Annotated in this window: 96 protein-coding genes and 2 pseudogenes (1 of these 98 running past the window's edge); 72 read left to right on the top strand and 26 right to left on the bottom strand. The window is 65.1% G+C overall.

From position 1 onward, the window contains the following. From C667_RS00460 to C667_RS00405, 13 genes are all read right to left on the bottom strand, one after another. On the bottom strand, nucleotides 1-6,800 hold the 5' portion of the coding sequence (locus tag C667_RS00460; RefSeq protein ID WP_157302038.1) for a non-ribosomal peptide synthetase. 2,362 nt of this gene lie to the left of the window's left edge; only the first 6,800 of its 9,162 coding nucleotides appear in the window; it begins with the start codon at nucleotides 6,798-6,800; its stop codon lies off the left edge, out of view. Between the two features lie 10 nt (nucleotides 6,801-6,810). After that, nucleotides 6,811-11,358 carry a type I polyketide synthase gene (locus tag C667_RS00455; protein ID WP_004354935.1) on the bottom strand — a complete coding sequence of 1,516 codons (4,548 nt, stop codon included), beginning with the start codon at nucleotides 11,356-11,358 and terminating at the stop codon, nucleotides 6,811-6,813. Then, entirely contained in the window at nucleotides 11,355-16,694 is a 5,340-nt protein-coding gene (locus C667_RS00450) for a non-ribosomal peptide synthetase (RefSeq protein ID WP_004354933.1), read from the bottom strand. Before C667_RS00450 ends, C667_RS00455 begins: the two co-directional genes overlap by 4 nt. 25 nt (nucleotides 16,695-16,719) lie before the next feature. Then, nucleotides 16,720-17,697 carry a TauD/TfdA family dioxygenase gene (locus tag C667_RS00445; RefSeq protein WP_039920407.1) on the bottom strand — a complete coding sequence of 326 codons (978 nt, stop codon included), beginning with the start codon at nucleotides 17,695-17,697 and terminating at the stop codon, nucleotides 16,720-16,722. A gap of 46 nt (nucleotides 17,698-17,743) precedes the next feature. Then, a complete protein-coding gene (locus tag C667_RS00440; RefSeq protein ID WP_004354930.1) occupies nucleotides 17,744-18,469 on the bottom strand; it encodes a 4'-phosphopantetheinyl transferase family protein in 726 nt (241 codons plus the stop codon). Beyond that, a complete protein-coding gene (locus C667_RS00435; RefSeq protein ID WP_004354928.1) occupies nucleotides 18,447-19,187 on the bottom strand; it encodes a thioesterase II family protein in 741 nt (246 codons plus the stop codon). Before C667_RS00435 ends, C667_RS00440 begins: the two co-directional genes overlap by 23 nt. 8 nt (nucleotides 19,188-19,195) lie before the next feature. Next, on the bottom strand, nucleotides 19,196-19,468 hold the full coding sequence (locus C667_RS00430; protein ID WP_004354924.1) for an MbtH family protein: 273 nt from the start codon (nucleotides 19,466-19,468) through the stop codon (nucleotides 19,196-19,198). Between the two features lie 308 nt (nucleotides 19,469-19,776). Next, a complete protein-coding gene (locus C667_RS24485) occupies nucleotides 19,777-20,025 on the bottom strand; it encodes a FecR/PupR family sigma factor regulator (RefSeq protein WP_004354916.1) in 249 nt (82 codons plus the stop codon). A gap of 170 nt (nucleotides 20,026-20,195) precedes the next feature. Beyond that, the gene (locus C667_RS00425) at nucleotides 20,196-20,720 is read right to left on the bottom strand and encodes a sigma-70 family RNA polymerase sigma factor (protein WP_039920465.1); all 525 of its coding nucleotides are present in this window, start codon (nucleotides 20,718-20,720) and stop codon (nucleotides 20,196-20,198) included. A 237-nt stretch (nucleotides 20,721-20,957) separates the two neighbouring features. Further along, nucleotides 20,958-21,527 carry an acyl-homoserine-lactone synthase gene (locus tag C667_RS00420; protein WP_004354914.1) on the bottom strand — a complete coding sequence of 190 codons (570 nt, stop codon included), beginning with the start codon at nucleotides 21,525-21,527 and terminating at the stop codon, nucleotides 20,958-20,960. A 329-nt stretch (nucleotides 21,528-21,856) separates the two neighbouring features. Then, nucleotides 21,857-22,270, bottom strand: a complete 414-nt coding sequence (locus C667_RS00415) for a DUF4902 domain-containing protein (RefSeq protein ID WP_157302036.1) — start codon at nucleotides 22,268-22,270, stop codon at nucleotides 21,857-21,859. A 74-nt stretch (nucleotides 22,271-22,344) separates the two neighbouring features. Then, complete coding sequence (locus C667_RS00410; RefSeq protein WP_004354912.1) at nucleotides 22,345-23,043, bottom strand: autoinducer binding domain-containing protein; 699 nt, start codon at nucleotides 23,041-23,043, stop codon at nucleotides 22,345-22,347. A gap of 260 nt (nucleotides 23,044-23,303) precedes the next feature. Continuing rightward, nucleotides 23,304-24,158 (bottom strand): tyrosine-type recombinase/integrase, encoded by an 855-nt coding sequence (locus tag C667_RS00405; RefSeq protein ID WP_157302034.1) that lies wholly within the window; start codon nucleotides 24,156-24,158, stop codon nucleotides 23,304-23,306. An 874-nt stretch (nucleotides 24,159-25,032) separates the two neighbouring features. Here C667_RS00405 and C667_RS00400 point away from each other — a divergent pair. The 5 genes from C667_RS00400 (at nucleotide 25,033) to C667_RS24230 (ending at nucleotide 33,749) form a co-directional block, all read left to right on the top strand. Beyond that, a complete protein-coding gene (locus C667_RS00400; protein ID WP_039920405.1) occupies nucleotides 25,033-30,045 on the top strand; it encodes a helicase-like domain-containing protein in 5,013 nt (1,670 codons plus the stop codon). Between the two features lie 318 nt (nucleotides 30,046-30,363). Continuing rightward, complete coding sequence (locus C667_RS00395; RefSeq protein WP_245538395.1) at nucleotides 30,364-31,509, top strand: Fic family protein; 1,146 nt, start codon at nucleotides 30,364-30,366, stop codon at nucleotides 31,507-31,509. 171 nt (nucleotides 31,510-31,680) lie between these two features. After that, on the top strand, nucleotides 31,681-32,025 hold the full coding sequence (locus tag C667_RS00390) for a helix-turn-helix domain-containing protein (protein WP_004354907.1): 345 nt from the start codon (nucleotides 31,681-31,683) through the stop codon (nucleotides 32,023-32,025). Further along, complete coding sequence (locus C667_RS00385; protein WP_004354904.1) at nucleotides 32,012-33,298, top strand: type II toxin-antitoxin system HipA family toxin; 1,287 nt, start codon at nucleotides 32,012-32,014, stop codon at nucleotides 33,296-33,298. Before C667_RS00390 ends, C667_RS00385 begins: the two co-directional genes overlap by 14 nt. Nucleotides 33,299-33,341: 43 nt before the next feature. Continuing rightward, nucleotides 33,342-33,749, top strand: a complete 408-nt coding sequence (locus tag C667_RS24230; RefSeq protein WP_051174586.1) for a hypothetical protein — start codon at nucleotides 33,342-33,344, stop codon at nucleotides 33,747-33,749. An 87-nt stretch (nucleotides 33,750-33,836) separates the two neighbouring features. On the opposite strand, the gene C667_RS00375 is transcribed toward C667_RS24230, so the two are convergent. Continuing rightward, on the bottom strand, nucleotides 33,837-34,133 hold the full coding sequence (locus C667_RS00375) for a helix-turn-helix transcriptional regulator (protein WP_004354888.1): 297 nt from the start codon (nucleotides 34,131-34,133) through the stop codon (nucleotides 33,837-33,839). A 407-nt stretch (nucleotides 34,134-34,540) separates the two neighbouring features. Next, complete coding sequence (locus tag C667_RS00370) at nucleotides 34,541-35,350, bottom strand: AcaB family transcriptional regulator (RefSeq protein WP_004354885.1); 810 nt, start codon at nucleotides 35,348-35,350, stop codon at nucleotides 34,541-34,543. A 474-nt stretch (nucleotides 35,351-35,824) separates the two neighbouring features. Here C667_RS00370 and C667_RS00365 point away from each other — a divergent pair, with 474 nt between their 5' ends. From C667_RS00365 to C667_RS00335, 7 genes are all read left to right on the top strand, one after another. Beyond that, entirely contained in the window at nucleotides 35,825-36,385 is a 561-nt protein-coding gene (locus C667_RS00365; RefSeq protein WP_157302032.1) for a hypothetical protein, read from the top strand. A gap of 67 nt (nucleotides 36,386-36,452) precedes the next feature. Next, entirely contained in the window at nucleotides 36,453-36,695 is a 243-nt protein-coding gene (locus C667_RS00360) for a hypothetical protein (protein ID WP_004354882.1), read from the top strand. A 15-nt stretch (nucleotides 36,696-36,710) separates the two neighbouring features. Next, entirely contained in the window at nucleotides 36,711-37,028 is a 318-nt protein-coding gene (locus C667_RS00355; protein ID WP_157302030.1) for a hypothetical protein, read from the top strand. 73 nt (nucleotides 37,029-37,101) lie between these two features. Continuing rightward, nucleotides 37,102-38,703 (top strand): ATP-binding protein, encoded by a 1,602-nt coding sequence (locus C667_RS00350; protein WP_004354874.1) that lies wholly within the window; start codon nucleotides 37,102-37,104, stop codon nucleotides 38,701-38,703. Between the two features lie 169 nt (nucleotides 38,704-38,872). Then, complete coding sequence (locus C667_RS00345; RefSeq protein ID WP_004354873.1) at nucleotides 38,873-39,886, top strand: DUF7146 domain-containing protein; 1,014 nt, start codon at nucleotides 38,873-38,875, stop codon at nucleotides 39,884-39,886. A 287-nt stretch (nucleotides 39,887-40,173) separates the two neighbouring features. After that, on the top strand, nucleotides 40,174-41,232 hold the full coding sequence (locus tag C667_RS00340; protein WP_004354867.1) for a DUF932 domain-containing protein: 1,059 nt from the start codon (nucleotides 40,174-40,176) through the stop codon (nucleotides 41,230-41,232). A 189-nt stretch (nucleotides 41,233-41,421) separates the two neighbouring features. Continuing rightward, nucleotides 41,422-42,138: a DUF5983 family protein gene (locus C667_RS00335; protein ID WP_004354865.1), complete on the top strand. Its 717-nt coding sequence runs from the start codon at nucleotides 41,422-41,424 to the stop codon at nucleotides 42,136-42,138. A gap of 98 nt (nucleotides 42,139-42,236) precedes the next feature. Here the strand turns inward: C667_RS00335 and C667_RS00330 are convergent, their stop codons facing one another. After that, a complete protein-coding gene (locus tag C667_RS00330) occupies nucleotides 42,237-42,449 on the bottom strand; it encodes a hypothetical protein (RefSeq protein WP_004354863.1) in 213 nt (70 codons plus the stop codon). On the opposite strand from C667_RS00330, the pseudogene C667_RS25430 reads away from it, so the two are divergent. From C667_RS25430 to C667_RS00060, 57 genes and pseudogenes are all read left to right on the top strand, one after another. Beyond that, nucleotides 42,443-42,565: pseudogene (locus tag C667_RS25430) on the top strand (IS5/IS1182 family transposase); the annotation flags it as partial. The gene C667_RS00330 and the pseudogene C667_RS25430 overlap by 7 nt on opposite strands. A gap of 272 nt (nucleotides 42,566-42,837) precedes the next feature. Further along, the gene (locus tag C667_RS00325; protein WP_004354861.1) at nucleotides 42,838-43,170 is read left to right on the top strand and encodes a flagellar transcriptional regulator FlhD; all 333 of its coding nucleotides are present in this window, start codon (nucleotides 42,838-42,840) and stop codon (nucleotides 43,168-43,170) included. Beyond that, a complete protein-coding gene (locus C667_RS00320) occupies nucleotides 43,167-43,814 on the top strand; it encodes a FlhC family transcriptional regulator (RefSeq protein WP_004354859.1) in 648 nt (215 codons plus the stop codon). The genes C667_RS00325 and C667_RS00320 overlap by 4 nt, the downstream gene beginning before the upstream one ends. Next, nucleotides 43,766-45,640, top strand: a complete 1,875-nt coding sequence (gene mobH, locus C667_RS00315; RefSeq protein ID WP_245538394.1) for a MobH family relaxase — start codon at nucleotides 43,766-43,768, stop codon at nucleotides 45,638-45,640. Before C667_RS00320 ends, mobH begins: the two co-directional genes overlap by 49 nt. Before the next feature lies 1 nt (nucleotide 45,641). Beyond that, nucleotides 45,642-47,549: a conjugative transfer system coupling protein TraD gene (gene traD, locus C667_RS00310; protein WP_004354854.1), complete on the top strand. Its 1,908-nt coding sequence runs from the start codon at nucleotides 45,642-45,644 to the stop codon at nucleotides 47,547-47,549. Further along, nucleotides 47,546-48,169, top strand: a complete 624-nt coding sequence (locus C667_RS00305) for an IncC plasmid conjugative DNA transfer DtrJ family protein (RefSeq protein ID WP_004354852.1) — start codon at nucleotides 47,546-47,548, stop codon at nucleotides 48,167-48,169. Before traD ends, C667_RS00305 begins: the two co-directional genes overlap by 4 nt. 144 nt (nucleotides 48,170-48,313) lie before the next feature. Continuing rightward, the gene (locus tag C667_RS00300) at nucleotides 48,314-48,841 is read left to right on the top strand and encodes a sigma-70 family RNA polymerase sigma factor (RefSeq protein WP_039920401.1); all 528 of its coding nucleotides are present in this window, start codon (nucleotides 48,314-48,316) and stop codon (nucleotides 48,839-48,841) included. A gap of 55 nt (nucleotides 48,842-48,896) precedes the next feature. Next, entirely contained in the window at nucleotides 48,897-49,868 is a 972-nt protein-coding gene (locus C667_RS00295) for a FecR family protein (protein WP_051174601.1), read from the top strand. Continuing rightward, nucleotides 49,865-50,386 carry a sigma-70 family RNA polymerase sigma factor gene (locus tag C667_RS00290; RefSeq protein ID WP_004354845.1) on the top strand — a complete coding sequence of 174 codons (522 nt, stop codon included), beginning with the start codon at nucleotides 49,865-49,867 and terminating at the stop codon, nucleotides 50,384-50,386. The genes C667_RS00295 and C667_RS00290 overlap by 4 nt, the downstream gene beginning before the upstream one ends. A 16-nt stretch (nucleotides 50,387-50,402) precedes the next feature. Next, complete coding sequence (locus C667_RS00285; protein WP_245538393.1) at nucleotides 50,403-51,452, top strand: FecR family protein; 1,050 nt, start codon at nucleotides 50,403-50,405, stop codon at nucleotides 51,450-51,452. Beyond that, nucleotides 51,428-51,811: a ribbon-helix-helix domain-containing protein gene (locus C667_RS26290; protein WP_245538392.1), complete on the top strand. Its 384-nt coding sequence runs from the start codon at nucleotides 51,428-51,430 to the stop codon at nucleotides 51,809-51,811. The genes C667_RS00285 and C667_RS26290 overlap by 25 nt, the downstream gene beginning before the upstream one ends. After that, nucleotides 51,808-52,122, top strand: a complete 315-nt coding sequence (locus tag C667_RS00275) for a type II toxin-antitoxin system RelE/ParE family toxin (protein WP_004354838.1) — start codon at nucleotides 51,808-51,810, stop codon at nucleotides 52,120-52,122. The genes C667_RS26290 and C667_RS00275 overlap by 4 nt, the downstream gene beginning before the upstream one ends. A gap of 132 nt (nucleotides 52,123-52,254) precedes the next feature. After that, nucleotides 52,255-54,537: a TonB-dependent receptor gene (locus C667_RS00270; RefSeq protein WP_004354836.1), complete on the top strand. Its 2,283-nt coding sequence runs from the start codon at nucleotides 52,255-52,257 to the stop codon at nucleotides 54,535-54,537. A 166-nt stretch (nucleotides 54,538-54,703) separates the two neighbouring features. After that, nucleotides 54,704-55,219, top strand: coding sequence for a sigma-70 family RNA polymerase sigma factor (locus C667_RS00265; RefSeq protein WP_004354833.1), 516 nt, complete (start codon nucleotides 54,704-54,706; stop codon nucleotides 55,217-55,219). Beyond that, on the top strand, nucleotides 55,216-56,295 hold the full coding sequence (locus C667_RS00260) for a FecR domain-containing protein (protein ID WP_157302028.1): 1,080 nt from the start codon (nucleotides 55,216-55,218) through the stop codon (nucleotides 56,293-56,295). The genes C667_RS00265 and C667_RS00260 overlap by 4 nt, the downstream gene beginning before the upstream one ends. Before the next feature lie 115 nt (nucleotides 56,296-56,410). Beyond that, on the top strand, nucleotides 56,411-58,921 hold the full coding sequence (locus C667_RS24480) for a TonB-dependent siderophore receptor (protein ID WP_083881224.1): 2,511 nt from the start codon (nucleotides 56,411-56,413) through the stop codon (nucleotides 58,919-58,921). Between the two features lie 6 nt (nucleotides 58,922-58,927). Further along, a complete protein-coding gene (locus C667_RS00255; protein ID WP_004354826.1) occupies nucleotides 58,928-60,595 on the top strand; it encodes a cyclic peptide export ABC transporter in 1,668 nt (555 codons plus the stop codon). A gap of 219 nt (nucleotides 60,596-60,814) precedes the next feature. Next, complete coding sequence (locus C667_RS00250) at nucleotides 60,815-62,062, top strand: PepSY-associated TM helix domain-containing protein (protein WP_211207632.1); 1,248 nt, start codon at nucleotides 60,815-60,817, stop codon at nucleotides 62,060-62,062. Further along, nucleotides 62,059-62,502: a transcriptional repressor gene (locus C667_RS00245; RefSeq protein WP_004354822.1), complete on the top strand. Its 444-nt coding sequence runs from the start codon at nucleotides 62,059-62,061 to the stop codon at nucleotides 62,500-62,502. The genes C667_RS00250 and C667_RS00245 overlap by 4 nt, the downstream gene beginning before the upstream one ends. Further along, the gene (locus C667_RS00240; RefSeq protein ID WP_245538391.1) at nucleotides 62,499-64,700 is read left to right on the top strand and encodes a carbohydrate binding family 9 domain-containing protein; all 2,202 of its coding nucleotides are present in this window, start codon (nucleotides 62,499-62,501) and stop codon (nucleotides 64,698-64,700) included. Before C667_RS00245 ends, C667_RS00240 begins: the two co-directional genes overlap by 4 nt. A 309-nt stretch (nucleotides 64,701-65,009) precedes the next feature. After that, nucleotides 65,010-65,528, top strand: a complete 519-nt coding sequence (locus tag C667_RS00235) for a sigma-70 family RNA polymerase sigma factor (protein WP_004354817.1) — start codon at nucleotides 65,010-65,012, stop codon at nucleotides 65,526-65,528. A gap of 35 nt (nucleotides 65,529-65,563) precedes the next feature. Then, on the top strand, nucleotides 65,564-66,595 hold the full coding sequence (locus tag C667_RS00230) for a FecR domain-containing protein (RefSeq protein ID WP_004354815.1): 1,032 nt from the start codon (nucleotides 65,564-65,566) through the stop codon (nucleotides 66,593-66,595). Nucleotides 66,596-67,018: 423 nt separating this feature from the next. After that, a complete protein-coding gene (locus C667_RS00220) occupies nucleotides 67,019-69,508 on the top strand; it encodes a TonB-dependent siderophore receptor (RefSeq protein ID WP_245538390.1) in 2,490 nt (829 codons plus the stop codon). 47 nt (nucleotides 69,509-69,555) lie between these two features. After that, on the top strand, nucleotides 69,556-70,791 hold the full coding sequence (locus C667_RS00215; RefSeq protein ID WP_004354808.1) for a PepSY-associated TM helix domain-containing protein: 1,236 nt from the start codon (nucleotides 69,556-69,558) through the stop codon (nucleotides 70,789-70,791). 241 nt (nucleotides 70,792-71,032) lie between these two features. Then, entirely contained in the window at nucleotides 71,033-73,495 is a 2,463-nt protein-coding gene (locus C667_RS00210) for a TonB-dependent siderophore receptor (RefSeq protein WP_004354806.1), read from the top strand. Between the two features lie 443 nt (nucleotides 73,496-73,938). Then, nucleotides 73,939-74,136, top strand: coding sequence for a hypothetical protein (locus C667_RS00205; protein ID WP_245538389.1), 198 nt, complete (start codon nucleotides 73,939-73,941; stop codon nucleotides 74,134-74,136). A gap of 88 nt (nucleotides 74,137-74,224) precedes the next feature. Continuing rightward, the gene (locus C667_RS00200) at nucleotides 74,225-75,847 is read left to right on the top strand and encodes a PepSY-associated TM helix domain-containing protein (RefSeq protein ID WP_004354802.1); all 1,623 of its coding nucleotides are present in this window, start codon (nucleotides 74,225-74,227) and stop codon (nucleotides 75,845-75,847) included. Continuing rightward, complete coding sequence (locus tag C667_RS00195; RefSeq protein WP_004354800.1) at nucleotides 75,847-76,179, top strand: DUF3325 domain-containing protein; 333 nt, start codon at nucleotides 75,847-75,849, stop codon at nucleotides 76,177-76,179. The genes C667_RS00200 and C667_RS00195 overlap by 1 nt, the downstream gene beginning before the upstream one ends. A gap of 185 nt (nucleotides 76,180-76,364) precedes the next feature. Continuing rightward, complete coding sequence (locus C667_RS00190; RefSeq protein ID WP_211207631.1) at nucleotides 76,365-76,937, top strand: energy transducer TonB; 573 nt, start codon at nucleotides 76,365-76,367, stop codon at nucleotides 76,935-76,937. 53 nt (nucleotides 76,938-76,990) lie between these two features. After that, on the top strand, nucleotides 76,991-77,734 hold the full coding sequence (locus C667_RS00185; RefSeq protein ID WP_004354792.1) for a MotA/TolQ/ExbB proton channel family protein: 744 nt from the start codon (nucleotides 76,991-76,993) through the stop codon (nucleotides 77,732-77,734). Between the two features lies 1 nt (nucleotide 77,735). After that, nucleotides 77,736-78,149, top strand: coding sequence for an ExbD/TolR family protein (locus C667_RS00180; RefSeq protein WP_004354791.1), 414 nt, complete (start codon nucleotides 77,736-77,738; stop codon nucleotides 78,147-78,149). Nucleotides 78,150-78,224: 75 nt separating this feature from the next. Next, nucleotides 78,225-78,737, top strand: a complete 513-nt coding sequence (locus C667_RS24475; protein ID WP_083881222.1) for a Fur family transcriptional regulator — start codon at nucleotides 78,225-78,227, stop codon at nucleotides 78,735-78,737. Between the two features lie 156 nt (nucleotides 78,738-78,893). Continuing rightward, on the top strand, nucleotides 78,894-79,421 hold the full coding sequence (locus C667_RS00175) for a sigma-70 family RNA polymerase sigma factor (RefSeq protein WP_004354790.1): 528 nt from the start codon (nucleotides 78,894-78,896) through the stop codon (nucleotides 79,419-79,421). Next, nucleotides 79,411-80,433, top strand: coding sequence for a FecR domain-containing protein (locus C667_RS00170; RefSeq protein ID WP_004354789.1), 1,023 nt, complete (start codon nucleotides 79,411-79,413; stop codon nucleotides 80,431-80,433). Before C667_RS00175 ends, C667_RS00170 begins: the two co-directional genes overlap by 11 nt. 89 nt (nucleotides 80,434-80,522) lie before the next feature. After that, complete coding sequence (locus tag C667_RS00165; RefSeq protein WP_004354788.1) at nucleotides 80,523-82,964, top strand: TonB-dependent siderophore receptor; 2,442 nt, start codon at nucleotides 80,523-80,525, stop codon at nucleotides 82,962-82,964. A 316-nt stretch (nucleotides 82,965-83,280) separates the two neighbouring features. Beyond that, nucleotides 83,281-83,904 (top strand): hypothetical protein, encoded by a 624-nt coding sequence (locus tag C667_RS00160; RefSeq protein WP_245538388.1) that lies wholly within the window; start codon nucleotides 83,281-83,283, stop codon nucleotides 83,902-83,904. Between the two features lie 145 nt (nucleotides 83,905-84,049). Then, nucleotides 84,050-84,595 carry a lytic transglycosylase domain-containing protein gene (locus C667_RS00155; RefSeq protein ID WP_004354783.1) on the top strand — a complete coding sequence of 182 codons (546 nt, stop codon included), beginning with the start codon at nucleotides 84,050-84,052 and terminating at the stop codon, nucleotides 84,593-84,595. Further along, complete coding sequence (locus C667_RS24470; protein ID WP_083881221.1) at nucleotides 84,592-85,290, top strand: OmpA family protein; 699 nt, start codon at nucleotides 84,592-84,594, stop codon at nucleotides 85,288-85,290. The genes C667_RS00155 and C667_RS24470 overlap by 4 nt, the downstream gene beginning before the upstream one ends. A 155-nt stretch (nucleotides 85,291-85,445) precedes the next feature. Beyond that, on the top strand, nucleotides 85,446-85,793 hold the full coding sequence (locus C667_RS00145) for a hypothetical protein (RefSeq protein WP_004354780.1): 348 nt from the start codon (nucleotides 85,446-85,448) through the stop codon (nucleotides 85,791-85,793). Nucleotides 85,794-85,820: 27 nt separating this feature from the next. Next, on the top strand, nucleotides 85,821-86,120 hold the full coding sequence (gene traL, locus C667_RS00140; RefSeq protein WP_004354778.1) for a type IV conjugative transfer system protein TraL: 300 nt from the start codon (nucleotides 85,821-85,823) through the stop codon (nucleotides 86,118-86,120). A 95-nt stretch (nucleotides 86,121-86,215) separates the two neighbouring features. Then, the gene (gene traE / locus C667_RS00135) at nucleotides 86,216-86,782 is read left to right on the top strand and encodes a type IV conjugative transfer system protein TraE (RefSeq protein WP_004354776.1); all 567 of its coding nucleotides are present in this window, start codon (nucleotides 86,216-86,218) and stop codon (nucleotides 86,780-86,782) included. A 34-nt stretch (nucleotides 86,783-86,816) separates the two neighbouring features. Continuing rightward, a complete protein-coding gene (locus C667_RS00130; RefSeq protein ID WP_245538387.1) occupies nucleotides 86,817-87,635 on the top strand; it encodes a type-F conjugative transfer system secretin TraK in 819 nt (272 codons plus the stop codon). Further along, complete coding sequence (locus C667_RS00125; protein WP_004354771.1) at nucleotides 87,632-89,041, top strand: TraB/TrbI/VirB10 family type IV secretion system protein; 1,410 nt, start codon at nucleotides 87,632-87,634, stop codon at nucleotides 89,039-89,041. The genes C667_RS00130 and C667_RS00125 overlap by 4 nt, the downstream gene beginning before the upstream one ends. 28 nt (nucleotides 89,042-89,069) lie before the next feature. After that, nucleotides 89,070-89,843: a DsbC family protein gene (locus tag C667_RS00120; RefSeq protein WP_004354767.1), complete on the top strand. Its 774-nt coding sequence runs from the start codon at nucleotides 89,070-89,072 to the stop codon at nucleotides 89,841-89,843. Beyond that, on the top strand, nucleotides 89,840-90,457 hold the full coding sequence (gene traV, locus C667_RS24465; RefSeq protein WP_004354765.1) for a type IV conjugative transfer system lipoprotein TraV: 618 nt from the start codon (nucleotides 89,840-89,842) through the stop codon (nucleotides 90,455-90,457). The genes C667_RS00120 and traV overlap by 4 nt, the downstream gene beginning before the upstream one ends. Beyond that, the gene (gene traC / locus C667_RS00115) at nucleotides 90,454-93,030 is read left to right on the top strand and encodes a type IV secretion system protein TraC (protein ID WP_004354763.1); all 2,577 of its coding nucleotides are present in this window, start codon (nucleotides 90,454-90,456) and stop codon (nucleotides 93,028-93,030) included. Before traV ends, traC begins: the two co-directional genes overlap by 4 nt. Next, entirely contained in the window at nucleotides 93,027-93,392 is a 366-nt protein-coding gene (locus tag C667_RS00110) for a hypothetical protein (RefSeq protein ID WP_004354762.1), read from the top strand. The genes traC and C667_RS00110 overlap by 4 nt, the downstream gene beginning before the upstream one ends. Then, nucleotides 93,389-93,976 carry a conjugative transfer signal peptidase TraF gene (gene traF, locus C667_RS00105; protein ID WP_039920396.1) on the top strand — a complete coding sequence of 196 codons (588 nt, stop codon included), beginning with the start codon at nucleotides 93,389-93,391 and terminating at the stop codon, nucleotides 93,974-93,976. Before C667_RS00110 ends, traF (C667_RS00105) begins: the two co-directional genes overlap by 4 nt. Nucleotides 93,977-93,986: 10 nt before the next feature. Next, on the top strand, nucleotides 93,987-94,415 hold the full coding sequence (locus C667_RS00100) for a hypothetical protein (protein ID WP_051174583.1): 429 nt from the start codon (nucleotides 93,987-93,989) through the stop codon (nucleotides 94,413-94,415). Then, complete coding sequence (gene traW / locus C667_RS00095) at nucleotides 94,412-95,053, top strand: type-F conjugative transfer system protein TraW (protein ID WP_004354758.1); 642 nt, start codon at nucleotides 94,412-94,414, stop codon at nucleotides 95,051-95,053. The genes C667_RS00100 and traW overlap by 4 nt, the downstream gene beginning before the upstream one ends. After that, nucleotides 95,050-96,072 (top strand): conjugal transfer pilus assembly protein TraU, encoded by a 1,023-nt coding sequence (traU, locus tag C667_RS00090; RefSeq protein ID WP_004354757.1) that lies wholly within the window; start codon nucleotides 95,050-95,052, stop codon nucleotides 96,070-96,072. Before traW ends, traU begins: the two co-directional genes overlap by 4 nt. 19 nt (nucleotides 96,073-96,091) lie before the next feature. Then, the gene (gene trbC, locus C667_RS00085; protein ID WP_211207630.1) at nucleotides 96,092-96,796 is read left to right on the top strand and encodes a type-F conjugative transfer system pilin assembly protein TrbC; all 705 of its coding nucleotides are present in this window, start codon (nucleotides 96,092-96,094) and stop codon (nucleotides 96,794-96,796) included. 21 nt (nucleotides 96,797-96,817) lie between these two features. After that, on the top strand, nucleotides 96,818-98,131 hold the full coding sequence (gene traN / locus C667_RS00080) for a conjugal transfer protein TraN (protein ID WP_004354754.1): 1,314 nt from the start codon (nucleotides 96,818-96,820) through the stop codon (nucleotides 98,129-98,131). Next, nucleotides 98,128-98,511 (top strand): hypothetical protein, encoded by a 384-nt coding sequence (locus C667_RS00075; protein WP_004354751.1) that lies wholly within the window; start codon nucleotides 98,128-98,130, stop codon nucleotides 98,509-98,511. Before traN ends, C667_RS00075 begins: the two co-directional genes overlap by 4 nt. A gap of 35 nt (nucleotides 98,512-98,546) precedes the next feature. Continuing rightward, complete coding sequence (traF, locus tag C667_RS00070; RefSeq protein WP_051174581.1) at nucleotides 98,547-99,401, top strand: conjugal transfer protein TraF; 855 nt, start codon at nucleotides 98,547-98,549, stop codon at nucleotides 99,399-99,401. Nucleotides 99,402-99,440: 39 nt separating this feature from the next. Continuing rightward, a complete protein-coding gene (locus C667_RS00065) occupies nucleotides 99,441-100,856 on the top strand; it encodes a conjugal transfer protein TraH (RefSeq protein ID WP_004354747.1) in 1,416 nt (471 codons plus the stop codon). 26 nt (nucleotides 100,857-100,882) lie between these two features. Beyond that, on the top strand, nucleotides 100,883-103,660 hold the full coding sequence (locus C667_RS00060; protein ID WP_004354745.1) for a conjugal transfer protein TraG N-terminal domain-containing protein: 2,778 nt from the start codon (nucleotides 100,883-100,885) through the stop codon (nucleotides 103,658-103,660). A gap of 474 nt (nucleotides 103,661-104,134) precedes the next feature. Here C667_RS00060 and C667_RS00055 read toward each other — a convergent pair whose 3' ends face one another. The 6 genes and pseudogenes from C667_RS00055 to C667_RS25425 all read right to left on the bottom strand — a co-directional run bounded on the left by C667_RS00055 (nucleotide 104,135) and on the right by C667_RS25425 (nucleotide 107,480). Continuing rightward, a complete protein-coding gene (locus C667_RS00055) occupies nucleotides 104,135-104,839 on the bottom strand; it encodes a PIN domain-containing protein (protein WP_004354743.1) in 705 nt (234 codons plus the stop codon). Further along, on the bottom strand, nucleotides 104,836-105,498 hold the full coding sequence (locus C667_RS00050; RefSeq protein ID WP_039920390.1) for a DUF1889 family protein: 663 nt from the start codon (nucleotides 105,496-105,498) through the stop codon (nucleotides 104,836-104,838). The genes C667_RS00055 and C667_RS00050 overlap by 4 nt, the downstream gene beginning before the upstream one ends. Before the next feature lie 41 nt (nucleotides 105,499-105,539). Next, nucleotides 105,540-106,493, bottom strand: coding sequence for a HipA domain-containing protein (locus C667_RS00045; protein WP_211207629.1), 954 nt, complete (start codon nucleotides 106,491-106,493; stop codon nucleotides 105,540-105,542). 166 nt (nucleotides 106,494-106,659) lie between these two features. Next, nucleotides 106,660-106,896: pseudogene (locus C667_RS26780) on the bottom strand (HipA N-terminal domain-containing protein); the annotation flags it as partial. Continuing rightward, nucleotides 106,893-107,129 (bottom strand): helix-turn-helix domain-containing protein, encoded by a 237-nt coding sequence (locus tag C667_RS26775; protein WP_221439667.1) that lies wholly within the window; start codon nucleotides 107,127-107,129, stop codon nucleotides 106,893-106,895. The pseudogene C667_RS26780 and the gene C667_RS26775, both read right to left, overlap by 4 nt. A 138-nt stretch (nucleotides 107,130-107,267) precedes the next feature. Beyond that, nucleotides 107,268-107,480 carry a hypothetical protein gene (locus C667_RS25425; protein WP_157302019.1) on the bottom strand — a complete coding sequence of 71 codons (213 nt, stop codon included), beginning with the start codon at nucleotides 107,478-107,480 and terminating at the stop codon, nucleotides 107,268-107,270. Between the two features lie 433 nt (nucleotides 107,481-107,913). Between C667_RS25425 and xth the strand changes: the two genes are divergently transcribed. The 3 genes from xth (at nucleotide 107,914) to C667_RS00025 (ending at nucleotide 109,768) form a co-directional block, all read left to right on the top strand. After that, on the top strand, nucleotides 107,914-108,687 hold the full coding sequence (gene xth, locus C667_RS00035; RefSeq protein WP_004354736.1) for an exodeoxyribonuclease III: 774 nt from the start codon (nucleotides 107,914-107,916) through the stop codon (nucleotides 108,685-108,687). Between the two features lie 40 nt (nucleotides 108,688-108,727). Beyond that, nucleotides 108,728-109,429, top strand: coding sequence for a Crp/Fnr family transcriptional regulator (locus tag C667_RS00030; protein WP_004354735.1), 702 nt, complete (start codon nucleotides 108,728-108,730; stop codon nucleotides 109,427-109,429). 147 nt (nucleotides 109,430-109,576) lie between these two features. Continuing rightward, nucleotides 109,577-109,768: a YgaP family membrane protein gene (locus C667_RS00025; RefSeq protein WP_004354734.1), complete on the top strand. Its 192-nt coding sequence runs from the start codon at nucleotides 109,577-109,579 to the stop codon at nucleotides 109,766-109,768. 41 nt (nucleotides 109,769-109,809) lie between these two features. Here C667_RS00025 and rsmA read toward each other — a convergent pair whose 3' ends face one another. The 4 genes from rsmA to C667_RS00005 form a co-directional block, all read right to left on the bottom strand. Continuing rightward, nucleotides 109,810-110,628, bottom strand: coding sequence for a 16S rRNA (adenine(1518)-N(6)/adenine(1519)-N(6))-dimethyltransferase RsmA (rsmA, locus tag C667_RS00020; RefSeq protein ID WP_004354733.1), 819 nt, complete (start codon nucleotides 110,626-110,628; stop codon nucleotides 109,810-109,812). A 43-nt stretch (nucleotides 110,629-110,671) separates the two neighbouring features. Next, a complete protein-coding gene (pdxA, locus tag C667_RS00015; RefSeq protein WP_004354732.1) occupies nucleotides 110,672-111,688 on the bottom strand; it encodes a 4-hydroxythreonine-4-phosphate dehydrogenase PdxA in 1,017 nt (338 codons plus the stop codon). 79 nt (nucleotides 111,689-111,767) lie between these two features. Continuing rightward, a complete protein-coding gene (locus C667_RS00010) occupies nucleotides 111,768-113,084 on the bottom strand; it encodes a peptidylprolyl isomerase (RefSeq protein ID WP_004354730.1) in 1,317 nt (438 codons plus the stop codon). A 31-nt stretch (nucleotides 113,085-113,115) separates the two neighbouring features. Further along, nucleotides 113,116-115,343: LPS-assembly protein LptD (locus C667_RS00005; RefSeq protein ID WP_004354728.1), on the bottom strand; the 2,228-nt coding region annotated here is incomplete at its 5' end.

Below are 115,343 nucleotides of genomic sequence, written 5' to 3'. Positions count from 1 at the left end.
CGCTGCGCTTGGTCGAAAAGCGCCTGGAGCGCTGCATCATCCGTTGCAGCCGATTGCCAAAGGACGGATTCTGCGCGCATGTTCCGGTGGGTCGCCCGCCAGCCCGCTGCGGTTTCAACGAAACCCAGGCCAAGCGCATCGTGATGTTCGATGACCGCCCTGAGTGCCCGGTCGAGCGCGCCACCGTCGAGCGGACGGATCGGTGTCAAAACCACCGACTGGTTCCAATGGTGTCGGTCGGGGATCAACCTCTCGAAAAACCAGCGCTGAATCGGCATCAGCGGCACCTCCCCGGTGACCGGTCCCTGATCCACAGCGCGCGCATCGGCCAGCTCGGCAACAGCAGCCAGCCCCCGCACGGTTTGGTGGGTAAACAGATCTCTCGGGGCGATACGAATGCCCGCCTGCCGTGCGCGACTGACGATTTGTATCGAGATAATGGAGTCCCCCCCCAGCTCGAAAAAATTGTCCGTTGCGCCGATCCGCTCCGACTTCAACACCTCGGCCCAGATCTTGGCGAGCGCTTCTTCCACCCCCTCTTGCGGTGCCTCGTACGCCTGCTCACCGTCAAGCCCGGGGTCGGGCAGCGCCTTCCTATCCACCTTGCCGTTGGCGTTGAGCGGCAGGCTCTCCAGCACCACCATCGCACTGGGCACCATGTAGTCGGGCAGTTGTTTGCTCAACCGTGCACGCAGCAAGGCCGGATCGATGGTGTGCCCCGCCACTGCGGACACGTAGCCCACCAGCCGCGCTCCGCCCGGCCCGTCCTTGGCCACCACCACCGCTTCGCGCACCTCGGGTTGCGCCAGCAATTGCGCCTCGATCTCGCCCAGCTCGATGCGGAACCCGCGGATCTTCACCTGGTGGTCCAACCGCCCCAGATACTCCAGCTGGCCCTCCGCGTTCCACCGCACCAGGTCCCCCGTGCGGTACAACCGGCCGCCCCCCTCGTCGAACGGATCAGCCACGAACCGCTCCGCACTCAGCCCCGCGCGACCCAGGTAGCCCCGCGCCAAGAGCTCACCACCAATGAGTAACTCACCAGCTACGCCCTGCGGTACAGGGCTCAACTCGCCATCCAGCACATAGGCATTGGTCCCGGAGATGGGGCGCCCAATCGGCACCAAGCTCTGCCCGTCATCCCGGCAACTCCACTGTGTAACGTGAATCGTCGTTTCGGTCGGACCGTACAGGTTCTGCAAGCTCACGCCTTCGAGCCGGCGCAGCGCTTCGCCTTGCGTCGCCGCAGGCATGGCCTCGCCGCCGCAGATCACGTACCGCAGCCGCGTCTCTCCCTCGATGCCTTCGTGTGCCAAGAAGGCCTGCAGCATCGCAGGCACGAAGTTCAGCGTCGTAATCTGATGCGTGCGAATCAATTCGGTGATCCGCTCGGGGTCACGGTGGTCGCCGGGGTTGGCTACTACCAGTCTCACACCCGCCGTCAGCGGCCAGAAGATTTCCCATGCGGACACGTCGAAGCCGAATGGTGCTTTGTGCAGCACTGTGTCGGTCGACGTCAGACCATAGGTTTGCTGCATCCAGGTCATGCAACTGGCCAGCGACCGGTGCCGGATTGCCGCCCCCTTTGGTCGCCCGGTAGAGCCCGAGGTGTAGATCACGTACGCCAGGCCCTCCCCATGCACCGCAACATTGGGGTCGTGCTCTGGCTCACCGCCGAGGTCCAGCCTATCCAGCTCCAGCACCCCCAGCCGCTCTGTCGCCGGGATGCGTTCCCTGACCCAGCTCTGCGTCAGCAGCAGCCCGATCCCACTGTCCTCGACCATGTAGGCCAGCCGCTCGGCCGGATACTCCGGATCCAACGGCACGTACGCTCCGCCCGCCTTCAGGATGGCCAACAACCCCACCACCATCTCGACGGAGCGCTCCACCGCAATCCCCACCTTCGCCTCCGGCCGCACTCCCAAGGCAATCAGCCGGTGCGCCAGGCGGTTGGCTCGCGCGTTGAGCTCCGCGTAGGTCAGCGCCTCATCGCCGAACACCAGCGCGGTGGCTTCCGGACGGGCTTGCACCTGCTGCTCTATCAGCCGCTGCACCGGCTCCACATCCGGGTGCCGCCGCTCGTTCACACCCCAATCGGCCAACTGCCGACGCTCGGCATCGCTCAACAGGTCGATCTCGCCTACCGCCTGTCCGGGATGGTCGGCCAGCGCCTCCACAAGACCGGCAACGGCCGCCCGCAGGTACTCACACAGCCGCAGCGCACCGACTGTCTTCTGGACCTGCCCCACCAGTCGGAAGCCCTGCCCCAGGTCATCCACCGACATGCCCACCGGGTAGTTGGTTCGCTCCTCGCCGCCGAGCACATCCATGCCTTCCCAAGCGCTGGCTGTCTCGCCCTCGTCCTGCTGCACGCTGTAGCGATAGTTCAGCAGCGCCGAGAACAGCGGTGTCCCCCCAGGCAGCCCACTGCACCGCTGTGCCAGTGACAGACTGGCGTGTTCGTGATGCAGCAGACCCGTCAGCACCGCTTGGGTTTCGCGCAGGCTTTGCAGCACACTGCGCCCCCCCAGTCGAATGCGGACCGGCAAGGTATTGATGAACATGCCCAGCGCCCGCTCCGCGCCCTCGCCTCCTTGCATGCGTCCGAACAGCACGGTGCCGAACACCACGTCGCCCTTGCCCGTCGTCTTGCCCAGCACCAGCGCCCAAGCCAGATGGAACAGGCTGGCTGCGCTCACCCCGTGGCGTTGCGCCTGCGCTCGTATCTGCCTGGCCAGTTCTGTCTCCAGCGGCAGTCGCACTTCCTCGACATCACTGCCATCTCCCTGCACGTCTAGCAGTCCGAACGGCGCCGTGGGCTCTTCCACATCGCCCAGCATCTTGCCGAAGAAGGCCTCGTGCTCCGTCCGGCTCACACCCAACCGCGCCTGCGCCACGAAGCGCCGGAACGGCACCGGTTCGGGCAATTGGGCCTCCTTGCCCTGCTGGATCAGCGCGATCTCGCCCACCAACTGTTCCAGCGTCGTGTGGTCCAGTACCAGGTGATGGCTGGGCAATTGCAGCAGCCAACGGCTTTGCTCCGCGTCGTACGCGGCCACCGCCCGGATCATCGGCGCCTTCCGCACATCGATGCGGTGATGTCTCGGATCGACGTGGGCATTGAATCGATCGGCTACGCTACCCGCAACTTCGTCCTCCAGCCACTCGATCTCAAGCTGTGCCTGTCGATGGACGACTTGCACCGGCTCCCCGAGCCCCTCCCACAGCACCGCCGTGCGCAGAATGTCGTGGCGCTCTATCACCCGGTTGAGACTGGAGATGAAGTGCTCCAACCGCTCCCGGCTATCGAAGCTCAGCAGACAAGGGGTAACGTAGGCATCGCCCTCCGTTTGCAGCATGTGGTGGAACAGGATGCCTTCCTGCAGCGGCGCCAGCGGGTAGATGTCCTGAATGTTGGTCGCCCCACCCGGCACCGCCGCTTCGATACGAGCAATCTCGCCAGCCCCGAATTCGAGCAGCGTCAGCATCTCTGGTCGAATCGCCCGGCAACCAGCCGGGATCAAGTTGGGCGGCACGATCACTTCATTGCGCCCCGACGCTTGCAATATCTCCTTGGCGAAGGCCGCCAGTTCGGGCTGTTGGAACAGGGTACGAACCTGCGTGGTCATGCCTTGCACGCGCATGCGTTCGAGCAGACTCAGCGCCAACAGCGAATGTCCGCCGAGCTCGAAGAAGTTGTCGTGGCGCCCCACGCGCTCCACGCCCAGCACTTCGGCCCAGATCTTGGCCAGCGCCTCTTCCACCTCGCCCTGCGGCGCCTCGTACTCGCGTGTGCCCTCCAGCCCAGGCTCCGGCAGCGCCTTCCTGTCCACCTTGCCATTGGCATTGAGCGGCAGCGCATCCAGCACCACCACCGCACTGGGCACCATGTAGTCCGGCAACTGCCGGCCCAGCCGCTCACGCAGCTCGCCTGCCTCGATCGCCTGCCCCGCCACCGCCGAGACGTAGCCCATCAGCCGCGCGCCGCCCGGCCCCTCCCTGGCCACCACCACCGCCTCGCGCACCCCGGATTGCGCCAGCAGTCGGGCCTCCACCTCCCCCACCTCGATCCGGAAACCGCGGATCTTCACCTGGTGGTCGATGCGGCCCAGGTACTCGAGCTGCTCCTCGGCGTTCCACCGCGCAAGGTCGCCGGTGCGGTACAGCCGCTCGCCATCGGCCCCGAACGGGTCGGCCACAAAACGCTCCGCGCTCAGTCCCGCGCGGTTCAGATACCCGCGCGCCAAGCCGATGCCGCCCAGGTACAGCTCGCCCGCTACGCCCTGCGGCACGAGGTTCAGCGCGCCATCGAGCACATGCAACCGTGTCGCGGCAATCGCTCGGCCCAGGTGCGGCGGGCCCTCCTCCCCCACCCGGCCCGCGGCGGACCAGATCGTCGTCTCGGTGGGACCGTACATGTTCCAAAGATCCACCCCGATGCTGAGCAGATCCTGGGCCAGATCGGGCTGCAGGGCCTCACCGCCGCACAAGCCCTTGAAGCGTCTACCCTGGGCACCCGGCCATCCGGCCGCCCGCAGCAGTCGCCAGCTTGCCGGCGTGCACTGCAGCACCGTGGTCTGGCTTTGCTCGATGAGCCGGGCGAGCGCCTCGCCGTTGCGGGCCTCGTCCCGCGAGGCGATCACGATCCGGGCCCCACTGATCAGCGGCAGGTAGAGCTCGAGTGCGGCGATGTCGAACGACAGCGAGGTGACCGCCAGCAGGATGTCGTCGGCCGCCAGGCCGGGCGCATCCCGCATGCTGTGCAGGAAATGGCTCAGCGCCCGGTGGCGCACCATCACTCCCTTGGGCTTGCCCGTGGAACCAGACGTGTAGATCACGTAGGCCGGGTGCTCGCCGTGCAGCGCAAACGGGGGGCTCTCCGCAGGCTCATTGCCCAGATCGAGCGCGTCCAACTTCAGAACGGTCAGGGCAGCGCCGCGCGGCACGCGCGCCGCCAAGTGGCTTTGCGTGAGCAGCAGCCCGATCCCACTGTCCTCAACCATGAAGGCCAGCCGCTCGCCCGGATACTCCGGGTCCAGCGGCACATAGGCCCCGCCCGCCTTCAGGATCGCCAGCAGGCCCACCACCATCTCGATGGAGCGCTCCACCGCAATCCCCACCTTCACCTCCGGCCGCACACCCAAGGCAATCAGCCGGTGCGCCAGGCGGTTGGCTCGCGCGTTGAGCTCCGCGTAGGTCAGGGCCTCGTCGCCGAACACCAGCGCGGTGGCTTCCGGACGGGCTTGCACCCGCCGCTCGATCAGCCGGTGCACCGGCTCCACATCCGGGTACCGCCGCTCGTTCACGCCCCAATCGGCTAGCTGCCAACGCTCGGCGTCACTCAACAGGTCTATCTCGCCTACCGCCTGTTCGGGATGGTCGGCCAGCGCACGCAGCACCGCCACGTAGTGGCCCGCCATCCGATCGATGGTCTCAGGTTCGAACAACTCCCGGGCATAGCTGAAGCTCGCTTCAATCTGGCCGTCCTCGTATTCGCACGTTTGCAGCGCCAACTCGAACTGAGCATCAGATTCATCGAAATCAAGGCGCTCCACAGTCAATCCCGACCATATCTGCAACGATCGATGGTCGCGCCTCAAGTGGTTGAACATCACCTGAAACAAGGGATGGGTAGCCAAATGACGCTCGGGTTGTAGTGCTTCAACCAACTGTTCAAACGGGAGATCCTGATTCGCCTGAGCCCCAAGCGCAACGTTTCGCGTTTGCGCCAACAACTCGGCCAACGGCATCCGCCCATCGATCTGCGCGCGCAGCACCTGGGCATTCACAAAGATACCAACGACCTTGTCCACCTCAGAGTGATTGCGGTTGGCCACTGGCACGCCAACCCGAAGGTCTGCCTGGCCCGTATGCCGGAACAGCAATGCCTCAAAGGCCGTCAGGAGAGCCATGAAAAGTGTTCCACCATGGGCCTGCGCCTGCTGCCGGAGTCGGCCCACAAGCTCTGCTTCCAGCACGATGCGATGCCGTGCCGCGGTATATCGGCCGTCACCTGCGCGCGACCGGTCTGTCGGCAATGCCAGCACCGGATGCTCGTCGCCCATCTGCGCTCGCCACCAGGCGAGCTGGCGCTGACCTTCTACACCGTTGATCCATGCCCTTTGCCACACTGCATAGTCGGCATACTGGATCGGCAAGTCCGGCAGCTGTGGCGACGCGCCTTCAAGGTACGCACCATACAAAGTGGCCATCTCATCGAGAATGATCTGAGTCGACCATTCATCGGAAATAATGTGGTGCATCACTACGACAAGGTGATGCTCATTCTTCTCAGTTTTGAACAGCACGGCGCGCAGCAACGGCCCAGACGTAAGGACAAAAGGCTGCGCGCATCTCCGTTCGATCTCGTCTTTCAGACGAACTGCTTTTTCATCGGCACCCATGTCCGATAGATCGAAGTAGGGCAGACGAATATCCGAACGGGCGTGGATGATCTGCTCGGCGACACCCTCGCCGTCCGCACGGAATGTTGTCCGTAGGGAGTCGTGACGGGCGACGAGCGCATCAAGGCTGCTGCGAATGACATTGACATCAAGATGCCCAGTAAGCGCCAGTCCGCCGCACATGTGATAGGCGGTACTCTCCGGGTTCATCTGCCACAAAAACCACTGCCGCTGCTGGGCATACGACAGGGTCGCGCGATCGCATCGGGGTTGGCGCGGAGTGATGCTCTGTGCAGCGTTGGTCGTATGCCCACCGCGCAGCCGGGCCTGCAACATGGCACGCTGCGTCAGGCTCAAATTTGCACGGCGCGTGGAAAGATTCAGACTGTCGGACATGGCAAATCTCTCAAGCGCTTTCGGACACGCGATGTGTCGTGGAATCAGTGTTCTCTATCTCTTCAATCAAACGCATCTCGATGAGAACAGCCAAGGCAGCAATCGTGGGATCCCTGAAAAACACGGCAGGATGCAGGTCGACGCCGTAAGTGCTTCTCACCTTGGCCAGCAGTTGGATCGCAAGCAGCGAGTCGCCCCCGAGTTCGAACAGGTTGTCATCCGCTCCCAGGGGAGCAATGCCGAGCACATCGGTCCAGATGCGAGCCAAACCACATTCAAGGTCTCCGGACGGCGCCACATATTCAGCAGAAATGCGCGGACGCGGATGGCTGCGATCGGGTCGATGTGGGGACGGTTCGGCAGCCATGATGGACAGAATGGCGTCGCCATTCACGTCCAGACGAGCGCTTAGGTCGGTCGTTGACACGACGACTTGTGGATGCAGAAAACCGGTAGCGACGCGCTCGAAAATCAGCACCCCCTGCTCGGGTCCGATCCCAAATTGGTCTGGCAGCGGCGTCCCTGCTGCCATGCCGACCTCGCGCCAACCGTCCCAGTTGACCGAGACCACCGATGCACCGGGAGAACGCGCGGCATCCGCTGCCACTGCGTCGAGATAGGCATTTGCGGCGGCATAGTCGACCTTGCCCAAACCGCCAGCGAGGCTGGCGAGCGAGGAGCAGAACACAACGAAATCACGCGCCTCGTTCGCGATTTGCGACATCAACACCTGAGTGCCTAACACCTTCGGCGCGAACACCTGCTCGACTGCCGCACGCTCCCGCTGCGCGATCATGCCGCCTCCCGCCACACCCGCCGCATGAACAACCCCATGCAAAACGCCAAAGCGGCGCCGCACCTCGTCGAGTGCCGCTCGCATCTGTACAGCATCGGCCACGTCGGCCTGAAGGGGCAACACCTCCGCACCAAGCGCCTCCAGCTCGGCCACCGCTTTGGCTTGGTCCGACGAGATGTTGCGCCCGATCAGTACCAACCGTGCCTGCCACTGCCGGGCCAAGTAGCGAGCGAACGTGAGTCCGATACCGCCCAGGCCGCCGGTGATCAGATAGACGCCGTTCTTGCGCAGCCGCTGGGCGGAAGCCTCTTCGCCTCGAAGCGCGGGATGGGCGGGCTCGAATGTCCTCACCCAACGATGCGGGCCGCGGTATGCCACAACCGACTCGCCGTCTGGCATCTCGATTTCGGCAACGATCTGCTGCACGACCCGGTCCAACACATCGGCGTCGGCAGAAGGCAGCACGTCGACCACCCGGCATGCGAGATGCGGATACTCCTGCGGCATGACCTTGCAGGGGCCATGCAGGGTCGCCTTTTCTGGGCACAAAGGTTCGGTTCCCGTCACATCCTCAAGCTGGTTCGCCACCACCGTGAGCGAGACCTTTCGCCCGCCCGCGGCACCCAGCACCTGCGCCAGCGCCAGCAGACTAAAGAAGCTGCGCTCAAGCACTTCTTCCGGTTGCGACGGAACGTCTCCGAGCTCGACATTCCACAGATGACAGACATCGGACGGCAGGCCGACCTCCGCTTCCACGTGGCGCAGTAGCCGCTCGAGGTCTGCCCGCTCGCCGGGACGCACTGCGTAGCGGTGCGCCCCCATCTGAGCGAACTCGTGCCCCTGCTCCACCCGAACCACAGTTCGACCCATCGCCCGCAGTTCTTGGCACAGCCGGTCGGTCAGCCCATTTGGGTCGCCGATCACCAGCATGCTGCCGCGAGAAGATGCAGCTTCGTCCGCAGACCGCACCAGGGGCTGAACGCGCTTCCACGTCGGCGCGTAGAACCAGTCGGCAATGTCGCGCCCGACAGACGCTGGCTTCTCAGCGACCTTGCCGGCCGGTTCCTTGGGCGGCTCCACCCAGTACGATTGGCGTTCAAACGGATAGGTGGGCAGCGGCACGCGACGGCCTGATACGCCACAGAAGAGAGGCGCAGCCTCAACCTCAGCTCCCGCTACCCACAATTGCGCCAGGCAGCGCACCGGCTGGTCAGCGTTGTACGCCGCGCGCTGGGGGTGGCACTGCGATGCCAGCATCGGCCTCGCACCAGCCCGCGCATGGCGGCGCGCCAGCGTGCTCAAGGTCTCGCCCGGCCCGACTTCGAGCAGCACGCGGTCTGATTTGGCGAACAGTTCGTCCAACCCATCGGTAAATCGCACCGTACCGCGTACATGCCGTACCCAATAAGCCGGACTGCATGCCTCATCGGCAGTGATCCAGCGGCCGCTGAGATTGGAAACAAAAGGAATCTGAGGTGCAGAAAGCTCGACGCGCGACAGCAACGCCTCGAACTCGCCGAGCATGGGTTCGACCAGGGCCGAGTGGAAGGCATGCGACACGTGCAAGCGTCGCACCGCCACACCGCAGCCCGCCAGACCGCGCTCGGCTTGGTCGATCGCCTCGACGGGACCAGAGAGCACGCACAGATCAGCCGCGTTGACGGCAGCCAGATCGCATCCGGCGTACGGGTGAGCCTGCAGGTGCGTCTCAGGCAGGCTGACGGCCAGCATGGCGCCGGGCTCAGTGGCTTGCAGCAGCCGGCCGCGCGCCGCGACGATGCTCAATGCATCCTCCAACGAGAACACACCGGCCAAGCAGGCAGCCACGTACTCGCCGATGCTGTGCCCAAGCATGGCGTCAGGCCGGATGCCTTGATGCATCCACCACAGAGCGAATGCGTACTCGACCACGAAGAGGGCCGGCTGGGTGATTGCGGTCTGCGCCAGTCGCTCCCCTACCGTCACTTCATCCGACATCGCAGAAAACAGCAGTTCGCGCAGATCCAGTGCCAGGTGCGGGCGCAGCAACTCGCTGCAGCGATCGACCGTCTCCCGGTACACGGCCTCGCGCTCATACAACGCACGGACCATGTTCGTATGCTGTGCTCCCTGTCCAGGGAAAAGGAAAGCCACCGTGGGACGATCCGACAGCGCCTCTCCATGGAAGAAAGTGAGCGAGTCATGCTGGGTGAGCGCGTGAATCGCATTTTCCCGGTCGCGAACGAGTGCAACCGCGCGATGGCCGAAGTGCTTGCGCCCGACGCGCAGCGTGTGGGCGACATCGGCCAAGCGCAGGCCAGGATGCCTCTCCAAATACTCTGCCAGTTCGTGGTTGGCTGCGTCCAATGCCGTAGCGCTGCGCGCCGACAACATCACTGCCTGCATACCGCCGTCGGACGCACCGGCGTCGTTCTGCTGCGTGACACCTTCGCTGTCCTGGGGTGCTTCTTCCAGAACCAGATGCACATTGGTTCCACCCATGCCGAAAGAACTCACTCCAGCGCGCCGAGGCGCAGGCGACGCGGGCCAGTCCTTGGCCTCGGTATTCACATAAAAGGGACTACCGGAGAAGTCGATCTGCGGATTGGGATCATCGAAGTTCAAGCTCGGCGGCAAAGTGCGGTGCTTGAGCGCCAAGACTGTCTTGATGAGACCCGTCACACCGGCCGCAGCGTCCAGGTGGCCAACGTTGGTCTTCACCGAACCGATGGCGCAATGGCCCTTGCGGTCGGTGCCACCCCGAAACGCCTGGGTCAAGGCGGCGATCTCAATCGGGTCGCCAAGCGTGGTGCCGGTGCCGTGCGCCTCGACGTAGCCGATGGTGTCTGCGCTTACGTCTGCCATGGCCTGCGCTGCGAGGATCACCGCCGCCTGGCCGTCGACGCTCGGCGCCGTGTAGCCCACCTTGGCCGCGCCGTCGTTGTTCATCGCGGACCCTTTGATGACGGCGTGAATGGTGTCGCCGTCGGCAATCGCCTCGTTCAAGCGTTTGAGCACCACCACGCCGACGCCGCTGCCGATCAGCGTTCCCCCGGCCTTGGCATCAAAGGCACGGCAATGACCGTCCGGTGACAGGATGGCGCCGGGCTGATAGCGGTAACCGCTGCCCTGCAGCACGTTGATCCAGACGCCACCGGCCAGAGCCATGTCAGCCTCGTGGTTCAACAGCCCTCGACAAGCAAGATGGACCGCAGCGAGAGAAGTGGAGCACGCCGTCTGCACCGCAACAGCCGGTCCGCGCAGATCGAGTTTGTAGGCGACGCGAGTAACCAGGGAATCGAGGTCGCTGCCATTGAGCAGGCCGAGCAGCGAGGCAATGTCGCTGTCACGCAGGCTCATTGACGGCAACAGATGCTGAAGCAGGTAGAGGCTTGGACCGCTACCGGCATAGACACCGACCATAGCCGCACCCGTACCGCCGCCGTAGCCGGCGTGTTCCATGGCCTGCCACGCCGCCTCCAAGAACAAGCGCTGCTGCGGATCGATGCGCTCGGCCTCGCGTGGCAAGTAGCCAAAGAAGTCGGCGTCGAACCGCTCTATGTCCTCCAGGAGGATGCCCTTCTTGACATAACCCGGCTCGGCGAGTGCCGCAGCTGAAACGCCGCGTGCGCGCAAGTCCTCGTCACCCAGTGTGGCAACCGATTCGACACCATCGCGGACATTGCGCCACAACGCGTCGACGTCCGGGGCACCTGGAAAGCGACCAGCCATGCCGACAATGGCGATCTCGACGCCAGTGAACGCTTCGGGTGTATGACTCATGAGCCGCTCCTCTCCATCTGCGGCCGACGCGGCAAGAACGCTTGCCGCTGCCGTTCCGCCCGCTCTGCGACTTGTTGCCGCGTGTCGCCCGTGGCTGGGCCTGTGGTCAGAAACACTGCCAGGGACTCGATCGTCGGATACCTGAACAGATCGACGACGGAAGGAGTGACTGCAAAACAATGGCCATCGAGGCGCTGGTGGAGCTTGAGCAGCAGCAGCGAATGCCCTCCCAGCTCAAAGAAATTGTCGCGTCGGCCGATACGCTCAATGCCGAGCAATTCGGCCCAGAGCTGCGCCAGAACCGCCTCCACTTCGCCTTGCGGAGCCTCGAATGTGAGCTGACTCGGGCGTTCGGGTTGGGGCAGTGCGCGCCGATCCACCTTACCGTTCGGGTTCAGCGGCAAGGATTCCAGCGACACGACCACGCCGGGCACCATGTAGTCTGGGAGCACACGGGTGAGCCGGGCGCGCAGTTCGCGCACATCGATCGCCAGCCCCTTCGGTGGCGACACGTAGGCGACCAGCCGGGCGTCCTTCTCCACCACCACTGCCTCCCGGACCTCGGGCTGCGCCAGCAACTGCGCCTCGATCTCGCCCAACTCGACGCGGAAGCCGCGGATCTTCACCTGATGGTCGATGCGCCCCAGGTATTCCAAGTCCCCATCAGCATTCCAGCGTACGCGGTCGCCGGTGCGGTACAGACCGCCGCCATCCGCGTCGAAGGGGTCAGCCACGAAACGCTCCGCAGTGAGTCCTGCCCGGTCCAGGTAGCCGCGGGCGAGCAGCGGGCCGCCGATGTACAGCTCGCCCACCACACCGGCCGGTACCGGCTGCAGATCGACGTCCAGCACGCGTAAACTGCGGCCCGGCAGCGGCCGGCCGATTGGCATGTGAACCGGCAGAGTACGTTCACCCGCAACATGGGCGGTGCAATCAAGCAGGGAGGCGACGACCACCGCCTCAGTCGGTCCGTAGGTATTGAGAAGCTTCACCCCGCTCAGGCCGGCCTCGTTCCAGACCGGTACTGCCTCGGCGGGCATTGCCTCTCCACCGATATGAACCTCGCGCAGACTGCCGTAATCGCGTTGTCCGTTACGGGCGAACGACTGGATCAGCGCGAACCAGTAAGCGGTCGGCAGATCGACGATGCTGATGCGGCGTTCGCGCACCTCACGCAGGAACTCGTCTGGACTCCACAGATCCGGCCCGCGCAGGACGACGGTCGCCCCCACGATCAGCGGCGGAAACAGCTGCTCAATGAAGCCATCGAAATTCAGCGTCGCGAACTGGAGCATCCGGTCGTCCGGCGTCAGGCTGGAAAACGCCGCCGACAGCTGGGCGTGCTCGACGAGCGCGCGATGCGCGACAGCCACACCCTTGGGTTTGCCGGTTGAGCCAGAGGTGTAGATCACATAGGCGAGGTTCTCGCCGTGCAGTGCGATCACAGGAGCGTGGGCGGGCTCGCCATCGAGATCGAGTTCGTCCAGCGCCAGAACATGCAGCGCTGGTCCGGCGGGAAGCCGCTCGCGGACGTGGCTTTGTGCAAGCACGAGCCGGGTCCGGCTATCCTCGACCATGGCAGCCAGCCGCTCGGCCGGATACTGAGGATCCAAGGGAACAAAGACCCCTCCCGCCTTCAAGATGGCCAGCAAAGCCACGATCATGTCGATCGAACGCTCGACAGCCAGGCCCACCCGCTGCTCCGGCGTCACCCCCATGCCAATCAACCGGTGTGCAAGGCGATTGGCGCGGGCGTCGAGTTCCGCATAGCTCAAGGCCTCATCGCCCAGAATCAAGGCTGCCGCATTGGGCCGATGCGTCACTTGGCGTTCGATCAGGCGATGAACCGGCTCCCCATCGGGGTAGCGTTGCGGGTTCTGCGCCCATTGCTCGATCTGTCCCAGCTCCTCGCCGTCCAGCATTGCAACGTCGCCCAGCGCCTGCTCGGGCCGCTCGACCAACGCACGCAGCAACACGATGTAATGGCCGGCCAGACGCTCGATGCGCGACGGCTCGAACAGGTCGCGTGCATAGGTCAGATGGGCAGTCACACGACCGTCCGAATGCTCACGGGTGTCCAGCGTCAATTCGAACTGCGCTTCCTGTTCGAGCAGCGGCAGCCTCTCCACGACCAGACCGGTCTGGCGCGCAAACGCGCCGTAGTCCTCCTGAAGGTGGTTGAACATCACCTGGAACAAGGGACTGTGGCTCAGGCTGCGCTCGGGCTGCAGCGCCTCGACGAGTTGCTCGAAGGGCAGGTCCTGGTTCGACTGAGCGCCAAGTCCAGCCTCTCTGGCCTGGGCCAGAACCTGGGTAAGGCCCATGCGCCCGTCGAGACGCAAGCGCAAAACAAGCGTGTTGACGAAGAAGCCGACCACCGCCTGCAACTCGGGACGGCCGCGGTTGGCGACCGGCACGCCAACGCGGATGTCGTGCTGGCCGGTATAGCGGTACAGCAGCGCCTGGAAAGCGGCCAAGAGCACGGTGAAGAGCGTCGCCCCGTGGGACTCGGTCAACCCGCGCAAGCCCACGAGCAGTTCATCCGGAATCTCGAAGCTGTGCTGGGCTGCACGGTAGCGGGCCACCGGCTGGCGCGGATGATCGGCGGGCAAGGCAAGCACCGGCTGCGCTTCACCCGGCTCAACCTCGAGCTGCTTGCGCCAGAAGGCCAACTGGTGTTCATGTGCGTCCTTGTCCGGGTGGCCGTGCTGCCAGGCGGCGTAGTCCGCGTACTGAACGTCAAGAGCAGGAAAGGTCGACGCCCCCGCGCCGGCAAGCCGCGCCGCGTACAGCGCCGCCAGCTCATCCACGAGGATCTGCATCGATGCCCCGTCGGAGACGATGTGATGCATCACCAGCGCCAGCACGTGAACCTGATCGGCCAGCCGGACGAGGGCGGCGCGCACCAGCGGCCCGCGGGTGAGATCGAAGGGCTGGGCGTTGAGCGCACGCAGGGCCTCGGCCGTGCGTGCCTCCCGCTCGGTGTCCGCGGCATCGCGCAGGTCGATCAGATGCAGATCCAGCGAACCGCCCGGCTGGACGATCTGCTCCACTTCGCCGTCCGCTCGCGCACGGAAAACTGTGCGCAGCGACTCGTGCCGCTGGGTCAGGCCGGCGACGGCCTCGCGCATGGCCTCTGCATCGAGCGCGCCGCTGAGCCGCAGCGCACCCTGGACATGGTAGGCGGTACTTTGCGGATCAAGCTGCCACAAGAACCACTGCCGCTGCTGCGCCGAAGAGAGCGGCAAGGGCTGGGCGCGGTGCTCCGCAGACAGCACTGGGATGACGGATGCCGACTCCCGCACGCCCGCTTGCTGGCTGCGCCGGATCGCTGCGCCTTGGTCCTGCAGGCGGGGATGCTCGAACACCAGGCGTGGCGGGAAATCGCAGCCCCACCGCTGCGCAATACGCGCCGCCAGTTGCACCGCTGCGAGCGAGTTTCCGCCCAGAGCGAAGAAGTGCGCGTCGCCAGCATAAGGCCGTGCTGCATCGTGCTTGAGAACGTCACGCCAAACGTCGGCGAGCGCCCGCGCCAATTCATCGAGCGGCGGTGCGTCGTTGCCGGCAGACTCCGCATCACCTTCCTGCCCACCAACGGCGCGACCGCCCTCGAAAAGTGCATAGGCATCCAGCGACCGATCCATCCATCCCTTGCGGCAGGCGCTGCGCTGCAGCTTGCCGCTCGACGTCTTGGGCAGCGCACCTGGATTGAGCAGCACCACAACCCGCGGCGCCTCGCCACACTGTTCGCTTACCACCGCGCTCAGCGCATCGGCCAACGCCTGGGGTGCGATGAGCTTCTGCAGTCCGCGCGACACCTCAGCCGCGAGGCCGACGCCTTCCTGCCCATCCACGTCCACCGCGAAGGCCGTCACCCTGCCCTTGCGCACCGCCTCCACCTCGGCTTCGACGGCACGCTCGATGTCCTGCGGGTAGAGGTTGTGCCCGCGCACGATGATCATGTCCTTGAGCCGGCCGGCCACGAAGAGCTCACCCTCGCGCACGAAGCCGAGGTCGCCGGTGCGCAGCCATCGGGTGCCGTCGCGCTCGACGAAAGCCTCTGCCGTCTCGCGCGGCTTGTTCCAGTAACCCGCAGCAATGCTGGGGCCAGCGGCCCAGACCTCACCGATGGCGCCAGCCGCAGCAACCTCGCCAGTCTGCGGGTCGGCGATGCGGATCTCGTGGGCGGAAGGCACCCGGCCGCAACCGACCAGCGCCGTGCCACCGGCCGCCTCCACGGCTGTGCGCCGCGACAGCGCGTCGGCATCGAACCGGTTCACCACCATGCCGCTGCCGCGTCGCCCGCCGGTCACGAAGAGCGTGGCCTCGGCGAGGCCGTAGCACGGATACACGGCGCCAGCCTGGAAGCCAACCGGCGCATAGCGCTCGATGAAGGCGTCCATGGTGTCATGCCGCACCGGCTCGGCACCGGTATAGGCAATGCGCCAGCTCGAGAGATCCAGTCCGTCGACCTGAGTCTCCTTCACCCTATCCAGGCACAGCCGATAAGCGAAGTCCGGACCGCCGCTGATCGTGACCCGATGACGGGAGATCATTTCGAGCCAGCGCACCGGTCGCTCCAGGAAGAAACGCGGCGAGCACAGCACGCAAGGGATACCGCTGTAGAACGGCTGCAGCAGGCCGCCGATCAAGCCCATGTCATGGAACAGGGGCGACCACACGCCGAACTTGTCGTCCGCACCGATGGAGAGCCCTTCGCGGATCGCGCGCTCATTGGCCATCAGGCAGCCGTGCGTCACCATCACGCCCTTGGGAGATGAGGTGGAGCCGGAGGTGTACTGCAGGAAGGCGACGTCCTCGGGCGCAGGCTCGTGCGGATGCCACTCGTCCGCAGTGGCGAGGTCGACCTCATCCACGGCGATCACCGACGACAGGCCAAACTGGGCGGCGGCCCCGCCAACCAAGCTCTGAATCGCACTGGCGGTGAGTATGCCGCGTGCCTGGGCATCGGCGGCGATGCCCGTCAGGCGGGCCAGGTGCTGGGGGCGAATCGACTCAGGGGGGAACGCCGGCACCGCAATCACGCCCGCAAAAAAGCACGCGAACATGCTGGCGGCGTAGTCACCGTCGTTATCCAGCAGGATCAGCACCCGGTCGCCCTTGTCGAAGCGGCGCTGCAGCAAAGAAGCCAGAGCTCGCACGCGTTGGTCGAACGCTCGATAGGTGAGCGCCGCTTCGACAAGTTGGCCGTCCCGCTCTTCCGCGACGATCAGCGCCACATCCTCTGGCCGGTCCGCCGCGAGGCGCCGAAGGCATTCGACGAAGTTGTCCGGAGGGGTGAAGGCGTGATCCGGAGAGATGTTTTGAATCGTCATCGGGTGTCCTTGCTGGCCGGCAGGCTCAGAACTTGTCCAGGTTGTCGTGGGGCTCGGCCATCGCCACGACCACTTTGCGCGGCCCCTTGAAGGGCGAACGCGCATGGGCGATCAACATGTTGTCGAGCATCGTGACGTCCCCCTTCTCCCACAGGAACGACACCGTCTCGGCATCCAACACCGCCCGCACGTCATCGAGCATGGCGTCGGGAATCGGGGAGCCATCGGCGAAGTAGGTGTTGCGCGGCACGTTCTCGATGCCCAGCAACTCCTCCAGCGATTCGCGCACCTCGGGCTGCAGGTTGGAGATGTGGAACAGATGCGCCTGGTTGAACCACACCAGCTCACCGGTGACCGGATGGGTCTCGATGGCCTGGCACAGCTGCGTGGTACGCAAGTCCCCGTCGGGCTTCCACTCCCAGCGGATCGCAGCCTTGCGACAAAAGGCTTCTACCTCGTCACGGCTCTCGGTGTTGAACACCTTCTGCCAAGGCACATCGAAGTCACCGAAGTTGCGCACGTAGATGATCCCGGGCGCAAAGCGATCCCGGATTGCCGCAGGCATGCGCCGGTAGATCGCCCGGCTGTCGGCAATCGGTGTCTCCCCCCCTTCCGCTGCCGGTGTGACGCAGTGGAACCAAGCCTTCATCGGCCACATGCGGGTGTAGGCCTGTTCGTTGTGCAGCGGAATCGACTGGTGGGCTGGGTACTCGGTCGTCGTGTAGACGCCGCCGCCAACCTCCGTGCGCGGGGTGGAGCCAAAATCGTAAGAAAGCAGCGGATGGCCGAAGCCCGCCGCAAATGCACGGAAATCTTCCACGCTGGGCACAGCAAAGCCCCGCAGCAGCACGCCTCCGACGGTCGAAACCATGGATTCGATGTCTGAGCGCAACCGATGCTGAGCGTCCAGCAGCGACTCCCCTGGCATGGACGGCGTGATCAGCACGGGCAGATCGGATCCCGCCGGCGCCTTGCGTTCAAATCGAGTCAATACCTCACTCATGTCGGCTCCTTCCCATCAGCCAAAATCGTCTTGAGCGGCCTGTCCGCTAACACGGCGCCGCTGCAGCGCGCCTGAGGAACGGCTGGGGCTCCTCGTGAAGCGCGCAGGCCACGGCAGCCGCATATCCCGCGGGGGCATCGAGTCGCCATGCGCCCAGCCGGGGCCAAGCAGGTTCAGCGTCGTGCAGGCGATAGCGACGGTCGTCGCCCGCTGCGGGCTTTTCCACGGAGAGCCGCTGGAGGTGGTCGGCCACGCCCACACCGACCGCCTTGAGCACTGCCTCTTTCACCACCCAGCGCTCGAAGAACCCGGGCTGCCGTCCGGCATCCATCTGCCGTTCGCGGGCAGAAAGCACCTGCAGTTCCAGGCTCGGAACGTCGAGCGACGGATCGCAGCGCTCGATGTCCACACCGACGGCGCCGCGGCCCGAAATCGCGATGAGCGCATGGGAGCCGGCATGGGACACGTTGAACTCCACGCGCAGATCCGCCCCACACGGCTGGGCATGCTGCGGCTTGCCCCGGGCGTCAACAAAAAAGCGCAGATCTTGTGGGCGACGCCGCATCCGAGAGGCAAGCAGACGCCGCAAAGCGGCGCGGGTGGTCGCGTAGCGCACGCGGTCCTCGGCCTTCGCGTACCGAAGCGCCCTCGCCCCCTCGTCCTCGGCGAGGACCGCCCAATCAGCGTCGGCCACGGGCGCGGCAAGGTCCAGGTCAAGCCGCCAGACTTGGACGTGTGCAGGCACGGAATCAGGCAGTGCAAGCTGCTGCATGCTCTGCTCCAGAAAATCGATGCACCAGATCGCGCACGACGGCCGCCAACACCTCCCGCTCGCACGGACGAATGAAGAAGTGGCCCCCGTCGAACCAATCCAGAGAGAACCGACCACCCGCCTCCTGGCGCCACGCCTCGATGCGCCCAGCAGCGATGTCGTCGTTCTTGCCCGCAAAGACATGGACGGGAACAGGCAACGGCGCCGACTCGACATGACGGAAGCTCTCGCACACGCGGTAGTCAGCCCCCAGGGTGTCGAGCGTGATCCGCAGCAGTTCCTCGCTGGCGAACACCTCTTCCGGCGTGCCGCCCTGCTTGCGCAGATCGGCGACCAAGGCTGCATCGTCGTTCTTGCCGGCGAAACGCTCCGGATCCCGCTGCGACGGTGCCGGGCTGGCGGACGCAAACAGCGCCCACGGCAAAGGCCGCTCCAGCGCACGCTGGCGCAGGGCAATGCCATAGGCCAGCAAGGCGCCCATGCTGTGTCCGAAGAGGGCGTAGCGGCCGCGCAGCGAGTCGGCATGCTCATCACAAAGCTGCGCAACGAGCTGCTCGAAATCCTCGACGAAGGGCTCGCCCAGGCGGCCACCCCGACCCGGCAGCTCCACGGGAACGATGCGAATCCACTCGGGGAGCAGGCGACGCCAGCGCAGGTACATGGTGGCGCTCGCGCCTGCGCACGGCAGAGCCAGCAGGTCGACGTACGGGGGCCGCATGGAAGGCGTCACTGAGTGACTACGGCGGAAGCGTCCGCCGCCTTGGCGGCCTGCTCGTCCATCCACTTGCGCAGCGACAGCGGGCGCATGTCGGTCCAGGTCTTCTCGACGTATTCGAGAACGGTCTTCTTGTCACCCTTGATCTGAATACCTTTCTCGTCCGTCACGGCGGTCCAGCCACCGGGCACCTTCTTCCAGTGCGGCCAGATCGAATACTGGCCCTCATGGTTGACGAGGACGATGAAGGTTTCATCCTCGCGATCGAAGCAACTCGTCGTCATCTGGCATCTCCTTGCGTTGCAGGTGAAGGGCGCCGGGCGCCGAGCGGCGGTTGCCTCTCGTGAATTGCCCGTCCTTGCCATCAAGACGAGGCAGCCGAGAATTTGTTTAGTCCATCGTCGTCCCGGCCCGTCTCACGACGTGGCAGCGAGATCCTCTGCTCGCAACAGGACAGCGCAAGCAAGGGGGCGCCAACAGCCGCGCCAGCCGCTTGGCGGCCCCCATGAAGACAAATGGCGGCGACCGGAGACCGGTCGCCGCCATTGGCAGTGGAAGGGAAGTATGGAGAACTACACCCCGCCCGCGATGCTCACTCGCCGGCAGGGTCGCTACATCGGGATGGTGGCGGAAGATCGTTGACCGGCGGCACCAGACCCGCAACCAGCCAGATCTTTGCCGCCTGGTCGTAGGCAGCCCGGTTGGCGGGATCAGCCTGCAACCAGGCCGCCAACTCTGCGTTGAAGGCCGGATCGTCAAACCCCACCTCATGCTGCCTCTGGACCCAGGTCCAGGCAGCGTCCCAACAGGCGTCTTGGCGAGGCGAAGGTTTGTTGTTCATGGAAGGAGCGCGGTCATGCAGCAATGCCCCTAACCATATCAAGATGAAAGCACTGTGACCAGAGTGCTACAACCTGTATCGACACCGGCGTGCATGCATCACGGCGTTGTTGCCTGGACGACGAAACCACTCTGTCCGCTCCGGCGGGGAGCGTGCATGCCCTGGTGCCTTCAGTCGTCAAGAATGTCGCGGCAGCCAGCGAGCACCGTCATCACATCCTTGATCATGAAATTCACGAGCGTGGCCGAGACGCCCACGATCTTGGCGATCTCCCGCTGGGTCCTGCCTTCCAGGCGATACAGTTCGAACACGAACCGCGTCCTTGGCGGCAGCGCAGCCAGCGCGACCTCGATCCGCTCGAGCATCCGGCGCTCGTCAATGCCCGCATCGGCCGGTTTGCCGCCCTCGACCTCGGGAAGATCGCCATCCGGGCTGCTGACAATGCAACTGCCTTCCACCACGCGGCGCCGGCAATAGTCGAGAGCCATGTTCCGCACGACCTGGCAGCAATAGCCGAACGGGTTCAGGACTTCCCGAGCGCACACCCCGTCGACCAGCTTGAGGTAGGCATCCTGCAAGACATCGTCAACCTGGTCGTGGCGGCCGACAATCCTGGAGGCAATCGAGCGAAGATCGCTGCGGCGCGCGAGATAGACCTCGACCAGCGCATGTTTCGGCGGATCAGATGTCGTCATGAAGACCTCCCTGGTCAGGTCGGCCACCCAGGGGCGGCACAAGATGCTCTTTCAGCGAGAAACACCGACGCTCGGCGGCGTCTTCCTGGTGATCCCACGGTGCGCGGCGGCCTGAGGTGCTGGAATTGCACTGGACATGACCGCCGGAAGAAGGGAACGACGCGCGCTGTAGCCCCGCAACGCCGGACGAAGCCAATTGGCGTTGGTCCTGCCAGCAACGGCTCTCTGTGCCGGCCATCAATGGCTCTTCAATTGAGGCACTTCGATCCAGCAGGCGAAGATGGGATGGCCATCGATCACCATGGGAGATGCGGCACGGTGGGCCAGAAAGCCCGCACGGCGCAGCAGCCGCTCAATCCCGAGCGGCGACACGGTGATGAGACGTTGAACACCATGCTCGGCAGCCACCTTGAGCACCGAGCGCAGCAGATTGACCGCAACCGGCGAGGAGAACTGCCTGGCCGCGCCGCCAACGGGCCCCGCCTCGAGATCGACCGCCGTGAAGCGAGAGAGCTCCCACACCTCGGGATCCCTGGGCACGGGCAGCGAGCCCATCAGTTGCGGAAACACTTCGCCCAGCAGGTAGGGTCTGTGGGTCGGCAGCAGGCGCGCCATGCCGACCACCTCTTCCCCTTTGCGGGCGACCAGGTACACCGTATCCTCCCGGTCGAACTGGTCCAGTTCGAGCCCGTCGCGGCACGGCAGGTCCCAGCCCAGCATTTCGACGAAGACCCGGTACCGGAACCGGGCCACCCGACCCATCATGTCGTTGGCCAGGGTGCGCTGCGTACCTGCAAGGATTTCCATCTGATGCCCATTGATAAATGCGAATGCTTCGCATTTCACATCAACCTATGGACGTAAGGAAACTCCCCTATTGTTCAGGTGCACAAACGGATGCCTTGTGCGTCCGGTTTTTGCGTATGGAAAGTCCTGGGCGATGAGCCGCTGCAGCGCAGCACCGCTCGCCATGGCGTGAGCAGGCGGGCTCGCCAGGCCCACCAGACGGCGGGCATCATGACGATCGGCTCTCAGGACAAGAGGCGGGGCATTCTGCCCGCCCAGGACAACAAGACCCTTTCCGACTTCAGGTTATCTGCGGCAGAGCAAGTCTGGGGCTGCTTGACGCGGACTGGTCAGGTGGTGATAGTGCGCCGCTCAATGGCAGCACGCGTTTCACCTGCCCATGGAATGGCGTCGACGATGCTGGCGAGCACCTGCAAATTGCGGTCCCAGCCGTAATCACGCTTGGCGCTGTCGATGAGCATCACATTCGAACGCGGCAAGCCAACCCGCATGCAGTTCGCCTCACCGGTCTGCAATCGATCAAGGCGCCAGTCCCAACCCAACGAGACAGGCTCGGCCATCCCCTCACTCACCCATTCGGTGTACCCCATGATGGAGGTTATGGTCCCGCAACGACGCACCTGACTCGGATCATCCTCGTCCAGGCCAGACACCAGATGCACCAAACGAACAGCCAGCAGATCCTCGAGTGCGATCCGCAGGAAGCCATCACGAAGCGCTGGGGGCTTGGCTTCGGTTTCCACCAATCGATTCACCTCTTGAACTTCGGACGCCCATCCTGGGCTCCTGACGCCATGAGTATCGGCAGTCCTTGCACTCAAAACAACAAACCCATGGCGACCGCACGGGCAACTGCCGCGGTGCGATTGACAGCGCCGAGTTTCTCCGCGGCATTGCGGGTATGGAACTTGACCGTGGCCACAGAGATGTCCAGGATTGCGGAGATCTCGGTGACGGTCTTGCCATCAGCCGCCCAGCGCAGCACCTCCTTTTCCCGGATCGACAATGGGATGCTCCACTTCGTCGCCAGCACCCTTCGGAACCCCTGATGCGCGGTTTGGGCAAGCCAACGCATGCGGTGCTCCTTCGCAGCCAGTTCCTTGTCCGTGAGTGGCTCGCTGGTTCTCGATAGCGTCAGCATGCCGCCGACGCTCAGCCCCTCCAGCGTTGACTTCGCCCAGCCGACACGCAAGCCGGCGTCACGCGCGTCGTCCCAGAGTTCGGGCGTCGTCGCGAAGACCTCGTCGCCCCAGATGATAGGCTGCTGCGACACCGCCCCCAGCTGCACCGTCGGATCGACATCGAGATAATTGCGCTCGGCGTAGCGTTGCTGCCAGAGCGTCGGGTAGCTGTTGAGCATGATGGTCCTCGGACTGGTGACCGGCACCGGAAGCCGCATGCCGTACGCGCAATACTCGAAGCCCAATTGCTCGGCTGCGTGCTGCACCTTGTCAAACAAGGCGCGCTCGCTGTCAGCCCGATCGATCTCGTGGAGCAGGTCATCCGCCCAAGTCATCAACACCTCCGAACAAGCGGGGACCCGCTCGGTTGTGCCCCGTGGGCTGCCCAGGGTTCGAACCGAGCGGCTCCACAGGAATGGGAACCGCTGTCTTGCGACAAGCGCTGCTCGGCTCCGTCTGCCTTGACCAATCAGGCCCCCTGGGTGGACAGAATTCCGGCTTGATTTTTTAGAGTAGCACGCCTTCGTAGACAAGCCGCACGGTTTAGCAGCATCGCATAACAAGGCAATGACGCGGGCGCCCATGTACCGGTACCTCATCCAGGCAAGCGGTCGTCCAGCATCGCGCCGGCGGGAACACTCATCGGTAGCTCGACGTCGGTGTAGAGATCGGTCATCAGCTCGAAAATCTCCGGCCTTCTGGGGAGCAGTTCCCGCACGGCCTGCTTCTCCGTGATCCCGAGGATCAGTCCAATCTGCTCCTCGTCAGCACCGCGCGCATCCAGCCGGAACGCAACCGTCCGTCTGAGAGTCATCGCCGAGAGGCCATGCATGTTGATGCGCTTGAAGATGCGGCGGTAGGTGTCGAGCATCTGGCGGCACAGGAAGCGAGTTCGCCCGTCCACGTCCTGGCACTGCACCACGTAGGGCTGTCCTGCGTCGTTGAGGAAGAGCCGGTCGGTCGGCGTGAAGCCCCGATAGGGCGCCTCGGCTTCAGGCACCATTCCGTGTTGCACGAGGCGAAAGGCCAAGTAGCTATCGATGGCCTTGACCGCCGCCGCGCTCCGAAAAAACAGCGGACGCTCCTTGCGGTTCATCGACACCGCCGCGCGCATCACCGAGCAGGCGCGCACGGCCCCACCCGGTTCAAGGTAGTCAGCAATCTCCAACCTTGCCACCTCGAGAGGTCGCGCACCCGTGGCCAGCACGACGTGAATCAGCGCCATGTCGCGCAGCGGCGTCGGACTGCGCAGACCCGCCCGATGGATCATCGTTCTCACATCCTTGTCGGAGAGGACTTGGGGCGGAGCATCGGGCAGAACCTCACCGGCTTCGAACTGATTGAGCGCCGCATCAACACCTGCCCTTGCTGCGCGCAGCTTGTGCACATAGCCCGTCGCCTCGGGGTTGAGCCCGTCGATACCGACCTTGCGTTGCAGCAGCTTGGCCAAGCGCTTGACACGATGTTCGATGGCCGTCCGGGTCAAACCATGGGCGGCAGCAACGGCGTCATAGGTCCCCCCGGCAAGGACTGCCCTCAGTATCGCAATGGACAGGCGGGTTGACTCACTGTGCATTTCAAGCGCGGTGCATGCGGAATGGCTTGCCTCCGATGCTCTCGATCCAGCCCCATGCGGGACAGGAGAAGTTCGGCCCAAAGAAGGCCGAACTCGACATCAGCTTCCGCCCGTGAGGTGGGTCGGATGCGCCCAGCCCACACTCGCCCGTCCGCGCACAACACGCACTGCTCATGCACACCCCACCGCAAGCGATTCCGCTCCTGAGGTCGATCCCCGTGTGAATGGACGGGCTCGATGCCCAGCCCGCCACAAACAACCGCCCCACACCGCCTACCGGACGAGAAAACACGCTTCCCAGGTGACACGGCATCTCCTTGTCGGCCAGGACGGCCGGTGACATTGGCATCCCCAAGACCCGGGCACGCCAGAGATTTGGACGTGGCGCGCTCGCGGGCCATCGCACGGTGACCGTCGCACGCGCGACACTGAACCGGCTTGCGGGTCATCGCGACCCGGCGCACGTCCTGACGGACGATCCGATCCTCATCGGCGTCGCGGTCGTTACCCGCCCCTCGCTAAGAAGTGCCGCCTCCGCCGCCCTTGCGCCGGAGAAAGCGGCACTGCCGCACAACGAGCGTCACGCGCTGTCGAGACGCCACACATGCATCGCAAGCAGCCCGGTCGTGAGACGACCGAACGTCGCAGTCTGGGTCTGCACTGCTTCGGCCCGCACCTTCAACCCCATCGAGGAGTTCCACTCCTCATGACGGGCGTGGGGACTCCTTGTTTATCCGGAGTCCTCAACATGGCGAAGAAAGCCACATTTGTTTCCATTTCGTATTGGCTCCCCGGCTTCGAACCTGAAGCTGGCCCAGCGAATACGCCAGTCAGTCCGGGACATCTTCCTGGCCCCCAAACGGCGCAAGTTCTGGTGCACGTCGCAGCGATTCCCCGCGATGAAGCCATCGAAGTCGTAGCGCCCCGAGTACAGAGCTGGCGACTCACCGTCGCCGAATCGGACAGCGTCGTCCGGGAAGCCGTCCCGCGATTGCATCCCGCCGATCTGAAAGGCCTGGGGAGCGCCGTAGCCAAGTTCGAAGCCAACATGCGCGCGGTCGAGGTCCTGGCCCGAATCGAGGCCGGGAACCGCTCGCCGGACAAGGATGAGCGCTCAGCCATGGTGCGCTACACCGGCTGGGGCAGCCTCCCGGCAGCGTTCAACCTCGAAGGGAAGGATCCGGCCTGGAGCACACGGGCCCAGCAGTTGCAGTCCCTGCTGAGCGAAGTCGACCACGAGTCGGCCCGGGCATCGGTCAACAACAGCCACTACACGTCGCTCGACGTGATCAATGGCCTGTGGGCGGCCGTCCGGCGGCTGGGCTTCACCGGTGGGCGCATCCTCGAACCGGCGGCCGGTATCGGCCACTTCATCGGCGCCATGCCGGAAGACCTGATGGCACCCTCCCAATTGACCGCGGTGGAAATCGACCGTCTGTCGGGGCGGCTGCTCCAGGCCCTGTACACGCCGGCCGGCGTCACCGTGCACATCGCGCCATTCGAGAAGTCGTCCTTCCCGGATGGCTGGTTCGATCTGGTGATCGGCAATGTTCCGTTCGGCAACTACAAGGTGCCGGACGCGAACAACCGGCCCTACGCCGGCTTCAGCATCCACAACTACTTCATCGCCCGTTCGCTGGATCTGGTTCGACCGGGTGGCTTGGTGGTCCTGATCACCAGCAGCCACACGCTGGAATCGCACAGCACGGCCGTGCGCCGGCACCTTGCGTCCCAGGCTCACCTGCTGGGTGCGATCCGCCTACCCAAGGGCGCCTTTGCCGAATTGGCGGGCACGGAAGTCCAAACCGACGTCCTGATCCTGCGCAAGCGCGAGGGTTCGGAATCGGTCGATGGCGACTGGATCGAGCGCTTCCAGGCCCCTGACGGCTTGATCGACCCGGGCCACCGCCGGCCCTACATGCCGGTCAATGCGTGGTACGCCCGTCATCCCGAATGGGTGATCGGCCGCCTGCGCATGGAAAGCAACGGCTACGAGGAAGTGCCGACAGCAGTCTACGAGGGTGACCTCCCCGCCGCATTGGCCGAGCGGATCGCGATGCTGCCCGAGGGCATCTATCGCACCGCCAAGACCGCCGCCCTGGCGGTGCATGCGCCGGTCCCCGCCGAACCTGGTGCAAGGCCAGGAACCTTCCGCATCCGCAACAGCCGGATACACCGGGTGGATGGCGGATCGCTCGTCGATGTGCACGAGCAGTTCAACGCCACCCAGCGGGCAAGAATCACAGGCATGTGCGCGATCCGGGATCATGCCCGCGCACTGTTGGACGCCCAGTTGGCTGAGGACGGTGACGAGAAGCTGCGTCCCTTGCGGGCCATGCTGAACGGCACCTACGACCGCTGCGTGGCGAAGTACGGCTACCTGTCGACGCGGGCCAATGCGCTCGCCTTCCGGCGCGACCCGGACTATCCCCTGCTCCTGTCCCTGGAGCACTACGACGAGGAGACCGAAACCGCCCGCAAGGCGGCGTTGTTCACCCAACGGACGCTGCGCCGCGTGACGGCGCCGACCTCGGCCGACGAGCCGACGGCGGCGCTGGCGGCGTCGATGCAATGGCGCGGCCGGGTCGATCCGGGCTACATGGCGCAGTTGCTGTCCGCACCGGAAGAGGCGGTCACGGCGGCGCTAGCGGAAGCCGGGCACATCTTTCAGGACCCTCTCGACGAGACCTGGAAGACGGCCGACGAGTACCTGTCCGGCAACGTCAAGGTCAAGCTCGACCAAGCGAGGATGGGTGGGCCAGCCTACCGGCGCAACGCCGAGGCACTGGAGAAGGTGCAGCCGGAAGATCTGCCGCCGGCATCCATCGAAGTCCGCTTGGGTGCGGTCTGGATCCCGGCAGCCGACGTCGAGGCCTTTATGCAGGAAGCGTTGGAGATCAAGGACTGCAAGGTCCGCTATTCCGGCGAGGCGGGTGCGTGGTCGGTCGAATACTCCGAGTGGTCGGTGCGCCAAAGCGTCAAGGCCACCCAGGAGTTCGGCACATCGCGCATGCATGCGGTCGCCCTGGTGCTGTGCGCGCTCAACGTGCAGACCCCGACGGTCAAGGATCCGGTGCCCGACAAGGACACCTACGTCGTCAACTCCGACGAAACCCTTGCCGCCCGGGAGAAGCTCGGGCTGCTGAAGGACCGCTTCGCCACCTGGGCTTTCGAAGACCTGGCCCGGCGCGAGCGGCTGTGCGCGCTCTACAACCGGCTGTTCAACGCCACCCGGCCGCGGACCTTCGACGGTTCGCACTTGGTGCTGCCGGGCTTCTCGCAGTGCTTCAAGCTGCACCCGCAGCAGCCGAACGCGGTGTGGCGCATCGTGCAGTCCGGCAACACCGGGCTGTTCCACACGGTGGGCGCCGGCAAGACGGCGGTGTGCGTCATCGCCAGCATGGAGCTGCGCAGGCTGGGCTTTGCAGCCAAGCCTTGCCATGTGGTTCCGAATCACATGCTGCAAAGCTACACGGCGGAGTTCGTCCGGCTCTATCCCCAGGCCTCGGTACTGATGGCCACGAAGGAAGACCTGGAAGGCGACCGCCGCAGGGAGCTCATCTCGCGCATCGCCACCGGCGATTGGGACGCGGTAGTCATCACCCACGCGAGCTTCGAGCGCATCAAGACATCCCCCGAGTTCACCGAGGGATTCATCAAGGAGGTCATCCATGACATAGAACTGGCCGTGCGTGCGGCCAAGAGCGAAGACCGGTCCAACCGGATCGTGAAGCAACTGGAAAAGATGAAAAAGAGCTGGGCGGCGCGCCTGGACAAGCTGTCGGCTCAGGGCAAGAAGGACGACCTGCTGACCTGGGAGCAACTGGGCATCGACTGGCTGTTCGTGGACGAAGCCCATTTGCACAAGAACCTGTTCCGCTTCTCCAAGATGCGGGTGGCGGGTTTGCCGATGGCAAGTTCCGAGCGCGCCTTCGATCTGTACCAGAAGACGCGTTACACGATGCAGCTGCACGGCAACCGTCAGCGGGGCGTGGTCTTCGCGACCGCGACGCCCGTGGCCAACACCATGGCCGAGATCCACACCATGCAGCGCTACCTGCAGCCCAAGCGGCTCGCCGAACTGGGCCTGCAGCAGTTCGACGCCTGGGCCGCCACCTTCGGGGAAGCGGTGACGGCGCTGGAGATCGCGCCCGACGGCAGCGGCTACCGGATGCACACGCGCTTCGCGCGCTTCATCAACGTGCCCGAGCTGATGTCGATTTTCGGGGAGGTGGCGGACATCCAGACCGCCGAGATGCTGAAGCTGCCGGTGCCCAAGTTGCACGGCGGCAAGGCCCGCATCGTGGCCTGCCCGCCGAACCCGCAGTTGAAGGCCTTCGTGCAGACCCTGGTCGAACGTGCCGCGGCAATCCGCAGCGGTCATGTAAAGCCTGACGAGGACAACATGCTGGCGGTCACCAACGACGGCCGCAAGGCGGCGCTGGACTTCCGGCTGATCGCGCCCTCGGCGCGGTTCGACACGGAAGGCAAGGTCGCCGCGTGCGTGCGCGAGGTGTATGCCGTCTGGCAGCGCACGGCGGAGTTCCGCGGTACCCAGTTGGTGTTCTGCGACCTGTCGTCCCCCAAGGGCGGCAGGGCCTTCAGCGTCTACGAGGATCTGCGCATGCGGCTCATCGCCGCCGGCATTCCCGAAGAGGAGATCGCGTTCATCCACGACGCGGACACCGACGCCCAAAAGGCGAAGCTCTTCAAGGCGGTGCGGGAAGGCCGCATCCGCGTGCTACTCGGCTCGACCCAGAAGATGGGCATCGGCACCAACGTGCAGGATCGCCTGGTCGCTCAACACGACCTCGATGCGCCATGGCGCCCGTGCGACGTGGAACAGAGAGAGGGCCGCATCCTGCGGCAAGGCAACATGAACGAGGAAGTGGACATCTTCCGCTACGTCACCGAGGGCTCCTTCGACGCCTACTCCTGGCAGACCCTGGAGACCAAGGCGCGCTTCATCGCGCAGGTCATGCGCGGGGATCGAGGCATCCGCTCCGTCGAAGACGTGGCGCTCGCGGCCCTGTCCTACGCCGAGGTGAAAGCCCTGGCCTCGGGCAACCCGCTCGTCATCGAAAAGGCGGGCGTGGACGCGGAGGTGGCCAAGCTCTCGACGCTGCAGTGGGTGTGGCGCAACCAGCGCTACGCCAACGAGCGCGAGGTGACCGAGCTGCCGATGTCGATCGCGGCGCTGGAGAAGAAGCTGGCGGCCCACGAGGCCGACCTGTCCCGGCTGGAACTGCAGGAGATGGGCTCCATCACGGTGGAGATGGGCAAGCGGCGCATCGTCGGACCGGACTCGGTCGGCGAGGCGTTGCGGGCGAAGGTGCTGGCGGCGAAAGAAGAGGCAGCCAGCGCACACACACGCGTCGACCGCGTCTTCGGGTGCTTCGGCGGATTCGACCTGGGCATCGTCTGCGCGAGCGGCGAGCACGTGCCGGAGCTCTACCTGGCAGGCAACGCCGTGTACAACGCAACGCCCTACCAGACGGGACCGGCGCTCGTGGCGGGCTTGCTCGCCACGCTTGGCTCCGTCCAGGAACTGGCCGACAAAGCCAGAACCCTGCTGCAGGCACGCCGCAAGCGCCTGGCCGACCTTGAAGTCGAGCTGAGCCGGCCGTTCGAGCACGAGCTGCGCCTGAACACGCTACGAGCGCGTCAGGCGGAACTGATCAAGCAACTCGACCTCACGAAGGACGAGGCCGGCAGCCACGCGGCTGACGCTGATGCCGACGCCGCGCTTGCCGCCGCATGATGGACTCCCCCAGTCGCAAGGCTGGGGGATTTTTTTGTCCCTCCAGCCATCGCATCATCGAATCTGGCCGGCCATGTTTGCCGGCGAAGATTCAATGAGGGACGAACGGACGCAACCCCAACCTCTGACCAACCGGCAGCAAGAAGGATTCAAGGACAGTTCTTGCCGGTGTGCAAACGCGTTAGTAAAATTTGATGCTGAATTTTTTACTAACACCCATTGCTATTTAAGCCACCTTAACTTAAGGCCATGCCAAACAACGACGCTCCCCAGGACGCCCACCCGACGAATCCAAGGATCGGGCGCTACGTATCAACCGTGGCCTTCGACGAAACCGTCAACGCTTACGTTCCGCCCCCATTGCCGCCGGAACCCCCACTGGCGCTCTCCCCTCAACTGCTCCAGCGACTCAGCGAGGCAGACCGGGCGATTGGCCGACTGGACGGCGTGTCCATGCTGCTTCCGGACAAGGCCTTGTTCCTCTACATGTACGTCCGCAAGGAAGCGGTTCTTTCGTCACAAATCGAAGGAACCCAGTCCACCCTCGACGACCTCCTGCAGTACGAGAACGCCGCTCTGGCTGGCAAGCCACTCGACGATATCACCGAGGTGTCCAACTACGTGGACGCCATGATGTACGGGCTGGGCGTCCTGCGAGACCCCAAGGGGCTGCCGCTCTGCCTGCGCCTCTTGCGGGACATGCACGCCAGGCTCCTCCAGAAGGGCCGCGGGCAAAGCAAGAATCCGGGCGAGTTCCGTCGCTCCCAGAACTGGATCGGGGGCACTCGGCCGGGCAACGCCCACTTCGTGCCTCCCCCGGTCAACGAGATGGAACGCTGCTTGGATGACCTCGAGCGCTTTCTCCATGACGATTCCGCACTCATTCCCCCTCTCATCAAGGCCGGGCTGCTGCATGTGCAGTTCGAGTCCATCCACCCGTTTCTGGACGGCAACGGGCGCCTGGGCCGCCTGATGATTGCCCTGTTCCTGGTTGAAAAGAAGGTCCTCCACGAACCCCTGCTCTACCTCAGCCTGTACCTCAAGACCCATCGGGAACAGTACTACCGGCTGCTGCAGGACGTTCGACTTCGCGGCGACTGGGAAACCTGGACCGAGTTCTTCCTCACCGGTGTGGCAGAGACCGCCAACAACGCCCATGAGAGCGCGATGCGCATCGTGGCCCTCTTCCAGGCGGACAGGGAGCGTATCTCGGCTTGTGGAGAACAGACCAACTCCATGCTCCGGGTGCACGAGTTGCTCCAGACACACCCGTTTCTCAACGCGGCGCAGGCCCAAAAAAAAACCGGCCTCAGCGCTCCCACCGTCAACAAGGCATTCGAGGCATTGGAGAGCCTCGAGATCGTGGGCGAAATCACCGGCAAGCAACGCGGTCGTGTCTTTGCCTATGCGGCGTTCCTGAAGATTCTGGAAAGTGGGACGGAAGTGCAGCCTCCAACCCACTGATTGAGGTTGGAACTTCGGCAGCATGTTTGGAAGACGACAACCCACACAGACAGAACGACTGAAACCGTCTCTAAATAGAATCGGAACTGTTTCAGTCTACGCAGGCTTGACTCACGAGCCCACGAAAAGTATGCTGAAACCAACTCTATATTCATTTCAGACGAATTCAACATGCCCCGCCCCCTTCAGCTGAATCAGACCGCTCCGTTCGCCGTGAGGGACGGCGCCCTGCGCATCGGCGAGCGGCTGGCGGTGGCCCGCAAGCGCCGGCGACTGACCCTGCGCGAGCTGGCGGCCAAGGCGGGCGTCAGCTACGACACCGCGCGTGCTGTAGAAGCCGGCAACCTGCAAACCGGCCTGGGAGCCTACCTGGCCATGCTCTGGGCCATGGGCCTGGAATCCGAGATCCAGGCGTTTGCCGACCCTGAGCGCGACGAAGAAGGCAAGCAACTGGAGCTCACGCGCCTGCCGCAGCGGGTTCGCCATCGCAAGGAGCGACTCGATGACGAGTTCTGACCAGCGTGCCTATGTCTACCTCCAGTTGCCGCAGTCATTGGAGGTCGTGACGGCGGGGTTCTACAAGCTGGATTTCCCACAGGGGGTGCCGACGGGCTCGTTCGTTTACAACCCGGCCTATCTGCAGCGCGCCGACGCGGTGCCGCTGGAACCCTACGAGCTGCCCCTGGCGCCGCGACGCATGCGGACGGTCAAGCTCAAAGGCATCTTCGGCGCCCTGCGCGACGCCTCGCCCGACGCCTGGGGGCGTCGCATCATCGAAAAGCATACCGGACGCACCGACCTCACCGAGGTCGACTACCTGCTGCACTCGCCGGAGGATCGCGCGGGCGCCCTGTCCTTTGGCCGCGACAAGGTGCCCCCCGCGCCAGTCCGCAGGTTCAACCAAGTCATTCAACTGCCGGCCCTGCTTGCGGCGGCCGAACAGTTCCTGGAGGATGAAGCAGCAGGCAAGACTGGCGTGCCCGAGCAGATGCTCGAACTCCTGCAGCCCGGCTCCTCCATGGGCGGCGCCCGCCCCAAGAACGTGGTCGAAGATGGCGAGGGCCTCTGGCTCGCCAAGTTTCCGGACCGCGGCGACAAGTGGAACAACGCCCGTGTCGAAGGCGCGATGCTCGCTCTGGCGCAGGAATGCGGTCTGCGCGTTGCGAGACACCGCATCGAAACGGTCGCCGGAAAGGACGTACTGCTTGTGCAGCGCTTCGACCGCACGCTGACCGCCGACGGGTACTACCTGCGCCACCGCATGGTCAGCGGCTTGACCGCACTGGGCGCCGAGGACTCGCATGGAGACCGGGGCAAGTGGTCGTATCTGCTGCTGGCCGACGAACTGCGGCGGCGAAGTGCACGATCGGCACAAGACCTCGAAGAGCTGTTCCGGCGCATGGTGTTCAACGCCCTCATCTCGAACACCGACGACCATCCCCGCAACCATGCCTTGATCGCGACGACGGACAAGTGGGAACTGTCGCCTGCGTACGACCTGACGCCCAACCCGCTGACGAGCGCCGAAAAGCGGGATCTCGCCATGACCTGCGGGACCTTCAACCGCTACGCGAACCGCGCCAACCTGGTCTCGCAACATGGGCAGTTCAAGCTCTCCCTCGAACACGCGACGGCCATCGTCGACCAGCTTCAGCAAGTGGTGGCCTCACGCTGGCATGCGACCCTGCGGCAACAAGGCGCGACGCTCGCCGACTGCGACAAACTGGCCGGCGCATTCAACTACCCAGGGTTTGAACTTGATCCTGCTGTGGTACTTGCGGGCCAGTAATGTCCTGGTGCGGAATGCCACCGTGGGCCACTCAGTACTGGACATGAGCAAACTCACTCCGCGCGAGCGGACAACTTCGCGGTTTGCAGGACTTTTCTTCGCCTCAGGCTGCGTTCTCGCAATCGCGCTTCAAGCCACGATTGGCCTCTATTTCACGCGCCACTACTTCGTCGCTCACTTCCTGCTCGGGCTGTTCCTTCCCTTCTTGTTCTACAGCATGGGCGGCATGCGCCTGACCTTCTGGACAGGCATGGCACTCACCGCCATGTGGCACTTCGGATACGAGCTCTGGGAAGACCAGTTCGATCGCCCGGGTTACACCCCGGACTGGGATCAGATCGTGTCAGGGGCTGTGGGGCTTGGCGCGGCCTGGGTAACTTACCGCGCGTGGAATCGCCACCTCGACACAGGAGCCCGACAGTCGAAAACTGCTCCGCACAGTTCACCATGACGACGAGAGGCCCGCCCCCGGATTTCCGACCGCCCCTGTCAGGGAGCCCTTCGTCGGAAAACCAGGGCCGGAAGCCTCGACGACGGCTCACCCGGAGGCTGCGCCGCCCTCCCCCTGAGCCTTGATCCAGGCACGGACATCCTCCGCCCGCCAAGCGGTGACTCGCTCGGACAGCTTGATGGGCGCAGGGAACGTTCCCGCGGCGACACGGCGCCACAGGGTCGAGTGGGAAAACGGCAGGAAGACGAGCAATCGGGCTTCGCGCACGAACCCCGTCTCGGGCAAGGTTGGCGGGGGAGTACTCGCCGCACGCGAGGGCGGGACGAGTTGAAGAATGGTGGTTGCGGTGGGCATGTTCGGTTCCTCATGCAGGCCGAAGTTCATGACCCCCTCGTCACGATCGTGCTAGGTCAGTTTCGAACGATCGCTAGGGAAGCGCACACGCAAGGCTTGCCATCGGCTTCCCAGGCGACGGCACATACGAAGAGACGGGTTCCCGGCGGACCAGACGGTCCTTCCTGACGAACGGAAGATCGAGCAATCAACCGCAGCTACCGCGGCTTGCCTGCAGCTAGAGAAGGCGGGTCACGTCCGCAACGCCCAGCGCTCCATGGGCGCCAGGTTCATCGAGCCAAACAGCATCTGCAGTAGCACTGTTGTTTCACGGCTTGACGTGAGCGATACGGTATCGCAGGTCCTGAACGACGATCAAGGCACTCCGATCCAACGCAGCAAGACTCCATCCGCAAGTGGCCGTAGAGGCGATCGACTGAGCTGGTCCTGGCGATCCATCAGTCTGGATCTCCGGCCTTTGGCGCTGGCTCATCAGCGGGGGATTCGTAGCGAGCCCCCTCACCAAGGTGCTCCGCCTCGATGCTGGCAACAGCCTCTGCGCCTTCGGGCGATTCCTCGACCACGCCATTGTTGTGATGTTCCTCGGAGCCCTCGCGAGCATCACCAGCGGCACCTTGGCCTCTCGCGGCAGAACCAGCTGCCGCTGCCATGGCGTTCATCCGCCGCCGCAGACCCGACGCCAGGCTCCGCGCGGAGTTGGCGACATCCCGAACCTGACGCTTCAAGGTTGCCCGCTGCTGGTCCAGCACCTGCGTGTTGATGACCTCGTGAATTTCCAAGGTCTGCAAGAGCGGCATCAATTGGTCGAGCTTGGCGATCAGCTCGAGATACCGCCTGCCGGTCGACGAAATGACCCCCACCTCGATCTCCAGCGGCCTGGTGTCGTAGGTGGCGGCGCTGGTGATGCCGTTCGCCTTGAACAGAGCCTCAGCGCCGTCGATGGCCTGATTGAGGTTCGTGGCGACACCATCGATCCTGGACTTGATGGCCTCCTCCACCTTCGCCACGTCGGCCGACTCCAATCGGGTACGGGCGATCACGGAAATGAAGTGCGCATTGAGCTGCAGGGTGCTGAAGAAGCGCACGAACAGGCGCTTGCCCTCGGCGCTCGTGAAACGGGCCAGCACCTTGATGCTGGCTGCCTCGACTCGCCGGAAGTCCGCCTTGGACTCGCGCGCCAGGATGCGCGCATTGACTGCGCCCTCGTCGATCTTGACGATCTGCATATCGGATTTGCTTGCCGCCATCAGAGCTCTCCACTGTCGAACCGAGACCGATGTTCCTCGCACGGCTTTCGGAACTCCATCCGAATATCCCGCCCAAACCGCCCGAATTTGCCATCACGAGGTGGACTTCGCATCGGGCGGTATTGACCGCCCTGGAGGCGGTCACTATCGTTACCGCATGCAGTAGCTGGCCCTGCGCATCTCGTCGGCAAGCCCCCTGTTCCGAGCGAATCGCGTCCGCGATTCCACGTGCCCCCCTTCTCCACTGGGTGGCTTAGTTCCGCTTTGAACCCTGCTTTCGAGGCGGGAGCCTGCCGCTCCCGTGCCGAAAGCAATCTTCCCTGCGGTAGCTGGCATACCGATCCGGCGGATCGTCCGCCCCAAGCCAGTCTCGTCACCACCGGCCAACGCCCACACGCGTCGGCCCATTACCACCCTGCGGGGCACACGCCCCGCTCGGACGCGTCGTGCCCCGCGTTTCTTTCGGAGGCCACGATGCCTGGTTCCAACCTTCAGCCTGTTTCTTTCCATTCGGGCCACATGGGATTTCCGCCGCGGCGGTTTCCCCGTATCGCGGACACCGCGCCCGACCCGCAATCGGTTCAGCACCAACTCGACGAAAGCGATGAAGCATCGCCTGTCGAATGGACCGAAGAGGACGTGGTCCGGCTGCACTGCCTGCTCCTGGACGATCTCTCCGCCCTGGCCGACCCCGGCACGCCGCTCGAGGAGAAGTTCGACACCTTGCGTTGGGTCTTCACGGATCCGGACAAGGACGGACAGCCATTCTCCTTCGCGAGCTGCCTGCAGGTGGCGGGCTGCAGCCCGATGTCGACCTACCCCTACTTCGGTCGCCTGGACGTGAACGACGTGCGTGACCTGCTGCAGGGCTACGTCCGGCGCTGGCTGCGCGAAACGCTCGACCGCTATCCCGCCTGGGTTCGCGAGGCGATCTCGCACAACCCGCAATGGGCGTCGGACCGGCTGAGCAAGAACCCGCAATGGATCAACGAGCAGCTTAAGCGCCAGAACGTGCTGGGCGACCTGTTCGCATGAATCGCCGATCCATGCACCCATTCACCGGGGAGCGCCCGCGCTCCCCTTCCGTCTCCAAGGAGGCGTCATGGCGACGCTCAAAGACATCCTGATCCTGCTGGCGGTCCTGGCCGCCTATGGAATTGTCGGCCGCATGGACTACGACGATGCCGTGCGGCACGAGGAGTTCATGCGCGCGAGGCACCTCGAACACGAGGCGTCATGCGCGCCGGCCACGACTCCGAAACGCGCAAACACGGCAGCTGCGGCCACACACGACCCGTTGGTGCAAGCCGTGATCGCCCGTGACTGCCCGACATCCCGCCTATAGGAGGCTCTCATGTACATGGACTCACAGAAGCGGCCAGAACCCCGGGCGACGCATCCGATGCGCTTGCGCGGGCTTGCGGAGATCGAGTTCCTCATCAAGGAAAGCGAAGTGCTCACCGGCCAGGCCGGTCGCGTCTTCGTGATCTCCGGCGCCGACAAGCTGAGCTACCGGGTGCGCTGGCACCCCATGGTCATTGAGGTCGAGCGCCTGGACAGCACCGGCGCCGTCATCGACACGCAGCACCTGCCCCCTCATGACTTCGCGACGCACAGCGTCGTCGAGGCCCTGACGGCGGGCCAGCTCTACACCGCGCCAGTGCAGACCAGGCACTGACGCTTCTTCGTTTCCCCATCGCGGGCCCTCCCGCGATGGGTGCGGGCCCGCATGCACTTCACAGGAGCATGTCATGGACACCGTCCAAGTCCGCATCAATGAAGAAGGCACGTTGCGCAACCAGCGCTTCGCCTTCAGCGACCGGTTCACGCTGGTCACGGAACTGCTGCAGAACGCGCGCCGCGCCGGCGCGACCTTGATCGAAGTCAGCCACGACCCCGTCTCCCGTACCCTGCGGGTGCGCGACAACGGGCACGGCATCGACGACTTCGGCAAGCTGCTGGCCTTCAATGAGTCCGGTTGGGGCGAAGCGCTGCGCGCCGAGGAGCATCCTTTCGGCGCCGGGTTCTCCCGCTGCCTCTATGCCGCGACCCGCTGCACGGTCATCTCGCGGGGCAGGCAGATCGCCTTCGACACGGCCGCCGCCCTGGCGCGGTCCGAGATCCCGGTGGAGGAAACCGACTACGGACCGGAGATGGGAACCATCATCGAACTCGAAGGCGTGGAACTCCCCGATCTCGACTCGCGACTTGCGAGCCTGTGCATGGGGTTCCCCGTGCAGGTGGAATTCAACGGCCGGCCCATCGACCGGCCCCGTGCTCCTTATCGCCTGAGCAGCGTCGAGACTCCGGTTGGCTCGGTCCACCTCGTCGGGACGCACAGCGGGCAGCATTCGCTGTCCGTCGATGTGTATCTGCAGGGCTTTCGCGTGATGTTCCTGCCGAACTACCTGTCGATCACCGAGACGCCGAACGTCGTCCATCTCGACTCGAAGGTCTTTTTCGCACGCCTGCCCGACCGGGACACCCTGATCGACGCAGACGTGCAGGAAACGAAGATCCGGCAGCAAATCCGCCAGAGCTGGCGCGACACGCTGCTCGATCGCAAGGCGGGAATGGCCGCGGGAGAGTTCATCGAGGACTTCTTCAATGTGATGCGCCACCACCGGCATCTGGATTTGCTCAATGACATCGAGCTGATCCCGAGGCAGGTTTGCGAGCGCATCAAGGGGTACCCGCAACGCACGCCAACGCCGCATCTGGACTTCCTGGAGCACCCGGTGCACGCCCTGCCCCGACAGGACATCGAGAGCGGACGGTTTCAACTGGTCAGGCTCGACTGGCCGGATGGGCAAAACGCCGCGAAGTGGATGCTGGCGCGGGCCAAGGGCTATGTCGTCATGGCCTCGGACGATCTCGATGCCGGCCACTGGATTCATTCGTATGTCCGCGACCTGAACAAGGAAGAGGTGTCGATACGGGTCTCCCATGAGCATCAGCGCTCCTACCTCGATGGCAGCTGGATCTCGGCACACGTGGTTCTGTGCGAGGAAGTCACCATCAGCATGGGCGACGTGGAGGCGACCTTCTCCGAGGACGGCCTCTACCACGACGGCACGCTGTACATCCCCGCCGGGGAACGCAGCGGTCGCGCGGTACGCCAGTACGCGTCCTACTACGACGGCCATGATCGCTTCCACGAATCCGACATGAACGCCGACGTAAGCGCGCTCGCGGACCTCATTCGCCGCTTGCGCATGGCGGATCCGGAGGAGGCCATGCGCTCGCTGATCAGCGACGCGCGATCCGAGCGGTATCCGCTGCTGCGCGGCCTCAGCTTCCGCGTGCAGATCGGCATCGATGCCGGTAGCCACGAGGTCAGCCTGATTGAGTGATGTCCGCCGCGGCTGGCTTCGTCAGCCGCGGTATTCACCCGAGCCCCACCCGGCTCCATTTCAACCCGTGCGTCCGGCTTCCACCGGACGCGCCCCCGTCCCCTGCAACGCATCCGAGCCTCGCCCGAATCGGCAGGCCTTGCCCAGGGGGCTCGTCTTGGAGGTCATCATGACCAAGGAAGAGTATCAACGTCGCATCGACGACGTGAAGGCCCGCGCCCACGGACGCTGGCCGGAGTTCCTGCTGCACCTGGGCCTGGATCCCCGGATGATCAAGAAGCGCCAGAACCTGCCCTGCCCCTTCTGCGGCGGAACGGACCGCTTCCAGTTCACCGACAAGTACGGCGAGGGCAACTACCACTGCCGCAACTGCGGCCCTGGTGGCGGCTTCCAGCTCGCGCAGCAGGTGACCGGGATGGACTTCAACCGCGTCCTGGAGGCGGCCGAGCAGTACTTTGGTTCGTACCCGCGGCCCCTGCAGGCTGCCGGCAACGAAGCATCGCCGGATCGCATGAAGAAGCTTGTCCAGCGCATCTGGAACGAAGCCCAGCCCATCATCCATGGCGACGTCGTGGACCGCTACCTGAGGTCTCGGGGCCTGGTCCTCGATCGCTACCCGTCGGTACTGCGTTTTCACCCGAAGCTCGGGTACTACGAGAAGGACGAGGGTGGCAAGTCGCGCAAGATTGCCGAGTACCCCGCGATGCTCGCCAGCATCCAGGGGCCGGAGGGCAACATCGTGTCGCTGCATCGGACCTATCTGCCCGAAGGGCGCAAGCTCGCGGCCAACGATGCCAAGAAAGTGCTCACCTCGGGCATCACCGGCGCGGCGGTGCGGCTTTTCGGGGCGACGGACGAACTGGCTCTCACGGAGGGCATCGAGAAAAGCCTCGCGGTGCACCTGCGCACCGGCAAGCCGGCCTGGGCCGCGCTCAGCGCCGGGAACCTCGAGAAGGTCTGGATTCCCGACACGGTGACCAAGGTCTCGGTCTACGCCGACAACGATGCTGATGGCGATTTCGCGGGACAAGCCTTCGCTTTCGCCCTCGCGCGCCGCCTCAAGAGAGAGGAAAAAGGTGGTGTACGGCGGCAGGTCCAGGTCTTCGTGCCCAAGTGGCCTGGGGTCGACTGGTCGGACATCTGGTTTCGGCGTTGGCAGGCCCAGATGCGGCAAGCCGCATAGAGATCGATTGCGTTGAGAGGGGTGCAGCCTGAGGCTGCACCGCCTTTTCAGTGGCACCTGCCCACGGTGCCAGCGAAAAGGTTTTCTCCGGGAGCCTCGCTCCCCTGGTAGCTGCCATACCTGCCGCGCCCTTGGGCGTCGCAAAGGCAGCCTTGAAGCCCATGCGCGACGCGTTCGCGCCGAACCCGGGTCGGCCAGTTGGCCGGCCTTCATCAACCCTGGCGGGGATGCGCATCCCCGCAGGGGTCGTGCCGTCCCCGCTTTTCATTTCCGAAAAGGAGATTCACATGAAAAACGGACGTTCGCTCCAAAGCCTGGCCCAGGAACTCGATCGCCAGCGCCTCAGCAAGCGCGACCTGGTCCTGCCCTCTTCCCTCATCCATCACACGACGCGGGAAGACGGCGAGACCGAACTGGTCGTCGAAGAGCCCGAATCGCCGCGTCGGTATGACGTGACACCGCTCGCCCGCCGACAGCTCGCGGACAAGCTGCGGATCCCGCTGGCGTATTTCGAGCGCATGCGCACCGAGCAGCCGACGCTGCTCGATCGCAACGTCAACACGTGGCTGGAGCAGGAAGGTGATCGCCACATGCTGCGCACCCTCGATGGACGGGTGCGCGCAGTGCTCTCGGATCGCTATCGGCGGCTCGACAACTACGATCTCGCCGAGCACGTGCTGCCGATCCTCGGTCATCTGGACGGCCGTGTCGAGTCGGCCGAGCTCACCGAGACGAAGATGTACCTCAAGTACATCCTGCCGCGCCTGCAGTACGAGATGCGTGTCGGCGATGTGGTCCAGGCCGGCATCGTCATCTCGAACTCCGAAGTCGGCCACGGCACCCTCACGGTCCAGCCGCTGGTCTTCCGGCTGGTATGCAGCAACGGGCTGATCGCCGTCGACCAGTCGCTGCGCAAGACTCACCTGGGCCGTGCGCTCGGCAGCGATGACTCGGTGACGATCTTCCAGGACGACACGCTCCAGGCAGATGACCGTGCCTTCTTCCTGCGGGTCCGTGATGTGGTTCAGTCCGCCCTGTCCGAAGCCACCTTCCTGCAAATTGCGGCGAAGATGCAGAAGACGATGGGCGTCGAGCTTACGGGTAGCCCCACGAAAACGGTCGAGGTGCTGCGCCAGCGCTACACGCTGACCGAAGCCGAAGGGGATGGCGTGCTGCGTCACCTGATCATGGGTGGCGACCTGTCTGGATACGGGCTCGTCAATGCCGTGACGCACTACAGCCAGGAGGTGGGCGACTACGACCGCGCCACCGAGTTCGAGGCGCTGGGCGGCAAGCTCGTCGAACTGTCCAGCCGCGAGTGGAAGGGGTTGGCCGAAGCGGTTTGACCCGGTGAATGGCCGGCGCACCAGGAGACGCCGGCCCGCTTGTTCGCCACCCGTTCCTATTTCCACCCACGAGGGACACATGCGCCTCCATTCGAGGCCGTGTCCCTCGCCGTTCTCAACATCTCTTCAACCACGGAGCTTGCTCCCCAGCCGGGGAACAGGCTCCACTTCCTCTGATGGAGAAACCCCATGCACCCTGATTCCAACCCTTTCCTCCGCGGCTACCAGAAGCTGCGCATCGATCGCACCTTGTGCATCACCACCGAGGACGACTGCCCGCCGGTCTGGCGCCCGCTGCATCCCAGCCAGGCGCATCTGCCCAATGACCAGATTGCGCTCTTTCCCTGCGTCTTCAACAACGACTTCGCCCTGATCACCGAAGGCCAGGACATTCCCGAAGACCTGGAGGCCCGATGCCAGACCGAGGGCGTGGTGCGCACCGTGGTCTACGCCGTCAGCGGCGACGACTCCGGCCAGCCCGTCCACGTCGGCGACACCTACTCGGCCGAAGCCGCGCGGGAAGTGGTGCGACGACTGAGCTTCGAGACTGGCTTCTACAGCCGGTGCTGGGAGATCAGCAGCGCCCATCTCACCGCCGAGGCGGGTCGTTTCCTCGCCGAACTGGCGGACATCGCCACACCGAGCGGCCTTCTGTTCGTCGCCTTCCGCATCCCGTACAGCCCCGCGATCGGCGTGAAGCTGATCGCCACCCCCTGGACGGATGCGAACCTGCAACCAATCGAAGGTATCACCGCAGAGCAGTTGCGACAGGAGCATCGCAACAAAGGCATGCCGGAATCCCTGGTCGAGGTGCTGCACCGGGCTGCGGTCGCCGACGCGCGCATGCTGGTGTTCGATGCCGATGCCCCAATACTGGAAGGGTTGACGCTGTACGGTGATGAATGACCCCCATGTGAGCCCCCGCGGGGGGCTCGTCTTACTCTTGTCGATTCGTCGATTCACACTTTCCGTCCGACAATCGACATGCGTCCACCCGCATGCCGTTATCGGCGCCCCAACGCCAGGAGCACACTGGCGAGCTTCTTGACCGCCACTTCCAACTCATCGCGGGTATAGGCCGCGAACCCCATCAGGAAACCAGCCTTGTGTTTGGTCGACGTATGCAGCGCCGCCAGACCCAGGAGATCAATGCCGGCCCGGCGCGCAGTATCAATGGCCTCGCGCTCGGGAATGTCGCGGATGAAGACACAGGGCAAGAGAGCGGGTGATGGCGCGCACCTTTGAGCGCCAGGTGATCGGGTTGCATGTGCGGGTCGCGTTGCTCAATCACTTGAGCCAGATCGACCGTCCTCAGACTGCCGCCGTGGCATGAGTCCGTCCGGGGCTGGGGCTATGGCGCCGGGAAATCGATTTGTGCAACAAAGCCGCTTCAGATACATGACAAGGCGATCAAGTCAACTCGCATTGCCTTCCCCGCGCCGACCTTTGCGAGTGGCCCTCGCATTTTGCGAGTTTGACGATATTGACGGAGCCATTCCCGTGCAAATAGTCTCGATCCCAACGACGCTGCCGTTCGCCGGAGCATGCCAATGACGAAGCTCACTTTCGGCCGCGTGTCTCGTCAAAGTCTGCGCGGAGAAAGCAATGGGCAAACTCGAGCTTTCGCAGGTCCAGATCGCGAATCTGAACATGCTCATCTTGATTGCGGAATGTGCCAAGCACGATAACGCAATCGCATGCAGTCGCTTCGGACTCGATGCCGACCAGGCCGAGTTTCTCGCCTCGCTCGACCTTCAGGACATTCTGAGCCTCGTCACGCACCTCGGTGACGAGTGTCTCTTCCCCCCGCGTGCCGACCTCGTCCAGGTTCTGGCCTGGCCGCCTCAACTCGCTGGCGCGCTGTTGATGGTTCATCCTGCCCAGGCCGCCCGTCCGGTTCGTCCCGTTTGCCCAGTAGATGGGAGTGTATTGCCATGAAGAGCGAACGCAATCTTCTCCATGCGCAACGACACATCCATGCCCTTGCCGTGGCCACCGAATGCGCCGAGCTCGGCGCACGGATCCGGACCATCCAGCTGCTCACGGGCCTTTCGGCAGGCCAACTGCACCAGTTGTTCCGCCATCCCCTCGGCGGACCGCGCCGCGGCCGCCATCCCGATTCCCGCGAGTGGTACCACAATGCGAACCTGCTGTGCCGAACCGAGGCCTCAATCATCGTCGTCCTCGTCCGCCGGCTGGCTTCCCGCGGTATCGACCCGCCGCTCGCACTGATCGGCGCCTATCGGCACTACCTCAATTTCTGCAAGACGCAGCCCCGGATCAGCTTCGATCGCGCCTTCGACCTTGTGGCCCACACCACCGGGCGCTGGTTCGTGACCGCAAGGAGCTTCTCGATCTTCACCTGCCCGACATGCAAGAGCGAATACCTGACCAGTCTGAGTCTGGCGCCGCTCACCAACCACGAATGCCCGTTCTGCAAGCTGCTCAATCGCCACACCAAGGATCCACGCATCCAGGCTGCCTATCCCAGGCAAACGCTTCAACGCGACATCCAGATGTTCTGGATCAGCGCGTGCTGGTGCGAAAGACTCGCTCCGCACCCACCGTCGAATTCGCCTTGATCCGGGGCCAATTCCTGCTGGACGGATCGAGCGCCGACACGCACGATGCGCCCATCGATCCAGATCAGGTACGCGAGATGGATGTCTCTACAAACAGTTCGTCGCCTGGCGCGCAGGTGCTTGCGACCGAGTTCAGCTATCCCTCGGTCGACCCGGGCATTCCTGCCCTCGACGTGGATGCCTTGCTCGCGGCGCACCAGGAACTCATCGACCGGATCAAGCTGTGCTTCGGCATGGATCGCCCCAGCTTCGAGCAGACAATCCTCCCCCTGCTGCGCCGTTATGCCACCTACGTGCATCTGCTCCCCTGCACGGCGGACAACTACTTCAATGAGCCGGGCGGCCTTCTGCGCATCGGCCTCGAAACAGCCTTCTTCGCGCTGCAAGGCACCGACGCCCACATCTTTTCCGGGCGGGCGACCATCACCGAGCGTCGTCACCTCGAACCGCGCTGGCGCCTAGCTACCTTCATCGGCGGATTGTGCTGCGAGCTGCACCGCCCGCTGAGCCATGTCATCGTCACCGACGAAGCCGGCAACGAATGGTCTCCCTACCTTCGACCCTTGACCGGCTGGCTCCGTCACCACCAGATCAAGCGCTATTTCCTGAAGTGGCGCCCCAACGCCGTCGAAAGCCGCTCGCTGGGCCTCTTCGCCTTGCCGCACGTGGTGTCTGCGGAGAACCTGCAGGACCTCGCAACGGGAAACACCCAGATCGTCCCGCACCTGCTCGCGGCGGTCGCCAGCATCCCGATCTACCGCGACCACAATGTGCTGGAATCCCTGGTCCGCCGCGCCCTGGCGCTGGTGATTGATCGTTTCCTGCTGGCCAGTGCCGAACGCTACGGCAAGCCCCAACTGGGGTCGCACCTGGAACGCTATCTCGTCGATGCGCTGCGACGCTTGGCGGCTTCCAATCACGGCTGGACCCCGAACGCGGAGAAGTCTCGCGTCTGGTATGGCCCGGACGGGATGTTCATGGTGTGGCCCGGCAGTGCCGACGACATCCGCAAGCTGCTCGAAGCCGACCAGCTTCCCGGCATTCCCAAGGCGCCCGAGACCATCCTCGAAGTTCTGCTCACGGCCGGTGTGCTGACCGCACAGGAAGATGGGAAGGCCACCTGGCTCATCCATCCGCCAGGCAACAAGGCTGCGCTGGAGGCCGTCAAGGTCAGCGCCGCGGCGATCCTCTTTGCGGAGTCGGACAAACTGCCGGAAGCGTTCGCCAATCCGCTGCTGACGCCGCCCGCGCTGGCGGCAGACGCGGCAGCCGTTGCGCCGGCCATCTCGACCAAGCCAGCGCCGCAGCCCCTCCCAAGTACCGACGAAAGCGCGAAAGGAAGCAGCAGGAAGCGCCCGCGTGCCACGCCGCCGCCACCGATCTCTCCAGCCCCCGAAGCGCCGTCCCCGCAACATCCCCAGCAATTGGCCCTCCTCGACCCGCCCCCTGCCACGCCTACGGACGAAGCACCCGCGCCCATGCCGATCACCCCTCGCCCCGACGAGCCGCAGCAAGCCAGGTTGCTCGCCCCCCTTCGGCTGCCTGTCACGCTCCGCGATGCGCTGGCGGCAATCGTTGCAACGCTGTCGGGACCCGAAGCCGACTGGGCGGCAAAGCCTACGGACGACGGACTGTTCGTTCCTCTGGCTGCGTTAACTGCCCGCAAAGTGGCGCCGCCCGCCGCGATGCGGTCCCTAGGCGAAGTCGGCATGCTCGCGGAGCCGTCGCCGATCTCACGGGACTTCCAGGGACAGGAGGTTGTCGGCGTCCTGATCGACAAACGGCACGTGATCGACCTGCCGTGTCAGCAGAAAGAGGCTGGCTGACATGCTGGCGCGCGCATACGAGATGCCTTGGCGCAAAGCCTACGAGGCTTACGCCAGTGCCATGTGGCTGATGGCTGTATTCGCCACGGTCGTGATGGCCGTACGTGCCCAGGCACCCATCGGAATCGCGATGCCAGTGGCAGTCGCATGCTTGCTGATGGCGGTTTGGCGAGCCGCGCAGGCCGCCCACATCATGGTGCTGCGCGCCGCCTTGAGCGGCCGTGCCATGCAGGTCATCGGGCCGGCCGAGCAGGAACGCCTGACCCGGAACCCGGACCAGGTATTCCTCGGCTTCGGCTTCAACTGGCAGCCCCTGCACTCGCAGCGCCTGTACGAACTCGCCAAGGTCGACTACCGCAGCTATACCGCATCTCCCGCGCTCCTCAACTGGCTGGGGTACAAGGTCACCCCCCAGCCGGACTCCGAGATCGGCCTTCCCTACATCCACGGAGTCGAGCCCCGCGAGCGCCCGCTCTATCGGCCGCTGCAGAACTTCGAGGGGGGAACGATTCTGGTGGGCACCACGCAGGCGGGCAAGGGCGTCGCGCTATCCAATCTCGTCACCCAGGCCGTCCGGCGCGGTGACGTCGTCATCGTCATCGACCCGAAGAACAGCCGCCGGCTCAAGCGTGCCGCCGTTCGCGCCTGTGAGCGTTATCGGGAGGCCGACACCTTCCTGGAGTTCCACCCCGCCTTTCCCGAGACTGGGGTGAGACTCGACTTCGCCTTCAACTGGCAGAAGCCGACCGAACTCGCCTCCCGAATCCAGTCCATCCTTCCGCCGGATACGGCCGGGGCCTTCGGTGCCTTCTCGTGGGACGCGGTCAACGTCGTGGTGCAGGGGCTCGTGGACCTCGAAGAACGTCCAAGCCTGGCCAAGCTGACCCGCTACATCGAAGGCGGCATCGAGCCGGTCCTCGAACAGTCACTGCGGCGCTTCTACGACGCGGAGTTCCGCGATGGTTGGCGCGAGCACCCCGAGATGAAGCGCCTGCTCCATGAGGTGCACCGCGGCAACCTGAAGCGCCCATCGGAAGCGGCCAGCGCCGACCTCATGGCCTTCGTCGCCTTCTACGAGCATCACGTTCCCCAGGGCCAGCGCAGCAAGGTCATCGATTCCCAGGTCCGGGTCTTCCGGCACAACCGGGAGCACTACCAGAAGATCACGGCCAACCTGCTGCCCATCCTCTCGATGCTGACCTCCGGCGATCTAGGCCGCAGCCTGAGCCCCGATCCGTTCGACCCGACGGACAGGCGGGCGATCATGAACTTCGAGAAGATCGAGCGCGCCGGACACGTGCTCTACATGTGCCTGGACTCCCTGCCCGACCCCTCCGTGGCCTCCGCCATCGGTGCCCTGGCCCTCGCCGACCTCGCCGCCCGCGCCGGCATGCGCTACAACCTGGGCGGCTACCGCCGCATCTCCCTGTTCGTCGACGAAGTCAGCAACGTCATCAACCAGCCCTTGATCGAAATCCTGAACAAGGGAGCAGAAGGCGGCATCTACACCACCTGCGCCATGCAGACCCTGGCCGACCTCGCCAAGCGCCTGGGCAGCGAGGACGCGGCCCGCATGGCACTCGGCAACCTCAACAACCTGATCGCGCTCCGCTCCAAGGATCGGCCGACACAGGACTTTGTGGTCGAAACCTTCGGCAAGACGGCCATCCATTCGCTGCGCGTCGGCCTGAGCCATGGTGCCGACGCGCATCTGGGCGACTTCTCGGCCAGCCACTCCACGCAGATCACAGAGAGCTTCGAGGAAATGGTCCCTGCCGATGTCCTGGGCAAGCTGCCGAATCTGCAGTACTTCGCATCGGTGTCGGGGGGTCGCATCATCAAGGGACGCTTCCCGATCCTCGACACGGAAACACCGTTCCCGAAGCCGCACCATCGGGTTGCAGCATGATCCGCATCATTGCTGTCGCAGCCCTGACCCTGCTGCTGGTCTTCGTGCTGTACCTGCCCGCCGCGAACCCGCCCGAGCGCTTCCTGAACCAGATCCACAGCGAACACGAGCTCAACACGGCAACGTGGAGCGAGGCGCGCGCAGTGCTCATCCTTGAGCGCGCGCTCTCGATGAACCAGGCCCTGAGCGCCGCCAGCCCGGTACCAACCTCAGCACAAGCGCCCGGCACGGACCGCATGGCCGAAGCCGTCGCCCAGGAAATGGCTCGCGTCAATCAGCGCTTCTTTGGCAACACCTACTTCCGCTCGATCGATGCCCAGCTGCTGCTTGCGACCTACCGGCTCGCGGCGCTGATCGAGTGGCTGCCGCTGCAGGCATTCGTCATCATTGCCACTGTGATCGACGGCTTCGTCGTCCGCATCCTGCGTGCCAAGCAGTTCAAGCCGCACGATCCGGAGTGGTTCGCCCTCCACGCCAGCGCCTTCGTTCTGATGGCGTGTGCAAGCATCGTCGCGTTCGTAACCCCGATCACCATTTCCCCCGTACTGCTGGCCATGCTGCCGGTTTCCGGCGCGTTCTTCCTGAGCAGGGTGGTGGCGAATTTCCATCGCCACGGCTGATCGACTCGACACCGCTCGAACGGAGGGCATGAACTTGCCCCTGTGGCGTCGAGCCCGTTACAATAAGAATAATTCTTATTCAACACACTTCCCTGATCCCGAAAGCTGTGCGGGCAAACCATCGCGCGGCGTGATGACTTGCCTGTGAGCGCGCTCGACCCAACGCTTTCTCCCTCCGTGGAGGCCCTCTACTGCGACCACCATGACTGGTTGCAGGGATGGTTGCGCCGCCGCCTGGGCAATGCCGCGGATGCCGCCGACCTCGCGCACGACGCCTTCCTGCGCTTGCTGGTGACGCCCCGGCGCTTTGACGGTCCGCCCGAGGCGCGGCTCTACCTGCGCACCATGGCCAATGGTCTGTGCGTCGATCTCTGGCGTCGCCGTCAGGTCGAAGCGGCTTGGCTCGAAGCGCTGGCAGCCCAGCCCGAATCGTTCGCTCCTTCGTCCGAGCAGCAGGCCATCGTCCTGCAAACCCTGCAGGACATCGACGCCATGCTGCAAGGCATCTCGCCCAAGGCCGCTCGGGCCTTTGTGCTGGCGGTGGGTTGCGAGATGACCGACAAGGAAGTTGCCGCCGAGTTGGGCGTCTCCACCCGCATGGTGCGCAAGTATGTGGCGCAGGCCATGCTGCTGTGCATGCAGATGGAGGCGCATCACAATGTCCGCGGCTGAACTGCCCCTCCCGTCAGCGCCCAGCGCAGACACGCGCGACGCCAAGCACCGGGCCATGCAGGAAGCAGCGAAATGGTTCGCGCTGCTGCGCTCTGGCGAAGCTGTCCACACTGATCGCGCGGCTTGGGAAGCCTGGCTGGCAGCCAGCGAAGCCCACCGCGCGGCTTGGGGCTGCGTCGAGCAGGTCAGCCGCCGCTTCGAGCCAATCCAGAGCAGCGTCGACCCGCGTTCCACCGTCGAAGTGCTGCAAACCGCGCGGCACCATGCGCTCCGGCGCCGCACCCTGCTGGGTTTGGCAACTTGTGGTGGCACCGGGCTGCTGAGCTGGGCCGTCTGGCGCCACACGACGCTGCCCGCCATGGCCATGGCCTGGGCGGCCGACCACCGCACCAGCGTGGGCGAAGTGCGCGAAGTATCCCTTTCCGACGGCACCCGCGTGTGGCTGGGCTCGGCCAGCGCATTCAACGAGGACTACCAGCCCGGCCTGCGCCGCCTGCGCTTGGTGACGGGTGACATCTTCATCGAGACGGCAGCCGATGCCCGCCGGGGCTTCGTGGTCGACACCCCTCAAGGACGCCTGCGCGCCCTGGGCACGCGCTTCAATGTGCGGCTGGAAGACGACGGGCAGACCTTTGTCGCGGTCTATGAAGGCGCGGTCGAGGTGCGCACCGCCACCAGCGGCAGCACCCGAGTCCTCCGGGCCAGGGAGCAGACCCGCTTCAGCGGCAGCGGTGTCGAGGATCCCGCACTGGCCGCCCCCGCCCGCGAATCATGGACCCAAGGCCTGCTGATCGCCCAGGACATGCCCCTGGCCCAGGTCGCGGCCGAGCTGGCGCGCTACCGCCGCGGCCACCTGGCCGTCGCCCCCGAGGTCGCCGACCTGCGCGTGTTCGGCAGCTTTCCGCTGAACGACACAGACCGGGCGCTGGTCATGCTCTCCACGGTGCTGCCCGTCCAGGTGCGGCACACACTGCCCTGGTGGAGCAGCATTGAGCCCAAGGGCAAGGGAGCGGCTCCATCACCATGAACTTCAGCACCACAGGATCACCCGAGGCCGCCGCGCTCCAGCAGCAAATACACAGCCTCTACAGCGACCACCACGGTTGGCTGCACGGCTGGCTGCGCAAGAAACTGGGCTGCACCCACCGCGCTGCCGATCTGGCGCACGACACCTTCGTGCGGCTGCTCACCTCCCGCATTCCGGCCCGGCTGGACGAGCCCCGCGCCTATCTGACCACCGTGGCCCGGCACGTGCTGCTCAACCATCAGCGGCGCCAACGGCTTGAACTTGCCTGGGCGGCCGAACTGGCCCTGGTGCCGCAGGAGTTTGCACCCTCCGCCGAAGAGCGGGCCATGGCGCTGGAAACCCTGATGGCCATCGATGCCTTGCTCGACGGCCTGTCGGCCAAGGCGCGACGGGCCTTTCTGCTCAGCCAGCTCGACGGTCTGACCTACGCCGAGATCGCCGCCGAGATCGGCGTCTCCGTCAGTCGCGTGCGGCAGTACATGGGCGAGGCCCTCACACGTTGCTATGCCGCGCTCTGAGAACCATGCGGGTGGCTTGGGTGACGATCCGGGCGCAACACCAACTGCCGACCGCTCCGCGCCGAACGCGCCTGACCCACTTCCCGAGCCGCTCGACCCTGCCGACCCTACAGACCCCATCGCCGCCCGCGCCATCGCCTGGGCGGTCCAGCTGCGCTCCGGCGAAGCCAGCGCGGCCGACCACGCCGCCTTTGACGCCTGGCGCCGCGCCGATCCACGGCACGAAGCCGCCGCCACGCGCATGGAGCGTGCGCTCGGCCGCCTGAACGAACTGCCGCAGGGGCTGGCGCCCCGCCAAGCCATGCGCCGCAGCCTGCTGCCACAAGCCGGGCGGCGCAGCGCCCTGCGCAACACGCTGGGGCTGGTACTGGCCGGCGTGGGTGGCGGCCTGCTGTGGTCCCACGGGCAGCGGCCCCTGTCCGCGCTGGCCGCCGATTTTTCTACCGGCACCGGCGAGCGCCGCGTCTTCGCCCTGGCCGACGGCAGCCGCCTGTGGCTCAACGCCCGCAGCGTGGTGGACCAGTCCTTCGACGGCACCGCCCGCCGCCTGCACCTGCGCAGCGGGGAACTGATCGTCGAAGTGGCCAAAGAGTCCCAAGAGGCTGGCGGTGGACGCCCCTTCATCGTGCACACCGCGCAAGGCCACATCCAGGCCCTGGGCACGCGCTTCCTGGTGCGGCAGGACGACGGCAGCAGCCTGGTGGCCGTGCTGCACTCGGCGGTACGCATCGACCCCTTGCAGGGCCAAGCGCTGACGCTGGCCCAGGGCCACAGCGCCCGCCTGACCGCGCAGGGCGTGGCGCAAGAGGCCTTGGCCCCCCAAGCCGCCAGCGCTTGGGAAGACGGCTTCGTCGAGGTGCACGACCGCCCGCTGCAAGACGTGGTGGACGCGCTGCGCCCCTACCACCCCGGTGTACTGCGCGTCTCGCCCCAGGCCGCCCGCCTGCGCGTGACGGGCAGCTTTCCGCTGGACGACAGCGAGCGCACCCTGGTCGCGCTCGCCCGGGCGCTCCCGATCACAGTGCATCGGCGCACCGGCTGGTGGGTGAGCATCGACATGCGCTGAATAGCCGCCCGGTCAATACCGGGCGAGCTTTGGTTGCCAGCGTCTTCAATATTGATTATCCTGAATACACCCATCTCAAGAGAAACCTCGCCATGCCTCCCACAACCACCATGACCGTGCGCGTCAGCGGCGCACTCAGCGAATTTGTCGCTACCAACGTGGGCGAGACAGGGGCCTACGAGAACGTCAGCGAGTACATCCGCGACCTCATCCGGCGTGACAAGGAACGCGTCGAGCAGCAGACCTTCCAACGCCTCCAGGCAGAGCTGGCCCAAGCCTTTGCCGCCCCGGATGCCACCTACATCCCCCTGGCGGCCGCCGAGGTCATCGCCCGCAATCGGGCCAGGCCCGCCGAATGAGCCGGGTGCGTGTTCAGCAAGCGGCCTCGCTGCGCATCGACGACATCTACCGCCACACCCGGGATCGCTGGGGTGCCGAGCAGGCCGACCGCTACGTGACCGGTCTGTTCGAGTCCTTCAGCAAGATCGCGACGCACGGCGTGGCCTCTCGCCCCATTCCCGCCGAGTTCGGCGTACAGGGTTCCTTCTTCCGGTACGAAAAACACTTTGTCTACTGGAAGCGACTCGACAACGGCGACATCGGTATCGTCACCGTGCTGCACGAGCGCATGCACCAGATCGAACGTTTCCGGGAGGATTTCGGGCGGTAGGGGTGCAGCCCAGTTGTCTCTGTGGTTCTCCCAACTTTTTCGCGCAACCCCCTGTCACTTTTCTCCGCTCGCGGTTCAAGGCTGATGAAGACATCGCTTCCAGCCATCCCACCGTTCTTTCGGAGAAACCGCATGCACCATCAACACGCCCGACCCGCCGCGCTGCACCCGCTGGCGCTGGCCGTTCTGCTCGCCCTGGGCGGCGCCCTGGCCCACGCACCGGCCCGCGCGCAGTCTGCCGCCGACGCCCAGACCGCCGCCTACGACCTGCCCGCCGGGCCGCTCGACGCCACGCTCACCGGCATCGCCCGCCGCGCCGGCCGCATCATCGTCATCGACCCCGCACTGGTCAGCGGCCGCACGGCGGGCTCTGTGCGCGGCAGCCTGACACTGGAGCAGGCCTTCGCCCAGGCCCTGGCCGGCAGCGGGTTGGAGATCGCACCCGGCGGCGATGGCAGCTACACGCTGAGAAAAGCACCGTCAGTGCCACCAGCCCCGCCGAAGCCAGAAGCGACGGTGCCGCTCAAGGAGGCAGTGCTGCCGGTGGTGACGGTGAGGGCGGGGGCCGGAGGGGGTATTTCTTCCGTCGAACCGGGACGGGTGACTGGCAAAACGATAGCCCGTTATGCCGCCACGGACCTGGAAGATGTGCTGGCCTCTCAGCCCGAGGTCAGCGTGGGCGGGGGGCATGCTGCGGCACAGAAGATCTACGTGCGCGGCATGGAGGACACCTTGTTCAACGTGAGGGTCGACGGTGCCAGCCAGGTGGGCCAGGTGTTTCACCACACGGCACGGGTGCAGATCGAACCGGAACTGCTCAGCCGCGTCGATGTGCAATCCGGCACGGGTGATGCCACCGCCGGTCCAGGCGCCCTTGGGGGAACCCTGCGCTTTGTGACCAAGGACCCGCTGGAACTGCTGCGCCCCGGCGAACGTGTGGGTGCCTTGATGAAGGGGGGCTACTACAGCAATGCCGAGGGATACAAGGCGCATACCAGCGTGTTCGGCCGACTCAGTGACGACTGGTCGGCGATGGCCGCGTTGACGCGCCAGGACCAGAATGACTATGAAGACGGCAGCGGCCGGCCTGTGACGCCGACCGGGTCGCGCCAGCAGCTCGGTTTCCTCAAGCTGGTGGGCAAGGTCGCACAGGATCACACGCTGCGCCTGAGCTACGACCACAACCGCGATGAAGGCGATCGCACCCAGCGTCCCCAGTGGGTGCCCAGCAGCTTCAACCGCGCCTACCCCTTGCAGCGGGACCGGCAGACCTGGAACTTGGGCTACCGCTGGCAACCGACGGACACAAATGCAGACGTCGAAATCTCGCTGTTCCAGACCCAGGCCGAGTTGGACCAGAACGTCGTCGGGCGCTGGGGCCACTACCTGGGCAAGATCGAATCCACCGGACTGGACCTGCGCAATACGCAGCGCTTCGGCGCGCATCGCCTGACCTACGGCCTGGACCACAGGGAGGACCGTGTGCGGGCAGGCTACGCGGCAAATCCGTCCGAGCAGCAGGAAGACGGTCAAGTCAGCGGCGCCTACATCCAGGCCAGCATGGCGGCCACCGACGATCTGGAGATCAGGCTCGGCGCGCGCCACGACCGCTATCAACTCACCAACGTCAACGGCGCCCGCCAGAGAGCCAGCGGCACCAGTCCCAACCTCAGCCTGCGCTACAGCGTCACCCCGGAGCTGGCGTTGCTGGCCGGCCATGCGCGTGCCCTGCGCGGCCCCCAGGCGCGCGACGCCTTCAAGCTGGAAACGGTGGCGACCACGGCGACCAACACGCGTCCGGAGCGCGCCCGCACCTCGGAGGTCGGCTTCGATTACGGGGAGGGTGCCTGGCGCGTCAACGCCAAGGTGTATCAGACCACGGTGGCTGATGCGATCGCGGACCCCGTCGGCAAGCCCGTGCAATTCGAAAACGTGGGTACCCTGAAATCGAACGGAATGCTGCTGCATACCGCCTACGACTGGCATAGCTTTAAGCTGGGTGCTGGCTTCCATCACAACCGGTCCACGCTCAACAGTCGGCGTCTCAACGGCTATGAGCACAACGGGCTGGGCACCAGCCAGGGCGACACGCTGACCATGAGCATCGACCACGCCGTGTCCGAGCGGCTCGACATCGGCTGGTTGGGCCGTTTCGTCAAGGGCATCGACGCTCTGGACACGACGGTCGGCACGGTCAGGAAGCCCGGCTACAGCGTGCACGACATCTACGCGAACTGGCGGCCTTCCACTGTGGCGGGTCTGACGGTCTCATTCGTCGTGAAGAACCTCTTCGGCAAGACCTACCTCGACCACGGCAGCAATGAGGACTTCCAGCACATCGCCGGCTACGAGGGTGTCGTGGGCTTCCGCGAACCCGGCAGGGAGATCCGGGTGGAACTGGCGATGCGGTTCTGAATCCAGCGCGCCGCGCCAGCTCCACGGCGTCGTGCAGCATGCCAACACCGCCTCGGACGTCATTTGCCAGGCTTGCGTTGCAAATGTCTGCTGCTACACGATAAAATGCGAACCATTCTCATTCCCAGCCGAGGTGCCGAGCACCCAAGCCAGCTTTCACGCGAGGGTGTTCGTGTCCGCCGCTCAGTCCGCCATCCAGCAGCAAGTGCATGCGCTGTACAGCGACCACCATGGTTGGCTGCACGGCTGGCTGCGCAAGAAGCTGGGCTGCACCCACCAGGCCGCCGATCTGGCGCAGGACACCTTCGTGCGCGCCTTGCTGGCCCCGCGGCTGGACGAGTTGCGCGAGCCGCGTGCCTGGCTCACCACGGTGGCCCACGGCCTGATGGTGAACCACCTGCGCCGGCAAGACCTGGAGCGCGCCTACCTCGAAGCGCTGGCTGCCCAGCCCGTGCCGCATGCGCCCAGCCCCGAGGAGCGGGCGATGATCCTCGAAACCCTGCATGAGATCGATGCCCTGCTCGACGGCCTGCCGCCCAAGGCGCGCAGCGCCTTCCTGCTCTCGCAACTCGAAGGCTTGAAGTACGCCGACATCGCCACGCGGCTGGGCGTGTCGGTCAGCATGGTCAAGAAGTACATGCTCCAGGCCATGACGCACTGCATGGGCGTGGCGCTGCCGTGAGCTCGACCCCGTCGACCTCTACGTCTTCCACGTCTGGCCCCGACGCAGCCCCATCGGCCGAACTCCTGCAAGCCGCCGCCCGCTGGTTTGTGCTGCTGGCCTCGGGCGAAGCCACCGAGGCCGACCACCAGCGCTGGCAGGCCTGGCGCGCCGCCAATCCCCGGCACGAAGCCGCCTGGCAAAGAGCCCAGGCCGTGACCGCACCCTTTGCCCACATCCCCCCAGCCCAGGCCGGCGTCTCGGTGGCCGCACTCGAAAAGCAGCAAGGCCGGCGCGCCGCTCGCCGCCAGGCGCTCAAAAGCCTGGGCGGGCTGGCCGGCTTGTTCTGCGCTGGTTGGTTCGGCTGGCAAGGCTGGCGCAGCAGCGACGCCTCCGCCGACGCGCTGACCGCCGTGGGCGAACAGCGCGACCTGCTGCTTGCCGACGGCAGCCAACTGCGCCTGGACACCGACACTGCCATCGACGTGGCGTTCTCGGCCAGCGAGCGCCTGATCCACCTGCGGCGCGGCCGCGTGCTCATCACCACCGCCAAGCCAAAGGGCGAGGGTGATGGCGACCAACCCCCGCCACCGTTCTGGGTCGAAACCGCCGAAGGCCGCGTGCAGGCGCTGGGCACGCGCTTCGCGGTGCGACAGGACGCTGGCAGCACGCACGTGGCCGTGATGGAGGCGCGTGTGGCCATCCACGCCGGTGCTCTCGGTCATTTCGGGTTCGCGCCCACGGCTGAGGCGGTGGCAACGGACGATGCCCCCATCCTCGCTGCGGGTGAAGCCGCACGCTTCAACCGCCTGGGCCTGCTTGGCCGCAGCGCAGCCCGCAGTGCCGACAGCGCCTGGGCGCGCGGCATGCTGGTGGCGGACGACCTGCCCCTGGCCGACTTCGTGGCCGAACTGGCGCGCTACCGTACTTCGCCGCTGCTGTGCGACCCGGCGGTGCGGGCGCTTCGCATCTCCGGCACCTACCCTTTGACCGACACCGACAAGGCGCTGGCCGCGCTGGCCCGCGCGCTGCCGGTGCGCGTGGTGCCGGCGAGAGGGAACGATCCGGCGGGAGGGCTTGCGATCCGCCCGCGATAGAGCGGCTTCGTCATGACGGCCGCTGGCCGAATGCAATCCGCGCTGTACCTTTTTCGCGTTCGATTGGCGTGCAGGGTGAAAACCTTCATCCAACCGAACCCGAGGAAGCTCTCCCATGCACAGCCAGCACATCCGGATGCCCATCCGCCGCCCGTCCCCCCCATCCACCCGGCCCGTCATCCCCCCCCTTGCCCTGGCGCTGCACCTCATCTTCGGCGGCACCTGCCTGACAGCCGTGGCGCTGCCCACGCCGGCCATGGCGCAAGCGCAGAGCACGGCACGCGAGTTCGACATCCCCGCCGGGCCGCTGGCGACCACACTTAACCGCATCGGCGAATCCGCCGGCCTGCTGCTGAGCTTCGACCCAACCATGGTCAAAGGCAAGACAGCCCCTGCGATTAAAGGCCGCATGACCGCCCAACAGGCGCTGGAGCAGGCTCTGGCGAGCAGCGGGTTGGAAGTCGCACCCGGCGGTGATGGCACGTACACACTGAAGAAGGCACTTCCCGCACCGGCCAAGCCCGAGCCGACTGCACCGCTCAAGGAAGCCGTGTTGCCCGTGGTGACGGTGAGGGCGGGGGCGGCGCGCGAGACTGCCACAGGGCCGGTGGCGGGCTACGTGGCCAAACGCAGTGCAACTGCAACGAAAACCGATACGCCCCTGATTGAAACACCTCAGTCGCTCACCATCCTCACGGCAGATCGGATTGCAGCCACTGGCGCGGTCAATATGCGTGATGCCCTCGGCTATGTTCCCGGGGTGAAGATTGAGCCGCTGGGACCAGACTCACGTTTGGAGAGCACGTGGATCAACATCCGGGGATTTGAATCGATTCAGCCCGGCCCCTATCAAGATGGACTTCCGCTCCGGAACAACTGGACCTGGGGCGCTTGGCGGACGGAGAACTACGCCACCGAGCGGCTAGAGGTGATGCGCGGCCCCACATCTGTACTCTATGGTCAGGCCAAGCCAGGCGGCCTTGTTAATGTTGTCAGCAAGAGACCCCAGCCAGAAACACAAAATGAGGTTCAGGTTCAGCTTGGCAACAATCATCGTCGGCAACTGGCGGGCGATTTCACCGGGGCATTCGATGCAGAAGGCGTATGGCAATATCGATTGACCAGCGTGATCCGGAATGCGGAGTACCCGGTCGATGGCATCAACGACGACCGCTACTTCCTTGCCCCGGCATTGACCTGGAAACCCAACGGCGACACATCGCTGACGCTGTTGAGCCATGTCATGCGCGACCGTGCGGGAGTATATTCCCGTTACGCCATGGAGGAAGGCTCACTTCGCCCAACAGCAGCGGGAACAAAAGTCCCCAAGACCTACCTTGGTGACCCCGAGTTCGATCATATGGAGCATGACCAGTGGTCGATCGGGTACTTGTTCGAGCATCGTTTTGCCGACAATTTACAGTTTCGCCAGAATTTGCGGTATGGGCAACTCAGAGCCAAACTCGATCAGGTTTTCGTACCCAGCGGCTATGTCACCATCAACTCAAATGATCCAAGTGACCCCCAGAATTTTCGCATTCTCGAAAGAACGACGTTTGGCTCAAACGAGAAAGTACGCTCACTGGCCATCGATAACCAGCTAACGGCGACCTGGAAGACTGGAAACTGGTCCAGCACTTTTCTCACGGGCCTGGATTATCAAAATAGTCATTTCGACCAGACCACGTATCAAGGGGACGCGTTCGCCCCGCTCGATCTGTACGCACCGGTCTACGGTCAAAGCATTACGAAGGGAGATCCCTATTTCGATGGCTGGACACGCCTGAAACAACTGGGCGTTTATGGTCAGTGGCAAGGAAAATGGCATGATCAACTCGTTCTTACACTGGGCGCTCGCAATGACTGGGCGTCGATGGCGTCCGACAACAAGGTAGATGGCTCAAGCGACCAGCAACGCAAAAGCAAGCCCACCGGACGCACGGGCGTTGTTTGGCTCATGGATAGCGGGGTAGCGCCATATATCAGTTATGCGACATCGTTTTTCCCGGTCACTACCATCAATCCGGACACTGGGAAGGCCTTCAATCCTGAAACAGGACAGCAATGGGAACTTGGCGTCCGGTTCCAGCCGAAAGGCAGCGAGGGCATGCTCAGCGCCTCCCTGTTTGATCTACGTCGCCAAAACTACATCACAACGGATGGTGCGGGTGTCCCAAGGCAACTCGGCGAGGTAACCGTGAAGGGCCTAGAGGTTGAGGCTTTGCTTAAACCCCTGCGAGCCATGAATCTGACGTTCTCGTACACCCTGACTCCCACGGCAAAAGTCAGCAAAAGCGTTGCCCCGGAGGACATCGGAAAAAATTTCAACGGTACGTCGCGCCACGGTCTTAGCGCTTGGGCAGATTATCGCTGGGCCAACGGAATCACAGCCGGTACCGGATTCCGATATACGAGTTCCAACCATGGGGACTCAGACACCGCTAACGCCAAGGTTCCCGGTTATACCTTGTGGGACGCCATGCTCGGCTACGATACCGGCCCCTGGGCCATACGCCTGAATGTTCGCAATCTGGCAGGCAAGGAATACATCGCGAGTTGTGGCTACGGCTGGTGCTACTACGGAACACAGCGCCAAATCAATCTAACTGCGGCCTATCGCTGGTAGGTTACCGTGCTGATCTCCCGCCTGATCAAGGAAACGCGCGGCCTCCTCATTCTGGCGAGCATTGCCTGCGTGATTGCAGGAAGCTGCGGCGTGTTGCTGATTGCGACGATCAACGACGCACTTGCCTTCGACACGGCACAACGCGCTGAGCTGTTGATTCGATTTCTTGTTCTTTCAATCACCACGTTTGCGATGAGCGTTCTTTCATCGCTGCTCTTTGAAAGTATGGCGCAGCAAGGGATTGCCATTTTGAGAAAGCAACTCGCCTCTGCAGTCATTGACGCCGATTACGCGCAATTCGAAAAAACAGGTCACCCCCCCATTCAAGCCGCGTTGACCGATCATGTTGCGAGCATCAGTGGATTCTTCCAACTATTGCCGCAAGTCATCGTCAATGGCGCCATTGTGCTCGGTGCCATGGCCTATCTCGCCTGGCTGTCGTGGCAAGTTTTTCTGATGGGCGTACTGACTTTGGGGTTTGGGTATATGGGCTACCACCTGGTCCACCTGCGTGCCGTCAAGCATCTCAATAAGGCCAGCAACGAACAAGACCGCCTGTTCAAGCATTTCGCCGGGCTTTTGGGGGGCGCCAAGGAACTCCGACTCAACGCGCGCAAGCGCGCGTATTTCAGCGAAGACGTACTCACGCACACGATCGACAAAGTCCGACAAGAAAGAACCCGCGGGATGTCAATTTTCATGATCGCCAGCAACTGGGGCGGCTTCCTGACGCATATATTCGTCGGACTGGTTGTGTTCTGGATGATCGATCAAAGCGGAGGGGATCAGCGCATCGGCACCGGGTATGCCTTGGTGCTGGTATTCATGATGACACCCCTTGAAGCACTACTCGTATGTCTGCCGGAGTTCAGCGTTGCTGCCTTGGCCGCACAGCATGTCGAGGCCATGCTGATGCAGCTTTCGATTGCGCCGGTGCGCAGCGCTTGCGCCAAGCCGCAAAACGACGCTCCAACCCCGCCAGCCGAGGAACAAATGCCAACGCTACCATGCACTCCACTTCTACAATTAAGTGCCCTGCGGTTTCAGTTCAAGAGCGACGATGGTGAATCCGGATTTGCGCTTGGGCCAATCAATCTATCCATTCATTCCGGAGAGATTCTTTTTATTGTTGGCGGCAACGGAAGCGGTAAAAGCGCGCTGGCCAAGCTGATCTGTGGTTTGTATATACCCGATTCCGGTCAATTGATCTACAAAGGCCAAATCTTGACAGCTGACAGCCAAGACCGCTATCGGCAGTATTTTTCTGCCGTTTTTTCGGATTTCCATTTATTTGACGAGCTACTTTCTCCCGCCAACGACACCTTGGAGTCGCAGGGCAAGGAGTGGCTACAGCACCTGAAATTGAATCACAAAGTCAGCATTGATCAGGGATCCTTCTCAACCACGGCGTTGTCTTCCGGCCAACGCAAACGGCTGGCCTTGGTCGTCGCGCTGCTAGAGCAAAAATCCATTTTGCTCTTTGACGAATGGGCCGCCGATCAGGACCCGGAATTTAAGCGTTATTTCTATCTCGATTTGTTGCCGGCCCTACGTGAGCAAGGAAAGACCATCATCGCAATCACCCATGACGACCGCTACTTTTCCACCGCCGATCATTTGGTTTGCATGGATGCAGGATGCATCATCTCGGACATCAAAACCTCGGAGACATAACCGGCCTGAAACCGAGGACCGAACACCGCTTTTTTCTGAACAATGACCCTTTTTTCAATCTCGCGCGTCATGTCTATTGAAACCGAGTTTTTCATTGAGATCCGCTTGCCCCACTATCGTTTTTATTTACCCCATCGATCGCTGATGCGCGTTCAACCCGTGCCGGGCGCCCTCCTCAGCCATTTTGATCGAGGTCTTTGAAACATGCGCAGAAATTTCTTGATCATCCACCGTTATCTCGGCTTGGTCATGGCGGGTTTTCTGCTTGTCGCCGGCCTCACCGGTTCGCTGCTGGTCTGGAACGACGAACTGGAGGCCGCAATCAACCCGACCTTGTTCCGCGTCCCCCAACCCGAAGCCTCATCGATTGCGCCGTATCGAATTGACCCGCTTGAATTGCGGCAGTTGGTTGCTTCACATTACCCAGAAGCCGTCGTGGCAGCACTCCCCTTGTCCCGCCAGGAGGGAAAACCACTGGTCTTTTTTCTTTTCTCGCCGCCTGACCCGGTTACCGGCAAGGAAGCAGAATTGGCGGTGGATCAAGTCTTTGTAAACCCCTACACCGGCGCCATTCTCGGGGCGCGCAAATGGGGCGATATCGGCCAGGGGTTGGCCAATCTGATGCCATTCATTTACCGTCTGCACTTCTCGCTGGCACTAGGCGACATCGGCGCCACGCTGTTCGGCATCGTGGCACTGCTGTGGACCATTGATTGCGTTGTCGGAGCGTATCTGACCTTCCCGGCAAGCCGTGCCGGTACATCCATTCGCCATTGGGCGACGCGCTGGTGGCCATCGTGGAAGCTGCGCTGGCATGGTGGTGCATACAAGCGCTATTTCGATCTGCACCGCGCCGGTGGGTTGTGGCCTTGGGCCATGCTGCTCATGTTGGCGTGGAGTAGCGTGGCGTTCAATATGCACTACGTGTACGAGCCAGTAATGCGGGCGGTATTCGCCCATCAGCCCGATGAAGAATCGCTGCCCAAGCTGGCAAACCCGCGCCTGATTGGCAAGCTCGACTGGACGGCCGCCCGCGAGCGGGGTCGCGAATTGATGGCCCAAGCTGCCGCACGCGAGGGCTTTACCGTAGAAAGTGAGGAAATGCTGGTTCACGATGCCGAGCATGGAATGTATCGCTACATCGTGCGCAGCAGCTGGGACTTGCGCGACCAAGGTGGCCAGACTGCCATCCGCTTCGATGCCGACAGCGGCGCCCTGCTCGGCCTCTGGCTGCCAAGCGGTGCCGCCGCCGGGGATACCGTCACCAGTTGGCTGACTGCCTTGCACATGGCTGCCGTGTGGGGGCTACCTTTCCGGATTTTTGTGACGTTGCTGGGCTTGGCGGTGGCATCACTGTCGATTACCGGGGTTTATGTATGGTGGCGCAAGCGCCAAGGGCGGATGAAACAAGGTTTGCCTGCTACCCAGCCCACAAGAACGCAACCAACTCAAGGAAAAATCCGGTGACGAGCATTAGCAGCGCCAACCAGCAACCCCTGGCCCTGCCGGCGCAGGCCGGCATGCGCCCCAGTCGGGCACGGGTGGCGATCTTGTCTTACATTGCGGCTCGCCCCAACGAGTTTTGCCGTTTCGACACCCTGATTCAGTACATGATGCTTGAGCGCCATGGTGTTTCGATTACGTCAGTCTACCGACTGATGGGCGAACTCCATCAACAAGGCCTACTGGAGCGATGCCGGGACAACCAAGGCAAATTCGCCTATCGCTGGTGCCGCACCAACGCCACGCTGCGTGAAATCGAATTCACTGACGCAGCCGGCGGCACGCTCTGTCGTGTGCGCGATGCGTCCTTGCTCAATGATCTGGATCGCGTGGCGCTGGCCGAAGGGGTGACGCTTTCGTCGCCGGCCTGGCGCATCGTGACCACCTCTCTGGCACAAGGATGAAGCATGCTCGGCGTTGGCGGCGGGCGCTCTTCCTCAGCCTGGTCTGGCTGGCGGGCACAACGCTGGATGCTCAAGCTTCCTCTGGTAAAGGAAAGACGGAGGTCGCATCGCCATCACTGGGGTTGGCCACCATACCCCGCCTGAGCGGTGAGCCTTGGGAGGCGCTGAACACCTTGGCACCGATTGCCGAATTTTCGCAGGTTGCGCCGCGGGTGGGTGCCACGCCTAGCCGGCGCACGGAGTTGCGGCTGGGCCACGACGATCGCAACTTGTATGTACGCTTCAAGGCATATGACGACGAACCGGGCAGCATCGTCGCCCAGCAGATGCGGCGTGACGTGGAGGCCATGCTGGCCGAGGATGTGTTGGCCATCGCCATAGACCCGGAAGGCGACGCCCGTAACGGCTACCTGTTCGTGGTCAACCCCAACGGAGCGCAATTCGACGCCTTGATTTTCGACGGCGGGCAGATACGCTTTGACTGGGATGCGCAGTGGATCAGCAACGCACGCATTGAAGCCGATGGCTGGCAGGCTGAACTGAGCATTCCGCTGGCTGCGCTGGCCAGCCAGCCAGCGGGTGAGTCGCGGCGGCACTGGCGGATCAATGCGGAACGCTGGATGCCGCGCGGTAGCGAGCGAGTACGGTTGGCCGGCGTTCAGCCCGACAAGGACGTACACTCCCTGGGCGACGCCCTTCGCATCCCCGCCATCGAAGCCGAATCCACGGCACAGAACCTTCGCCTTAAGCCGGCCCTGCGCTGGGTTGGCGAGTCGGCAGCGGCGTCCGGCACCGGCCGGGACAGGCAGCGCCTCGAACCCTCGCTGGAGGTGTTCCATCAAGCTCAAAGCGGCCTGCGCAGCGCCCTGGCACTGAACATCGACTTTGCTGAAGCAGAGGCCGATGAGCGCCAGGTCAACCTCACCCGCTTCGAGCTTTTTCGCCCGGAAAAGCGGGAGTTCTTTCTCCGCGATGCCGGCCGTTTCACCTTTGGCGGGCTGATCGAGTCGACGGTCATCCCCTATTACTCCCGCCGCGTCGGGCTTGATGCCAACGGGCGCGGGCGCAGCTTGGATGCCGGCCTGAAGGTATCCGGCCAGCTTGGCGGCTGGGATGTCGGCGCCTTTGCCAGCCGTGTCGCCGGCGGCCCGACCGAACCGGGCAGCCCCAATCAGCGGGCGGCCGAAGTAGCGGTGGTTCGCCTTGCCCGCCCACAGGGCGAACATGGCCGCCTCGGCCTGCTGGCAACTACCGGCAACCCGGCCGGAACAAGCAGCAGCAGTCTGGTCGGCCTCGATTACCAACACCGCGACACGCAATGGCAAGGTGACAAAACGCTGGAAGCGCATGCCTGGGCCATGCATTCGCGCAATGAAGGCCAAGGTGACGACAGCGCCTGGGGCGGCAGCATCCTGCTACCCAACGTCGGTCTCAATCTCCGCGCCGAGGTGCAACGCATCGGCACGAACTTCAACCCCGCCCTCGGGTATCTGGCCGAATCCGGCATCGTCCGCAGCATCGGTGAATCGGCATGGTGGCATCGTACCGTCGAGGGTGCCGACATCATGCCAGGCCTGGACTGGCAATACCGCCGCAAACTCGATGGCAGCGAGACGAGCTGGCAACTCAACCCGGAAATTGCCTATTTCACCCCGGCCGGCGAAGGTGGCTTGGTTGAATGGTTCGTCGAAGCGGATACGCTCGCCAGCGGCTACGCCCCCGTACCGAAGCTGTGGATTCCGCCGGGCAGCTATCGCTGGCATTACCTGTTCGGCACCCTGCAATCCGCCACGTCGCGCCCGATGTATTTCACCGCCGAATGGCGCTTTGGTGGCTACTACGACGGCAAACGCAACGACCAGTCAGCCAGGATCGACTGGAAACCGACCCCCTCCTGGGGCGCTCAACTCGGGCTGGCCCGCAATGAACTGGTCCTGCCCGACGCATCCTTCACCGCCTGGACAAGCTCGTTCCGCATCGATTACACCCCCAGCACGCGTCTCGGGCAAAGCCTGCTTGTCCAGTGGGACAACGTCACCCATCAACTCGGCTTCAGCGCCAGACTGCGCTGGCAATGGTCCCCGGGCAAGGAAGCCATCGTAGCCCTCGACCGCCTGGGTTACACCGGCGAACGCAATGCCGGTCAAATTGGCCAGACTGTCGGCATGCTCAAGCTGGTGTGGAACTTTGAACCTTGAAACCGCTGCGTTGATCAAGATTTGCCAGGCTTCTACGACTTTGACATGACCTTTCTCGTGACTCAACACGCAGGCTTCCCGCCCGAAAAGTGCGCCGGTGTGCCAATGCCTACAAGGTCGACTTCGACTTGCGTCGTACGGGTAGCCTGTGGACCGGACCCCGTACCTGGAGGTGGCGCCGGCGACGCGGGCAACACGGGCGCTGAACCAATTGCCACCGTGTTCCATGCCAAGATAGAATGCGAATAATTCCCAATTACACACTAACCAGCCAAGGTGCCGAGCACCCCAGCCAGCTTTCACGCGAGGGTGTTCGTGTCCGCCGCTCAGTCCGCCATTCAGCAGCAAGTGCATGCGCTGTACAGCGACCACCATGGTTGGCTGCACGGCTGGCTGCGCCGCAAGCTGGGCTGCACCCACCGGGCGGCCGATCTGGCACACGACACCTTCGTTCGGCTGCTCACCTCCCGTATGCCGGCCCGGCTGGACGAGCCCCGCGCCTATCTGTCCACCATTGCGCGGGGGCTGGTCATTGACCACTGGCGTCGGCGCGAGATCGAACAGGCCTGGCTGGACACCCTGGCCGCTCTGCCCGAGGCACAGGCGCCGAGTCCCGAGCAGCGCTTGACCATCCTTGAGGCGCTGATCGCCGTTGACCAAGCGCTGGAGGAACTGCCTGCCGCCGTTCGCCAAGCCTTTCTTTGGGCGCAACTCGAAGGGCTGACCTGCCCGCAGATCGCGCAACGCCTGGGCGTATCCCTGGCCACTGCGGAGCGCTACGTCGCCAAGGCCTTGCGCCGTTGCTACGAGCTGCGTTTTGAGCCGTGAGCGCTCCCGCACAGCCGCCCGAACAAGCTCAACGCTTGCCCGACGAGATGGTCGATGCCGCCATCGCCTGGTCGGTCAAGCTCGACTACAACCGCGCCACGGACGCCACGCGGCAGGCCTTTGAGCAATGGCTGCGGGCCGATCCGCTGCACGTGCTGGCCTGGTCGCGGATCGGCACCTTGCGCGGCGACCTGGCCCAGTTGCCCACCCGCCTGGCGCTGGACACGCTGCAGGCGGTCGAGGCGCAGCGTGAATCGGCCCACAAATCGACTCACCATGAGCGCCGTCAAGCGTTGAAACTCCTCTCCCTTTCGGGTTTGGTGCTCGGTCTGGGCTGGGCCGCGCGCGACCATGCCCCCTGGCAGCGCCTGCTGGCGGATGCCTCCACGAGTGTGGGCGAGCAGAAGACCCTGCATCTGGCGGACGGCACCGTGCTTGTACTCAACACGGACAGTGCCGTCAGTACCGACGTGGAAGGCGAGCGCCGGCTCATCGTGCTGCGGCGGGGCGAGATCATGGTGACCACCGGCGCCGACGCTGGCACCGATGCCGGCGCCAGCGGCCGGGGTGCTGCGGCCAAGCGCTCCTCTCGGCCCTTCTGGGTGCACACGCCGTTCGGCCGCATGCAGGCGCTGGGTACGCGCTTTGTCGTCAGGCTGGAGCCGGACAGAGCCCGCGTCAGCGTGCAGGAAGGCGCCGTGGCACTGCATCCCGACAACCCCGCTGCCGAAGTTGGCGATCCAGCCATCGTTCACGCTGGCGAAAGCCGCTGGCTCAGCGAAGCGGGCAGCGCGCCCGCGCAAAGTCTGGGCTTCGAGGCCGATGCCTGGGCCGAAGGTGTCGTGGCCGGGCGCAACATTCGCCTGGGCGATCTGGTAGCCGAGCTGGGGCGCTATCGCAGCGGCCGCGTCACCTGCGATGATCGCGTGGCCGGGCTGCGGGTGTCGGGGGTGTTCCACATCCGCGACACCGATCAGGCGCTGCGCTTCCTCGCGCAGACCCAGCCCGTCAGCGTCGCCTACCGCACACGCTGGTGGGTCACGGTCGGGCCGCAATCCTTGCCGTGAAACCCATGCGCCACGCCACCCGCGCGTGACCGCCCTTGCAGGAGTTGATCATTTCGCGCCAAACCCTGAGCCCCAGCCAGCACGCGGCCTTGATGGCCGCATCCGAGCGGGCCATCTACAGCCAGCGTGTCGGCAAGGGCCATGACCGGGCCGAACACGCCTTCCTGGGAGTCACCATCCGCGCACTCCTGTTGAGGGACTGCCTGGCCAGCGATGAACTGGGGGCTACATCGCCACACCGAAAGGGCGCAGAGCCCTTGCGGACAATCCTGAGCGGCCCAGGCGGCGACAAACGGCTGCAAGGTGAGGGGATTTCGATTCTCGTTCGGCCTACTTGGTGAAAGCGCTCTGCGGCCTGGGTTCTGAAGTCTTCGAATCGCGCGGCCGGGGAGTTTCTCATCCGTCCTGCCGAAAGAAGAATCGATGACCTCGCACCGATCCGCGCAAGCTGCCGCTTCGCGCCACCCCATCCGCCGCAAACACCCGCATTTGCCGCAGCGCACGCTGTTGGCGGCCTCGCTGCAAGCCACCTTGCTGGCCATGTCCGTCAATGCGGCGGCACAGGCCCCGGCTCAGGCACAGACCCCACCTCAAACCGCTATCGGGCAAGAGGCGGGGGGCAAGACATTCAACGTACCGGCCGGGCCGCTGGATGCGGTGCTGGATCGTTTTGCACGGGCAGCGGGCGTCAACCTGAGCTATAACGCCGCACTGGTTGCCGGCCTGACCAGCAAGGGGCTGAGCGGCAGCTACAGCGTGTCGGCCGGGCTGAATGCGCTGCTGGCCGGCAGTGGGTTGGAGGCGATGGCGCTGCCGGGAGGCGGCTATGCCCTGCGCAAGAGCGCGGTGCCTGCGGCGAGCGCGCCCACGCCGGGAGTGATCCGCGAGGCAGTGTTGCCGGTGGTGACGGTGAAGGCCGGGGCAGAACAGCAGACGGCGACGGGGCCGGTTACCGGCTACGTGGCCAGGCGCAGCCTGGGCGCCACCAAGTCCGACCTCCCGCTGGCGGAAACGCCGCGCGCGGTGTCGGTGATCACCGAAGACCAGATGCGAGACCGCAAGGTGCTGACGGTGGAAGATGCCGTGGCGTACACGGCCGGCGTGCAGGTGGCCACGGCGGGTGACGATCCGCGGTTCGATCAGATCAAGGTGCGTGGCTTCGACGTCACCACCGACGCCGATTATCGCGACGGCCTGCGCCAGCCCAACACGGGCTGGCTGTCGTACTTCCACACCGAGCCTTATGCCCTGGAGCGCCTGGAGGTGGTAAAGGGTCCGGATTCGGTGACCTACGGCCAGATCAGCCCCGGAGGCCTCGTCAACCGGGTCAGCAAGCGGCCCAGCCGAGATACGGTGCGTGAGGTGGAGGTGCAACTGGGTACGAACGACCACCGCCAGGTGCAGTTCGATCTGGGCGGAGAGCTGGCACCGCAGAGCGACTGGATGTACCGTCTGGTGGGTCTGACGCGCAAGGCCAACACCGGCACGGTGGGCGTCAACGACGACAGCACCTACATCGCCCCAGCGCTGACCTGGGCGCCCTCGGCGCGCACCCAGGTCACCTTCCTGTCGCACTGGAACCGCTACGAAACCTCGGGCTCACCCAAACCCTTTCAGGCGCCGGACGGCACACTCACCGAATTCTGGAACGGCGACGTCGACTTCGACGGCCTGAAGCAGACGCAGTGGGCGTTGGGCTACGAGGCCCGCCACCAGTTTTCCGACGACTGGACCGCGCGCCAGAACCTGCGCTACGCCCGGGTGCGCACCGACAACCAGTACTTGGAAGGCACGCTGGATGCCGACGGCACCACCATCCTGCGCGACAGCTACGGCGTCTACGAGAAGATGCGGACCCTGGCCGTGGACACCGCGCTGGAAGGCCGCCTGTCCACCGGCGCGCTGCGCCACGCGCTCACCCTGGGCCTGGACCATTCCCGCCTGACGGCGGACGTGAGCTACCTGTATGGCAGCGCACCGTCGATCAGCATGATGAGCCCTGACTACCATCAGGCCATCGCCCGGCCCGATACCGTGCTGGTCGAGCAAGGCGTGAAAGGCACGCAAACTGGCCTCTACCTTAACGACCAGATCACGGTGGACAACTGGCGGCTGTCGGCCGGCGTGCGGCGCGATACGGTGCGCCAGACCCAGACCGATCTGAGCACGGGTGAGCGCACACCTCAGACCGACCACGCCACCACCGGCAGCCTGGGCGTGCTCTACCGCATCGACAACACCTGGTCGCCTTACGCCAGCGTGGCCACCTCCTTCATCCCGCAGTTCGGCAGCAACCTGGCGGGCGATGCCTTCAAGCCCACCAAGGGCAAGCAAGTGGAGTTGGGGCTGAAGTACCAGCCGGACGGCGGCCGCGTCAGCCACACCATCAGTGTGTTCAACCTGGTGCAGCAGAACGTCAAGACCCGCGATCCGGCCAACGAGGTCAATTACGTCCAGACCGGCGAGGTGCGTTCGAGAGGGGTGGAACTGGAGTCCAACCTCAGTCTGGCCGCTGGCCTGGACCTGACCGCCAGCTACACCTACAGCGACGTCAGGATCACCCGCAGCAACGACGGCAACGAAGGCAAGCGGCCGATCACCACCCCAAAGCACATGGCCGCAGCCTGGGTGCACAAGCGCTTTGGCAGCGGACTGTTGCAAGGCGTTGACCTGGGCCTGGGCGCCCGCTGGACGGGCGAGACCTTCGCAGACGCCGCGAACACCGCGCGCAATGCCGGCTACACCATCGTCGATGCGCGCATCGGCTACGACCTGCGCGAGGTGCTGCCGGGCGCCAAGCTGGGCCTGAACGCCACCAACCTGACCGACAAGCGCTACCTCTCATGCCAGGACGGCTACTGCTACCGGGGTCGCGGGCGCACCGTGGTGGCTAGCTTCAACTACCAATGGTGAGCCCGGAACGCGGCGCGGCGCCCCGACGCTGGCGTGTCCGGTCGGCCATGGTTCTGCTGCACCGGTGGGTGGGCCTGGGCATGGCAGCCTTCCTGTTTGTGGCGGGGGTGACCGGCGCCGTGATCTCCTGGGACCACGAACTGGACGAGTGGCTCAACCCGCACCTCGTCGAGGCCCCCGCACAGGCTGCAGCGGCCGGCCCGTTACTGGCACCATTGGCCTTGGCGCGGCAGGCAGAGGCACGGCATCCGCAGGTGGAGGTGACCTACGTGCCGTTGTCGGTCGAGCCCGGCCATTCGCTAGCGCTGTTCGTCGAGCCTCGGGTGAACCCGAAAACCGGCAAGCTCTTCACACCGGGTTTCAACCAGGTGTTCGTTGACCCGGCGACAGGCAACGAACTCGGGCGGCGCGAGTGGGGCGCCGTGTGGCCGATCAGCCAGGAGAACTTCGTCTCCTTCCTCTACGTGCTGCACTACAGCCTGCACCTGCCCACCTGGGGCGGCATCGACCGTTGGGGCGTGTGGCTGATGGGTATCGTGGCCTTGCTGTGGACGCTGGACTGCTTCACCGGCCTGTACTTGACCCTGCCCGCTGCCACGCGCAGGCAGAGCGGGCCATCGGCGGCCATCTCGCGTGCCCGTGCATGGTGGCAGCGCTGGCTCCCGGCCTGGAAGGTGCGCTGGCGTGCCAATGCATACAAAGTCAATTTCGACCTGCACCGTGCGGGCAGCCTGTGGGCCTGGGGCCTGCTGCTGGTGCTGGCCTTCACCGCGTTTTCGCTGAACCTGTACCGGGAGGTGTTTTTTCCGGCGATGTCGTGGGTGTCCGACGTCACGCCCTCACCGTCGGACACGCGCACGCCGGCACCGCTGGATCGGCCCATTGCCCCAGGGGTGTCGTTCGAGGCGATCCTTCCCTTGGCCGCGCAAGAGGCGGGGCGGCGCGGTTGGCCCGAACCAGCCGGGGCCATCGGCTATGACCGCAGCGTGGGCATCTACACGGTTCAGTTCTTTGCGCCGGAGGACGAGCATGGCGCCGGGGGCGTGGGGCCGCGTGCGCTCTACCTGGACGGACAGAATGGGCGGGTTCTGGGTGCGCGTGAGCCGTGGAAGGGCACAGCGGCAGACCTCTTTGTGCAGGCCCAGTTCCCTGTCCACTCAGGACGCATCCTGGGGCTGCCCGGCCGGATCCTGGTCTCGGCTTTGGGGCTGGTGGTGGCCATGCTGTCGGTCACCGGGGTGGTGATTTGGTGGCGCAAGCGGCGCGGGCGACAGGAGCGCTGAAGTGAGCACAGCTCCAGCAACATGACCACTGTGGTCAACACTGGCATGCGGAGCCGCTGACCGTCGTCGCTGGATCCGGCCTCCTCGAAGATTCAGGACTTGAATCACGAACGGTTCCGCTTTTGGGCCTCTCATTCGATTAACCGGATGAGAGGCTTCCCAATCGTCCATTCCTCCGCTGGGTTGGCGCGAAGGGGCAGCTTGATTTCGCTGATCAACCCCTTGTCCAGGAAGACGAAGCATGACCAACCGCGCCATCCACGCCCGCCGCAGGGCCGCCACGCCCCAAGCCACACATTCGACCCACCTCCGGCCCACGCCCCTGGTAGTGGCCCTGCACCTTGCGCTCATGGGCGGCACGCTGATGGCGTCCGGCTGGAGCACCGTGGCCCATGCGCAGGGCAGCGGCACGGCGGCATCTTCGGCTGAAGCAGCGCCAAAGCGCTACGACATTCCTGCTGGGCCGGTGGGCACTGTGGTGGCCAGGTTTGCAGGCGCCTCGGGCGTGCTGCTGGCTGGCGCCTCTGAGCTGGTGCAGGGCCGCAACAGCCCAGGCCTGAGCGGCACCTACACCCTTGATGCCGCCATCAAGGCGCTGCTGGCCGGCTCCGGGCTGGACGCGGTGCGGCAGGCGAATGGCAGCTACGCGTTGCGGCAGGCTGCGCCGGCTGCGGTGCCAACCCCGGCGAGTCCGGCGCACACGGCGGCCGAGGCCGTGTTGCCTGTGGTAACGGTGAGGGCCGGGGCGGATACAACGCGCACCGGCTTGGCAGCAGAGGGCTACTGGGTGACAAGTAGCGGTGTCGCTGGATTCACCGAACGCCCGATCAAAGACACACCGTTCTCGGTCAAGAGTGTTTCCAGCGAATTGATGCTCAATCGCGGTGTCGGCGATCTGGGGAAACTGGATCAAATCGACGCGTCGGTAAGCAACTCATACAGCAACTGGTATCCCGGCCAGTTCATTCGAGGCTTCTCGCTCGTCAACGACACCAACTACCGTCGCAATGGTCTCGCCTTTCAACAGCCGTACACCGTCGGACTGGAGAACAAGGAGCGGGTCGACGTGCTCAAGGGCCTGTCCGGGCTTCAGGCGGGTTTTTCCAGTCCCGGTGGCGTCATCAATTACGTCATCAAGCGGCCGGAAGACATTTCGGAGCTTCATCTGACCGTCAACCAGTTTGGCAACGCAAAGATGCATGTGGATGTCGGGCGCATGCTGACCGATGACGTTGGTGTTCGCCTGAATGCCGCAGTGGAAGATGAGCGCAACCAAATCGACCATGTCCATGGGCCGCGCAGCTTCGTTTCAGGGGCGGTTGCTTGGAAGATCACCCCGAACACAAGCTTCGATTTCGACATTGAGCACGAGCAACGCAAGAAGACATTCCAGCCCAATCTCACGTTGAACACAGATGGCAAGATACCCGCAATGCCCAGCCCATCCACGTTTTTGGGGCAACAGTGGGCGAGCTTCAATGTTGACTCGACTGCGATGAGCGGCAAGCTGGAGCACCGCTTCAGCAGCGATTGGTCTTCCTCGCTTGCCATCGGCCATCACATTCTCAAGCGCGACAACACTTGGCTCGGTTTCGACTCGATTGCGCCGAACGGTGATGCTGACGTCAATCTTTGGCATTCTCCCAACGACAAGGGCGAGGCCACTGGGGTGCGGTTCGCGACCAACGGAAAGTTTGCGACGGCGGGCCTTCAGCATGACCTGGCCTTTGGCTATGAGCACACGCGAGTGAAGTTCGCTTGGAACGCAGCGTGGGTGAGCGCCTTCGGCAGCACCAACATCTACAACCCGGTTGCCCTTGTCCGGCCCAGCGGCACGTACGACAGCGGTGGCGACACGGATCTTCGGCGAGACGGATTTTTCATCAATGACGTCGTTGCCCTTGGTGAGAAGTGGGACATCCACCTGGGCGGACGCTACGGCGTGGTCGAAGATCAGGCCTCGTATGCCGACTCCGCCTATGAGAAGACCGCCTTCACGCCCACCGTCGCATTGGTATTCAAGCCGCGCCCCGACCTATCCGCTTACGTGAGCTACACAGAAGGTCTGGAAACGGGCGGCACGGCGCCAACCGGTACGACCAACGTCAATCAAATCATGCCGCCGCTGGTGAGCAAGCAAGTCGAAGCCGGCCTCAAGGGCGAGATTGGGCAATTGGCTTGGGAAACCAGCATCTTTCGCATCTCCAGACCCGCCGAGTACACGAATGGAGCCAACACCTACGTGCAAACCGGTGAACAGCTGCATCAAGGGCTGGAGTTTTCGGTCTCCGGGAAAGTCACGCGCGAAGTCACCTTGTTCGGCGGCGCAATGTGGCTGGATGCCAAGCTGAAAGAAACGGGAGATCCCGCCACCGCCGGCAAGCGCCCGACGGGCGCGGCCAATCAACGGGTGGCGCTGACGGCTGAGTACGCGCCTGCTGCGTTGTCGGGGTGGACTTTTGCAGCCAACTTGACCCACACGGGCAGCCGTGCCGTTGATGCGGCCAACACAGCCATCGCACCGGGCTATGAACTCTTTGGCTTGGGGTTGCGCCACCAGCGCAAGATTGCCGGAAAGGACGTGACCTTCCGCCTGAATGTGGACAACCTCTTCAACAAACGCTACTGGGCAAAGGTGGACAACGACGCACTGGAGGTAGGTGTGCCCCGCACGGTGTGGGGTGGTTTGTCCGTGGCTTTCTGAACGAATATCGGCATGTATGACAACTTCGTGAGGCAACACCTGAGCGAGTGTCCTTTTTCCGATCTCGCGTGTCATAGCAAGTGAGACCCCTGTGCGCGGCCGCGCCGCGTACAGGTTTCCCATACCTCCCCGAAGTGCCGCCACCGCCTGGAATTGACTTCGGCGGCCCCGCCTCTGCCCAGCCGCCGCGTTCGTCTTTCGCTGGTAGGGGAAGGTCATGGTCGAAGTTCTGCCGATGGCGAGGTTGACCGGATAGAGAAAACCCACCAAAGGACTGCACATTTTCGGCCGTCGTGCGTCTATAGAAAGAGTAAGACTCATTTGCAATTACCCCGATCCTCAAAGAACAACAATCGATGCGTCATCCGCCGCTTTCACTCGCCTCTGCCCTGCCCGTCCTCGCCCGAGTGGCATCCGCCGTTCTGGGCGGCTACGCGTTGACCGTGCTCACTGCCATCGCCCTGGCCGGGGCTCTGCCGCTGTCGCGCGCCGATGGCGTGCTCACGGGCATGCTGGCGGCGTTTCCGCTCTACGCGGCGGCGGTGATGTGGGCCTTCGCGGCGAAGAGTGCCCGCCACGCCGGTCTTGGCATGCTCGGTGCGGTGGTGCTGGCCGGGGCAGCGGCCTGGGTGGCGACATGAGCGCCCCCAAACCTGGCCTTGCCAGGCCCCCCGAGGGGGTAGCGTCGTTCTTGGGGCGGCCCGACGAACGACTTTTGAGGGCAGCACCATGAAGGAAACCTTCCGCGCCTCGATGGCCTGGCTGCACACCTGGGCCGGCTTGCTGCTGGGCTGGGTGCTTTATTTCATGTTCGTCACCGGCACGGCGGGCTATCTGGATACCGAGATCGACCGCTGGATGCAGCCCGAACTGCCCCCGGTCGCCCAGGCGATGGAACCGGCGCCGGCCGCAGAAAAGGCGCTCGCCTTGCTCGCACAGCGCGCACCGCAGGCCGATCGCTGGTTCATCAGCCTGCCAACCGGGCGCGAAGCCTTGCACCTTTCCGTCTTCTGGCAGGCGGGCAAAGGCCCGCAGGCCGATGGCGATCTGGACCTGGACGCGGCCTCGGGGGCGCCGCTTGCATCGCTCGGCGCACGCGCCACCGGCGGCGGGCAGTTTCTCTACCAAATGCACTGGCAACTGCACTACCTGCCGCGCGGCGTGAGCGACTGGTTGGTGGGCGTGGCGGCGATGTTCCTGCTGGTGGCGCTGGTCACCGGCATCGTGGTGCACAAGAAGATCTTTGCCGACTTCTTCACCTTCCGGCCGGGCAAGGGGCAGCGCTCGTGGCTGGACGCGCACAACCTGATGAGCGTGCTGACGCTGCCCTTCCAACTCATGATCACCTGGTCCGGGCTGGTGTTCATGATGTTTGTCTACCTGCCGCTGGTGGTCTCAGCCCACTATGCGCCGGACGCCGCCACCGGCAAGAGCGGGCGCGAGGTGTTCTTCAACGAAACGTTCGAAGGTGGCCTGCATCTGGAGCGCGCGGGCCGACCCGCACCGCTGGCGCCCTTGCAACCCATGCTGGCGCTTGCTGAAGCACGCTGGGGCGCGGACAAACTCAGCCGCATCGACATCCGTTACCCCGGCGACGCGAACGCGCGGGTCGCGCTGCGCGCCAGGGAAGACAGTTCCCCGCTGAGCAGCAGCGAAACCCTGGTGTTCGACGGCACGAACGGCGCACTGCTTCATGTGCTGCCGGCCGCGGGCTCGACACCGAAGGCAGTGCGCGACGTGCTGCTGGGTTTGCACGAGGGGCTGTATGCGGGGCCGCTGCTGCGTGGGCTGTACGTGCTTTCGGGCCTGATGGGCGCCGCCATGATCGCCACCGGCCTGGTGCTATGGGCCGTCAAGCGCCGGCAGCGCGCAGCCAAGGCGGGGCGCGTGCATGGCGGGCTGTGGTTGGTAGAGCGGCTCAATGTGGGCGGCATCATCGGCCTGCCCGTGGGTATTGCGGCGTATTTCTGGGCCAACCGGCTGCTGCCGCTGGCCCTGTCTGATCGGGCGGCGTGGGAAGCACATGTGCTCTTCATCGTCTGGGCCGCACTGCTGCTGCACGCGGCGCTGCGCCCGGTGGCGCGCGCCTGGAGCGAGCAAGCGACTGTGGCGGCGCTGGCATTTGGCCTGCTGCCGGTGCTCAATGCGCTGACCACCCACCGCCACCTGGGTGCGTCGCTGCCGCAGGGCGACTGGGTGATGGCGGGGTTCGACCTCGCCATGCTCGCGCTGGGGGCGGTGTTCGCGGGCCTGGCGCGGCATCTAGCTCGCAAGGCGAGAAACGCAGCGAGGCAGTCCGCATCAGCGACCTTGATGACGGTGGAAGCATCCACGGCGGGGGCCATACGGTGATGGCGGCGCTTGCACACCTGATGGCCTTGCTGTTGAGCCTGGCCGGCTTCGTGGCGCTTGCCCTGGCCATGGAGCGGCATCACCGACAGGTCTGGCAGCGCGCGCCATCACGCAAGCAGTGCCTGCTGCTACGGTGTGCAGGCGTCATCGGCCTGGGCGCGGCGTTGACCACCTGCGCGGCTCACGCAGGCGGAGCCACCGGAACCGTGATTTGGCTGGGGTTGATGACGGTCGCCGCCTTGACGGTGGCGCTGGTGCTCGCCTATCGGCCGCGCTGGTTGGCGCTGGTGACGGCGCAGCCAAAGCCGGAGCCATCGACGTCCGCCTCGTGACACCGCCACAACCTGACGCGCCGCCCCTTGGGGGGACTGCCGTCTCTGCCCCCTCTTCCACTGACATGCCCGCGACCGCCCCTCCCAACCTCTTTCGCCAAGCCGCCCCGTTCGCACTGGTCGGCGCAGCGCATCTCGTCCTCCTGTGGCTTGCCACGACCGCACTGGCGCGCAGTCCGACGCCGGTGATCCCGCCTTCCGTGGCGGGGCAGCTCGTCTCGCAGGCGCCGGTGACCGAGCCTCAACCGCTGCCCATGCAGCCCGAGCCGCCCCGCCCCAAACCGGTGGTCAAGCCGCGCCCGACACCCGTGCCGCCCTTGCCCAAGGCGCCGCCCTCGGAGCGTGCCGTGACCGCCCCGCTGGCCGAACCCGAGCCGCCGGTGAATGACACGCCAGCGCCTGCCGAACCGATGCAGCCCGTGCCGGCCGCCGCACCTGCACCCGCCCCGTCGCCCAAGGCCGAGCCGGAGCCGGTGGCACCGCCGCGCTCCGACGCATCCCACCTCAACAACCCGGCGCCGGTGTACCCGGCGCAGTCGCGCCGCTTGCGCGAAGAGGGGCGCGTGCTGTTCGACGTGTACATCCTGCCCAACGGCAGCGTGGGCGAGATCAGGCTCAAGCGCAGCAGCGGCTACCCGCGTCTGGACGAAGCCGCACTGGAGGCCGTGCGCCGCTGGCGCTACGTGCCCGCCAAACGCGGCGACGAACCCATTCCCTACTGGTACGTGCAGCCCATCGATTTCGAGTACAGCTCCTGATCGACGGGTTCCGCGAACCCTTCCGAATCCAACCTTTTTAGGAGATCCCACCCATGCCATCCAATCCCTACGGCATTGCCGCACTCTGGAACCAGGGCGATGCCGTCATCAAATGCGTGGCCGTCGCGCTGCTGCTGATGTCCATCGTGTCGTGGACCATCATCGTCACCCGCACATGGCGCGCGGCCAGGCTACGCCGGGCCAGCCGCGCCATGGCTGGCTTCTGGCACACGCACAGCTTTGCCGAAGGCATGGCGCTGCTGGACGAACACGGCGAGGCCAACCCCTTCCGCCACGTGGCCGCCGAAGCCCAGGCAGCAGTGGACCACCACCGCAGCAACGGCGACGACCTGCACGGGCAGATCAGCCTGGCCGAGTGGCTGACCGAAAGCCTGCGCGGCGCCATCGACGAAAGCGCCGAGCGCATGCAGTCTGGTCTGGCGGTATTGGCCTCGGTGGGCTCCACCGCGCCCTTCGTCGGGCTGTTCGGCACCGTCTGGGGCATCTACCACGCGCTGGTGGGCATCGGCACCTCGGGCCAGGCCAGCATCGACAAGGTGGCCGGTCCGGTGGGCGAAGCGCTGATCATGACCGCGTTCGGCCTGTTCGTCGCGATCCCGGCGGTGCTGGGCTACAACGCGCTCACGCGCAACAACAAAGGCGTGGTGAACAAGCTCAATCGCTTCGCACGGCAACTGCACGCCTACTTCCTGACCGGCTCGCCGGTGGCCAGGGCCAGCGCACCGGCAGCACCGGCCCGCAAGGCGCCGGCCAGGCTCGCCACTCAAGGAGGCTGACATGGCCTTCGGCGGCAATCTCAACGACAACGACGACGTGGTCAGCGACATCAACATGGTGCCGCTGATCGACGTGATGCTGGTGATGCTGATCATCTTCATCATCACCGTGCCGGTGCTCACCCACTCGGTCAAGCTGGACCTGCCCCGCGCGGACAACACGCCCAACCTGGTCAAACCCGAGACGGTGAACCTGTCGGTCACGACCGACGGCAGCGTCTTCTGGAACGACGAGCGCGTGAGCGACGAACAACTCGGCCAGCGCCTGGAGGCGGCAGCCAGGAAAGAGCCGCAGCCCGAGGTGTTCATCCGCGGTGACCGCAAGGTGGAGTACGAGCGCGTGGCGCAGGTCATGGCCACCGTGCAACGCTCCGGCGTGCTCAAGCTCGGCTTCGTGACCGAGCCGGGGAACTGAGCATGACGAGCATGGCCACTTCGGCAGCGACTTGGCTCGTTACTTTGGCGGCCACGGCTTGAGGCCGGTACCGCGATGCCAGTTCAGACACCCACCCCTAGCGATACGAACCAGCTCTCCTGGCAGCCAGGGACGGCGACGCTCCAGCGCTTGCGTGCTTCGGGACTCAGGCTCACGCTGGCACGGCGCGCAGTGCTGAGGGCCCTGCACGACAACCGCGGTCGCTTTCTGGATGCCGAGGCCGTGCACCGATGGACGAAGGCCGCGACCTGGCGCGTGAACCTCACTTCGGTGTATCGGATTCTCGCCGAGTTGGACAAGGCGCGCATCGCGCAAGCGACACAACTTGGCGCGCGCACGTTCTACAGCATGGTGCCGGAAGGTGAAGCCGCCCAACCGCACTTCGTCTGCCGCCGATGCGGGCATGCCCAGGCACTCGGTAGCGATGCGCTACTTACGCAGCTCTTCGAGGGTGCCGCCAGGCTCGGCTTTCATCTCAACCAGAGACTGACACTTGTCGGCGTGTGCTCGGCTTGCAATGCCAGCGCACCAGGATCTGTCAAGCGACATCAGAAACAGACACTCTGACAACAAAAGGTCGGGGCGGTGGCATGACCCAGGGCGAGTTGGATGTGTGAGGGCCGTCAGCACGAAATTGCGCCCCTCTGACACAACACGATAAAATGCGAACCATTCTTATTCCCAGCCAAGGTGCCGAGCACCCCAGCCAACTTCCGCGCAAGGGTGTTCGTGTCCGCCGCCGAATCCGCCATCCAGCAGCAAGTGCATGCCCTCTACAGCCACCACCACGGGTGGCTGTACGGCTGGCTGCGCCGCAAACTGGGCTGCTCGCACCAGGCCGCCGATCTGGCGCACGACACCTTCGTGCGGCTGCTCTCTAGGCGCGAGGCGCTGGCGCTGGATGAGCTGCGCGAGCCACGCGCCTACCTGACCACGGTGGCCAAGGGCTTGGTGTCCAACCACTGGCGCCGCCAACAACTGGAAGAGGCCTGGGTCGCGACGCTGGCGGCCCTGCCCGAACCGGTGGCCCCGGCACCGGAGGTGCGCGCCATCCTGCTCGAAACCCTGGTCGAGATCGACCGCCTGCTCGACACGCTCAAGCCCAAGGTCCGCGAGGCTTTCCTGCTCTCGCAGCTCGACGGGCTGACCTACAAACAGATCGGCGAGCGGCTCGGCGTGGGCGAGCGCATGGTCAAGAAGTACATGGCGCAGGCCATGCTGTGCTGCCTGCAGGCCGACGATGGCCGATAGGGGCGACGCCGCCGACGACGAGCGCATCGTCCAGCGCGAGGCGGCCGAATGGTTCGCCGTGCTGCACGACGAACAGGCCAGCGAAGAGCAGCGCAGGCGCTGGCGCGCCTGGATCGATGCCGACCCCGCCCACGCCCGCGTCTGGGAGCGGGTCAAGGCCATCAGCCAGCCCTTCGCCCAGGCCGCCAACGCCGCCCCGGCACAGGCACTGCGCGACACCCTCGCCAAGGCGCAGTCGGCTGGACGCCGCCGCGCGCTGCGGGTGCTGAGCCTGGGCGGCGTGACGGTCGGGGCCGGCCTGCTGGCCCGCTTGACGCTGCCCTGGCAGGGCTGGCTGCACGAGTACGCCGTGGCCCGTGCCGACCACCGCACGGACATCGGCGAACAGCGCAGCCTCACGCTCCCGGACGGCACGCGCCTGGACCTCAACACCGCCACGGCGGTGGATGTGGACTTCGGCCGGTCGTTGCGGCGCATCGTGCTGCACGCCGGAGAAATCCTGGTCGATTCCGCCCCCGACACGCAGGCGCCCGCCCGCGCGCTGGTCGTCGATACCCCTTGTGCGCGCCTCACCGCGTTGGGCACCCGCTTTGCGGTGCGCGGCGATGCCCGCAACGAGGCATTCAGCGGCCACGTTGCCGTGTTCGAGGGCGCCGTGCGCATCAGCCTGGCCAACGGCGCGCAGTTGGACGTACCCGCCGGCCGGCAGGCCCGCTTCACCGCGGATGGCATCGAACCCGACGGCCGCGCCGACCTGGCGCGAGAAAGCTGGTCGCGCGGCCAACTGGTCGCCGACGACATTCCCCTGGCCGCTTTTGTGGCCGAGCTCTCGCGCTACACCTCGGTTTCCGTCACGGTCAGCCCGCAGGCCGCACCCTTGCGGCTCGTGGGTGCCTACCCCATCGCCCAGCCCAGCCGCGACATCCCCGTCATCCTCGCCGCACTGGAGAGCGCCTTGCCGGTGCGCGTCGAGCGCACACCGGCGGGTGGCGTGCACATCCGCGCGCGCTGAGCGGATCGGTGCGCACACCGCAGTTCCCCTTTTGGCCCGCTGCGGGGCATACCGGATGAAACACTCAATCTCATCCGGAGCCCGATGCCATGACGAAACCCACCTTCTCCCCCCGCCCGCAGCGGCTGGCACTGGCCGTGCACGCCGCCATGATGGCCCTACCCATGACGGCCACCGGCGTAGCGATCTTCGCCGCGCCGTCCGCCGCACACGCCCAAGCCACGGCGCAGGCACCGGCGCAGGCGATGCATGAGTTCGACATCCCGGCCGGCCCGCTGTCCACCGCCCTGACCCGCGCCGCCGCACAGTCCGGCGTGCCCCTGACAGCGGACGCCGCGCTGACCGCAGGCAAGACCGCACCCGCGCTCAAGGGCCGGATGACGCTGCGCGAGGCGCTGGCGCAACTGCTGGCCGGCAGCGGGCTGGCAGCCGGTACGGAAGGGGCGTCCATCGTCATCAAGGCGGTGCCGCCAGCACCGGGCGGTGCGAAGGAGGCGGTGCTGCCGGTGGTCACGGTACGGGCGGGTGCCGATACGGACGGAAGTACGGCCAGCGGCTACCTCGTCAAGAGCGCCAGCGTTGGTGCCCTGGGCGAGAAGTCTCTGAAGGACACTCCATACAGCATTGAGGTGTATTCCAGGGAGTTGATGGAGAACAAGCAAGCACGGTCGCTGGCAGATCTGACCAAGGCCGATGCTTCGATCAGTCTGCAGCAGGACAACATCGTTACCGAAAACAACTCCCTGGCGATTCGCGGCCTCGGTCCAGACTCTGCAACTGGTCAGAAGATTGACGGCTTAAACTCTCGCGTACGTGCCAACGACCTGCCTCTGGAGCACCTTGAGCGCGTTGAGATCCTCAAGGGTGCGGGAGGCTTCCTGTATGGATTCGGCGCTCCCGGCGGCACCATCAACTATGTCTTGAAGCGTCCCACTGACGAGCCCGTGCGTAGCCTGAGCACACAGATCATGGACAGCGGCTTGACGCTTATCCACGGAGATCTGGGTGGTCGCTTCGGCGCGCAGGATGCGTTCGGCTATCGGGTCAATCTCGTCAACGAGGAAGGTGCCACTTACATCAATGATGGGAAATCGCGTCGCCATTCCGGCTCACTGGCTCTGGACTGGCGCATTACGCCTGATCTCGTATGGCGCGCCGATGCTCTCGTGGGCGAACACGTTCGCAAAGGTGGATACTGGGCAGTCATACCCAACGCTGACGGGGCCGCGAGCAACTGGACCACGGCAACACCTCTCGAGCCGATCGACGGCAGCAGGCGTCTCGCCCCCACATTCACACGATATGGCTCTCGTCACAAAACCTATGGTACCGATCTGGCTTGGCAATTTGCGTCCGACTGGAAACTCTCCTTGTCTCATCGGATTTCCGAGAACGGGCGCGAGTTTACCCAACCGGCCATTTTTGCCAACACGAACGGGGATTACTCGCTGCGCTATTACGACCTCGCTACCCGATTTGAAAGCCGGCAATCGCAGGGGGTAATTTCAGGAAAATTGTCCACAGGGCCGGTTGTGCATGAGTTGGTCATGGGCGCATCGCACAACGTGACTCAGAGCTTTTCTGGTCCGTATCAAGCGTCCAACCTTGCGAACGCGGGCAATTTGGGCAACCCCGCAGATGCAGCCAGTCCCTTCCCAGGTTTCGCCTCCTATGACGATGCAAACGAAGAGTTCGGTTTCATGCGTCGGCGTGAGCTGTTCGTCTCCGACACGCTACATCTGGGCAGCGACTGGGATTTGATTGTCGGTTTGCGACGCGGGCGACTGGAAGTCAAAGACACCGCTTACAACCGCACAGCCACCACGCCCACACTGGCTGCCGTCTTCCGCCCGACCCAAGGCTTGTCGCTGTATGGAAGTTACGTCGAGGCCTTGGAAGAAGGCGCCACCGCACCTGAAACCGCCGCCAACGCCTACGAGGTCTTCGCCCCGCTCAAGAGCAAACAATACGAAGTCGGCGCAAAAGCTGAGGGCCGCAACTGGTCGGCTACGGCAGCATTGTTCCGACTGCAACGCGGGCTCACCTACACCACATCCGACAACGTCTTCACCCAGGACGGCGAGGCGCGCTACCAGGGGCTAGAAATCTCAGGCAAGTTCCGCCTGAGTCCGCGGTGGCTTGTCACCGCCAGCACCATGTGGCTGGATGCGACCAACCAGAAGACCGAGGGTGGAGCACTAGATGGCAAGCGCATTCAAGGCGTGGCGCGCGAGCAGACGAGCGTTTACGGCGAATACAGTGTCGCCGGGCTGCCGCTTACCCTGACAGCCGGTGCACGCTATGTGGGTAAACGACCAGTGGATGCAGATAACCAGTGGCACGTTGGCTCGGTCACCCTGCTCGACGCAGGTGCGCGCTACGAAACAAAATGGGGAACCAAACCCGTCTCCCTGCGGCTCAGCATCGACAACCTGACCAACAAGGCCTACTGGGTCTCGCAGTCCGAATCCAGCAACTTGCAGCAAGGCGCCCCGCGCACCATCAAGCTCGGCGCGCAAATCGAGTTCTGACGCCGAGGCCGGTGCCCTTGTCCAGATTTCGTATGTCATAGCCGGGGGTGAAACATATGCGCGGTCACGCCGCAAACAGGTTTCACGCTATTCACCCCCCATCACGCGCCGCACTGCCGCCGGCGCCCGAGTTCGTTTCGCCATATCCTCGCCCCGCCTGCGCCACGCCGCTGTGCTCATCCATTGCTGGGCGGTGTCGGCGCCGGGCCGGAAACCGGCACGTAATGCCGCCAATATGAACTGGTAGCGTTGGGGGGCCTAAACTGAGAAGATCAGCCTGCATCAACCACGTCGAAACAACGGACTTTGGAAGCAGTTGCACGCAGACTTTGCGAGCAACTGCGCACTGATCGCGAATTCGATCCAAAACCGCCTGATTTCGAAGGAGACTTGCGGCGACCACATCGATACGCTTGCTTCCACACCGTATCGAGAGGTCGCCACTATGCATTCGATCCAGACGCCCCCGTCCCACAGCCACCACGACGGCGAGAAGGACACACCCACCGCCGACATCGTCGAGACGCGGCTCTGGATCGACGAGCACAACTGGCTCTACGGCATCCTCAAGAGTCCGGCCAATCAGGCGCCCACCTTTCGCTTCCCCGATCTCATCAGCGCGTGCGTGACATCCACGCTGTCTTCGTCCGAAGGGGCTCGCGCGCTGTTCGACTACCTCGGCATCCAGCTCGTGCTGCGCGACCCCGCCACGGCCCGCCGTCGCGAGGCCATGTGGCGCCCACAGTATGAGCAGTTGCAGGCGCTGCAGCGCTCGCCTGCGAATCAGCACCCCAATCCGAAGTTCCAGTTGGACCAGTTGACCACTGCCGCCGTGGCACTTTGCCGCCAGGCCGACCCGTCGGGCACGCTGGTCCTGAAGTACGCGCGTCTCAACATGGTTCAGCGCGCCACGGTTCGATCCGTGATTTCGCCCGGCTGATCGCCAGCCACCGAATCCACCCGCGTAGATCACCTCGCCTGCCAAGCGCAGGCCCACCCGTCGCCTACCTCGACCGGACTGTCCGGCCCTACCCCTGGAACCTTCCGCAGCCGCGGGAGGCGGCTTGGCTGTCGAGAGGTGATCCATGCCCCGAACTCTGCTCGTCGCGCTGTCCATGCTCTGCGGCATGCCCCTTGGGGCGCTCGCCTGCTGGGATGAGGTGGCGCAGCGCCACGGTGTCTCCACCGATCTGCTCTATGCGGTGGCCAAGGTGGAGTCCGGCCTCAACCCCAAGGCTGTCAATCGCTCCCACATCCAGCGGACAGGCTCGATCGACATCGGCCTCATGCAGATCAACAGCCGCCATCTGCCCAAACTGGCCAAGCGCGGCATCTCGGAATCCAGCCTGTTCGAGCCCTGCACCAACCTCGACGTCGGCGCCGGGCTGCTGGCCGAGCTCTTCGCGCGTCTTGGACTGAGCTGGGACAGCGTCGGCGCCTACAACGCCGCCTGCACCGAACTCAAGGGCGACGACTGCACCAAGGCGCGGGCGCGCTACGCCTGGAAGGTGTACCGGCAACTGCCGGCAAACAGCCGATCCGCTCGAACGTCCCCAGCAGCACGTCGCCCGTCCGCCGCAGCGCCCTCAGCGATCACGATCCCCTTGCTGGCCGTGCGGGTGGCGCCATGAAGGTCCTCACTCTCGTTACTTCCGCTCTGGAAACGCTCCCTGCCGTAGCGGCGATACTCATGCTCGCGTCGTGCGGGCATCAAGTGATCGAAACACGCCATCTGCCGGCCCCGCCTTCGCCCGCACCGCGGCTCGCCCAGGTGGGCTATGGCAATCAGGCGGACTTCGTTCAATGCATGCCGCCGCAATGCCCGACGCGCACCCGGAAGACGCTGGGGGCAACCCCGGCCATCGAAGCCAACCAGGCAGTGGCCGAGGAAGCCTCTCCTTTGCCCGCCCCCCGTTCATTGGCAGCATTGCCCGCTGAAACAAGCCCTTCGGTCGATCCTGAGGTAGCCGCCATCACGGAACACAGAACCTGGAGCATCCCCTTCGCCTTCGGCAGCGCTCGGCTCGGTGCTGCCGGACTCGGCATCCTCAAGCAGGTGACCGCCGAGCTTCCAGCTCAAGGCCGCATCACGGTTGCGGGTCGCACGGACGACGCGGGCCCAGCGCCCATCAACGACGCGCTGGCCAAGGCACGCGCCACCACTGTCCGCGACCACCTGGTGCGTGCCCGCCCCGAACTCGAAAGCGCGATCACGGTTGAGGCCGCAGGCAAGTGCTGCTTCGCCGCCCCCAACGACACACCAGCCGGCCGCGCCCGCAATCGGCGGGTCGAGATCGCGGTGGGGCACCAAGCTGCACCGCCCTGAACCAAGCCGTTTCCCCATCGCCCCGAATCAATCTACCCGCCTTCACCCGCATCCACCCGCCTTCACCCGCATCCACCCGCCTTTCACCTGCGTCCGCCACCCGCTCCGACCCGTCCGCGACCCGTCTCTCGACGCTCATCTCAACGGAGGTCTTCATGAGCACTGCAACGCTGGCGCCGTCGTCCATCGACGCGCGCCGTCCCCTCGCCTTTCTCACGCTGCTGGCCATCGCATTGCTCGGCCTGTTCGCGGCTTTCCCGAGCTTCGCGCTCGATCTGGTGGGTTTCACCGGCATCACGGGTCCGCTCACGTCGGCCCTGACGCAGATCGCGTCCCTCGGTCCGGGCATCAAGGCCTTGGTCGGTTTCGTGGGTTTCGTTGTGGCGCTGATCTCGCTGGCCGCGCTGCGCAACTTCGGCCCGGTGCTGTTCTACGTGGGCCTCGCCATCTTCGGCGCCGTGGGTCTCGTGATCGCCGGGGCGATCATGGGCGCGGTGATCTGAGCCGGCCTCGGGTCCAGGGAGTCCGGCATGCGCACCGACACCTACATCCCGCGTCGCCTCGACGACAGCTGGAAGATCGGCTTCTGGGACGTCGATGTCGCGGCGCCCGCCTTGTTTGCCTTCTTCATCGGCTACCTGTCTGGAACAAAGCTCTCCTTCGCGGTCTGCATGACCGTGGGCATTGCGCTCTCGCGCTGGGTTTCGAAGCTCAAGGCGGACAAGCACCCGGCCTTCGCCGTGCATTGGCTGTGGTGGAACCTGCCCGCCACGCCGCTCACGGCGCTCCGGGCCACGCCTCCTTCACACATCCGCCGCATGGTCGGCTGAAGCGGGGAGGAAGAGATGAACCCCCACGCTCACTTCGTTCGCTGCCCCCCAAGGGGGCGTTCAGCGCCCTTCGGGCGGCCGGGCGGGCGCTGACCATGGACTTCGAACGTCTCAACGTCGACCGCAAGGAACTCCAGCGCCGCAATCGCGGCCTGGGCCTTGCGGTCGGCGCTCTCGCCATCGGCCAGATGCTCACCCTGGTCGCCCTCCTGAACGTGCTCGGGTCGGAGCGCACGGTCGTCGTGCCACCGACCCTCAACAAGTCCTTCTGGGTCACCGACGAGAAGGCCAGCGGCGCCTATCTGGAACAGATGGGCACCTTCATCGCCTGGCTGATCCTCGACGTGACGCCCGCCACGATCGACTGGAAGAAGGACGTCCTGCTGACCTACGTGGAGCCGGCCCAGCACGGCGCCCTCAAGTCCCGGCAGGAGGTGGAAGCCGAGCGCCTGAAGCGCATCAACGCCACCACGGCATTCGCCCTCGATCAACTCGTGCCCAGCGAAAACGGCCGCAGCGTCGTGATCCGGGGCCGCCTGCGCACCCTGGTGAATGGGGTCGAAACCGCCAATGATCCCAAGGCCTATCTGGTCGAATTCGGCTTCGCCGGCGCGCGCATGCACCTGAAAACCTTCCGGGAGGTGCCCTATGCAAGCCACTGAAACGCGCGCCCTGCCCCCCCGTCTGGCGTGCGCCGTGGCGCTCCTCTGCGCCATGGGCAGTGCCCAGGCGCTGCAGGTCATCGATGCCAGCGACGGCGCATCGGTGGAAGCCATCCTGTCGATCCAGGAGCCGACCCGCATCCGCATCGAGGGCAGTGCCATCACGGATATCTTCGGCAACATCTACAGCAGCGGTTGCGCGGCCTTGCCGACGCCAGCGGCCCTCCCTGTCGGCGCTTCGCCAGCCGTGGGCACGCCCGCTTCCGCGCCGCCCGCCTCGTCGATCAACCCAGTCGGCGAGATCGTGCTCGAGTGCGATCGGGACAAGGGCGAGATCTACGTCCGGCCCGTGGGCGAAGGCAAGAAGCCCATCAACCTCTTCGTGTCGTCGGCACGCGGAACCTACACGCTTGTGCTGCGCCGTGCCGACACGCCGGCCGACACCATCGTCATCCGGGACAAGGCTGCCCTGCAGCGCCGGGCCGACACCGCGGCAGCCCGCCCTGCTCCAGGCGCTGCCGCCAGCCATGTGCGGGGCCTGAAGGCCCTGCTCGTGGCCATGGCCTCTGGACACGTGCCCTCCGACATCCAGGTCGACACCATCGGCCAGCCGGTGCCCTTGTGGCGCGAGGCCCGTTTCACGCTCGAACGCACCTACCGCGGACGTGGCCTGCTCGGCGAGCGCTACGTGCTGCAGAACGTCAGCGACACCCCCATGGTGCTGACCGAAGCCGAGTTCGATCGGGAAGACGACGAATCCGGCAGCGTGGCCGGCATCGCCATCGAACACCACAACCTACGTCCGGGTGAGCGCACCGTGGTCTTCGTGATCCGCAAGGAGGTTCAGCCATGAACGGGCAGATCCCTCCCCTGCGCGAGCGCGCGGGCAGCGCAGTGCGCGGCATCGCCGAACGCTTGTCGCCGCGCCAGCGCCAATACGCCTTGCTGGGTCTGATCCTGGTCGCCGGCGTCAGCCTCCTCTGGATGATCCTCGCACTCACCGCGTCGCCACCGAACCCTGGCAGCACGCCCAAGCCCCAGGATCACGCTGGCGGGGTCACCAACATCGGCGTCCTGCCACCCGGCGCACAGGTCAATCCGGTGGACCAGTGGGTCGGCACCGCCGGCCGCAAGCTCGCCCAGTACGAATCCGAACGCGACGAACAAAACCGCCTGAACAAGGAGCGCTCGGCGTTCGAGCAGCGCACGATGCAGCGCTTTGCCGAACTGGAGCAGAAGCTGACCTCGGCAAGCCAGGCTGCCGCATCGGTGCCACCCTCGGTGCAGCCGCCCGCCGCACCGGCACCCACAGCACCGACGACGGCAATGCCGCCGGCCGAGGCGCTCCCGCAAAGGCCCGCCGGCCATGACAGCGCCCAACTGGGCATGCCTCCCGGCACGCCGGCGATGCCCATTGCCCCCACCTTGCCGGAAACCCCTCGCATCTCGCGGATCACGATCACCCCGCGCGACAACGCGACCAGCCATTCCGCGCAACCAGCCGCCACGGAAGCAACGACCCACGCCGACGGCACGAAAGCCACTGACGCCCGCACCATCTCGACCTTCCTGCCCGTGAGCTTCACCCGCGGAACCTTGCTCGGTGGCCTGGATGCACCCACCGGCGGCCAGTCCCAGAGCAACCCGCACCCGGTCCTGATCCGGCTGTCCGACACCTCGGTCCTGCCCAACCGCATGCGCGGCGAGTACCGGGAGTGCTTCGTCATCGCCGCCGGCTACGGCGACATCAGCTCCGAGCGGGCCTATCTGCGCACCGAGTCCCTCTCCTGCGTGCGTCCTGACGGCGCAACGCTGGAAGTGCGAATCCAGGGCTCCATCTACGGCGAAGACGGCAAGGTCGGTCTGCGCGGGCGGCTCGTGACCAAACAAGGCCAGATGCTCGCCAACGCGCTGCTTGCCGGTGTCGTCAGCGGCATTGGCCAGGGGCTTGCCACCTCATCCACCGAGTACAGCACCTCGGCGCTGGGGACGGTGGCCACCGCCAACGGTTCGGACGCCTACCGCGCCGGCCTGGGCTCCGGTGTGGGCAAGGCCCTCGACCGACTTGCCCAGTACTACATCAAGTTGGCCGAGAACACCTTCCCCGTCATCGAGGTCGATGCCGGCCGCGAGATCGACGTGGTGATCACCAAAGGCGTGCGCATCGATACCCCGATGACCGCTGCGGCGACCACCAGCCGCAGCGCCCTGTCCCCCGCCAACCGCTATCTGGAGACTTCCGATGACCCGAATTACTGAGGGCGGGCACATACCCCCGCACGTGTCCATGCACAAGCGCACGCTCGTCACCGGGGCGCTGCTCGCCCTGCTGGTGGCATCGGGGATCGCGCCCACCGCCCACGCGGCGCCCGACGAAGCCAGCCGCTTGCGCGCCGCGCTTGAGAAAGCCCATCCGGGTACCCGCTTCACTGACATCGCTCCGGCCCCCGTCAAGGGGCTGTACGAAGTCTGGATGGACGGGAACGTGGCCTACGTGCTCGCCCAGGATCCCCGCTACTTCCTCTTCGGGCGGCTCTTCGACACGCAGGCGATGAAGGATCTCACCGGCCCCAAGCTCGCCCAGCGAGCCCCGTCCAATCCGGGCATGGCCGCCGCCAAGCCGATCGTCTTCGATCAACTGCCGCTTCAGGACGCCATCAAGACGGTCCGGGGCAACGGCGTCCGCAAGCTCGCCGTGCTCAGCGACCCGGCCTGCCCGTACTGCAAGCAGCTCGAAGCAGAGCTTGCCACCATCGACAACGTCACGGTCTACACCTTCCTCGTCCCCTTCCTGGGCGAAGCGCGTCCAATCGCCATCTGGTGCGCGGCGGATCGGGTGGCTGCCTGGCACGACTGGATGAGCAAGGGCGATGCGAGCCGGCAGCACGCCGGCACGCCCTGCGCCCACCCCATCGCGCGCAACCTCGCGCTGGCCCGCGGCTTCGGCATCCAGGGCACGCCCACCCTCATCTGGGCCGACGGGGAGCGCACGGAAGGCTTCATCGACCGGGCCGCCATCGAATCCCGCTTGGCGGCCGCCGCCCCGGGGGGCCGGCCATGAGTGCTTTCGTTCGTTCCGCCTTCGGTTATCCCGCGCTCCGGCTCCTTCCGCTCCTGTCCGTGCTGGCCCTGGGCGGCTGCATGTCCATGTCCGGCCTGGGAGGCGATTCCAAGTACGCATGCAAGGCCCCGGAAGGGGTGGCGTGCGAATCCGTCTCGGGGACCTATGCGAACGCGGTGACAAACAACCTGCCGAGCCAGCGCAAGCGCGAGTCCCCAGCAGACACCCGGAAGCCGGAGCCCTCTACGCCTCGCACCTCGGATCCGACGCGCACGGGACTGCCGGCCGACGGCAGTTCGTCCCCGCCGGAGGATGGAACCCCGCTGCGCGCGCAATCGCGCTACCTGCGCCTGTGGATCAAGCCCTGGGAAGACATCGACGGCGACCTCTACGACCAGGCCCACGTCTATGTCCAGATCGACCAGGGCCGCTGGCTGATCGACCACGTCCATCAACGCATACGCGATGCCAACGCGCCCCTGCGTCCGCCGCCATCGACCTCCGCGCCCTCAAACGCTGTCGATGGCCCCAGTTCCCCGACACAGCCTGCAGGAAGGCCCATTCCCCCGGCGCCGGCTCGCCTCTTGAACAGCCCCAGCGAGGTGTCGCAATGAGCACCGCCACCGACACCCCACGGCCCGCGCAGCGCGGCCGCAGCGATTGGCGGTCGATCAACCTGCCCTTCGGCCTGGGCGTCTCGCCGGACACCCCGGCCGAGCAGTTCGCCAGCTGGCTCCCCTACATGGGGTACCTGGACGCCGAGTGCATCTTCGCGAACCGCGACGGCATGGGCTTCATGCTCGAGCTGATGCCCCAGTCCGGCGCGGACGATCGCATGACGGAGGTTCTGGTCTCCCTCTACACCAACTGCCCCGCCGGCACCGGCGTGCAGTTCCACCTGTTCGCCTCGCCCCACGTCCGATCCCAACTGCGTCGCTACGCCAACCTGCGCGTCGAGGACGAGGATCAGTTCGAGAAGGCCCAGCACTGGGGCCGCCCCGCGCGCAACGAGAACCTGTTCCGTGCCCTGGCACGCCAGCGCGTGGGCCACCTGCTCGAAGGGGCGCAGAAGTCCCTCACGGCGGGCTTTCACTACACCATCCGCGACTTCCGCCTGATGCTGTCGGTCGCCTTTCCGGCCGACCCCGGCAACCTGAACAAGCGCGAGGAACTGCTGGCCCTGCGCGATTCGATGGCCTCTACGTTACGCTCGGCGTCGCTGCCGAACCGGGTCTGCGACGCCTCCGACCTCATCAACTGGTGTGCGATCTTCACCAACCCGGACCGGATGTCCGGCACGGACGCGCCCGACCTCAACTACGACGACGGCCGGGAACTGCGCGACCAGATCGTCGACTTCGACACCATCCAGGACCCTCACCCGAGCGGCCTCACCTTCTGGAAGGAGGCCAGTCCGGATGTGTTGGAAGCGCGCTTCTATTCGATCAAGAGCTTTCCGGAGCGATTTGCGCTGTGGCAGATGGGCTCGCTCATCGGCGACCTGATGCAGCCGGCGCTGCAGTACAGCGCGCCCTTCCTGCTCACCCTGGGCGTTCAGATCCTCGACCCCAACGTCACCAAGTCGGTGGTCACCGCCAACCACGTCCGCGCCACGCAGAACGCCAAGTCGAAGATGGCCGACGTGATGCCGGACGTCCGGAAGAAGCTCGACGACTGGACGGCCGCCGCCGATGCCATCGATACCGGCGGGAATCTGGTGAGCCTGTACCACCAGCTCGCCATCTTCTCGACGCCGGAAAAGGCCGCGGCTGCCCATGAGGCGGCCAGTGCGATCTGGCGCAGCCGGGGCTTTCAGCTCAACGCCGACGCCTACATGCACCGCCAGGCGCTGCTGGCGAGCCTGCCCATGACGCTGACCGAGCGCTTCCACAAGGACCTCGTGAAGATGCGCCGCGTCACGCGCAAGACGATGTCCAACGCCATCCACATGGCCCCGCTGATCGCTGAATGGCGCGGCACCCGCACACCGGCCCTGGTCTTCGGCGGCCGGCGTGGTCAGCTCATGACGCTGGATCTCTTCGACAACGACCTGGGCAACTACAACTTCGCCATCATCGGCGCCCCCGGTTCCGGGAAGTCCGTGCTGATGAACGAGATGGCCTGGTCCTACCGCGCCATCGGCGCCAAGGTCTGGATGCTGGATCTGGGCCGCTCCTTCGAGAAGCTGTGCCGCAAGGCGCGGGGCACATACATCGAGTTCAGGCCCGACGTGGACCTCTGCCTCAATCCCTTCTCCATCGTCCAGGACATCAACGAAGACATCGACATGCTGGTGCCGGGCATCTCGAAGATGTGCTCGATGCAGCACGCCCTGGAGGAAGTCCAGTACAAGGCCATCTCGGCCATGGTCCTGAAGCTGTGGCGCGAGTACGGCCAGGACCTCACGATCACCGGTCTGCGAGATGCCTTCCGCACTGGCTCCCTGGAAGAGCTGGGGGCAGTCAATGATCAGCGCATCAAGGATCTCGCGATCATGCTCAACCCTTACGCCAAGGGTGGGCAGTACGAACGCTTCTTCGAAGGCCGAGCCAACGTCGATTTCTCGAACGACTTCATCGTCATCGAGAACGAGGAACTGAAACGGCGGCCCGATCTGCACGCCGTGGTGAACATCCTGCTGCTGCACCAAATCACGGGCGAGATGTACCTCACGCGCAACCGGCGCAAGGTACTCTTCATCGACGAACTGAAGCAGCAGTTGGGCGACATCGGCGCCGACGATCCCGTGAAAGCTGCCGTAGTCGAGGAAGCGGCCCGCCGCGCTCGCAAGTATGGTGGCGCGCTCGGCACCGCGACCCAGAGCGCCGACGACTACTACGGCTCCGCCCAAATGGAAGCCGCCTTCAACTGCTCGGACTGGGTCTTCCTGCTGCGGCAGAAGCCGGAATCGATCGAGATGCTGGACCGCAAGGGCCGGCTCACGATGGACGAACCCAAGAAGCGGCTGCTCAACTCCCTGCGCACGGAGGCCGGCGCCTTCTCCGAACTCTACATCTCTTCCCCGGTGGGCGAAGGCGTGGCCCGCAACATCCTCGACCCGGCAACGCATCTGCTTTTCAGCAACAAACTCGAGGACAACGCGCCCATCGACGAACTGCGCGCCCGGGGCTACTCCATCGACGAAGCCATTGCCGAGTTGCTGCGCCAGCGGGGGCATGCGTTATGAGCCCGCGCGTCCTGTTTGTCGCCAATTTGCTGGTGAGCCTGATCGCAGTCGGCAGCGCGCTGCTCGCCTACAACCGCCTGGTCATCCTTCCGGCCCGGACCATCGGCGTCGTGGATCTCGCCGACGTCTATCGCACCAAGGAAGACGAGTTCACCCGGCGGCTCACCGCCGCGCATACGGAAGAAGAGCGCCAAGCCACCTTGCAGATGGCCAGGGCCTTCGCGCAGCGGCTGCCCGTCGCCCTGGAGAGCCTGCCAGCCGAATGCGGCTGCCTCGTGGTTCTCAAGGCTTCCGTCGCCGGTCCCACGCCCTACACCGTCGATCTCACGGCGCGTCTGCGCCAGAAGGTGGAAACGCCATGAACACGACCCCGATCCGCAGCCAGCCGCGGGGGCAGCCATCCTGGCCCATCCGCACACGGCATGCGGCCATGGATTTCCTGCGGCACATGCGTCAGCGCTGGTACCTCTACCTGCCCATCTTCGCAATCTGGGGCTTGGCCTACCTGCGCCTGTTCGTCGACGCCACGCCGCGGGTGCCGGTGTTGTTCAACTGGACACCCAGCCTGCCGTACAAGGTCGCCATACTTCACAAAGGCACCTCGGCGCTGCACCGCGGAGACTTCATCGTCTTTGCCTTCGCGGGCGAAGGCAGCCGCCGCTACCCAGGCCTTGCCGGGCAGCCCTTCTTCAAGGTCGTGCGTGGCCTGCCGGGCGACACGATCAGCGTCGCCGGCCGCGAGGTGCGGATCAATGGCCAACTGGTCGGCATCGCCAAGTCCCATGCGTTCGATCGCCAACCGCTTGAGCCGATCGCGCCCGGCGTCATTCCGCCCGGCCGCTACTACGTCCAGGGTCTGAGCCCCGACTCCTTCGATTCCCGCTACCGCGAAAGCGGCCTCGTGCAAATCGAGCAGGTGATCGGCGTCGTCGACCCGCTGTTCTGAAGGAGCCGCCATGCCCTTCCCCTTTCGCCATCCTCCTGACCATCCTCTGAGCATTGCCCGGCTCGTACGCTTCACGCGGCTACTGGTGATCGCGATTCTGGCAACGCTCATCGCCTTGGGAACAGTGGTCACGGCTCGGGCACAAACCAGCCCTGCACGAGGCCCTGCCTCGGCAACCAATGACATGCCCTTGGCGGACTACCTGGGTCTGCTACAGCAACTCGCGCCGGCTGCCGCGGACGGCGCCAAGGTCTATCTGGCCGCCTACCGCCTCCAATGCGGCCGCACGCTGACCATGGCCGAACTGCGCCAGGCCGTCTCCAAGGAAGGCGGAGATCCCGTGCTGATGGGGCTGATCCGTGCCACCCAGGAACAGGACACCACCCAGCGCGCCCAGTTCATCCGGCAGATCCGTTGCACCGCAGGAGGGACGCGATGAACCTGCGCATGCTCCCCCTCCTTGCGCTGTCTACGTTCGCCCTGCTGGCTGGAACCACGCCGGCCCATGCAGCGGATGCCGGCGTGATCGGCCCGACCTACGAGATTGCCGAACCGCATCTCCTGCGCTTCATCGAGCAGCGCCTGCGCGACAAGGCCGCGAGTGGCGAACTGCAGCGCCTGGAACAGGAAGCGCGCGCCCGCGGCGTCGATTCCGTGCGCGACCCCCAGCCCGTAGCCGGTCTCGTGACCACCCAGGCGAAACGCACCTTCTACTTCGATCCGACCTACGTCCTCGATCGCAACGTGAGCGACGCCCAGGGGCGGCTCATGTTCGCCGCCGGCACCCGCGCCAATCCTCTAGACGTCGTCTCCCTGTCGCGCCGCCTGTTCTTCTTCGACGCCCGTGACCCACGCCAGGTCGCCCAGGCCCGCAGTCTGATGAAGCACCACGACGGCAAGGTGAAGCCCATCCTCACGGCAGGCTCCTACCTCGACCTCATGCAAGCCTGGCGCTCGCCCGTCTATTACGACCAGCACGGCCTCCTGACCAGGCGCCTGGGCATCCGGCAGGTGCCCGCCCTGGTCTCCCAGGAAGGCAAGCGGCTGCGCATCGACGAGTTGGAGGTCAAGCCATGACAGCCGCCCGGCTCCTTCGATCCCTGCTGCTGGCCCTCCTGGCCTGCATCGCGTGGGCCCAGGCGCTTGCGGCCGGTGCCGCCACCTGCACCGGCAAGTTCCCGAACCCCATCACCGACATCTGCTGGAGTTGCATCCTGCCCATCAGCGTCGGCAGCGCCCGCATCGGCAACTACGGCAACCAGGAAGACACCGACAACCCGTCCAGCCCGATCTGCAGTTGCGGGGTGAATCCGATCATCGGACTCTCGATCGGCTTCTGGGAGCCGGCCCGGCACGTCGAGGTGGTCAGGAAGCCCTACTGCCTCGTCTCCCTGGGCGGCATCGATCTCGATCCTGGCATCCCGGCACCCGAGGCCGCCCGCTTCACACGCCCGGAAGGCGATGGCGACGGCGGCAGCTTCTACCAGGCGCACTTCTACATCAACCCGGTGATGTACTGGCTGGAGGTTGTCACCGACTTCCCTTGCCTGGAAAGAGGCTCCTTCGATCTCGCCTACCTGACCGAAGTCGATCCCCTGTGGGCGGATGACGAACTGACCCTGATCCTAAACCCGGACGCGGTGCTCTTCGCCAATCCCATCGCAGTCGCGGCCTGCGCTGCCGACTGCGTGGCCGCGACCATGGGCTTCGGCATCAAGGAGATGTTCTGGTGTGCGGGCTGCCAGGGCGCGATCTACCCCATGGACGGCCACGTGCCCTACCACATGGGCGGTGTGCGCACCGCCTCGCTGCTGGTCCAGCGGCTCACCGCCAAGATGCACCGCGAACTGATCGCCTGGGGCTGGCATGGAACCCCCGGCCTGTGCGGTCCCTACTTCGAACCCGTCATGGACAAGACGGCCTACAAGACCCAACTCACCTACCCCATCCCCAACACCGCAAAGGAAGGCGGCCGCTGCTGCCAGCCCTTCGGCCGCACCACGATCATCTGGGGCGCAGGCAAGGAATACCCGGTCAAGGGCGAGGACTTCGCCTTCATGCTCTTTCGCAAAAGGAACTGCTGTGTGGGCTACTGATCTTTTTCCAGGCGGTTCCGTGATCCGCCCCTCTGCCGTACTGGCCGCTCTGCTGTTTCCCCTCGGGGCTGCGGCGCAGCCTGCGCCGGTGATCACCGACGAAGACCTCGCGAGGGTCCGGCGCGAGACGCCGACCGTCACGGAAGACGATGTCCGCCGCATCCAGCGACAGCACTCGGTCCCGGTACCCCAAGCCGGGGCGGTCACCACGCCGCGCATCGATGCACTGCCCAAGCCCCTGACGAATGCGTTGCCCAACATCGGCGACATCGCCCAAGGATATGCGCAGGGAACACCTCCCGCACTCGGTTCCGACCCAGGCCTCTTCGTGTTCGTAAGCCTGGCCATGCCCGAGTCCACCCTGGCGCGTCTCGTGGATCAGGCGGCACGCGCAAAGGCAGCGATCCTCATCCGGGGCTTCGCCAATGGCTCGCTGCGCGATACGGTCATGCGTATCCAGAAACTCATCGGCACGCGCGAGATCGCCATCCTCATCGATCCGCAGGCCTTCGACCGCTACGCGGTCAAGCGGGTGCCCACCTTCGTGCTTGCCCGGGATGGCAGCCGGCCCGCCGGTTGTGCTGGCAGCACCTGCCCGCCCCCGACCGACTATGTCAGCGCAGCGGGAGACGTGAGCCTCGACTACGCCCTCAATCAGTTGCGCCGTGCGGCGCCCCGCTTCGATTCCGACGCCGGCATCTTCCTCGCGCGCCTCAGACCCTGAGCCCAGGACGGAGTGACCACCATGCGCCGCTTCATCGTCTACTTCACCCTCGCCTGCTTCGTCACAACGCAGACCGCAGCCATTGCCGGGCCATTCGAAGAGGGCACGGCTGCCGGGCAGGCGACCAACCCGGTCGCCCGAGGCGCGGTCGGGACATCGAGCGCTTCGAGTGTCGTGCCGGGCTATACGACGACGCCTGCGGAGACGGCGTACTACGGCCAGCCCAGCCTATCCGGTGCCGCCAACGCTCGCCTTGCCGCTTGCTCGGGCAATTCCACCGACCCGGTGTGCCAGGCGCAAAGCACTGCGGCGATCTCCGCCAATACCCCGCGTACCGCCATCTCGCCCTACGACCCCTCGGTAACGACAGCCCGCAACATCGCCGACAGCCCAAACAGCGTGCTCGGCAGCCTTGCCGACTACTACTCCGGGTGCGCAGCTTCAAGCTGCCCGTCGAACGTCTTCTGCCTGGGTTCGAACTGCTTCAACACCAGCTACACCAATGACGCCGACTTCGCTCGGTCCATGACCTACATGGAGGCCGTACGGGAGGCCGGTGTCTATCTCGACACGACGAACATGCGGGTCTTCAAGGGCGAAGACAACCGCTGCCGCGACCGGCTGCTGAAGAACTGCTGCCATTCGGACTCGGCCGGCGCAGGCATGACCAACCAGAGCCTTTTCGGTACCGGATCGAGACTCGTCTTCGATGTGCTCATGAATGCTGAGAACCGACAGTTCCTCTATCAGGGCATGCAGGCGCTGCTCATGAGTGGCGGTTTCTCCGGCACGTTCACCACCTACGGCGTCACCGTGGCCGTGAACGGCGCGGCCTTGCCTGCAGGCTCCGCTGTGCTCTACGCGGGAGACAGCCTGGTCATCGCCTTTGACCCCTGGACACTGGCCATCGCGGTCGTCATCTACATCGTGATGTCAATGATGTCCTGCAACGAAGAGGAGGGGAAGCTGGCTATGAAGGAAGGGGCCGGCCTGTGCCACACGGTCGGCACCTGGTGCTCGTCATGCATCCGCATTCTCGGCAAGTGCGTCTCGTGCATCGAACACACCACCAGCAAGTGCTGCTTCAACAGCAAGCTCGCCCGGCTCATCAACGAGCAAGGGCGAATGCAGGTCGGAAGAGGCTGGGGAGCCGCCAGGAGTCCCGACTGCTCGGGCTTCACGGTCGCCGAACTGCAAAGCCTGAATTTCTCGGCGATGGACCTGACCGAGTTCTACGCCTCCATCGTGCCCACGCTGCCGAACGTGGGCAGCCTCCAGAGCAACAACGCCGCCCGCGTGACCTCCTGCTACTACGGTCAAGGGAAATGCCAATGAACCGCACCGCTCTCATCCGTTTTGCACTGGTGATCGCAGCCTTCGCGCCATGCGCACGCGCCGACGATGTGGCCCGCACTCCCGTCACCGATCCTCGTCCATTGATGTTCGCCGCCCTGCAGTCCAGCGACGGGCAAGCCCATGGCGTGCTCATCGGCGACGTTGCCGAAGCCATCACCAAACGCTTCAGCGCGTCCTCGCCCATCTACATCGATGTCTCCACGGAGAAGCGCTACGCCCAGCCCGGATGCGCACGCCTGAAGGTGTCTTTCTGGCAGGACGGCGTGAACCTGCCCGGAGCAGCGGCACCCCGGCGCCAGACCGTCGAATTCGGCATCAACTACTGCCTCGACGGGCGTCCGCCCGGCTCACTCTCGTAGGGGGTTTCGTGGAGCACCGCCGATTCATTGCCGGAATGGCCCTCGGCTTCGCCATGTTGTTGGCGACGGCCTCCCTGCCCGCTCAAGAGGCCGGACCATCCCAAGCCACGGCGCGCGCCACGCCACCCTCTACCTATTGGAGGGACCGCTGGCGCGGCTGGCACTTCTACGAAGACCCGGCCCAGGAAGACGAGCAAATTCCGCAGCCGACTCCAGCGCCATCAACTGCAACAGCGCAGCCGCAGAAGGCACGCATACCCGAGTTGGAAGAGTTTGCCCGCCTGCAGAAGACCCTGGAGGAGTACCGCAACATCGCCATCATCCGCCCGACCGAGGCCAACGTGCGACGTTACATGGAACTCGAATCCAAGGTGGTGGGCCAAGCCTCCGCCTTCGCCGACATGGCCAAGCGCGTTGCATGGGCGACGCCGGAACTGGACCCGACACTTCAAGGTCGCCCCGTCAACGCCAAGGCCCTGGAAGTCTTTGACGAAACCCAGCGCGCCGAACGCTCCCGGGCCGTGGCCCACTTGGGCAAAGACCATGTGCTGTTCTTTTTCTATCGCTCGGACTGCCCCTACTGCCACGCCTTCGCGCCAGTGCTGGAAGCCTTCCAGGCGCGGCACGGCATCCAGGTGGTCGCTGTCAGCATCGATGGCGGTCCCATGACCGGTTTTCCGGGGGCCCGGCGCGACAACGGCATTGCCAATGCCCTGCAAGTCGCCCAGGTGCCCGCAGTCTTCCTCGCGCAGCCCTTCTCCGGCCAGATCACGCCCATCGGTTTTGGCGTGCTCTCGGAATCGCAACTGCTTGAGCGCATCGCCATCGTGAGCAGCCCCGAGGGCAAGGCCATGCTCCCCAGCGCTACACGTCAGATCGCCTTGCCTTAGGAGCCGCCCATGCCCCGAATCCAACCCGCAGTCCGCCGAGTGATCGCCATCGCGCTGTCCATCGCCGTCGCCACCACGTCCGCCCCGCTCCGTGCGGGAGACCTCAACGCCGAGGTCAACAACATGTTCAACAGCCTGGGCGCCATCGGCAACTACACCGCTCCCGGCGCGTTCCGGGGCCAGACCTACAACACCTACACCGGGGGCAATCTGATGATGCGCACGCCGAACAAGGTCTACCAGCTCGCGGCCATCCAGTTCCCGAGCGCCAAGGCGGGCTGCGGCGGAATCGACGTCTTCGGGGGCAGCTTCAGCCACATCTCTGCGACCGAGTTCAAGAACATGCTGAAGAACATCACGGCTGCGCTTCCGGGCATCGCCTTCCAGCTCGCACTCGAGGCCGTCTCTCCCCTGCTGGGTGGCCTCACGAAATGGGCCAAGGGTCTGGAAACCTGGATCAACAACGCCCGCATCAACTCCTGCGAGACGGCCAAGGCCATTGTCAGCACGGCCGCCGAATCCCTGGGCTATAGCTCGCAGGAGACCTGCGCCGACCTCGCCATCGAGATGGGCATGGAAAGCGACCGCGATGCGGCCCGCCGCCGCTGCTCCAGCGACCGCCCCAGCATCCTCGCGTCGGCGCGCAGTTCCGGTGATGCCAATGTCCGCAACAAGGCGCCCTTCGTGGGCAACCTGACCTGGAAGGCCCTGCAGCGGACAGGCAGCTATCTGGACGACGCCGAACGCGAGTTGATCATGAGCATCGTGGGTACCGTCATCTACTACCCCGAGGAAAATGCGCGCGACCCCGAACCCGTCGCGCCGACACTGACCTCGATCAGCCAGCTGCTCTATGGTCAAGCGGCCGGCAGCGGCACCAACGTGGTCCAGCACATGCTGAGCTGCAACAACTACAGCGACTGCGACGTCGTCTCCCTCAACACCGCCTACAACCACACCCCGTTCACCGCCAAGGTGGAGACACTGATGCGCTCCATCGCGGAGAAGATCGCCACACGGACCGCCATCCCGAACAACTCGGTGGAGGTCGGCTTCGTCAATCAGACCACAGAGCCGGTCTACAAGATGTTGTCGATCGGCACCAGCATTCCCGGCTCAGGCCTCGCGGACAGCCTGATCGCCCAGTACCGCGACCTGATCGCCGCCGACTACGCCTACGTCTTCCTTGATCGCAACCTGCGCGTGGGGCTCGCGGCCCTGGAGAAGGATTTCACGCTGCAGCAGACCCAGCGGGAGCAAGCCGTCTACATCCGCCAGCGCGCCATGGCCATGCTCTCCCAGATCGCCCAGGAAAAGAACCTCCTCTACCAGAAGGTCGGTTCGTTCCGCGCGGTATCGAGCCACCTGGAAGAACTCGAGCGCCAGCTACGTTCCAGCATGCCCCAGCACGTCATGGACATGCTCGGGCAGCAAGCCGCCTACATGGCGCGCTGATCCGTCGCTGACCGGGGAGCGCCACCATGTGGGAAATCTATGCGTACCAGAACGCGGCCAGCCTGTTCGGGGTCTTCAACGCCGCGGCCGCCATCCATGCCTCCGGCGACTATGCCTCCGCGGTCGCCGCTGTGGCATTCTGTGGCTTCGTCGCCGCCTTCATCGCCTATGCATTCGCTCCCGAGAAGCTCCAGGGCTGGAAGTGGCTGGGGACGGTCGTTCTGGTCTTCTCGATCCTGATCGTCCCCAAGGTCACGGTCGGCATCGTCGACAAGACCGGCGGCACGCCAGTGCAGGTCGTCGACAACGTCCCCTTCGGCGCGGCCGTGCTCGGCAGTCTCACCAGCACCATCGGTCACACACTGACCGGCTTGTTCGAGACGGCTTTTCAGGTCATCCCCGGCCCCGGCGCCCTGCCCAGCGAGCTTCGCTACGAACAGAACGGCCTGATGTTCGGCAACCGTCTGATCCGGGAAACCGGCGGCGTGGTCTTCCAGGATCCGAACTTTCGCACGGACCTGATCAACTTCATCCACAACTGCACGACCTACGACCTCCTCGACGGAACGATCTCGCCGGCAGCATTCTCTACTTCGGACGACGTCTGGGCCCTGATGTCCACGCCCAACCCGGCACGCTTCACCCCGCTCACCAACACGACCGGCACGACGGTCGACACCTGCCCCAACGCCTACGTCAATCTGAGCGCCCGGATTCCCGCCCAGATCAGCCGCATCCAGGGACAACTCGCCTTCCGGCTGAACCCCACGCTGCCCGGCACAGCCGCCGCCAGCGTGATCGCCGGCCAGATCCAGCAGGCCTACATCAAGAACAACATCGCCTCGGCCTCAGCCACCGCGGCGGATCTGATCCGCCAGAACGCCGTGCTGAACGCCATCGCCGACACCGGCCAGATCGTCGGGCAGAAGGTGAACGACCCGGCCGCCATGGTGCTCGCCGTCGGCCGCGCCCAAGGCGTTGCCCAGCAGAACGCCGCCTGGATCAATGCGGGCAAGACCGCCGAGCAAGCCTTGCCTGTGTTCCGCAACGTGATCGAGGCGGTGACCTACGCCCTCTTTCCGCTCTTCGTGCTGCTGCTCCTGCTCACCAGCGGGCGGGAGAGCCTGATGGCTTTCAAGGGCTACGCTGCCATCCTGATCTGGATCCAGCTCTGGCCGCCGCTCTATGCTGTGCTGAACTACATGGCCTCGATTTACGCGGCCTACGACATCGCCTCGGCCGCCGATCTCGGCACAGGAACGAAGATGCTGACGCTGCAGACCGCGTCCAGCATCTACTCCCGTGCGATCTCCGGTGAAGCGATCGTCGGCTACCTGGCGATCAGCATCCCCTTCATCGCCTGGGCAGCCTTGAAGCGCATGGAGAACTTCGGGACCGCCATGGTGGGCGGACTCTCTGGGCTGCAGGCGTTGCTGGGCTCCTCGACGGGGTCTGCGGCCCTGGGCAATACCAGCCTGGGCAACGTCTCCATGGACCAGATGCGGCTGGCGCCCAACCGCACTTCGGCCTTCATGAGCAGTTGGCAGAACGATCTCTCGGGGGATACGTTCTCGTCGAACGCGCTGACCGGACGTACAGCGGTGAGTCTGCTGCGCAACCAGGGATTCGCTTCCCGAGTCGTGTCGATGCGGGTGTCGGAGCAGGATGTTGAGCAAGCCAGCCGACAGGTCGATGCTGCACGAGGTGAAGCTGTGGCCGCCACTACAGAACGGTCTGCCGCGCTGTCGGAGGTGTTCTCGCGGGGACTCAGCAAGCTGCGCTCCACGCGCAACAGCGCCGGTACCAGTTCTGGCAGCTTCGAGCAGATGGGGGAAACACTGAACAAGCTGGACCAGATCGTCCAGACCGTCTCGCAGAGCACCGGGCTCAGCCAGGCTCAGGTGGCACGTCTGGCATTCGGTGCTGCGGCACATGTCGGCGCCGACGCCAAGTTCATCGGAGGGAAGTTCCAGTCCAGCGGTGACAAGTCGTACCAATCGAGCCTCTCGGCGCAGGATCAGAAGGCCTTGGCCAGCCTGACTGGAGACCAACTGGTGGCATTCAAACAGTTCGGCGACCGCGTCTCCAGAGACACCAGCTTCCTGCAGGCGGTCTCGAACGATGCGAGCGAGGCACGGGAAATGTCATCCCGCCTCAGCACAACGCAGGCCCGTTCGGAAAGGGCAGATGCAACGCTTTCCGATCGAGTCAGTTTCGCCAACCAGGCATCAACCGCCTACTCCAAGGGTGAGGCGATTTCGATCGACATTGCCCAGGACCCGTACAACATGGAGATGTTCCTGCGCTACGCCCAAACGTACGGTGGCAACAGTGCCGCAGCCCACACCTTGATGTCGGCGGAACTCGCCCGGCAGTCGCTGGGGCCCACCCGCGTTCTGTCGGATGGAAGCAGCCTACCCGCTTCTTTCGAGGGTATTCGTGAGCTTCATCGGCAGCAGCGGAGTGAAGCAGCCCTCTCGCCAGATATCCAGAACGTCCATCGCGCCCAAAACGGGGCGACGTCGCGCTTCGGCAGCAACCCCAGCCGTCCGCTTGACCGCCCCGCCTATCCACCCTCACCGATTCGCCGAGAGGTTCAGCAGCGAGCCAGCGAGATTCAGGGCACGACTGCAGCCAAGAGTGGCGAGTTCGACAACAAGGCGGAGGTCGTCAAGACAGAGGATGGGACGTTGAAATCAAGAAAGTCCTTGGTTCTACAGTCGATGAGGCAAGTAGGCAGCGATGCTTCTGCAACGGCTGACAACCTCGGAGACAAAGTCAAAGACTTGCTGGATCGCAAGTAACCCGAAAAGCGGCTATCTGTTCAATGAACATCACGCAAAGACGAATTCAACAATCCGCCTCGAACACAGAAATTCGGACACTCCCGCTATCGATCCCACCGCCGGATTGGCACATCGCCCTTGAACAAAGAACCAGGACTGCTGGCTCCACGGATCCGATCGCTTCGAGATCGCCTGTGACCACGTCCCACACCGGTCAATGCTGCTCCAAAAGGAGCGGTAAACATCATCCCCAGTGTCATCATTCCCACCTTGGTAGCCCAGCTTTCGTGGGAAGCCACAAAGAGCCCTCCCCCTGCACCAAGCACCAGAATCAAGAAGAAAAAGAACTTTCGCATGCTCACCACCTCCTGACCCCAGCTTATCCAGGGTCGATCAGTTTGCAAGTGCGGCGCTATCGCTGCGGGCCAATATCCAAGCGCAAAGTACGTACGTGACCGACAAACCACTCCACCAAATTTGCCGTGCTTGCGACTACAGGCCAAGGCTGTGCTTCGCGGCCCCGAAGTTTGGGGCGTACTCCATGCCCACCGCCGCAAGATCACCAGCGATGTCGTTTTGGAGATGTCTGGTGTTCGGGGCAAAGTACTCCTTGGTATTCGACGACGCAAAGACGATGGGCGCTGTCAGTCCGGCAGCACGCAACTGGCTCGTGGCTTCGATGTAGGCCTCGACGATCACGCAGTCCTTCATCGACTCCTTGCCGCGCCGAGCAGGGGTACGAGGCTCGTTGACGCGCCTGAACGCTCGACTGGCAACGCCGTCGTTGTGCGGCACCACTTTGGCGACCTGCTTCCAACGATCGAGTACCGGCTTGGCGCGGCTGACATGTCCGTCGAGATGGTGAACCTGAATATTTCCTTGGGCACCAAAGGCCTTGGCTACATCGTGTATGCGCTGGGCCTGGGCCAGGAATTTCTGCAAGGCGGCTTGCGCCTCTTGTTCCACGCTCGCGACGTTGCTTGCGATCTCCAGGGTGACCTGCTCCGCCATGAGGACGATCAGGCCGGAACCCGCTTCGGCCATCGAGAGCAAGGCAAGTCCGGCATTGACATCGCCGGTCGTGGCGGTCTCGCGCGTGATGTCGCGAACCACATCAAGCACGGTGCATGTGTCGACGCACAGCACCGGCGAACCCAGCCCCACCAGGCGGGAAACCTGCTGCGAACTCAAGCTCATGAGCGCGACTGCTCATATTGCTCAAGAAGACCGAGGCCGAATTCATAATCGATCGCCAATTCGTGGGCTTTGTCTTCGGACCAATGTTCCACCTCGACGAGCCAGCGTACGAGTTGATCGGTATCCAGGCGCTTCGATGTGTGGTGTGTCGCGATCAGGAAGGCATACCACCGCTCCCTGTCCATGGGATGCGCGGCACCTGTGGACTTGTTGGCCAAGCGCGAAAAACGCCGCAATGCTGCCGCGGGTTCTGCGTCGAGCCAATCATCCAGTGATTGATGGGGAGAAGTCAGTTCAACATCGAAGCCGCTGACGCTGGCGGCAGGCGCTGCAATCCTGGCGACGAAGTCTCGCAGGATGATGTTGTACTTGGTGATGCCAAGTTCACCGACATTGCGGGGAACAATGTTGGAGACTTTGTAGCCTTCTCCCTCCTGCCAGAGCACCAGGCCGGATTCGTCAACATCATCGAATGCATCTCGCACGAGAACGATCACGTCCTCGCCATCGCTTGCGTGACCCCGGATGTCTTCTTCCCGCTCCTGATCGTGGTGCCAGGGTTCCTGAACCTGGGCCAGGATGCCGGCTCGGATGGAGCTTGCCGATACGCGGCCTTTCAAATGCAGGTCTTGGAAGACCTCGATGCTTTTTTCTGTCATGTTGGCTGGACCAATCTGAAGTGATGGGAGTTTCCGCAAAATCAGCGTCTCCGCCGTGGCGGTGCCAGCGGTTCGGAGTGGCCTATCGTCACGCGGAGCTGCTCGGGTGGCTCTGGGTCGGAGAAGCCGTCCGCAGCAATCGCGGTATCCAGGCCTCGGAGCGCTACGGATTTCTTCGGGTCCCGTAGCGATGTCATGCCTTCATTCCACGCATGCACCATCTGCTTGGCAACCGGACGCCAGCGCGGCTCGTTCCTGGCCGCTTCGATCACTTCCTCGCCGATCTGAACCGCCGATCCGCACAAGCGCTCGACCATCTCAGCGTAGTGCCGTGGCGCGATGCCGAGCCGCGCATTGAAGAAGCGCTGCAGCGCCTTGCCCGCCGCCCAGGTCTGACAGCCATCGATGGACAGCCCCGGCGGGTTGTTCGCGTAGCGCGGGTAAGCCTGGGTCGTCACGATGTCGTAGACCGGCGTGAAACCCACGTCGCCGAGCCGGGTGTAGGGCAGAGCAATGCTCTTGGCGTGGCAATCCGCGTTGCGCACCACATAGTTGGTCAACACATGCCAGCCGAATTGCTCCAACTGAACACGTAGCTGGGCGGACGGCAGGTAGGCGCGCGTGGCGTTCAGCACCTTCTCTGTGGTGGTCGCGTATTTTTCGTGGGGCGGCAGGCCGAGCAGCCCGCAGGCATCTTCGAGTCCGTGCGTCGGCGTGCCATGCTCGTCCACGTCGAAGCGTTCGGCCACCAGCACCCGGCGATCCTCGGACATGCGGGTTCGGACCACCGGCACGACATTCAGGCGCTCCAGCACCCGCATGCTGTAGAACACGTTGAAGCCGAGGTAAGGCGTGCTGTCGTCCGAGCCCTTGATGATGTGGCGACTGGTGCGTAGCGCGGGCTTGCCCAGCGGTCCCAGCGGTCCCAGTGGCTCGTCGTGCGTTTCTTCCGGCGCGATGAATGGGCACCACGCCCGAAATCGATGCGCGGGCATAGCGGCGCACCAGCACTGCGAAATGCCCGGCGGTGTTCTCGGCCGTCAGCAGGCTCTCGATCTGCAGGGGCGCCATGTCCACGCCGGGCTTGCCCCCCTCGGGCGTGACCGCGACACCACCGATGCCGCTGCCCCCGACAACTGCCAGCAGGGACAGATCTGTGCCATCGAGCAGTGGCCCGAACTCCTCGCGAATGATGTTCAGCAGATAGCCCTCGGGCAAGTTCTGGCGGAAGAACGGGTGCAGATCACGCTGCCAGCGCCATGGTTCATCACGCACCGGCATGGTCAGGCTGACGAAATCGGCCGGATCGGCGTCAGGCAGATACTTCAGGACGTACTCGTCACGCTCACGATAGAGTTGAGCGACGGTCTTGCCGCTAACCTGAACATCGAGCTTCATGCAGAATCACCTCGACGCTGCTCGGCGAGGATGTCCTCGACCGTGCGCGCGTGTCCAGCCTTCACCAGCTTCAGGTCGTAGCCGGCGGCTTCGAGCAAGCTCACCAGCGCGGACACGCTCATGTCACCGTTGGCCAGGTTTTCCATCCGCGCCACGGTCGTACGCGCGACGCCCGCCCGCTGGGCAAGTTCATCTTGGCTCAGCCCCGCTTCTCGGCGAGCACCTCTGAGCATTCCGGCAACATCGGACAGCGTCGTCACTGTAGCCCCCAAGCATCAAATTAACCTCACAAGGCCAATAATGTAGCCCTCGGGACACAAAATCTCGAGCGACCGACTGCGATGAGTGTCCGTCAAGCCACCTCAGGCTACTCACCATGGAAGTTGCCCCTTCATTTCGCCCAACGCGATCTGGACGCGATCATCCAAAATGTCCCGCATGCTGAGGATCAACGACAACGGATCCACCGTCGCCTGGTCTGGAATCAGGGCCGGGCTGTAGGTCCACAACTGCCACTCGTGAGCACCCGGCATCGCCTCAGGCAGTTCCTTAATTCCGGCCTTGGTTGCCGCACGTTGCATCATCCAAAGAGTCGTGGATAAATATGCAGCTTCAGGTCCATAAGCACATGATGATTGTCCAGCCCCAGCCTATCCCGTGCCACACACCCGCGCGCGCTGTCGACACGTTGCAGAGCGATCTGGCCGACTTCGTTCCGGTTGGGCGGCGACATGTTTCTTGCAACCAAGGACGGCTCCACAACAGCACGCACAGCACGGAATCCCGTTCCTCCCGTCATCCCGCTGGCGGAGCCCACCTCCAGTTGTCCACGAGGGCGCACGGGTCCGCGCCGATCACGGATAGGCTGCCACCCAGCTACAAAACAGGTGACTTGGCGATCATGTCCCAGCAGGTCACACCATCTCGCCCAAGATTTGTAGCTAGACTTGTAGCCAGCACAGATTGACGTCAATGATTCACAAAAAACACGAACAAAATCAATAGGCTACGAAACATATGAAGTTTGCCACCTGGAACGTCAACTCCCTGAAGGTCCGCCTGCCCCACGTCCTCGACTGGCTCGCCGCCAACAAGCCCGACGCGCTCTGCCTGCAGGAGCTCAAGCTCGAGGACAAGGCCTTCCCGGTCACCGAACTAGAGGCGGCCGGCTATCACGCCGTGTTCATCGGCCAGAAGACCTACAACGGCGTCGCCATCCTGAGCCCGCAGCCGATCGACGAAGCCACCGTGGTGCGCAACATCCCCGGCTTCGAGGACGAGCAGAAGCGCATCATCGCCGCAACCATCGCTGGCGTGCGCGTGGTGTGCGGCTACTTCCCCAACGGCCAGGCGGTGGGCTCGGACAAGTTCGAGTACAAGCTGCGCTGGCTCGCCGCGCTGACCGACTGGCTGCGCGAGGAGATGAAGACGCACGAGCGCCTGGTGCTGGCCGGTGACTTCAACATCGCGCCGGAAGACCGCGACGCCCACCCCGACTGGAAGGACGAGATCCACGTGTCCGAGCCCGAGCGCGCCGCCTTCCGCGCGCTGCAGGCCCTCGGCCTGATCGACGCCTTCCGCCTCTTCGAGCAGCCCGAGCGCGCGTTCTCGTGGTGGGACTACCGCATGATGGCCTTCCGCCGCAACTTCGGCCTGCGCATCGACCACCTGCTGGTGTCGCCCGCGCTGCGCGAGGCCTGCCGCAGCTGCAGCGTGGACAAGGCGCCGCGCCGCCTGGAGCGGCCGTCGGACCACGCGCCGGTGGTGCTGGAGCTTGCGCTGGGCGCGTGACGCCACACCGCGCCACCGCCGTCTGTAAGACAATGCGCCGATGACCTCGCACACCAACGCCATGCCCACGCCCCAGGCCGAAGCACAACGCCTCGAAAGCTGCTATCCGGTGCTGGGTGCGCTGTCCGCGTCCGCCCACGCCCGTCTGCTGCACAGCGCGCAGTGGATGCGCGTTCCCGCGGGCGCGATGCTGTTCGACGACCGCCAGGCCTGCGAGGGCTTCCCCTTCGTGGTCGAGGGCACTGTGCGGGTGAGCAAGTGCGCGCCGAGCGGGCGCGAGCTGCCGCTGTACCGCGTGGGCCCGGGCGAGACCTGCATCATCTCCTCGTCCTGCCTGCTCGGCCACGAGGACTACAACGCGCGCGGCGTCACCGAGTCCGACACCCTGCTGATGCTGCTGCCCAAGGCGGTGTTCGACGAGATGATGGCCGAGCGCCCCTTCCGCGACTTCGTCTTCCACCTCTTCGCCGAGCGCATCGCCGACCTCATGCAGCTCATTGAGGAGGTCGCCTTCCGCAAGCTCGACCAGCGCCTGGCGGCGCTGCTGCTGGGCAAGGGCCGCGTACTGCACGTCACCCACCAGCAGCTCGCCGACGAGCTCGGCAGCGTGCGCGAGATCGTCAGCCGCCTGCTCAAGAGCTTCGCCGAGCAAGGCCTGGTGAAGCTCGCGCGCGAGCAGGTCGAGATCATCGATCCGTCCGGGCTGCGCCGCATGGCCTCCGAGGGCAGGGGCGCGGCCTGAGCCCCACGCTTGCGGGCTCCCGTCCCGGAGCGGGCGGGCGTAACATCCTGGATCGAGCGCGGGCTGTGTAACCTCGGTTACAGACCGCAGCCGGCCGCGCGTGCTCCAATGCGGTCACTCACCTCATCCGATCCAAGGAGAACACACATGAAAACGAACGTTGGTGGCGCCGACAAGATCCTTCGCATCGTAGCCGGTATCGCGCTGCTCGCCTGGGCGGTGTTCGGCGGCCCGGTGTGGGCCTGGATCGGCATCGTCCCGCTCGCCACCGGCCTGCTCGGCTGGTGCCCCGCCTACACGATGCTCGGCATGAACACCTGCCCGCTCAGCAAGAAGTAAGCGAGCCCACCCCACGAAAAAGCCGGCACCCGCCGGCTTTTTCACGCCTCACGCCTCACGCACTCGTTCGCGATCGCGACGTACTGCTCCACCGACAGCTTCTCGCCACGCAGCCCGGGGTCGATGCCGAGCGCCTGCAGCCCGGCGTCGTCGATGAACTCGCGCAAGGTGTTGCGCAGGGTCTTGCGGCGCTGGCCGAAGGCGGCGGCGACGATGCGCCCGAGCAAGGCCTCGTCGTGCGCGCCGAGCTGCTCGGCCGGCAGCGGGGCCATGCGCACGATGCTCGACATGACCTTGGGCGCCGGACGAAACGCCCCCGGCGGCACGTCGAACAGCCGCCCCATGCGGAAGCGGTACTGCAGCATCACCGACAGGCGGCCGTATTCCTCGGTGCCCGGCTCGGCCACCATGCGCATCACCACCTCCTTCTGCAGCATGAAGGTCATGTCCTTGACCTGGTCGGCGAAGCCGGCGAGGTGGAACAGGATGGGCGTGGAGATGTTGTAGGGCAGGTTGCCGACGATGCGCAGCGACGGCTTGTCGTCGGCGCCCTGGCCACCGCACAGGCTGCCGAAGTCGAACTTGAGCGCGTCGCCCTCGTGCACCGTCAGTTGTTCGGCGGTGTAGCGCTCGTGCAGGCGGGCGATGAGGTCGCGGTCGATCTCGACCACGTGCAGGTGGCCGAGGCGCTCGATCAGCGGGTCGGTCATCGCACCCAGGCCGGGGCCGATCTCGACCATGAGCTCGCCCGGCTGCGGGCGGATGCCGTCGATGATCTTGCGGATGATGTTGGGGTCGGAGAGGAAGTTCTGGCCGAAGCGCTTGCGCGCGCGATGGCCGTCGGTGTCGAAGTCGTGCATGGGATTCCTTTCGCCGGGGTGGCCCGGCCTGGCTTCGCCGCGCTCAGGCTGCGGCGCGCGCCTGCGTCATCGCGATCGCGAGCTCGAGCGCGGCGAACAGGCTGCCCGGGTCGGCACGGCCGCTGCCGGCGAGGTCGAGCGCGGTGCCATGGTCGACCGAAGTGCGGATGATGGGCAGGCCGAGCGTGACATTGACGCCGCCGCCGAAGCTGGCGTGCTTGAGCACCGGCAGGCCCTGGTCGTGGTACATCGCGAGCACGGCGTCGCCCTGCGCCAGCGTGTGCGGCACGAACAGGGTGTCGGCGGGCAGCGGGCCGACCAGCTGCATGCCCTCGGCGCGCAGGCGCCCGAGCACCGGGATGATGACGTCGATCTCCTCGCGCCCCATGTGCCCGCCCTCGCCCGCATGCGGGTTGAGGCCGGCGACCAGGATGCGCGGCGATTTCTGCCCGAAGTGACGCACGAGGTCGGCGTGCAGGATGCGCAGGGTCTCTTCCAGCACCTGCGGCGTAATCGCCGCCGGCACCGCGGCGAGCGGCAGGTGGGTGGTCGCCAGCGCGACGCGCAGACCGCCGCCCACCAGCATCATCACCACCCGCGCCGTGCCGGTGTGCTCGGCGAGGTATTCGGTGTGGCCGGTAAAGGGCATGGTCTCGTGGGCACCCAGTCCCTCGCAGATCACGCCCTTGTGCACCGGCGCGGTGACCATGGCGGCGAACTCGCCCTGCACGCAGCCGGCGATGGCGCGGTCGAGCAATCGCAGCACGTAGGCTCCATTGGCCGCATCGAGCACGCCCGGCCGGGACGGCGCGGCGAGCGGCAGGTGCAGCACCTCGACCACGCCGGCGGGCGCAGGCCGCGCGGCATCGAACTCGACCACGCCCACGGCGTTGCCCAGCGCCGCGGCGCGTGCGCGCATCAGCCCGAGGTCGGCGAGCAAAACCGGACGCAGCGGCCAGGCGCGCTCGGCCAGGCGCAGGCACAGCTCGGGGCCGACCCCGGCGGGTTCTCCGCTGGTGATGGCGACGAGCCCGCGCCCCGCATCCGCGGCGATGCTCAATGGACTCCCCTCCCGTCGCTGCGTGACATCCTCCCCGGGGGAGGCGAACGCTTGCCTTCGGGCGGCCGTGCGGGCGCGCTCATTCGCGCTCGATGCGGTAGTCGACGTAGGTGCTGTCGCGCAGCTGGCGCACCCAGTCCTCGTAGGCCTGCTCAGCCTTGCGCTCGCGCAGGGCCTGGCGCGCGGCGGCGCGCTTGCGCTCGTCGGTGACGTCCTGCACGCGGCGCTCCATCACCTGGATCAGGTGCCAGCCGAAGGGCGAGCGCACCGGCGCGCTGACCGCGCCCGGCTGCAGCGCGTTCATGGCGCGCTCGAACTCGGGCACGGTGTCGCCCGGGTTGAGCCAGCCGAGATCGCCGCCGCGGGCGGCGGAGAGGTCGGCCGAGCTCGCCTTGGCCAGCTCGGCGAAGTCGGCGCCATTGACCACACGCTCGCGGATGCCCAGCAGGCGCGCCTCGGCCTCGGCGTCGGAGAGCACCTCGGAGGTCTTGATCAGGATATGGCGCGCGCGCGTCTGCTCGAGCTGCTGCACGGCCGCCGCGCCGCCGCCGCGCACGTCGACCAGGCGCACGATGTGCAGCCCGGCGGCGCTGCGCAGCACCGGCGAGGTCTCGCCCGGGCGCATGCGGCGCACTGCATCGGCGAACAGCGCCGGCAGGCGGTCGAGCGGGCGCCAGCCCAGGCCGCCGCCCTGAAGGCCGTCGGGCGCGTCGGAGACTTCGGCGGCGACGCGGGCGAAGTCCTCGCCCGAGCGCAGCCGCGCCATCACCTGCTCGGCGCGCCTGGCCACCGCCTCGACCTGCTGCGGCGAGGCGCCCTCGGGCGTGCGCAGCAGGATGTGGGCGCCGGCGAACTCCTGGCCGGAGAAGGCGTCGGGGTTGTTGGCGATGAAGTTGTCGATCTCGGCGTCGGTGACCACGATGCGGCTATCCACCTCGCGCTCGCGCAGGCGGGTGAGCAGGATCTCGCTGCGGATCTCGTCGCGGAAGCGGCTCCACGTGACGCCGTCCTTTTCCAGCGTGGCACGCAGCTGGTCGATCGAGAGCTTGTTGTTCGAGGCGATGCGCTCGATGGCGCGGTCGAGCGTGGCGTCGTCCACCCGCAGCGAGGACTCGCGCGCAAGCTGGAGCTGGGCGCGCTCGACGATCAGGCGCTCGAGCAGCTGGCGCTGCAGCACGTCCTCGGGGGGCAGCTCGACGCCCTGGCGGGCGAGCTGGCGGCGGGTCTGCTCGATGCGCGAGCGCAGCTCGAGGCCGGTGATCACTTCGTTGTTGACGACCGCGACGATGCGGTCGACCTCGACCGCGCGCGGCGCGGAATGCACCGGCAGCGCGAGCGTGGCGGCCGCGAGGCCGATGGCGATGGCGACGCGGGTGCGGGGCAGGAGTTGTTTCATGTCGATGGGGGATGGATGCGCGGGAGCAGCCTCAGTCTTCACCGAAGACGCGATTGGCCGAAGAGTCGTTGATCTTGCCATAGCCGGGAACGCTGCGCTTGATGAGGCTGAGCGGGTTCGAGCCGATCCCGGCGAGGTCGTTCAGTTCCAGCTGCACGAAGATGGCGTTGGTGACGTCGTCCTCGTCGATCGCGAAGCGATGCACCGCGGTCCGGAACACCCAGCAGCCGCCGTTGTATTCGATGCCCGCGACTGCCTCGGTGATGCGGTCGTCCTTGAGCGAGTGGGTGACGCGACCGACACCGTACCAGTTGCGCGCGAGCGGCCACTGCCCGGAGACGTCGATGTCCTTGAGGCCCACGATGTCGTCGTCGACGCGCAGGTTGGGCGCATAGCGGTAGCTCAGGTTGAGCGTGCGCGCGAAGCCGGGCTGGTAGCGCACGCTGGCGTTGAGGCGCTCGGTGCGGCTGGTCTCGGTGTTGTACTGCGCGTAGGAGTCCACGGTCACCGTGCTGGTGATGCGTCCGCCGAGGCCGGCGAGGATCTCGTTGCCGGTGCCCGCGCGGCGCAGCTCGTCCTTGTCGTACAGGTAGACCTCCTGGTCCGAGAAGTAGTAGCGCTGGCCAACGAGCGCGCGCACGCGCTCGACCCCGGTCTCGGCGTCGATGAAGCGGGTGGTGACCGCGGCCGTGAGGTCGTTGGCGTCGCCGATGCGGTCGCTGCCCGAATAGCGGTTCTCGGCGAAGATCTGCGCAAAGCCGACGTCGAAGCGGTTGCTGTCGAAGAGGGGGATGTCGTTTTGGTTGCGGCTCGGCACGCGCAGGTAGAAGAGCCGTGGCTCCAGCGTCTGCAGGTAGTCCTTGCCGAAGTAGTGCGACTCGCGCTCGAAGAACAGGCCGGAGTCGAGCGAGACGATCGGGACCGAGCGCGTGATCGAATCGGGCTTGCCCGCAGTCCCCGCGGCACGGTCGATGTCGTAGCTGGTGTAATGCACGCCCGCCTTGGGCGTCACGAACCAGGCGGCGCCCTGCATCGGCAGCGAGAGCTGAGGGTAGGCGACGAAGCGCGAGGCCTCGTCGCGGTCCGTCTCGCGATGGGCGAAGCGCACGAACTCGGTCTCGAGCAGGCCGGCCATCCCGCCGGCGAGGTCGGCGCGTGCGGCATCGAGGCGCAGCTGCGGCAGGCGGCGATAAGGCTCGGCGTTGCGCACATCCGGATCCGGATTCAGGGTCTGGTAGCGCTGCGCCAGCGCGGACGCGGTCCACCATCCGCCCGCGTAGATCAAGCGTCCCTCGCGCAGCAGGTTCACCCGCGAGGCCACGCCGATACTCGACGAGAGATCCTCGAAGTAGGCATCGTCGGAGACCGCATTGAGGTCGAGCGTGCCATAGAAGTTGGGTGCGAAGCGATGCTGGTGCTGGATCGAGCCGAGCCTGCGCTCCTCGCCGGTCACCTTGTCGTTCGGCATCCATTCGAGGCGAGTCGTGCCCTGGTAGTCCTCGCCGAGATAGCGCAGCTCGCCGCCGAACTGGACGCCACGGCGGGTCATGATGCGCGGCGCCAGGGTGGCGTCGTAGTTGGGCGCGATGTTCCAGTAATACGGCTGGGTGAAGTCCACCCCGGTCTTGTTCGACGAGCCGAAGGTGGGCGGCAGCAGGCCGGACTGGCGCTGGCCGCTGAGCGGGAACTCGGCCCAGGGCATCCAGAAGATCGGCGTGTCCATGAACACGATCGAGCTGCCGCGCGCGGTGCCGACCTCGCGGTCGTAGTCGAGCTCGAGCTCGCGCGCCCTGATGTACCAGTCCGGATCCTGGGGGCTGCAGGTGGTCCACGTCGCGTTGGCGAGGCGGTACTGGTTCTCGCCCTCCAGGCGCAGCAGGTCGGCCTCGCCGCTACCGGCCACGGTGCGCGGGGCGTCGCCGGCGAGCGCGGGCGGGCGGGCGCGCGAGAGCTCGTAGGTCGGCGTCTCGAAGCTGCCGACACGGTCGCCCACCACCAGCGTGGCCTTCGGCCCGCGGATCGTGTCGCCACCCCGGCTCAGCACCACGTCGCCCTCGGCGAGCACCTCGTCGGTCGGCTCGCGGTAGGTGACGCGGTCGGCGGTCAGGAGGGTGTCGTCGCGCTGCAGCTCGGCCTCGCCCTCGGCGACCAGCTCGATCCCGCGCTCGCCGTGGATGCGCAGCGCGCTGACTGCGGTCTCGCCCGGCGCGAGCGCGGGGCGCTCGGCCGCGGGCGCAGGCGGGGCGGCCGTGGCCCGGG

Origin of the sequence: Thauera phenylacetica B4P (assembly GCF_000310225.1) — a bacterium.
Lineage (GTDB): Bacteria > Pseudomonadota > Gammaproteobacteria > Burkholderiales > Rhodocyclaceae > Thauera > Thauera phenylacetica.
The sequence above is the reverse complement of the archived record's forward strand: the minus strand, read 5'-3'. Positions and strand labels throughout refer to the sequence as shown.

What these genes read in the sequence shown, in the direction of transcription:
- C667_RS00455 (WP_004354935.1), bottom strand. Translation starts at nt 11,358, where the DNA reads ATGAGTCATACACCCGAAGCGTTCACTGGCGTCGAGATCGCCATTGTC.
- C667_RS00450 (WP_004354933.1), bottom strand. Translation starts at nt 16,694, where the DNA reads ATGACGATTCAAAACATCTCTCCGGATCACGCCTTCACCCCTCCGGAC.
- C667_RS00445 (WP_039920407.1), bottom strand. Translation starts at nt 17,697, where the DNA reads ATGAGTGAGGTATTGACTCGATTTGAACGCAAGGCGCCGGCGGGATCC.
- C667_RS00440 (WP_004354930.1), bottom strand. Translation starts at nt 18,469, where the DNA reads ATGCAGCAGCTTGCACTGCCTGATTCCGTGCCTGCACACGTCCAAGTC.
- C667_RS00435 (WP_004354928.1), bottom strand. Translation starts at nt 19,187, where the DNA reads ATGCGGCCCCCGTACGTCGACCTGCTGGCTCTGCCGTGCGCAGGCGCG.
- C667_RS00430 (WP_004354924.1), bottom strand. Translation starts at nt 19,468, where the DNA reads ATGACGACGAGTTGCTTCGATCGCGAGGATGAAACCTTCATCGTCCTC.
- C667_RS24485 (WP_004354916.1), bottom strand. Translation starts at nt 20,025, where the DNA reads ATGAACAACAAACCTTCGCCTCGCCAAGACGCCTGTTGGGACGCTGCC.
- C667_RS00425 (WP_039920465.1), bottom strand. Translation starts at nt 20,720, where the DNA reads ATGACGACATCTGATCCGCCGAAACATGCGCTGGTCGAGGTCTATCTC.
- C667_RS00420 (WP_004354914.1), bottom strand. Translation starts at nt 21,527, where the DNA reads ATGGAAATCCTTGCAGGTACGCAGCGCACCCTGGCCAACGACATGATG.
- C667_RS00410 (WP_004354912.1), bottom strand. Translation starts at nt 23,043, where the DNA reads ATGACTTGGGCGGATGACCTGCTCCACGAGATCGATCGGGCTGACAGC.
- C667_RS00400 (WP_039920405.1), top strand. Translation starts at nt 25,033, where the DNA reads ATGGCGAAGAAAGCCACATTTGTTTCCATTTCGTATTGGCTCCCCGGC.
- C667_RS00390 (WP_004354907.1), top strand. Translation starts at nt 31,681, where the DNA reads ATGCCCCGCCCCCTTCAGCTGAATCAGACCGCTCCGTTCGCCGTGAGG.
- C667_RS00385 (WP_004354904.1), top strand. Translation starts at nt 32,012, where the DNA reads ATGACGAGTTCTGACCAGCGTGCCTATGTCTACCTCCAGTTGCCGCAG.
- C667_RS24230 (WP_051174586.1), top strand. Translation starts at nt 33,342, where the DNA reads ATGAGCAAACTCACTCCGCGCGAGCGGACAACTTCGCGGTTTGCAGGA.
- C667_RS00375 (WP_004354888.1), bottom strand. Translation starts at nt 34,133, where the DNA reads ATGAACTTCGGCCTGCATGAGGAACCGAACATGCCCACCGCAACCACC.
- C667_RS00370 (WP_004354885.1), bottom strand. Translation starts at nt 35,350, where the DNA reads ATGGCGGCAAGCAAATCCGATATGCAGATCGTCAAGATCGACGAGGGC.
- C667_RS00365 (WP_157302032.1), top strand. Translation starts at nt 35,825, where the DNA reads ATGCCTGGTTCCAACCTTCAGCCTGTTTCTTTCCATTCGGGCCACATG.
- C667_RS00360 (WP_004354882.1), top strand. Translation starts at nt 36,453, where the DNA reads ATGGCGACGCTCAAAGACATCCTGATCCTGCTGGCGGTCCTGGCCGCC.
- C667_RS00355 (WP_157302030.1), top strand. Translation starts at nt 36,711, where the DNA reads ATGGACTCACAGAAGCGGCCAGAACCCCGGGCGACGCATCCGATGCGC.
- C667_RS00350 (WP_004354874.1), top strand. Translation starts at nt 37,102, where the DNA reads ATGGACACCGTCCAAGTCCGCATCAATGAAGAAGGCACGTTGCGCAAC.
- C667_RS00345 (WP_004354873.1), top strand. Translation starts at nt 38,873, where the DNA reads ATGACCAAGGAAGAGTATCAACGTCGCATCGACGACGTGAAGGCCCGC.
- C667_RS00340 (WP_004354867.1), top strand. Translation starts at nt 40,174, where the DNA reads ATGAAAAACGGACGTTCGCTCCAAAGCCTGGCCCAGGAACTCGATCGC.
- C667_RS00335 (WP_004354865.1), top strand. Translation starts at nt 41,422, where the DNA reads ATGCACCCTGATTCCAACCCTTTCCTCCGCGGCTACCAGAAGCTGCGC.
- C667_RS00325 (WP_004354861.1), top strand. Translation starts at nt 42,838, where the DNA reads ATGGGCAAACTCGAGCTTTCGCAGGTCCAGATCGCGAATCTGAACATG.
- C667_RS00320 (WP_004354859.1), top strand. Translation starts at nt 43,167, where the DNA reads ATGAAGAGCGAACGCAATCTTCTCCATGCGCAACGACACATCCATGCC.
- traD (WP_004354854.1), top strand. Translation starts at nt 45,642, where the DNA reads ATGCTGGCGCGCGCATACGAGATGCCTTGGCGCAAAGCCTACGAGGCT.
- C667_RS00305 (WP_004354852.1), top strand. Translation starts at nt 47,546, where the DNA reads ATGATCCGCATCATTGCTGTCGCAGCCCTGACCCTGCTGCTGGTCTTC.
- C667_RS00295 (WP_051174601.1), top strand. Translation starts at nt 48,897, where the DNA reads ATGCAGGAAGCAGCGAAATGGTTCGCGCTGCTGCGCTCTGGCGAAGCT.
- C667_RS00290 (WP_004354845.1), top strand. Translation starts at nt 49,865, where the DNA reads ATGAACTTCAGCACCACAGGATCACCCGAGGCCGCCGCGCTCCAGCAG.
- C667_RS00275 (WP_004354838.1), top strand. Translation starts at nt 51,808, where the DNA reads ATGAGCCGGGTGCGTGTTCAGCAAGCGGCCTCGCTGCGCATCGACGAC.
- C667_RS00270 (WP_004354836.1), top strand. Translation starts at nt 52,255, where the DNA reads ATGCACCATCAACACGCCCGACCCGCCGCGCTGCACCCGCTGGCGCTG.
- C667_RS24480 (WP_083881224.1), top strand. Translation starts at nt 56,411, where the DNA reads ATGCACAGCCAGCACATCCGGATGCCCATCCGCCGCCCGTCCCCCCCA.
- C667_RS00240 (WP_245538391.1), top strand. Translation starts at nt 62,499, where the DNA reads ATGAAGCATGCTCGGCGTTGGCGGCGGGCGCTCTTCCTCAGCCTGGTC.
- C667_RS00220 (WP_245538390.1), top strand. Translation starts at nt 67,019, where the DNA reads ATGACCTCGCACCGATCCGCGCAAGCTGCCGCTTCGCGCCACCCCATC.
- C667_RS00215 (WP_004354808.1), top strand. Translation starts at nt 69,556, where the DNA reads ATGGTTCTGCTGCACCGGTGGGTGGGCCTGGGCATGGCAGCCTTCCTG.
- C667_RS00210 (WP_004354806.1), top strand. Translation starts at nt 71,033, where the DNA reads ATGACCAACCGCGCCATCCACGCCCGCCGCAGGGCCGCCACGCCCCAA.
- C667_RS00200 (WP_004354802.1), top strand. Translation starts at nt 74,225, where the DNA reads ATGAAGGAAACCTTCCGCGCCTCGATGGCCTGGCTGCACACCTGGGCC.
- C667_RS00195 (WP_004354800.1), top strand. Translation starts at nt 75,847, where the DNA reads ATGGCGGCGCTTGCACACCTGATGGCCTTGCTGTTGAGCCTGGCCGGC.
- C667_RS00185 (WP_004354792.1), top strand. Translation starts at nt 76,991, where the DNA reads ATGCCATCCAATCCCTACGGCATTGCCGCACTCTGGAACCAGGGCGAT.
- C667_RS00180 (WP_004354791.1), top strand. Translation starts at nt 77,736, where the DNA reads ATGGCCTTCGGCGGCAATCTCAACGACAACGACGACGTGGTCAGCGAC.
- C667_RS24475 (WP_083881222.1), top strand. Translation starts at nt 78,225, where the DNA reads ATGCCAGTTCAGACACCCACCCCTAGCGATACGAACCAGCTCTCCTGG.
- C667_RS00170 (WP_004354789.1), top strand. Translation starts at nt 79,411, where the DNA reads ATGGCCGATAGGGGCGACGCCGCCGACGACGAGCGCATCGTCCAGCGC.
- C667_RS00165 (WP_004354788.1), top strand. Translation starts at nt 80,523, where the DNA reads ATGACGAAACCCACCTTCTCCCCCCGCCCGCAGCGGCTGGCACTGGCC.
- C667_RS00155 (WP_004354783.1), top strand. Translation starts at nt 84,050, where the DNA reads ATGCCCCGAACTCTGCTCGTCGCGCTGTCCATGCTCTGCGGCATGCCC.
- C667_RS24470 (WP_083881221.1), top strand. Translation starts at nt 84,592, where the DNA reads ATGAAGGTCCTCACTCTCGTTACTTCCGCTCTGGAAACGCTCCCTGCC.
- C667_RS00145 (WP_004354780.1), top strand. Translation starts at nt 85,446, where the DNA reads ATGAGCACTGCAACGCTGGCGCCGTCGTCCATCGACGCGCGCCGTCCC.
- traL (WP_004354778.1), top strand. Translation starts at nt 85,821, where the DNA reads ATGCGCACCGACACCTACATCCCGCGTCGCCTCGACGACAGCTGGAAG.
- traE (WP_004354776.1), top strand. Translation starts at nt 86,216, where the DNA reads ATGGACTTCGAACGTCTCAACGTCGACCGCAAGGAACTCCAGCGCCGC.
- C667_RS00125 (WP_004354771.1), top strand. Translation starts at nt 87,632, where the DNA reads ATGAACGGGCAGATCCCTCCCCTGCGCGAGCGCGCGGGCAGCGCAGTG.
- C667_RS00120 (WP_004354767.1), top strand. Translation starts at nt 89,070, where the DNA reads ATGCACAAGCGCACGCTCGTCACCGGGGCGCTGCTCGCCCTGCTGGTG.
- traV (WP_004354765.1), top strand. Translation starts at nt 89,840, where the DNA reads ATGAGTGCTTTCGTTCGTTCCGCCTTCGGTTATCCCGCGCTCCGGCTC.
- traC (WP_004354763.1), top strand. Translation starts at nt 90,454, where the DNA reads ATGAGCACCGCCACCGACACCCCACGGCCCGCGCAGCGCGGCCGCAGC.
- C667_RS00110 (WP_004354762.1), top strand. Translation starts at nt 93,027, where the DNA reads ATGAGCCCGCGCGTCCTGTTTGTCGCCAATTTGCTGGTGAGCCTGATC.
- traF (WP_039920396.1), top strand. Translation starts at nt 93,389, where the DNA reads ATGAACACGACCCCGATCCGCAGCCAGCCGCGGGGGCAGCCATCCTGG.
- C667_RS00100 (WP_051174583.1), top strand. Translation starts at nt 93,987, where the DNA reads ATGCCCTTCCCCTTTCGCCATCCTCCTGACCATCCTCTGAGCATTGCC.
- traW (WP_004354758.1), top strand. Translation starts at nt 94,412, where the DNA reads ATGAACCTGCGCATGCTCCCCCTCCTTGCGCTGTCTACGTTCGCCCTG.
- traU (WP_004354757.1), top strand. Translation starts at nt 95,050, where the DNA reads ATGACAGCCGCCCGGCTCCTTCGATCCCTGCTGCTGGCCCTCCTGGCC.
- traN (WP_004354754.1), top strand. Translation starts at nt 96,818, where the DNA reads ATGCGCCGCTTCATCGTCTACTTCACCCTCGCCTGCTTCGTCACAACG.
- C667_RS00075 (WP_004354751.1), top strand. Translation starts at nt 98,128, where the DNA reads ATGAACCGCACCGCTCTCATCCGTTTTGCACTGGTGATCGCAGCCTTC.
- traF (WP_051174581.1), top strand. Translation starts at nt 98,547, where the DNA reads ATGGCCCTCGGCTTCGCCATGTTGTTGGCGACGGCCTCCCTGCCCGCT.
- C667_RS00060 (WP_004354745.1), top strand. Translation starts at nt 100,883, where the DNA reads ATGTGGGAAATCTATGCGTACCAGAACGCGGCCAGCCTGTTCGGGGTC.
- C667_RS00055 (WP_004354743.1), bottom strand. Translation starts at nt 104,839, where the DNA reads ATGAGCTTGAGTTCGCAGCAGGTTTCCCGCCTGGTGGGGCTGGGTTCG.
- C667_RS00050 (WP_039920390.1), bottom strand. Translation starts at nt 105,498, where the DNA reads ATGACAGAAAAAAGCATCGAGGTCTTCCAAGACCTGCATTTGAAAGGC.
- C667_RS00045 (WP_211207629.1), bottom strand. Translation starts at nt 106,493, where the DNA reads ATGCCCGCGCATCGATTTCGGGCGTGGTGCCCATTCATCGCGCCGGAA.
- C667_RS26775 (WP_221439667.1), bottom strand. Translation starts at nt 107,129, where the DNA reads ATGCTCAGAGGTGCTCGCCGAGAAGCGGGGCTGAGCCAAGATGAACTT.
- C667_RS25425 (WP_157302019.1), bottom strand. Translation starts at nt 107,480, where the DNA reads ATGATGCAACGTGCGGCAACCAAGGCCGGAATTAAGGAACTGCCTGAG.
- xth (WP_004354736.1), top strand. Translation starts at nt 107,914, where the DNA reads ATGAAGTTTGCCACCTGGAACGTCAACTCCCTGAAGGTCCGCCTGCCC.
- C667_RS00030 (WP_004354735.1), top strand. Translation starts at nt 108,728, where the DNA reads ATGACCTCGCACACCAACGCCATGCCCACGCCCCAGGCCGAAGCACAA.
- C667_RS00025 (WP_004354734.1), top strand. Translation starts at nt 109,577, where the DNA reads ATGAAAACGAACGTTGGTGGCGCCGACAAGATCCTTCGCATCGTAGCC.
- rsmA (WP_004354733.1), bottom strand. Translation starts at nt 110,628, where the DNA reads ATGCACGACTTCGACACCGACGGCCATCGCGCGCGCAAGCGCTTCGGC.
- C667_RS00010 (WP_004354730.1), bottom strand. Translation starts at nt 113,084, where the DNA reads ATGAAACAACTCCTGCCCCGCACCCGCGTCGCCATCGCCATCGGCCTC.